The following is a 115,343-nucleotide window of genomic DNA, read 5'->3' as shown; positions in this document are numbered from 1 at the left end:
TTCGTCTTCTCGTGCCGCCGGTTGAGCACCCCGAACTCGGCTTCGTTGGCGGCCTCCCGGCGGAACGCGCGCACCGGCCGGATGCCGTTCATCGTCTCCGCGAACTTCACGATCACCGCGGCGATCGTCGTCGAGCGGACGGCGAAGATCCGGCCCGCCCGGCGCTGGTAGCGGCGGATGAGCAGGTACAGCGGCACGAAGGAGACCACCGCGACCGCGCCCAGGCCGGCGTCCAGCCACAGCAGCATCGCCGAGATGTAGACGAAGGACAGGACGACCGTGACGAGTTCCTGGAGGCCCTCGCTGAGCAGTTCGCGCAGCGACTCGACATCCGTCGTGGAGCGGGAGATCAGCCGGCCCGAGGTGTAGCGCTCGTGGAAGTCGACGCTGAGCGCCTGGGCGTGCCGGAAGATCCGGCCGCGCAGATCGAGCAGCACGTCCTGGTTGACCCGGGCCGAGGCGATGATGAAGGCGTACTGGAGCAGGCCGGAGGCCGCGGAACACAGCAGGTAGGCGACGCCGACGGCGATGAGCGGCCCGTGGTCGTCCTGCCGGAACGCCGGAACGGCGCGGTCGATGGCGTACGCCACCAGCAGCGGACCCGCCTGCACCGCGGCCTGCTGGAGCAGCAGCAGGACGGTGGTCACGGCCACCCGGGCCCTGAGCGGGGCGAGCAGCGAGCGCAGCAGTGTCGCGGTCGCGCCCGGGGGAGTGGGAAGGGTGTCGCGGTCGAAGGGGTCCTGGTACGGCTCGGGTTCGGGGGCCGCCCGGCCCTTCCGCCGCCCGCCGTTCCGTCCCGCGTCCCGCCCGCCGCCAGAGCCGTCGTCGCGGCCCTCGCCCGGTCCGTCGGTCGGGCCCCTGTCCGGTCCCCTGTCCAGTCCGTCGTCCGGTTCCTCGTCGGGTTCCTTGCCCGGCGCGGTGGTCGTGGGCGCCGCTGTCATCGGCCGTCCTCCTCTGCACCCGACATCAGGTGGGCGTATTCGGCATGCGTGCGCAGCAGTTCGTGGTGGGTGCCGACCGCCGTGACCCGGCCGCCGGAGAGCAGGGCCACCCGGTCGGCCAGCAGGACCGTGGACGGGCGGTGGGCCACGATCAGCGCGGTCGTCTCCGCCAGCACCCGGCGCAGGGCGGCCTCGACCGCCGCCTCCGTGTGCACGTCCAGCGCCGACAGCGGGTCGTCGAGCACCAGGAAGCGGGGCCGGCCGACCACCGCGCGGGCCAGCGCGAGCCGCTGCCGCTGCCCGCCGGAGAGGCTGAGGCCCTGCTCGCCGACCTGCGTCGCCGTGCCCTGGGGCAGCGCGTGCGCGAAGTCGGCCTGGGCGACGGCGAGGGCACGGTCCAGCTCCGCCCGGCCCGCGCTCTCCGCGGCGCCCATCAGGACGTTCTCCCCGACGGTGGCCGAGAAGAGGGTGGGTTCCTCGAAGGCGACGGCGACGAGTTCGCGCAGCTCCTCGCGGGGCATCCCGGTGATGTCCCGGCCGTCCAGGGTGATCCGGCCGGACGTCACCTCGTGGAGGCGGGGGACGAGCGCGGTGAGGGTGGTCTTGCCGGTACCGGTGGCGCCGACGAGGGCCATGCTCTCGCCGGGACGGACGTGCAGGTCGATGCCGGCCAGCACGGGCGGCGCGTCCGCGGGAGCGTCGGGATACCGGAACTCGACACGATGGAACCGCAGTCCACCGTCGGCCCCGGCCCCGGTCTCGGCTTGGGCCCCCGCCCCCGCCGCGCGGGAACCCCGGCCGGCCGTCCCGCCGTCACCCTGTCCGGCGGTTTTGCCGTCATCGCGGGCGGCGGTGGCGTCGGCTTCCCGCGCCTCGGCCGATCCGGCACCCCGCGCGGCTGCCGCGTCGGCGGTGGGCACCGCGCCCGCGGCCGTCGCCCGCGCCGGGCCCGTCGTGCGGACGGCCGCGGCGGCCCGTACCCGCGCCGAACTCGGAGCGGGCCCGGTCACGGTCGCCGGAGCGGGTAGGCCCGCCTCGGCCGGTACGGACGTGACGTCCGACTCCGGCGTCGCGTGCATGACCTCGAAGTACCGCTCCGTGGCCGTCCCCGCCTCCTGGCTCATCGCGAGGAGGAAGCCGATGGAGTCGACGGGCCAGCGCAGGGCGAGCGCGGTCGACAGGAACGCGACCAGCGTGCCGGCGGAGAGACGGCCGTCGGCGACCTGGACCGTGCCGAGCACGAGCGCGGCACCGATGGCGAATTCGGGCAGCGTGACGATGACGCCCCAGATGGCGGCGAGCAGCCGGGCCTTGACCAGCTCCGTGCCGCGCAGCGTCCGGGACAGCTCGCGGAACGCGCGCGCCTGGCTGCGATGGCGTCCGAACCCCTTGATGATCCGGATGCCGAGCACGCTCTCCTCGACCACCGTCGTCAGGTCGCCGACCTGGTCCTGCGCCCGCCGCGCCACCTCCGCGTAGCGCCGCTCGAAGAGCCAGCAGACGATCATGACCGGGATGGCCGGGGCGAGCAGCACCAGCCCGAGGGTCCACTCCTGGGCCAGCATGATGGCGATGCCCGCGAGGATCGTCACGCCGTTCACCAGCAGGAACGTCAGCGGGAACGCCAGGAACATGCGGACCAGCATCAGATCGGTGGTCGCCCGGGACAGCAGCTGGCCCGAGGCCCAGCGGTCGTGGAAGGCGACCGGCAGACGTTGCAGATGCCGGTACAGATCGGCCCGCATCGCCGCCTCGACCCCGGCCAGCGGGCGGGCCACCAGCCATCGGCGCAGCCCGAACAGAACGGCCTCGGCGATGCCGAGCAGCAGCAGATACAGCGCCCCGAGCCAGACACCCGCCGGATCGTGCCCGGTGACCGGACCGTCCACCATCCACTTCAGGATCAGCGGGAACACGAGCGCGAGACAGGACGCGACCACCGCGACGAACGCGGCGCAGAACAGCCGGGCCCGCACCGGGCGTACATACGGCCACAGGCGCAGCAGGCTGCGAACGGTCGAACGGTCGGGGTGGCCGAGGGCGGCGGCATCTGGTGTGGACATCACGTGCGAGCCTACGTTTCACCACTGACAGTGCCCACCGAGTTTTTGGGCGCACTTGAATCGTTCGAGGGGCCCGGGACCGGCGCGCGGGCCCCCGCAGGGGCGGGCGTTCGAGGGGTCGTACCGCCGCGTCAACCGATCGGCTGATGCCGGTTCGAGCGCGATGGCCGATGTGCCGGCTCGGGCCCCGCTGCGACTCTCGGACCATGTCAGTCATCGAAGTGAGCGGACTGCGCAAGTCCTACGGCGGCCGGGCCGTCGTCGACGGTGTCTCCTTCACCGTCGAGGAGGGCGAGATCTTCGGGATCCTCGGCCCGAACGGCGCGGGCAAGACCACCACCGTCGAATGCGTCGAGGGGCTGCGGGTCCCCGACGCGGGCCGCGTCCGGGTCGCCGGGCTCGACCCCTTCACCGACCACCAGGCCACCAGCCGCGTCCTCGGCGCCCAGCTCCAGCAGAGCGAACTCCAGGCGAAACTCACCGTGCGCGAGGCGCTGGAGCTGTACGCCGCCTTCTACCCGCACCCGGCCGACTGGCGCCCGCTGGCCGAACGCCTCGGCCTGACCGACCGGCTCGGCACCGGCTTCGGCAAGCTCTCCGGCGGCCAGAGGCAGCGCCTGTTCATCGCGCTCGCGCTCATCGGCGACCCGCGCGTGGTCGTGCTCGACGAGCTGACCACCGGGCTCGACCCGCGGGCCCGCCGCGACACCTGGGAGCTCATCGAGGACATCCGCGCCCAGGGCGTCACCGTCCTCCTGGTCACGCACTTCATGGAGGAGGCGCAGCGGCTGTGCGACCGGATCGCGGTCATCGACCAGGGGCGCGTGGCCGCCCTGGACACCCCGGCCGGTCTGATCCGCCGCTCGACGGGCTCGACCGTCATCAGCTTCACGCCGTCGGCGCCGCTGGACGAGGGTGACCTGGCCGGGCTCCCCGCGCTCGCCTCGGTGCAGCGCAAGGACGGCCGGCTCACGCTGTCCGGCACCGACGAGACCGTCAACGCCGTCATCACCCTGCTCGCCCGGCACCGCGTCACCGCCCACCAACTCCGCGTCACCGACGCCACCTTGGACGACGCGTTCCTGGACCTGACGGAGGTCGCCGTATGAACACCGCAGTCCCGCGCGACAACACCGCAGTCCCGCGCGTCAACACCGCAGTCCTGCGCGCCGAGTTGCGCCTCTTCCGCCGCGAACCGGGCGCCCTCTTCTGGATCCTGCTGTTCCCCACCCTGCTCCTGGTGATCCTGGGCTCCGTCCCGTCCTTCCGCCACCACCACGCCGAGCTGGGCGGCCTGCGCACGATCGACGTGTACGTCCCGATCGCCGTGCTGCTCGGCATGATCGTCGGCGGGCTGCAGTCGATGCCGCAGACCCTCACCGGCTACCGCGAACGCGGCATCCTGCGCCGGATGTCCACCACGCCGGTGCGCCCGTCCGCCCTGCTGTTCGCGCAGATGCTGGTCTACGGCGCGGCGGCCCTGCTCTCCGCCCTGTGCGCCCTCGTCGTCGGCCGCCTCGCCTTCGGCGTGCGACTGCCCGAGCAGCCGTACGGCTATCTCCTCGCCCTGCTCCTGGCGGTCCTGGCCGCACTGTCCCTGGGCGCGGTGGTCTCCGCGCTGTCCCGGACGACGAGGATCGCGGGTGCGATCGGGTCGGTCGTGTTCTTCCCGATGATGTTCTGCGCGGGCGTGTGGATTCCGGTGCAGTCCATGCCGGACACGCTCGCCCGGATCGTCGGTTGCACACCGTTCGGCGCCGCCGCGCAGGCACTGAACCAGGCGGCGGCGGGGAACTGGCCGGGCTGGTCGCACCTGGGGGTACTGGTCGCCTGGACCGTGCTGCTCACGGCGGGCGCCTCCCGCTGGTTCCGCTGGGAATAGGGACTGTCCGGGAGGGCCCGTGCAGACTGGGGACATGACCGCGGCGGACAGACGGATCGAGCGACGCTGGGAGCAGGTGCACGCCTGGGGTCCGTACGGACTGCTCGGTATCAGCGTCGTCCTCGCGGCCGTCAGCACCGGCCAGATGGACGGCCCCGCCGAGTGGGAGCTGGACGCGGGCCTGGTCGCCGCCGCGATCCTGCTCCAGGTGTGGTGGAACGGCACCCGCTCCCGCCGCCCCGCCCGCGGCCGGATCCCGTCCCGGGCCGGGACGGCGTACTACGCCGTCCGCTGGGCGATCGCCTTCACGCTCACCTGGAGCAGCGGCTTCTTCGCGTTCTACGCGGCCACCGGTTACATGGACGCCGACGAGCTGATCCCGGGCATGTGGCGGCGGCTCGGGCTGTTCGCCAGCGCGATCACCGTGGCCGGCGCGCAGAGCGGCGGGATGCCGCCGAGGAGCGTGACCCAGTGGCTCGCGTTCGGCGGGCTCCTGGCCGCCAACTCCGGCCTGCAGACGGTGGTGGCCCACCTCACCGAACAGGAGGAACGGCGCTCCCGCGAACGGGCCGAGACCATCGCGGAACTCGAACGCACCAACGCGGCCCTGCGACGGGCCCTCGACGAGAACGTCGCCCTGCACACCCAACTCGTCGTCCAGGCACGGGAGGCCGGGGTCGCCGACGAGCGCCGCCGGCTGGCCGCCGAGATCCACGACACCATCGCCCAGGGGCTGACCGGCGTCATCGCCCAGCTCCAGGTCGTGGCGAACGCCCCCGACCTGACGGTCGCCCGCACCCACCTCGAACGGGCCTCCGCGCTCGCCCGCCACAGCCTCGGCGAGGCCCGCCGCTCGGTGCACAACCTGGCCCCCGTGGCGCTGGCCGACGACGGTCTGCCCCAGGCGCTGAAGAAGACCGTCGCCGAATGGGGTGAACGCACCGGCACACGCGCCGAGTTCACCGTGACCGGTATCAGCGAGCAGCTCCACGACGAGGTCTCGGCCACCCTCCTGCGCATCGCCCAGGAGGCCCTCTCCAACGCCGCACGGCACGCGGCAGCCGCCCGTGTCGGAGTGACGCTGAGCTTCATGGGCGACGAGGTCACCCTCGACGTGCGCGACGACGGCCGCGGCTTCGACCCGCTCGCCGTGCCCGCCCGCACCGGCACCGGCGGATTCGGTCTCGGCGGTATGCGGGCCCGCGCCGAACGCATCGCCGGCTCCCTCGCCGTGGAGTCCGAGCCGGGCCACGGCACGGCACTCTCGGCTCGCGTACCGTTGGTACGCCATGCCTCATGACACGGACACCCGTATCTCGCTGCTGATCGTCGACGACCATCCCGTCGTACGCGACGGTCTGCGCGGCATGTTCGAGTCCGCGCCCGGTTTCACCGTCGTCGGCGAGGCGGTGAACGGGGTCGAGGCGGTCGAGCGGGCCGTCGCCCTCGACCCGGACGTGATCCTGATGGACCTGCGCATGCCGGGCGGCGGGGGAGTGGACGCCATCGGTGAACTGACCCGCCGACGCGCCCGCGCCAGGGTCCTCGTCCTCACCACCTACGACACCGACTCCGACACCCTGCCCGCGATCGAGGCGGGCGCGACGGGCTATCTGCTGAAGGACGCGCCCCGCGACGAGCTGTTCACCGCCGTGCGCGCCGCCGCCGAGGGCCGCACCGTCCTCTCCCCGGCCGTCGCCTCCCGCCTGGTCAGCGCCGTGCGCGCCCCCGGCAACGAGCCTCTCTCGGCCCGTGAGCGGGAGGTTCTGGCGCTGGTCGCCAAGGGCACCTCGAACCGCGAGATCGCCCGCGAACTGTTCATCAGCGAGGCGACCGTGAAGACCCATCTCACCCACCTGTACGCCAAGCTGGGCGTCAAGGACCGGGCGGCGGCGGTGGCGACGGCGTACCAGCGGGGGATCCTCGGCTGACCGGGCCGCGCCCCGGCCCGTCACGGCCCGCCCTCAGCGGACCTTCAGCAGCAGCACGGACCGCGCCGGCACCATGATCGCCGTGCCCGCCCGGTGCGCGACCCGGGGGGCCTCGGCCTGGTCCTCGCGCGAGGTGTCCACGACCACCTCGTACCGCGCGGCCCAGGGCGGCCCCGGCAGGTCGAAGGCGGCCGGCCGGTCCCCGGCGTGCAGCACGGCGAGGAAGCTGTCGTCGACGACCGGGGTGCCCCGCGCGTCCCGGCCGGGGATGTCCCGGCCGGACAGATACATGCCGAGGGTCGCGGCCGGCGCGTACCAGTCCCGTTCCGTCATCTCGGTGCCCCGCGCCGTGAACCAGGCCAGGTCCCGCAGTCCGTCGACCGAATGGGCCCGCCCGGAGAAGAACGCCCGGCGGCGCAGCACGGGATGCTCGTGGCGGAGCGCGATCAGACGGGACGTCAGCTCGAACAGCGTCCGCCAGCCGGGGTCGTTCAGCTGCGACCAGTCGACCCAGCTGATCTCGTTGTCCTGGCAGTAGGCGTTGTTGTTGCCCCGCTGGGTCCGCCCGAACTCGTCCCCGGCGACCAGCATCGGTACCCCGGTCGACAGCAGCAGTGTCGTCAGCAGATTCCTCAACTGCCGCCGCCGCAGCGCCTGTACGCGCTCGTCGTCGCTCTCGCCCTCCACCCCGCCGTTCCAGGCCCGGTTGTCGTCGGAACCGTCCCGGTTGCTCTCGCCGTTCGCCTCGTTGTGCTTGCGCTCGTAGGACACCAGGTCCCGCAGGGTGAAACCGTCGTGCGCGGTCACGAAGTTGACGGAGGCGTACGGGCGCCGACCGCCCCAGGCGTACAGGTCGCTCGACCCGGACAGCCGGTAGCCCAGGTCCCGTACGTCGGGCAGCGCGCCGCGCCAGAAGTCCCGGACGGCGTTGCGGTAGCGGTCGTTCCACTCCGTCCACAGGGGCGGGAAGGCGCCCACCTGGTAGCCGCCCGAGCCCACGTCCCACGGTTCGGCGATCAGCTTGACCCGGCGCAGCACGGGGTCCTGCGCGATGACGGCGAGGAACGGCGACAGCATGTCGACGTCGTGCATGGACCGGGCCAGGGCGGCCGCCAGGTCGAAGCGGAAGCCGTCGACGCCCATCTCGGTCACCCAGTACCGCAGCGAGTCCGTGATCAGCCGCAGCACCTGCGGCTGCACGACGTGCAGGGTGTTGCCGCACCCCGTGTAGTCCGCGTAGCGGCGCGCGTCCGACTGGAGCCGGTAGTAGCCGCGGTTGTCGATGCCGCGCAGCGACAGCGTCGGGCCGAGTTCGCCCGCCTCCGCGGTGTGGTTGTAGACCACGTCGAGGATGACCTCGATCCCGGCCGCGTGCAGCGCGCGCACCATCCGTTTGAACTCGCCGACCTGCTGGCCGGTCGTGCCGGAGGCGGCGTAGCCCGCGTGCGGGGCGAAGTAGCCGATCGAGTTGTAGCCCCAGTAGTTCTTCATGCCCCGGCGCAGCAGGTGGTCCTCGTGCGCGAACTGGTGCACGGGCAGCAGCTCCACCGCCGTCACCCCGAGGTTCACCAGGTGCTCGATCGCGGCAGGGTGCGCGAGGCCCGCGTACGTGCCGCGCAGGTCCTCGGGGATCCCCGGGTGCAGACGGGTGAATCCGCGCACGTGCAGTTCGTAGATCACCGAGTCGGCCCACGGGGTCTTCGGGCGGTGGTCGTCCGACCAGTCGTCGTCGTCCTGGACGACGACGCCCTTGGGGACGAGGGGCGCCGAGTCGCGGTCGTCGCGCACGGTGTCGGCGACCTGCTGCTGGGGCCAGTCACGGACATGCCCGTACACCTCCGGGGGCAGGCCGAAGTCGCCGTCCACGGCACGGGCGTACGGGTCGAGGAGCAGCTTCGCCGGGTTCCAGCGGGCGCCGGTCCACGGGTCCCAGCGGCCGTGCACCCGGAAGCCGTAGCGGCGGCCTGGGCGCACACCGGGGACGAAACCGTGCCAGATCTCGTGGGTGAGTTCGGTGAGCGGGACGCGTGTCTCGGCGCCCTCCTCGTCGAAGAGGCACAGGTCGACGGCCTCCGCACCGCCCGCCCACAGCGCGAAGTTGGTGCCCGTGGTGCCGTCCGGCCCGACCCGGAAGCGTGCTCCGAGGGGAGTCGGGGCACCCGGCCACACGGAGACGGGGGGCGCCGCGGGGCGCCGCCGCGCGCCGTTCACCGCGGGAGCGGCCGGCTCCACCGCCGGGTCCGCGGCCGCCGGTGCGGCGGCGGACGGCCCCACCGGGTCCGTGGCGGTCTGCGCGGGCAGCCCGCCGCCCGCGGCACGTCCCTCCTGGACCGCCTCCTGCTCGGGTGCGCTCGACACCGGTCAGCCTCCCACGGCTCGTGGAACGGCACGAAAAAGGGTGCGCGGCGTCCCGGCCGCAGCTCCTTGTCGCGTCGTCCTCCCCACTGTTCTGCCCAGAGCGTGGCTCGCACTCACGTTTCCCCGGAGGGGCGGCGTCGTTGGGTCCCTTGTGAAGCACGTACAGACGCGCGCGCGGCGCGCAGGGGCCGCGCTGGCCGCCGTACTGACCTGGGCCGGCCTGCTGGCCGGAGCCTCCGGCTGCTCCTCCGGCGGGATCTCGAAGGGGATCGGGGAGGCGTTCGACAGACCACGGTCGCCCGAGGACGTCATCCACGTCTCCCCCGACGACAACACCAAGGGCGTACGCCCGCAGGAGGCGCTGCTGGTACGGGTGCCCAGCGGGCGCCTGGAGTCCGTGAAGGTCGTCAGGTCCCAGGACGCCGAGGAGTCCCCGGTGCCGGGGCGCATCAGCGACGACGGCCTGTCCTGGAGACCGGACGGGACGCGGCTCGCGCTGGCCGCCAAGTACACCGTCGACGCGGTGGCCCTGGACGGGAGCGGGCACCGCTCGGCACGGCACACCACGTTCACCACGGCCGTCCCCGACGAGCGGTTCATCGGATACGTCACTCCGGAGGACCGGTCCGTCGTCGGCACCGGAATGATCGTCTCCCTCGAGTTCAACCGGGAGATCGTGAACCGGGCCGCCGTCGAGCGCGCCATCCAGGTGCGGGCGCGGCCGGCGGTGGAGATCCGCGCGCACTGGTTCGGCGACGGGCGCGTCGACTTCCGTCCCGAGCGGTACTGGAAACCGGGCACGAAGGTCACCGTGTCGCTGCGGCTGCGCGACGTCGAAGGTGCGCCGGGCGTGTACGGACTCCAGTCCAGGGCCTTCTCGTTCACCGTCGGCCGCAGCCAGACGTCGCTCGTCGACGCCGGCGCGCACACCATGGAGGTGCGCCGCGACGGCGACCTCATCGCCACGGTGCCGATCACGGCGGGGGCGCCGAAGACGACGACGTACAACGGGAAGATGGTCGTCACGGAGATGCTCGAAGTGACCCGGATGAACAGCCGGACCGTCGGTTTCGGCGGCGAGTACAACATCCCCGACGTTCCGCACGCGATGCGCCTGACCGACTCCGGAACCTTCCTGCACGGCAACTACTGGGCACCGGACGCCTTCGGGAACGCCAACGTGAGCCACGGCTGCGTGGGTCTGCGGGACGTGAAGGGCGGCAGCTCGGACACCCCGGCGGGCTGGTTCTTCGACCGCAGCCTCATCGGGGACGTCATCGAGGTCGTCCACAGCAAGGACAAACTGGTCGCCCCCGACAACGGACTCGGCGGCTGGAACATGGGCTGGAAGGAGTGGAAAAGGGGTGGGGCGGTGAAGTAACCCGATATACGGGTATCCGCGCCGCGGGCTCCAGCCGCGCCCCGTACGGCCGAAGTTGGGACTGAACGGTGACCTTCCCGGGGAGCCATCCCTCCAGGTCGTGTGATTAATTAGCGCGATACGCGCGTGGGACGCGCTGGAGTGCGGGCCTGATCAGGCCGTGCGAGGGGAGAAACCATTTTGAACGGGCGACCGATATCGGGGGCGTCGGTTGGCGCGCGGACACGCAAGAGCAACGGAATCCTGGCGCTGCTGCTGGGAGTTCTGCTGCTCGCCGTGACCGCCTGCGGCGGGGGAGGGAGTTCGGACCAGGGGTCCGGCTCCGGCGACGGCAAGGGCAAGAGCTCCAGCGGCACGGCGGACACCAAGGCCTCGCAGGCCGTGGTGACCATCACCCCGAAGGACGGCGCCGCCGACGTGAAGACCAGCGGCGCCCTCAAGGTGACCGCGGCCAAGGGCAAGTTGACCGAGGTCGCCGTCGAGGACACCAAGGGCAACGCTGTCAAGGGCAGCATCACGGACGGGGGCGCCACCTGGACGCCCTCGACCCACCTCTCCGCGGCCACCAAGTACAAGGTCCACGCGGTGGCCAAGGACGCCGGCGGCCGTGAGGCGGCCGAGGAGGCCGCGTTCACCACGCTGACCCCGAAGAACACGTTCGTCGGCATCTACACGCCGGAGGACGGCTCCAAGGTGGGCGTCGGGATGCCCTTCTCGATCCACTTCACCCGCGGCATCACGCACCCCGACGACGTCAAGAAGGCCATCACCTTCAAGACCGAGCCGGCGGTCGACGTCGAGGGCCACTGGTTCGGCAACGACCGTCTCGACTTCCGCCCCGAGCACTACTGGCAGGCCGGTACGAAGGTCACCGTCACGTTCGACCTCGACGGCGTCGAGGGCCGTCCCGGTGTCTACGGCAAGCAGGTCAGGACCGTGAAGTTCACGATCGGCCGCAGCCAGGTCAGCACCGTCGACGCCAAGACCCACAAGATGGTCGTCAAGCGCGACGGCAAGGTCCTCAGGACGCTCCCGATCACCACGGGCAAGTCGGGCTACGAGACCTGGAACGGCCAGATGGTCATCAGCGAGCGCCTCAAGGTGACCCGTATGAACGGCGAGACGGTCGGCTACGGCGGCGAGTACGACATCAAGGACGTGCCGCACGCCCAGCGCCTGACCAACTCGGGAACCTTCATCCACGGCAACTACTGGGGTGGCGGCGCCTTCGGCAACTACAACGCCAGCCACGGCTGCGTCGGTCTGCGCGATGTGCGCGGCGGCTACGACAGCAAGGTGCCGTCGGCCTGGTTCTACGACAACTCGATCATCGGCGACGTGGTGATCGTGAAGCACTCCCACGACAAGACGGTCGCTCCGGACAACGGCCTCAACGGCTGGAACATGTCCTGGTCGGACTGGACCAAGTAACCGCTCCGGACCGGACCGGGCCGTCGCCGCGGACCGGACCGGGCGACCGCTCCTCACCGGGCCGGGTGTGCTGTGACCCAGCACACCCGGCCCGTCGTCGTTAACGGCCACTAACCTGCTTCCATGACTGTGCATCTCGAAGTGGCCGAAGGCGTGGGCACCATCCGCCTGGACCGCCCTCCCATGAACGCCCTGGACGTCGCGACGCAGGACCGCCTCAAGGAACTGGCCGAGGAGGCCACGATCCGGCCGGACGTCCGCGCGGTGGTGCTGTACGGCGGGGAGAAGGTGTTCGCGGCGGGCGCGGACATCAAGGAGATGCAGGCCATGGACCACGCCGCGATGGTCGTACGGTCCCGGGCCCTGCAGGACTCCTTCACCGCCGTCGCCCGCATCCCCAAGCCCGTCGTCGCCGCCGTCACCGGATACGCGCTCGGCGGCGGCTGCGAACTGGCCCTGTGCGCCGATTACCGCATCGCCGGCGACAACGCCAAGCTGGGCCAGCCGGAGATCCTGCTCGGTCTGATCCCCGGTGCCGGCGGCACCCAGCGGCTGTCCCGGCTGATCGGCCCCTCCAAGGCCAAGGACCTCATCTTCACCGGCCGCATGGTCAAGGCCGACGAGGCCCTCGCGCTCGGCCTGGTCGACCGGGTCGTCCCCGCCGCCGAGGTCTACACCGCCGCGCACACCTGGGCCGCCCGGCTCGCGCAGGGTCCGGCCATCGCGCTGCGCGCGGCGAAGGAGTCGGTCGACGCGGGCCTGGAGACGGACATCGAGACCGGACTGACCATCGAGCGCAACTGGTTCGCCGGCCTGTTCGCGACAGAGGACCGCGAGCGGGGCATGCGGAGCTTCGTGGAAGAGGGCCCCGGCAAGGCGAAGTTCCTCTGAACCGTCCGCCGCTCCGGCCCGGGACCCGGCTTCCCGGCGTCCCGGGCCGGCCGGCCGACGGCGGCCGACGCGGCCGATGTCACCCTCGCGATGTCCGCTGGGCCACGTGCGGTTGACGCGATGTCTTACCCGGCGTCCCTCGTTGGGGCGTTTATCCCAGGCTTAAGGCAGCCTTAAGCGCACCTTGTCGCGGGAGGCCGGCGATTGCCCTCGACGGGTCTGTCGTGGCAGGTCGGGCGGGTCCTCGCCATCTCCGAACTGCCTCCGGCATATGCCGATCGGATGGTGTGGAATGTCGCGTTCCGGGGGGCCTATTCCTCCGGAACGGCCACGAAGGGGGCTTCTGGCGGCCATGATGGGGGCATGGCGGGGCTGGAGGGTATCGAACAGCCGCGGCGGCACGGAAGTGCGACCGCGGCGCGCTGGACGCCTGCGGTCGAGGACGAACGGGCGCTCAAGGCACTGGAGTTGTTCGGCAATCCCACCGAGGGAGAGGTGCCGTTGCCGTCCCGCCCGGAGTCCGCGGCCACCGCGCGGCGGCTCACCCAGGTCGTGGTGCTGCGGCACTGGGGCCTGTCCCCGAAGATGACCGAGGACGCGGTCTTACTCGTCTCCGAACTCGTGGGCAACGCCGTACGTCATACCGGCGCCCGCGTTTTCGGACTCCGTATGCGCCGCCGCCGCGGCTGGATCCGTATCGAGGTCCGTGACCCCTCCCGCGGCCTTCCCTGTCTCATGCCGGTCCAGGAAATGGATCTGAGCGGCCGGGGACTCTTCCTCGTCGACAAGCTCTCCGACCGCTGGGGCGTCGACCTGCTGCCCCGCGGCAAGACCACCTGGTTCGAGATGCGCGTCGTCGACCGCTGACCCGATCCGGCCCGTACGTGAAAGCCCCGTACGTGAAAGCCCCGTACGGGAGAGTCCGTCGGTGCGGGCCCCGTACCCGGCACCCCGGTACGCGAAAGCCCCGGCCGTGTGGCAGCCGGGGCCTGCGGGGTGTCGCGGAACGAATTGGGGTGTGAACCGCGCCACCTGCGACAACCGTGGCCCGGGTCAATGGGTGGAGGTCGCATCGCCGACTATCGCAGACCCGGCCGACTGATCCAAAAGCAGGGGATCCCGCTCCGCTTACGGGCCCTCCCGCCCCCGCGCGGCCCCGTGTCCGGGAGCCGCAGAGCGACCCGCACCACCACCCGGCCGGACCAATCGCCGGTTTTCCGGCCGATTCACCCTTAAATGGTCCGGTGACCACGCCCGCCGAAGACCACGCAGCCCCCGCCCCGCCCCGGCGCGCGGCCCTGCTCACTGGACTCGCGCTCACCGCAGGAACCCTCGCCGCCGGAGTGACCGCAGGCTGTTCCACCCCGCGACCCACCCACCCCCGCAACCTCACGACACCTCCGGCCGCGCCCAGCGCACCCCCCGCCACCGCGACCCACGCGGCCCCCGTACTCGCCCCCGCCCCCCGCCGCTACCCCGCCCAGCCCTCCGAAATCACCCACGGTCCCCGCACCCACCCGTCCAAGGTGGCCCTCACCTTCCACGGCCAGGGCGACCCCGCCGTCGCGAACTCGCTTCTCGGCGAGGCCGAGAAGGCCGGCGCCCGGGTCACCGTCCTCGCCGTCGGAACCTGGCTGGACGAGCACCCGGACGTCGCCCGCCGCATCCTCGACGGCGGCCACGACCTCGGCAATCACACCCTTCGCCACCTCGACATCAACGCGATGCCGGCGACGGAGGCCGCCGCGGAGATCCGAGGCTGCGCGGACCGCCTCAAGCGGCTCACCGGCTCGATCGGCACCTGGTTCCGGCCGTCCCGCAGCCCCCGGGCCTCGCCCCTGGTCCAACGTCTCGCCCGCGACGCGGGCTACCCGCACACGCTCTCCTACGAGGTCGACTCCCTCGACTACACCTCGCCGGGAGCCACCGCGGTCACCCGCAAGGTCCTGGCCGAAGTCCGCCCCGGCTCCGTCGTGAGCCTGCACTTCGGATACGCCGACACGGTCGCCGCCCTCCCCGCCCTCCTGCACGAACTCGACCGGCGCGGCCTGCGCGCGGTCACCACCACGGAGCTGCTGAGCTGATGCTGACGCCACCCTCCTCCCCGTGCCGCGTCCTGATCGCCGGCGCCGCCCTCACCACGCTCGTCGCCCTCACGGGATGCAGCGGCCCCTCCCGGTCCCACGCCGACGAACCCCTCGGCACCAAGGCCGCCGCCATCCAGCCCGCCCAGCCGAAGCGGCGGACGGTCCAGGGCCTGCCCGGCATGCCCCCCTTGCTGGACCCCACGGACGTCTACGCCGCCGACCGCCCGAACCGGCTCTCCCCGGTGGTCAAGGACTTCCCGTCCCGCGTCTACGTGCCGAACACCAACTCCAACACGGTCTCGGTCATCGACCCGAAGACGTACAAGGTCATCGAGACGATCCCGGTCGGTGTCCAGCCCCAGCACGTCGTCCCCTCCTGGGACATGAAGACCCTGTGGGTCAACAACGACCGGGGCAACACCCTCACCCCCATCGACCCGAAGACCGGCGAGGCGGGCAAGCCGGTCGACGTGCACGACCCGTACAACCTCTACTTCACGCCCAACGGCAAGTACGCGATCGTCATGGCCTCCCTCGACCGCGAGCTGGTCTTCCGCGACGCGCACACCATGAAGACCGTCAAGACGGAGCCGGTCGGCTGCTACGGCGTCAACCACGCCGACTTCTCCCCGGACGGCCGCTACTTCATCGTGTCCTGCGAGTTCAGCGGCGAGCTCCTGAAGGTCGACACCGAGCGGATGAAGGTGATCGGCCAGGAGAAGCTGCCGTTCCACGGGGCGATGCCGCAGGACGTGAAGATCTCCCCGGACGGCAAGAAGTTCTACATCGCCGACATGATGGCCGACGGCGTGTGGGTACTGGACGGCGACAAGTTCACCGAGCCGACCCTGCTGCACACGGGCAAGGGGGCGCACGGCCTCTACGTCAGCCGGGACTCGCGCGAGATGTACATCTCCAACCGGGGTGAAGGCACCATCTCCATCTTCGACTTCACCCAGAACAAACTCACCAAGAAGTGGCACCTGCCCGACGGCGGCAGCCCCGACATGGGCGGTGTCTCGGCGGACGGCAAGGTCCTGTGGCTCTCCGGCCGCTACAACTCGGAGGTGTACGCCATCGACACCCGCACCGGTGTCCAGCTCGCCCGCATCCACGTCGGCAGCGGTCCGCACGGCCTCGCCGTCTATCCCCAGCCGGGCCGGTACTCGCTCGGCCACACCGGCATCTTCCGCTAGGGCGGCGCCCGTTGACCGGGCACGGCTGACACGCCGTCGTACGGGCGGCGATCCACGGCCCGTCGCCGCAGCACCGTGATCGTGCTGAGCGCGATCACAACTCACCTGCGGTGGCGGGCCGTTGCCGGCGCCCGGTCCCTGGCGGCCGTCGGCGCGACGACCACCGCGCCGGTTGGGTACGGGCCGGTTCGACAGGGCTGGTTCGGTACGGCCGGTTCGGTACGAGCGCCGGTTCAGCGGGCGCTGAGCAGCGCCTCCGCTCCGACGGGACGGTATCCGGCCGCCTGGAACGCCCGCAGACTGCGCGCGTTGCCCGCCGCCACCTGTGCCCAGACCGGCTCTCCGGCGAGGTGCCGCGCCGCCGACGCGAGCGCCCGGCCCAGCCCCCGGTGCCGTACGTCCTCGTCCACCTCGACCGCGGCCTCCAGGCGCCCGCCGACCCCGCGCCCGAGGACGAGCACGCCGCCGTCCGCGGCCCACGCCCGCACGTCGTCGCGCCGCTTACGGGACCCGGCGACCCGGGGGTGACCGAGGCCGTCGACGGCCGTGAGCGCGAGGGGCGCGGGGCCGGGGAGCGGGGTGGCGACGGACAGCAGGTCGATCGTGTCGTTCGACCGCCCCGTCCGCTCCATGAACGCGGCGAGGAACCGGGGGTTCATGGCCGCGGCGAGCGCGTCGCAGTCGAGGGCCCCCAGCGCCGCGCGCACCCAGCCCTCGTCCTCGTCGGTGAAGACGACGGAGTGCGCGGTGAAGGCGAGGACGCCGGCGTCGCGCGGGGAGTGCTGGCGTACGACCGTGGTGGCACCGTCGGGCGGCGGGAGGACTCCACGGGCGGCAGCGTCAAGAATACCGCGCAGAACACTGGGCATGATTGTCCCCCGACGCTTGAGTCTCCACCCACTGGAAGGCCCACACTCGCAGACATGATCGACGACGGCACCGGCCTTTTCACCATCGGCGAACTGACCCGCAGGACCGGTCTGACCGTCCGGACCGTCCGCTACTGGTCGGACGAGGGCGTGCTGCCCCCGGTGGCCCGGTCCGCGGGCGGCTACCGTCTGTACGACGCCGGTTCCGTGGCCCGTCTGGAGCTGATCCGCACCCTGCGCGGACTCGGTGTCGGCCTCGGGGACGTGCGCAGGGTGCTGGCGGGCGAGACGACGGTGGCGGAGGTGGCGGCCGCTCAGGTGGCCGAGCTGGACGCGCAGATCAGATCGCTTCAGGTGACCCGGGCGGTGCTGTCGACCGTGGCGCGACGCGGTTCGACCGCGGAGGAGCTGACGCTGATGAACAGGCTGGCGCGGCCGCCGGCCGCCGAACGCGGGCGCGTCGGGCGACTTCACGGAAGCGGGTTTCCGGGCGAGGACGCGCGAGACGATCGAGCGCGACGCGGCGGTCCGGGGGCCGGACACGCCACTGGGCGCGTTCCCGTGGTTCATGGGCCGGCCGGTGAGGCCGGCGGGCGAGGCGCTGGGGCGGAGGGCCGCCGGCCCCGGGTCGCCGGAGGTGTACGAGGTGTTCGGCGGACTGCCCGGCCACGCCGGCCGGGCCGTGGTCCTCGCGCGCACGAAATCCGCGGCGCATGCCCGGAGGGCCCGCTTCAGGAGGCTGACCGCACTGGTTCGCGGCCTGGGCCCGCTGTCGGCGCACCGCGGCGGGTTCGGCTGGGTGGTCGCCGTACAGCGCGCTCGCGCGGACCGTTAATCTGACCTCCGTACACAAGGCAGTAACGCACGCAGTGATGCACGACGAAGGGGCGGGTCGGTGGCCGACATCGAGGAAGCACGCAAGCAGTTCGAGCGGATCGATACGGACGGTGACGGGTTCATCACCGCGGCCGAGTTCAAGTCCGCTCTCGCCCAGGGCGGCGACTGGAACGTCACCGAGTCGGTGGCGGAGGCCGTCATCGCCAGCCGCGACCTCAACGGCGACAAGGTCCTCTCGTTCGACGAGTTCTGGACCCACCTGAGCAAGTGACGCCCGCCGAAGGGGCGCCCACCGGTCCTCCGGCGGGCGCCCCTTCGGCGTGACGGCACTCGTCGGTCCGGGTGCCACGGGCCCCGCCGTTCTCGGTACCGGTCACCCGGATGCCGTACGTCCCGGAATAGCGCGCGCGCCCCGGGAGTTGGCGATCGCATCAGGAGCGTCAACCCCGGAAGGGTCTGTCTCATGAAGATCGGCATCATCGGCGCGGGCAACATCGGCGGCAACCTCACCCGGCGGCTCACCGCCGTCGGCCACGACGTCTCCGTCGCCAACTCCCGCGGTCCCCAGACACTCGGCGCGCTCGCCGACGAGACCGGGGCGACCCCCGTCACGGTCGAGCAGGCGGCACAGGGCGCCGACGTCGTGATCGTCACGATCCCGCTCAAGGCCGTACCGAACCTGCCGGACGGTGTCCTGGACGGAGCCGCCGAGGACGTCGCCGTCATCGACACCGGCAACTACTACCCCCAGCAGCGCGACGGCCGGATCACCGGAATCGAGGACGACGGCCTCACCGAGAGCCGCTGGACCGCCCGGCAGATCGGCCACCCGGTCATCAAGGCGTTCAACGGCACCTTCGCGCAGGACATCCTGGACCGCGCCCGCCCGGCCGGCGCCCCCGACCGCATGGCCCTCCCGGTGGCCGGAGACGACGCGGCGGCGAAGCGGCGCGTGCGCGACCTGATCGACGAGATCGGCTTCGACACCGTCGACGCCGGCGGCCTGGACGACTCCTGGCGCCAGCAGCCCGGCACCCCCGTCTACGGCCTCCAGGAAGGCGTCGACGCCGTGACGAAGGCACTGGCGGAGGCGTCCCCGGAACGTCCGGCGGACTTCCGCGGGTAACCGGCGCCCGCGACGAACGATCTCTAGACCGCCGGGCTCAGCGCGGTCGCCGGGACCTTCGGAGCGTGCGGGTAGACGGCGGACCGGTGCTGGAAGGAGAGGATCTTCGGGTTCTGCACGACACCGTCGCGGATCTCGACGGCCTTCCTGACCGTGACGTCGGCGTCCCATGCCGTGGGGCCGCTCATGACCTTGCGCAGGTAGGGCAGGAGCGCCTCACTGATCTCCCAGGTGGCGGAGTTCCACAGGTGGGACGGGCTGTGATCCACCGCGTAGTAGTGGCAGCCCGCTCCCACGGTGGGCATGGGATCGCCGAAGGTGGTCGGGCGGGCCCAGGAGAAACCCATGCCCTCGTCGCAGGCGACGTCGACGAAGAAGGTCCCGGGCCGGAACCGGGCGAGTTCCTCGTCGGTGACGAACATGAGCGGCGCGTCGGTGTCCTGCAGGATGCAGTTGACGATGATGTCGAAACCGGCCAGGTACTCCGCCAGCGGCACGGGCCCGGCCGGAGTGGCGGCCTGCAGGCGGGACGGGTCGCCCTCCTGCTCCTCGAAGTGGCCCATCACGACCGAGGGCATCGGAGAGGCCACCGCCGCGGCGGCGCGCTGGGTGAGCACCGTGACGTCGGAAACCCCCATGGCGCCCAGGCCCGTGACCGCTCCGCGCGCCGTGGCGCCGAAGCTGATGACCACCGCGCGCAGGCGGCGCCCGTAGCTGCCGGTCAGCCCGCCGAGCTGCAGGGCGTGCAGCACCGAGCAGTAGCCCGCGAGCTCGTTGTTCTTGTGGAACACGTGGACGCTGAAGGCGCCCGTGGAGGTCCAGTGGTTCATGGCCTCCCAGGCGATCAGCGTCAGCCGCCGGTCGATGCCGATCTGGGTCATCTTCTCGTCCTGCACGCAGTGCGGCCATCCCCACAGCACCTGGCCCTCGCGCAGCTCCGCGATGTCGTCGTGCGTCGGCTTGGGCAGCAGCATGATGTCGCACTCGGCGACGAGTTCCTCGCGGGAGCGCAGGCCGGCCACGAGGGGCCGCAGCGCGTCGTCCGGCACGCCGAACCGCTCGCCGTAGCCCCGTTCGAGGAAGATCCTCTCGCGTACGTCCGGGGCGATCCGGTCGAGGTGGCTGGGGTGCAGCGGCAGGCGGAACTCGTTCTCCTTGCGGGAGGAGGCGAGTACTCCGAGACTCATCAGACTCATGTGGGGCGGCTCATTTCCGGCCGGACGCGATGTGCTCCGGCCTTGCCGTTCCCCGAGGGCGACGCCGCGATGGATGGCGGCGTGCGAGGTGCGCTCGGTAACGCCACCGTACTCCGGTCCCGGCCGCGGACCGCCCGCCGCTCGTTTGAGCCTAGGCGCTGCCGGCCCACGCGCGCAGGGCGGCCTCGCTCTCGAAGTCGGCGACATCCCTGTCCACCGGCTCGGCGGTGTACTGGTGGAAGCGCCACTTCGCCTGGACGCGGGGTTTGCCGGCGGACACGTAGTCGGCGATCCAGAGGCCGTCGCCGGCGTACGAGGTGGTGTCGATGTTCAGCCAGAAGTCGCGGTTGGTGTACAGCACCACGCGGTTGTCCGGGCGGAGTTGCTTCACCCTGCGGATGAAGCGGTCCTTCTCCGCGTTGCTCGCGTGGGTGCCGTCGCCGGTGGTCTCCCAGTCGACGGCGAGCAGGTCGCCCGCCTTCTCGGGGGCCTTGCTCACGAAGTACGCGGCCTGGGCGTTGATGTCGCCGGGCCACAGGAAGTGGTAGAAGCCCACGACGCAGTCGGCGTCGCGGGCGGTCTTCACCTGCGCGGTGAGTTCCGGATTGACGTACGAGTGGCCCTCCGTCGCCTTGACGAAGACGAAGGAGATGCCGGCGGTGCCGTATGCGGACGACTGGTAGGCGCTGACGTCGATGCCTCGCAGCATGGGTGGAGCCTCCGTGCATGGGGGGACGGGCCACGCGGGGCGACGCCCGGGGTCCGTGGGGAACGACTGCCGCTGTCCGTGGGGGACAGTCCGTGAGAACAACTGCCTTTGGAGTTCCCCAACTTCGCCCCTTCCACGCCCGCACGCCCGACCGGCGCCCCCGCATCGGCCCGCACGGGCCGCCGCGGCCCGCCGGGAGTGCGCCGGGCCGCGCCTCCGGGCCGGCCCCGTTCGTGGCCGACGTCCGGGAAAAGGGGGCCGAAGCAAGGTGCGGCACCCCGCTCGCGTGCCCGCTCACGTGCGGATAAAGGCGGAAGTACTAGCCGAGGAACAGAGGGCAGGGACCATCGTCCTATAGCCCGCGCACCCCCTGACCCGTCAAATTAGTGACCACGGCGAGAAAAGGTCAAAGGTCATGACGGGAGTGATCGTGTCCGCGCAGATAGCAATTGATCCCGGCCGCTTCAGCCAGTTCGGTGAAGCCACCGGAAGCACCTTCTGTCTGATCACGAATTCCGAGCTGGTGGACCGGTTCGAAGTCGTCGAAACGGCACCGTATCGGGAGTTCCTCACCATTACGCTGGACGCCGGGGACCGGTTCGAGGAAATCCTCGAAAAGAAGATACCGGAACCCGCGCACGTACTGGTGGTCTCGCCGCACAGGTTCTTCGAATCACCCGACCCCGATCTGGTGGGGCAGCGGAAGATCATGGGTATGGCGTGCAATTCGACGCCCACCGGTCTCGACGAGATCCGGCACTTCCTCGGTGTGATGGAACGGACCTCGGCCGCCGACCAGGCCGCGTTCTGCGACACCTTCTTCGAGCTCGCCGAGGACTCGGACCAGCTCGTGTACGTCGACCCGGTGCACGGCACCCGCGCCACCCTCGACCATCTGCGCGAGGGTCTGGTGTGGAACCAGCAGGCCGGCCCGCTGGACTGGGGCGACCAGCAGATCGTCCCGTCCGGTGAGATCAGCGTGCTGCCGGTCGAGATCAGGGAGTTCGACGAGGCACTGAAGCTGCCGCTGGAGGGTGAGATCACGCTGCGCGGCTACCCGATCCTGCACAACGGCACCCCCTCCTTCTCCCGGACCGACCAGGCCCGCATCCACTCCCAGCTGTGGGCGATGCACGACAACGCGATCAAGGCCACCGTCGAGGACGGCAGGATCACGCGCCTGGAGGCGCTGGACGCCGGAGCGGCGCCGGCCGTGGCGATGCTCGAGCAGATGTTCGCCGTGGACTCCCGCTACCGGATCGTGTGGGAGATCGGCCACGCCCTGAACACCTCGCACGACATCCTGCCCGGGAACCACGCCATGAACGAGGTGTACGGCGGCACGGAAGGCTGCCTGCACTTCGGCCTCGGCCTCACTCCGTACACCCAGTACCACCTGGACATCATTTCGCCCGACACCCGCGTGCTGACCAGTAATGGAGTCGCGGTGATCGGCCACCCGGACCACCCCACCGTGGAGAGGGTCGTGCCCGCCGTATAGCGGACCACGGCCACCCCGGCCGGGGTGAACGCAAGGCAATACACCCAACAGGAGGTGACTCCCCATGAAGAAGATCAAGGTGCAGAAGAACCGCAACTACCTGGGCACGCTCCTGGGCTGAGTACCGACCCGCGGCGGGGCATTCACAATCCCCCGCCGCGGGGTTCCCCTTTTGTCTTTCACCAGGGAGTGCATCCGTGCCACCGCTGGATCTCACGACAAGCGACTTCGATCAGTTTGGCCGGCCGGTCGAGACATTCTGTCTGATCACGAGTGATCAGCACGGCGAGTTCTTCTCCCTGGATTCCGGTGACGGGTATTCCCGCGTGCTCCACCTGACGCTCCCGCCCGGCACGCGCCTGGGTGAGCTGATCGCTCGGAGCGTCCCCCCGGACGCGCACGTGCTGGCGGTCTGCCCCGGGCGGTTCCTCGACTCGCCGACCCCGCAGGAGCTGGGCGGGCGCAAACTGGCCGTGCTGCCTGCCGGGTCCACTCCGTTGACCGACGAGCACGTCCGCTACTTCCTGCGCACCGCCGCCCGCACCGACGTCGCCGAACACGCCCGTGTGGCCGAGGAGTTCTTCGACCTGGTGGGCGACAGCGACCGGCTGACGATCGTCGACGACGCCTCCGGAACCGAGGCCGAGTTCGACCACACCGTCGGCGAGTGCGTCTGGAACATGCAGGCGGGCGTCCTGGAAGAGGGTGACCAGCAGATCTTCCCCTCGGGCAAACTGAGCGTCACCGCCGCCGAGATCACCACCTTCGAACCGAAGGCCCGGCTGCTCGGCCTCAACGGGGACCTGACCCTGCGCGGGTGGCCGATCGTCCACCGCCACCAGGACCCGGCCGACGGCGCGGACCAGCAGCGGCTGTTCGAAGCGCTCTCGCCGCTCGTCTCCAACGCCGTGACGCTGCGCGTCGCCGCCGGAAGCATCGAGGGCGTCACCCCGCAGACGCCGGGGGCGACATCGGCCGCCGTGGAGCTGGAGAAGCTCCTCACCGACGATCCGCGCTACCGCGTCATCTGGGAACTCGGCTTCGGGATCAACACCACCACGGAGATCATCCCGGCTAACTGCGGCCCGAACGAGGTGTACGGCGCCACCAGCGGTGTCGTGAACCTCGGGCTGGGGATCACGCCGGCCACGCGCTTCGCCCTGGCCTTCCTCTGCCCCCGCAGCTCACTGGTGACATCGGACGGAACCGCCGTCCTCGGCGCCCGCAAGGCGGTACGCCGTGGCCGGATGCAGCGCGTCTCCAGCGCGAACTGCGGCTGCCACTGACCCCAAGGGAGGAAACACGGCATGACGATCAACCCCGAACTGCGCAAGAAGGTCGACGCGGTCCTCGACACCTTCATCAAGGACTTCTACGAGACGGTCCCGTACGCCCAGCACCAGAAGAGCGCCTCCGAGCTGAACCTCGACTACTACAAGCGGCACAACATCGAGACGATCCTGCGGCTGCGCCGCAAGCGGACCGTCGACGCGCTGGCCATCAAGTACTTCACCAAGGTGGACCCGGTCCAGGCCAAGGCGTGGGCGCACTACACCGACGACGAGATGCTGCACGACCGGCTGTTCGCCGCCGACCTCGCCAAGGTCGGAGTCACCAAGGACCAGATCTACTCCACGGAGCCGCTGCTCTCCACCAAGCTGCTCACCGGATACCTGCAGTACGGCATGGAGTTCGAGGACAGCCCGATGGCGCTGATCACCAGCGTGTACTTCGTGGAGTACGTCACCACGCGCACCCAGCCCGACTGGCTGGACAACCTGGGTGACGTCCTCGGCGAGGAGAACGTCAAGGGCGCCCGAGCCCACGTCAACACCGACCTCGACGACGACCACGACGACTTCGTGTGGCGCGTGCTGTCCACGCTGGTCAACTCGGAGGCCGACGAACAGAAGATCATCGAGCACCTCAACAACGTCTACTGGCTGTGGAAGCTCTACTTCGTGGAGCTGCACCAGCTCACCGTGCTCGGCAGGAGCGACGGCCAGATTCCGCTGCCCACCGCGGCCGAGGTCTGAGCGGGGCAGCGGTGGCCGACGACGACCGGGCCACGCGGCCCGGCGGGCGGCAGGGGGTCGAGGTACTGACCCTGCCGCCCGGCCGGGAGCTGCCGACCGAGACCGAGAAGTGGATCGTGGACGGTCTGGTCCTCGCCATGCCGGGGCTCCACACACGGCAGCTGTTCACGCTCCGCCGCGAGATGCTGACCGAGGCCGACCACGTCGTCGTCGGGGTGGACCGGGAGCGCGACCGGGTCGTCTCGCTGCTCACCTCCCGGTGGGCGGAGATCCCGTCGGGGCGGCCCTGTCTGCACATCATGATCCAGTTCGTGGGGGACGCGTACCGCAACGGCGCGATCTTCAAGGAGAGCTGGGCGCTGCACTTCGCCCGGCTGCTCGCCGACGGCCGCCCGTTCCCCGAGGTGATCGCGCTCAAGACGTACAACCCCGTGGTGCACTGCGCGATGTCGGCGTTCAGCGGCCATCCGGACATCAGCATGTACCCGGACCTCGCGGGCAAGGACGACAGTCAGGAAGCCCTGGCGGCCGAGGTGGCCGGAGCGCTCGCCCCCCGGGCCGCGTTCGACGCGGCGCGCGGAGTCATCCCGGGCATCGGGCGTCCGCTCGACCTCTACCGGGAGCGTCCGCTGAGCCATGTGCCCGAGGCCAACCGGTACTTCGCCGAGCACACGGAGCCGGGCGACCGGGTGCTGTGCCTGCTGCACGTGCCCACACAGGCGGGGGCGCACGCGATCCTCACGGCCCTGGGGCTGCCGTTGCCCTCGGCGCAGAGCTGAGCCCGCTCGACCGGCCGGGTCCGGCGCCCGTTCGCGGCTCCGGGCCCGTCGCCGTGGCCCCCTCCGGGGGAAGTCCCTGCACTCCAGGCACTCCAGGCACTCCAGGAACGCGAGGCACCATGGCGGACAGCTTTCCCCTCGACTACTCCCGGGCCCGCGCCGCCTTCCTGGCCGCCGCCGAGGAGGCGGGCGCACGTCTGAGGACCTTCCCCCTGCCCGGACACCGCGGGCCCGACGGCGGCGAACTCTGCGTCGACACGGCGTACTTGGGACCGCCCGACCCGGCGAAGCTGCTGGTGACGGTGTCCGGGACGCATGGCATCGAGGGCTTCTGCGGCTCGGCCTGCCAGACCGGCATCCTGCTGCGCGAAGGCGTCGCGAAGGCGGCCGCCGGGCCCACGACGGGTGTGCTGCTCGTCCATTCCCTCAATCCGTACGGCTTCGCCTATCTGCGGCGCGTCAACGAGGACAACATCGACCTCAACCGGAACTTCGTCGACCACGACGCCCCGCCGCACAACGACGCCTACGACGCCGTGCATCCCACGCTGGTGCCGGTGGACGCCGCCGCTTTCGCGCCCGGCGAGCTGGTCGCGAGCCTCACCGCGCTCGGCGACCGGCTCGGCCCGCAGCGCCTCCAGGAGGCCGTGACCCGCGGCCAGTACCGCCACCCCGACGGACTGTTCTACGGCGGACACGCTCCGACCTGGTCCCGGCGGGTGTTCGAGACGGTGGTGGCCGAGCAGATCGCCGGCGCCGGCCACGTCGGCTACATCGACCTGCACACCGGGCTCGGCGAGCGCGGCGTCGGCGAACCCATCTTCCGCGGCGGCCGCGACGCCGACGCCCACCAGCGGGCCCGCCGCTGGTACGGCGACGCGCTCACCGCCTCGGAGCAGGGCACCTCCTCCTCCACGCCGATCGTGGGCAATACGGCGACCGCGGTGGCGGACGGCCTCGGCGCCGGGAGCCGGCTGACCGCGATCACCCTGGAGTTCGGCACCCAGCCGGGGCCCGAGGTGCTGCTCGCGCTGTGCGCCGACACCTGGCTGCACGGGCACCGTCCGCCGGCCGACGCGGTCCGCTCCGACCTCAAGCGGCTGATCCGCGACGCCTTCTGCCCCGCGGAGGACGCCCGTTGGCGCGAGCAGGTCCTCCAGCGGGCGCGTGAGGTCTTCGACCAGGCCCTCGCCGGCCTCGCCGACGCCAAGCCGTGGGAAGCAGGGTGACCCGGCCGGCACCGCGCCGGTAACCGCAGTCGGCGACCACCCCCGGGGTGGTCGCCGACTGCGTGTCGCGTGTTCCGTGCCGGAGAGCCCATCCGCCTCACGGCGGATGCCGGCGGGCGCCGATCAGACCGGGGTCCGGCCCCGGCCCGATCGGCGCCCGGTCTCAGGGGGCCTTCCGGCCGATCGCGAGCACCGCCGTTCTCGGCATCGTGCACGTCCAGGCCGGGGCGCAGGCGTCGTACGCGACGGAGGACGTCTCCAGGGACCCGTCCGCGCGCTCGTCGCGGAAGACCGTCTTGGCCAGCTCCACCGTGTGCCGGGGGGCGTCGGCCGGGTGCCTCCGCTCGATCCCGGTGAGGCCGTACATGTCCAACAGGTAGCGTCCCAGCTCCAGTTCGGCCTCCGGCGCGGTGGCCGCGGTCGCGACATAGGGATCGGCCATCTCGGTCACCTCACCCGACTCGAAGCCCGCCTTCGTCAGGTAGCCCCACAGCTCCTCCCGGGTGAAGTGGTCGAAGTCGTGGCCGGTGCGCGAGTACGGGTCGACCACGTCCCGGAACCAGGTGTCCATCGGGGACCCGACGAGGAAGTCGTGGAGCAGCAGTACTCCGCCGGGCCGCAGCACCCGGTACGCCTCGTGGACGAGTTCGGCGCGGTCCTCGGCGGCGATGTGGTGGGATCCGTAGGCGACGAGGACCGCGTCGACACTGCCGTCCCGCATGAGCAGCCGGTCGGCGCGCTGCACCAGAGCCGGGCAGTCGGCCGCCCAGGCGGCCCGCACCATGTACGGGGACGCGTCGCAGGTCAGCAGGGACAGGCCGGTGAGGTGCCGGGCCTTCGCGACCTTGCGGACCAGACCGTCGCCGCCGAGCACGTCCACGACGACGGCGGGCCGGCGGTCGGCCCGGGCGGGCACCAGGGAGAGCAGGTGCTGGATGCCCTGGGCGCGTGCGGTGAGGTTGCGGGCCTGCGCGCGGATGTAGGAGGCGCCCCTGCCTCCGTCCTCGTCCTCGCCGAAGTCGTCCTTGAGGTCGGTGGCCTGGGCCAGCCGGCGAGCCCAGGCCCGGGCCCGTGCCGGGTCGACGCAGGCGTGCAGGTCGGGTGCCGCCCGGCCCAGACGGTTCAGGTGGTCCGCCATGTCGGCCTCGCCGAACCGTACGTGACGTGCCGTCAGGTCGGTCACGGCCGCTCCTCCGTGGGCTCCAGGAAGAGTGCGAGGGCGAGTGCCATGCGTTCGATCTCCTCGGGGTCCACGCTCTCGTCGGGCGCGTGGATGAGGCACTGGGGCTCCTCGACGCCGATCAGGGCGATCTCGGCGTCCGGGAAGGTCTCCTGGAGCGCGTCGCAGGTGGGAATCGAGCCGCCCTGCCCCGCGGTCGTCAGCTCACGCCCGAACGCCTCCCGCATCGCCTCGGCCAGCGCCGCGTAGGCGGGGCCGTCGGTACGGGCACGGAACGGGCGGCTGGAGGAGATCCGGACGGTCTCCACGTCGACCTGCCAGGGGGCGGTCTCCGTCAGGTGCGCGCTGAGCGCCTGCCAGGCGGCGTCGGGCTCGGTTCCGTAGGGGATGCGCAGATTGAGCTTGGCGGTGACCTCGCCGAGCACGGCGGGGGCCGAACCGACCACCGGCGGGCAGTCGATGCCGACGACGGTCAGGGCGGGCCTGGCCCACAGCATGTCCGCCACGCTGCCGTCGCCCACCAGGCGGACGCCGTCGCGCACCCCGATGTCGTGGCGGTAGCGCTCGGCCGGATACTCCGCGCCCTGCCAACGCCCGTTGTTGTCCAGGCCGTTGACGGTGGTGTTGCCGTCGGCGTCGTGCAGGGTGGCGAGCATCGCGATCAGCGCGTTGAGCGGGTCGGGGGCGGGGCCGCCGAACGAGCCGGAGTGGACAGGACCGGCCAGCGAGCGAACGGTGACGGTGGCGTGCACCACCCCCCGCAGGTCGGTGGTCGCCGTGGGCACGCCCGCCTCGGAGTTGCCCGTGTCGCACACCAGCACCGTGTCGGCGTACAGGAGTTTGGGGTTCTCGCGGATCAGCGCGGAGAGGCCGCCGGTGCTCTGCTCCTCGGCGCCCTCCGAGATGACCTTGATGCCGACACCGAGCCGGGTCAGGTCGCCGAGCGCCCGCAGGGCGGTGAGCTGCATGACGATGTTGCCCTTGCAGTCGGCGGCCCCGCGTCCGTACCAGCGGCCGTCGGCACGCTCGGTGAGGGTCCAGACCGGGGTGGTCCAGGCGGGCTCGTCGAGCGGCGGCTGCACGTCGTAGTGGCTGTAGAGGAGGACGGTGGGGAAGCCGGGGGCGGCCGGCAGATGGCCGAACACGGCCTTGCTGCCGTCCGGCGTGTCCAGCAGGCGCATGTCGGGGATGCCGGCCTCGGTGAAGAGCTGTGCGACCAGTACGGCAGCACGCTCGCACTCTTCCACGGGGTACTGCCGGGGGTCGGCGACGGACCGGTGCGCGACGAGGTCCCGCAGGTCCTCCTGAGCCCGGCCCATCAGTTCGCGCACCCGTGCGCGCAACGCCTTGGGCGGCATGCGGCCTCCTTCTCGGTCGGTGGTTTCGGGTGTTCCGGGTCGTTGCGTATGAGCGCCGGAGGCGCGCGGACCTGGTCCGCGCGGCTGTCAGCCGGACGCTGACGGCGTGTCGGCGGGGGACGGCGTGCCGGCCGGCGCGGGCTCGGGGGTCCGGCGCCGTTCCACCTCGCCGGCGAGCGAGCGGCGCACCACGCGGGTGCCCGCCCCGTACCCGATCCCCACGAGGGCCAGCACCAGCCAGAACAGGGTCAGCGCGCCGTGGCCGGCGGCCAGGTCGAAGCCGCCGCCGACGAAGCCGCCCACCATGCCGCCGACGCCCCAGGCCATGGTGGAGTAGCCCAGATAGAGGCCTGTACGGCCCTCGGTCGCGAGGCCCGCGACGACCGCGTCGACCACGCCGCAGAACAGTGACTCGCCGATCGAGGTGACGATGACGGCGGCGACGATCGGGCTGATCCCGTCCACCGAGCACAGCAGCCAGCCGCCGCCGAGCAGCACCCCGGACGCGATGAACATGTCGAGGCGGCCGATCGTGGAGCGCTTCTCGATCCGCGAGCCGAGCAGCCACACGGTCAGCATCACCACGACGGCGTTGCCCGCGGTGAGCGGGCCGACCAGGTCGGAGGACAGCTTCTGGTGGACGACGGTCAGCGGCAGCGCGACCCGGTACTGGGTGATGAGGAACCAGCCGCCGACCGCGAGCGAGCAGAAGATCATCAGCGGGCGGTCACGCAGCGCCTCGGCCATGGCGGCGGCCTTGATGGGCGCCGCGTTGGTGGCGTGCAGGCCGCGCAGCAGCACGGCGGAGGTCACGGCGAACGCCAGGTGCAGCGCGGCGGCGATCAGGAACCCGGCCTTCATCGCGCCACCGGCCATCAGCGCGGTGCCGATCAGCGGGCCGATCAGGGCGGCCCCGTTGATGGACACGTAGTAGCGGCTGAGGTTGGCCGCGACCCCGCCGGACTTGCTGGAGGCGAGGACACTGCGGGCGCCGTTGTTGTTGAGGGAGCCGCCGATGCCGAGCAGCGCGACGGCCGCGCCCCAGACGACGACGCTGCCGCCCGCCACGGTGAACACGACGTACGCGCCCGCCTCGACGGCGAGACCCAGGGTCAGGATCCGGGCGGCACCGAAGCGGTCGCTGACCCAGCCGGACGGGATGCCGAGCCCGCGCCGGGTGAATTCCATGACGGCGAAGAGCAGACCGGTCTGGAAACTGCTCAGCCCCTCGTCCTTCGTCAGGTGCACCGCGAGGAACGGCACGACCATGAAGAAGCCGATGTTGGTGGTGAAGCGGCCGAGGATGACGACGTACGCAGGACCCCGGCCCGTGACGAAACGGCCGGTCCGCGCCTTCGGGGTCTGCTCCGCGTCCGCTCCGGAGTTCCCGGCGAGGGTCACCCCGTCTCCTTTCTCGGGGGTCACCGTGCCACCTCTGTGTCGGTGTGTATGACGATCCGGGCGGCGGCGGCCTCGGCCGCGTCGGCGGCGGCCTTGGGGTCGGGGCCCGCGGCGACGACATGCCCGGCCCGGTTCCAGGAGTCGCCGAGCGAGGACAACTCGTCCCCCACTCTGGGTAGTTCACCGATACGGATCACACCCTCCATGGCCAGGGCGTCGGGAAGGCCCGTCACCTCGGTGACCCGGCCCGGCCGGGGGGTGAGGTAGCGGATCGAGGCGCCGCCCGCTCGGCCCGCACCGGGCCCCGGCAGTACGCCGTGGGCGAGGGCGAGGACCGATCCCTGGAGCATGTCGATGCCGGTGACGTGGTGGACCAGCTCCCAGATCTGGTCGCCGCCCTGCCGGGCGTTGATCTCGACGACGGTGGCACGCTCGCCGTCCTCGGCGAGCATCACCTCGGTGTGGCAGGGGCCCCAGGCGTAGCCGACGGCGTTCAGGGCGTTCAGCGCCGCGTCGACGATCGTCCGGTACGGGGCGGCCGGCAGGATCGCGGGCAGGTCGTGGCCGGTCTCCACGAAGTGCGGGCCGCCCGAGGTGTGCTTGCGGGTGACCGCGAGGACCTGGTGGCGCCCGGCGGCCGACAGCGACTCGACGCTGAACTCCTGGCCGGTGAGGAACTCCTCGGCCAGCACGGTGGACGCGGACTCGCCCTGCGGCCAGGCGAAACCGGTTCTGGCACCGCTGGTCCAGGCCCACGCCTCGGCCAGCTCCTCTTCCGTACGCGCGAGATGCACGCCCGTTCCGCCGTTGCCGTCGACCGGCTTGAGGATCACGCCGGTCGGGCAGCGGCGGAGCAGCGCGCGGGCCTCGTCCACGGTGGCGCACACCTGGTGGGCGACCGTGCCGAGGCCGTGGTCCCGCAGATGCCCGCGCATGGCGGCCTTGTCCTGGGTCAGGGCGAGCGTGGTGGGCGAGTTGCCGCGCGCGCCCAGTGCCTCGGCCACCACGCTCGCCGGGCGCAGGGAGAGTTCGGTGAGCCCGAGCACCGCGTCCACGGGGCGCCGGGCGTGCACCTCGCGGGCGACGGTGAGCAGCGCGTGCGGGTCGGTGAAGTCGGCGTCGACCACCGCGAGGGCGAGCGACTCCTCCAACGCCCGGTCCCCGCCCGGGCGGTGGACCACGGTGAGGGCGACCGGCAGGCCGACGAACTTGCCGAGGATGTCGTGGCGCGGGCAGATGAGCAGAAGGTGGGGCACACGGGCCCCGTAGTGCCGGCCTTGCATGTCAGGCGGTCCCCCCGGTGCCGGCCGCGTCCTGCGCGGCCGCGTTCCACGCTCGTTCCAGCTCGCGGATGCGGGCCGAGTCCTTCTCGATGGCGTCCCAGTCGTCGGCGCCCTGGATGACCCAGCCCAGGCTGGTGGTCACGTCGTTGGTGAGCGGCATGTCCCGGCCCTCGGGCGGGATCGACATGGAGAACGTGGTGGGCAGGTCGGCGATCGCCTGAAGGATCTCCATGTTCCGCACGGGGCCGGCCTGGTCCGAGCAGAGCCAGAGCGTACGGACCTCTTTGACGAGCTCGAAGGACGGCGCGAACTCCCCGTCGAGGACGTGCCGTACGGTGCGCTCGATCTGGTTGTCGCCGGTGGCGAGGGAACCGGAGATCATCATGCAGCTGCCCGAGTAGCGGGCGGCCAGCTCCACCAGGCGGGGCCCGTCCGCCGTCATGATCGCTTCGGCGTGGGTGGAGCCGTTGCGGATGCCGACGGCGTCGGCGGCGCGCATCACGTAGGGGGCGAGGGCCGCCACGTCGGGGTGGTCGGGGGCCAGGAAGTCGGCGACGTCGTAGATGCCGATGCGGGGGCCCCGGTCGTGCTTGGCGTAGACACAGGTGTCGACCAGACCGTGCCGCCCGTCCACCGAGTACAGGTCGACGATGTATTCGGGCCCCTCCAGGAACTCCTGCACGATGACGGTGTCGTTGCGGAGTTCGAACCCGTTGACCTGGCCGAGGATGTGGGTGAAGTGGCCGAGCCACTCGCCGCCGGCCGGCACGAAGTGCACGTTGTCGGTCCCGGCGCTGTGCGGCGGCTTCAGGATGAGCGGCCGGCCGGTGAGCCCGTTGGCCTCGATCCAGGCGGCGGCCTCGGCGGGGTCGGCGGTCGACAGGGTGAGCGGCCCGGAAACTCCGGCACGCTCCAGGGCGAGTGCCATCTCGCCTTTGTGACGTTGGCACTTGGCGCTGCCGGGTACGTTCTGGAACTGTGGCATGAGACGTTCGACGAGTCGGGCGGCGAATTCCACGCCGCTCTCGTTGCCGGTGACGATGCCCACCGGGTCGTATGATTCGACGAGTTTCACCATGGCCTCGAAGTCGCCGTCGTAATAGTGCACGGCCTCGAAGTCTTCGGGGTACCAGATGTTCTTCTTGACGAATTTCGCCAGAGGCTGTGGGGTGCTCATGACGGTGACCGGCAGCACGTCCCGGGCCCGGAAGGCGCTGGCGAAGCCCCGGTCGTCGCCGTCCCTGATGTGGTAGCCGTCTACGACGATCACGTGCCGCCGCCCAGTGGACTTCATGACTCAACTCTGCTGGCCAAAGCACCCACGGCGACAGTGGCGGAACTGACACGCAACCACGATTTACTGCCAGTCGGCGCTCCGTGGCGGGTGGGACACCGGCCTGCTGCCGGGGCGCGCACCGGGGTGTTGGTCCACTCACTTCCGAAATGCGCCAGTAGTAGTGATTGAGCCGTTTCTGTCATAGGGCAAGGGACCTATGGCGGGACCCAGGACGACTGGCTACTGTGGCCCTCGCCCGGTCGAAAATATGAGTGAAGGCGGCGTCGATTCGCCGAGTCGGCCGAGACGTCTGGGTGCGCGTCGCCGTTCGCCATGGCATTTTCTCGGCCGGATTTCCAAAGTCAAGCCAATGAAGGCGGGGACGGACTGTGGAATCGCTCGGGTGGGGCGGAGAAGTGCCGGAGCATGAACGAATAGTCAGCTGGCAGGCTCCACCGCTGAAATTCGGAGTCGGCGCCACCCGGGAAATCGGCCATGAACTGCGCAGGGCCGGTATCGCGTCGGTGCTGCTGGTGACCGATCCCGTCCTGGCCGGTCTCGGCCTGCCGGCCCGCGTCGCCAAGCAGATCGAGCAGGAGGGGATCTCGGTCACGGTGTTCGACCGGGCCCGGGTGGAACCCACCGACGAGAGCTGCGCCGAGGCGGCCCGTGAACTGGAAGCCCTACAGGTGGACGGTTACGTCGGTCTCGGCGGCGGCAGCTCGATCGACACCGCCAAGATGCTGAACCTGCTGCTCAGTTACCCCGGCCGCCCGGTGCGTGACTACCTGAACGCGCCGATCGGCGCCGGAGCCCCGATTCCCGGCCCGCTCAAGCCCCTGGTGGCGGTGCCCACCACGGCCGGCAGCGGCAGCGAGTGCACCGCCATGGTCGCCCTCGGGGTCACGGGCCTGAACGTGAAGACGGGCATCAGTGACCTGCGGCTGATGCCCTCCCTGGCGCTCGTCGACCCGGCGAACACCCTGACGCTGCCCCCGGCGGTCACCGCCTCCTCGGGGTACGACGTCCTGACGCACGCCTGTGAGTCGTACACGGCCCGCGCCTACGACCGGCGCCCCCCGTACCCCACGCCCGGGGACCGGCCGTTGTACATCGGCGCCAATCCGATCAGCGACGTGTGGGCGCAGCAGGCTCTGGAGCTGGTCGGCCGCTACCTCAGGCGTGCCGTGCTCAACTCCGCCGATCTGGAGGCCCGTACCGGAATGAGCCGGGCGGCGAGCTTCGCGGGGATGGGGTTCGGCAATGCCGGAACCCACATTCCGCACGCCTGCGCCTATCCCATAGCCGGGATGGTGCGTGACTACCGGCCGGACGGGTACGAGGTCGACCACGCGATGGTGCCGCACGGGGCGGCGGTCGTCTCCACCGCGGCGGCGGCCTTCGAGTTCACGTACCCGACGTCCCCCGAACGTCATCTGCGTGCCGCCGAGTTGCTCGGCGCGAATCTCAACGGCGTGACCGAGGCGAACGGTTCGGACGTGCTTCCGGCCACGCTGCTGAGCATCGTGGCGGACACCGGGGGGCCCACCGGGCTGCGGGACTTCGGCTACTCCACGAAGGATCTGCCCGAACTCGTCGAAGGCGCGCTCAAACAGCGGCGGCTGCTGGTCTGCTGCCCGCGTGACGTCGCCTCCCGCGATCTCGGGAGAGTGATCGCCGGTTCGATGACCTCCTGACACCGAAGCAGCGCGCCCCCCACGCCAAGGAGCTGGATGCACCCGTGAGTGATGCGTCAATACCGGAGTACACGGCCGTCATCGCGGGGAAGCAGGTTCCCACGGCGCGGTGGATCGACGTCCTCGATCCCTCGGTCGCCCGCCCCGTCGCCCGTGTCGCCCGCTGTGGCCCGGCCGAGGTCCGGGCGGCCGTGGAGGCGGCCCGCCACACCTACGAGACGGTGTGGCGGTTCGCCACACCGGTGGAGCGCTCCCGTGTCTGCCATCGCGTCGCCGAGGTCCTGCGCGCCCGCCGCGAGGAGCTCGCCGCTCTGGAGACGCTCGACACCGGCAAGCCGATCGGCCAGTCGCTGGTCGACGCCGATGTCGCCGCCCGGTACTTCGACTTCTATGGCAACGCTGTCGAGGCGCTCGGCGGCGAAACGATCCAGCAGCAGCCGGGCCGGCTGGCCTTCACCCTGCGCGAGCCCTATGGCGTGTGCGGGCACATCATTCCCTGGAACTACCCGCTGCAGATCGCGGCCAGAACCCTGGCACCCGCCCTCGCGGCCGGAAACTGCTGTGTCCTCAAGCCGGCCGAGGACGCGCCGTTGACCTCGCTCCGGCTGGCGGACATCGTTGAGGAAGCGGGACTCCCGACGGGGGCCCTGAACATCGTGCCGGGCTACGGAGCGGAAGCGGGCGCCGCACTCGCCGCGCATCCCGACCTGGACCGCCTGGCCTTCACCGGTTCGCGGGAGGTCGGCGAAGCCGTGATGACAGCGGCGGCGCGCACCATCGTGCCGGTCACCCTGGAGCTCGGCGGGAAGTCGCCGCACCTCGTGCTCCCCGACTACGACGCCGCCCGCGCGGTGCCGCAGATCGTGGAGTCGATCACCGAGCACGCGGGGCAGAACTGCTCGGCCGGCAGCCGGCTGCTCGTCCACCGGTCCGTCCACGACGAACTGGTGGACGCGCTCGTCGAACGGTTCCGCGCCCTGACCATCGGGCCGGGGGCGAGCGATCCCGACATGGGACCGCTCATCTCCGCGAAACAGCGCGACAGGGTGCTCGGCTACCTGGCCGAGGGCCGGCGGGACGCCGTGGTCCGCGTGGGCGGCGGAGTCCCCGAAGGGGAGACGTACGGCGAGGGTTTCTATGTGGAGCCCACCATCCTCGATCAGGTCACCCCGGAACACCGGGTGTTCAACGAGGAGATATTCGGTCCTGTCCTGTGCGTATCGGTCTTCGACTCGCTGGAAGAAGCGGTCGGACTCGCGGAACACACCACGTACGGACTGGCGGCCGGAGTGTGGACGTCCGACGTGACCACCGCCCACTGGCTCGCCCAGCGGCTCCGGGTGGGGCAGGTGTTCGTGAACAACTACAGCGCGGCCGGGGGAGTCGAGCTGCCGTTCGGCGGCTACCGGCGCTCGGGAATCGGAGTGGAGAAGGGGCTGGAGGCGCTGCGCGAATACACGCGGTGCAAGACGGTGGCGATCCACGCGGAGCTTCCTTCCTGACCCGTTGCGTCGATTTTCCCGCAAGCCCTCGGCCCTACGGAGAAGTGCGGTTCGGTCAATTCACATCGGTGGAGGGAGTTCATCTGATGTCGCCTGTTGTGCGCGGGTCGGTCGAGGAGCTGAGGGGTCGCCAGTGCTGCGAAGTCTGCGGGGCGCCGACGCAGCCCGTGACGGCCTTGGCCGAAGGCGTCGCCAAGGTGCACAAGGCCTTGGGCGAGGCGCAGGACGCCCTGGAGGCACAGGAGCAGTTGATCGAGGACTTACGGGCCGACGGCCGCAGGACGGCCGTCGCCGACCCGCAGCCCTCCGAGGAGGCGCTCGCGACACGGGAGGCCCTCTCCCTGCTGACCGCCCGTGAACGGCAAATTCTGGTGCTCATCGCCCAGGGGAATTCGAATCGGCGCGTGGCCAAGGCACTTGGCATATCCGAGAAGACGGTGAAGAACCATTTGTCCGCGGTCTTCATGAAGGTCGGTGCGTCCGATCGAACGCAAGCCGTCGTAATGGGCATCCGCAGCGGGATCGTATCCATTGGCGGGCCCGTCAATGGTGTGTCTCCGCCCATGAGCGCGAGTGAGTGAATCACCACCGCTTCAGGGTCCATGCCGTGAGTATGAGGGCTGATTCGGCCATGGGACAGCGGAGGGACTGTCAGAACACCGTGTATTACTGCCACATTGGAACACATGCTGAAGAACGTAGCCGCGGTCCTGCTCGACAACGTCCATCCCTTCGAGCTGGGTGTCGTATGTGAGGTATTCGGGATCGACCGCCGGGAGGAGGGACTGCCCGCGTACGACTTCGCTCTCGTCGCCGCGGAATCCCCGTCGGTCCGGGCGGTGCCGGGGTTCACCATCAGCACGCCCTACGGACTCGACCGGCTGGAGGAGGCCGATCTCATCGCCATCCCGGTGGGGGACGACTTCCACACCCGGGACTTTCCGCCCGCTCTTCTGGAGGCCCTGCGCCAGGCGGTCGCCCGGGGGGCCAGGGTGGTCAGCGTCTGTGTCGGCGCCTTCGTCCTGGGTGCCGCGGGGCTGCTCGACGGACGGCGTTGCACCACCCACTGGCGGTACGCCGACGCACTCGCCGAGCGCTATCCCAAGGCCCAGGTCGAACCGGGCGTGCTCTACGTCGACGAGGACCCGATCCTCACCTCGGCCGGCACCTCCGCGGGGATCGACGCCTGCCTCCACCTGGTGCGCAAGCTCCAGGGCAGCGACGTCGCCAACGCCATCGCCCGGCGCATGGTGGTCCCCCCGCACCGGGAGGGCGGCCAGGCCCAGTACATCGAACGGCCGGTTGCGCAGTACGGGGAGGACGGTGTGCGCGAGGTGCTGACCTGGGCCGAGCGACACCTGGACCAGGAGATCAGCGTCGAGCAGCTGTCGGCGCGGGCCTGCATGTCGCCGCGCACCTTCGCCCGCCGTTTCCGGGCGGAGACGGGGACCACCCCCTACCGGTGGCTGCTGGCCCAGCGGGTGCTCAGTGCCCAGCGGCTGCTGGAGAACACCGACGAGACGATGGAGGCGGTGGCGGCCCGAACGGGATTCGCCAACGCGGCCGCCCTGCGGTACCAGTTCGTGCACTTCCTCAACACCACGCCCAACGCGTACCGGCGTGCCTTCCGCGGCCGGTTACCCGACACGACCACGCACTGAGCCCCCGCGCGGGGCGACAGGAGGACGGGAATGCTGCGCATCGCGGTAGTGGGCGCCACCGGAGCGGTGGGCCGGGAGTGCCTGGCCCTGCTCGACGGCGGGATCGTGCCCGTGGAACAGGTGGTGCCCGTGGGATCGGCGCGCAGCGTCGGCCGGGACCTGGGCACCGAACTGGCGCTGTCCCTCCCCATGGCGGACCTGGTCACCCTGGACGAACTGGACACCCGAGGTCTGGATGTCGCCATTTTCTCCGCGGGCGCGGAGGTGAGCGGCCGGGAGGCGGAGCGGCTGGCCTCGGCCGGGGTACTGGTCGTCGACAACAGTTCCGCCTTCCGGACGCGGCCGGACGTCCCGCTCGTGGTCCCCCAGGTCAACCCCGGCGCCCTCGACGGCCGGCCCGCGTCCAACCTGGTGGCCAACCCCAACTGCTCGACCATCCAGCTCGTGCGCGCCCTGCACCCGGTGCACGAACTCGCGGGCCTGGAGAGCGTCGTGGTGGCGACCTACCAGGCGGCGTCGGGCGGCGGAGTGCGCGGTCTGCGGGAACTGGCGGAGGGCTCGAGGGACATCCTGGACGACCCCCGTGCCGAGGGCGCCCCCGGCGGGCGCTTCGGGCAGCCGCTGTCCTTCAACCTGGTCCCCGAGATAGGGCTGCAGGACGAGACCGGGTTCACGCACGAGGAACGCAAACTCGTCCGCGAACCGCGCAGGATCCTCGGTCTGCCGGACCTGAAGGTGAGCGCCACCGCGGTACGGGTCCCGGTCTTCGACTGCCACTCCGAGGCGGCGCACCTGCGGCTGCGCGAGCCGGTCACGACCGCGTCCGTCGAGGAGGCCCTGGCCGCGACGCCCGGCCTGCGGGTCTACCGACGGCCGCAGAGCCCCTCGTACCCGATGCCCCGTACGGTCTTCGCCCGGCCCGAGGACCGGGCCCTGGTCCACGTCGGCCGCATCCGCGTCGAGCCGGAGGACGACCGGGCGGTGGCGCTCTGGGTGGTCGCCGACAACCTGTGGGTGGGGGCCGCGCTGAACGCGTTGCAGATCGTGGAACTCGCCGCGAAGAACGGGTGGCTGGGATGACGAGCCGTCCCGCGCCGGAGCGCCGTCCGCTGGTGCTGAAGTTCGGCGGCTCCGCCTTCGCCGACCTCGACGGCTACCACCGGGTGGCCCGGTACGCGGTGCGCCGCAGTACCGAGGACGGGCGCCCGCTGGTCGTCGTGGTGAGCGCGATGTCCGGTACGACGGGCAGACTCCAGCAGACCCTGGACGCGCTGGCCGCCGACCCGCCCGCGGACGCCGCCGCGATGCTCCTGACCGCCGGCGAGACGGTGAGCGTCGCCCTGCTCGCGGCCGCGCTCGACGCCGCGGGTGTGCCCGCGTGCCCGCTGTCGGCGGCGGCCACCGGGCTCCTGGCCGAGGGGCCCGGCGACCGGGCGGAACTGGTCTCGGCCGGACCAGAGGCGCTGTCCGAGGCCCTGGCCGACCGCCCGATCGCGGTCGTCCCCGGCGGGCAGGCCGTCGACGCGGCCGGGCGGACCGTCATGCTGGGCCGCAACAGCTCGGATCTCTCGGCGGTGGCGACGGCCGCGACGCTGGGCGCCGAGACGTGCGAGCTCTTCTCCGACGTGCCCGGTGTGTGCACCGCCGACCCCTACCTGGTGCCGGAGGCGCGCACCCTCCCCCGGATCAGCTACGAGGGAGTGCGCCGGATGTCCCGGCACGGCGCCAAGGTCGTCCACGAGGGCGCCGTGGACTGGGCGGAGCGCGCGGGGGTGCGGCTGCTGTGCCGTCCCTTTCCCTGGAGCGAGGGCCCGGACGGCGGGACCGCCGTCGGGACGGGACCGGAGGCGGCCGCGGTCGTCGTCCACAAGGACAGCGACATCTGGTGCTTGCGGTCCGGCCGGGAACGCCGGGCGGTGGGGGGACGGCTGAGGGCCGAGGGTCTGATGGTCACCGAGTTCGACACCGGGAGCGAGGCGTGTCTGGCGGTGCCGGCCGGAGCGCGGGGCGCGGCCCCGCACCTGCGGACCGCCCGCCGCCTCGGCGACCTGTGCCTGGTCACCACGCTGCGGGCGGACGGCCGGGCCGAACACACCCTGGTGCCGCGCTCCGACGCCGCGGCCGAGGCCCGCCGACTCCACGGACTGCTGTACCCCGCCCCCGCGGCCACCCCGGGACCGGCCGTCCCCCCGCCGGCCAAGGCCCGTTCCCCGCACAGCGACGTCCTGGTCGGCACGGGCCCGGCGCCCGCACCCGAGAACAAGCGGCCGGACTGACCGGGGTGGGGCGGGGCGAGGCGGGGCGGGGCCGACCGGGCGACCGGTCAGGCCCTCTTCCTCAGCACTCGATGATGTTGACCGCCAGCCCGCCCCGGGCCGTCTCCTTGTACTTGACGCTCATGTCGGCGCCGGTCTCCTTCATGGTCTTGATGACCTTGTCGAGGGAGACCATGTGGGAGCCGTCGCCGCGCATGGCCATCCGGGCCGCCGTCACGGCCTTCACCGCGGCCATGCCGTTGCGCTCGATGCAGGGGATCTGGACCAGGCCGCCGACCGGGTCGCAGGTCAGGCCGAGGTTGTGCTCCATGCCGATCTCGGCGGCGTTCTCGACCTGTTCGGGGCTGCCGCCGAGCACCTCGGCGAGCGCGCCGGCCGCCATCGAGCAGGCCGAGCCGACCTCGCCCTGGCAGCCGACCTCGGCGCCCGAGATGGAGGCGTTCTCCTTGAAGAGCATGCCGATCGCTCCGGCGGCGAGCAGGAACCGTACGACGCCCTCCTCGTCGGCGCCCGGCACGAAGTTGATGTAGTAGTGCAGCACCGCCGGGATGATGCCCGCCGCGCCGTTGGTGGGGGCGGTGACCACCCGGCCGCCCGCCGCGTTCTCCTCGTTGACCGCCATCGCGTAGAGGGTGATCCACTCCATGGCGTGGGCCAGCGGATCGCCCTCGGCGCGCAGCTGGCGGGCCGAGGGCGCGGCGCGGCGGCGGACCCTGAGGCCGCCCGGCAGGATGCCCTCGCGGGCCATGCCGCGCGAGACGCAGGCCTGCATGACGCGCCAGATGCCGATGAGTCCCTCGCGGATCTCCTCCTCGGTGCGCCAGGCCCGCTCGTTCTCCAGCATCAGGGCGGAGATCGACAGGCCGGTCTCCTTCGTGAGCCGCAGCAGCTCGTCGCCCGTGCGGAACGGGTACTTCAGGATCGTGTCGTCGAGCTTGATGCGGTCCTCGCCGACCGCGTCGTCGTCGACCACGAAGCCGCCGCCCACCGAGTAGTACGTCTTCTCCAGGACGAGCTCGCCCGAGGCGTCGTACGCGAAGATCGTCATGCCGTTCGCGTGGTACGGCAGGGCCTTGCGGCGGTGCAGGACCAGATCGTCGTCGAAGGAGAAGTCGATCTCGTGCTCGCCGAGCAGGTTGATCCGGCCCGAGGACTTGATCTGCTCGACCCGCTCGTCGGCGCCCTCCACGTCCACGGTCCGGGGCGAGGAGCCCTCCAGACCGAGCAGCACCGCCTTGGGGGTGCCGTGGCCGTGGCCGGTCGCGCCCAGGGAGCCGTACAGCTCGGCGCGTATCGCCGTGACGGGGGCGAGCAGCTCTTCGTTGCGCAGCCGCCGGGCGAACATGCGGGCGGCGCGCATCGGGCCCACCGTGTGGGAGCTGGACGGGCCGATGCCGATCGAGAACAGGTCGAAGACCGAGATGGCCACGGGAACTCCTTGGTGGTTTCGCCGGACGCCGTTGTCCGGCGGAGGTGGTGCGGGACCGCATGGAACGGGGCACCGCGCTCTTCCAGTGTGCGCGGTGCCCCGGATGTCCGTACGAAAGGAACCGTACGGGTGAATACAACGTATGACAGAAAGCCTACGGAACTACTTCAGGCCGGGGTACAACGGGTGCTTGTCGGCCAGAGCGGACACGCGGACCTTCAGGTCCTCCGCGTCGTAGGACGGCTTCAGCGCCTCGGCGATGATGTCCGCGACCTCGGTGAAGTCCTCGGCCGTGAAGCCGCGGGTGGCGAGGGCGGGCGTGCCGATGCGCAGGCCCGAGGTGACCATCGGCGGGCGGGGGTCGTTCGGGATGGCGTTGCGGTTGACCGTGATGCCGACCTCGTGGAGGCGGTCCTCGGCCTGCCGGCCGTCCAGCTCGGAGTCGCGCAGGTCGACCAGGACCAGGTGCACGTCCGTGCCCCCGGACAGGACGTCCACGCCGACGGCCTTCACGTCGGCCTGGACCAGACGCTCGGCCAGGATGCGCGCGCCGTCCAGCGTGCGCTGCTGGCGCTCCTTGAAGTCGTCCGAGGCGGCGACCTTGAAGGAGACGGCCTTGGCGGCGATCACATGCTCCAGCGGACCGCCCTGGAAGCCCGGGAAGACCGAGGAGTTCAGCTTCTTCGCGAAGCCCTGCTTCGCCAGGATGATCCCGCCGCGCGGGCCGCCGAGCGTCTTGTGGGTGGTGGAGGTGACCACGTCCGCGAACGGAACCGGGTTCGGGTGCAGACCCGCCGCGACCAGACCGGCGAAGTGCGCCATGTCGACCCACAGAAGGGCCTCGACCTCGTCCGCGATCCGGCGGAACGCGGCGAAGTCCAGCTGCCGCGGGTACGCCGACCAGCCCGCGATGATCACCTTCGGGCGGTGCTCCTTGGCGAGCCGCTCGACCTCGGCCATGTCGACCAGGCCGGCCTCGTCCACGTGGTACGCGACCACGTTGAACTGCTTGCCGGAGAAGTTCAGCCGCATTCCGTGGGTCAGGTGGCCGCCGTGGGCCAGGTCCAGGCCGAGGATGGTGTCGCCGGGCTGGGCCATCGCGAACAGCGCGGCCTGGTTGGCGGAGGCACCCGAGTGGGGCTGCACGTTGGCGTACTCGGCGCCGAAGAGCGCCTTCACCCGGTCGATGGCGATCTGCTCGGCCACGTCGACGTGCTCGCAGCCGCCGTAGTAGCGACGGCCCGGGTAACCCTCGGCGTACTTGTTGGTCAGGACCGAGCCCTGGGCCTCCATGACCGCGACCGGAGCGAAGTTCTCCGAGGCGATCATCTCCAGGGTGGACTGCTGGCGGTGCAGCTCGGCGTCGACGGCGGCCGCGACGTCCGGGTCCAGCTCGTGAAGGGGGGTGTTCAGAAGCGACATGCGGTGACTCCTCAGCCGGCGGTGAAGGCGGTGTACTCGTCGGCGGACATCAGGTCCTCGGGCTCGCCCGCGACGCGCACCTTGAACAGCCAGCCGCCCTCGAAGGGCGCGGAGTTCACGAGCGACGGGTCGTCCACGACGTCCTGGTTGGCCTCGACGACCTCGCCGTCGACGGGGGAGTACAGGTCGCTGACCGACTTGGTCGACTCCAGCTCGCCACAGGACTCGCCCGCGGTCACCGTGTCACCGACCGCCGGGAACTGGGCGTAGACGACATCGCCGAGCGCGTTGGCCGCGTACTCGGTGATGCCGACCGTCGCGACGCCGTCCTCGGCGACGGACAGCCACTCGTGCTCCTTGCTGTAGCGCAGCTTCTGGGGGTTGCTCATGACCTGAATTCTCCTGTACGCGTGGGAGTGCTGATGGAGGGAAGCGTGGGTGACCCGGGCGGATGTGCCCAGGGTCACGTCCGGAGCCCGACGGGATCGCCCGTCAGCGCCGGAGCCCGACGGGGATCCGTGTCATGTCCGGCCCGTGCGGACCGGTGTCACGTCCGGCCCGTGCGGACCAGTGTCACTTCCGGCGCTTGTAGAACGGCAGCGCCACGACCTCGTACGGTTCGTGGCTGCCCCGGATGTCCACACCGACACCGGCGGTGCCCGGCGCGGCGTGCGCGGCGTCGACGTACGCCATGGCGATCGGCTTGCCCAGCGTGGGGGACGGGGCGCCGGAGGTGATCTCGCCGATCACCTGGCCGCCGACGACGACCGAGTACCCGGCGCGCGGCACGCGACGCCCCTCGGCGATCAGGCCGACGAGGACCCGCGGCGGCTCGGAAGCGGCACGCTCGGCGGCTTCGGTCAGCGCCGCGCGCCCCACGAAGTCGCCGTCCTTCTCGAACTTCACGACCCGGCCGAGACCGGCGTCGAAGGGGGTCAGCGAGGTGGTCAGCTCGTGCCCGTACAGCGGCATGCCGGCCTCCAGGCGCAGCGTGTCGCGGCACGACAGACCGCAGGGGACAAGACCGGCGGGGGTGCCCGCGTCGGTCAGCGCCTGCCACACCTTCTCGGCGTCGGCGGGGGCGACGAACAGCTCGAAGCCGTCCTCGCCGGTGTAGCCGGTGCGGGCGATCAGGGCCGGAACGCCGGCCACCGTGCCCGGCAGGCCCGCGTAGTACTTCAGGCCGTCCAGGTCCGCGTCGGTGACCGCCTTGAGGATGCCGGAGGACTCGGGCCCCTGTACGGCGATCAACGCGTACGCGTCACGGTCGTCGCGCACCACGGCGTCGAAACCGGCGGCGCGCCCGGTCAGCGCGTCCAGCACCACCTGGGCGTTGGAGGCGTTCGCGACGACCATGTAGTGAGAGGAACCGGCTTCGTGCTCGGCCAGGCGGTAGACGATCAGGTCGTCCAGGATGCCGCCGTCCTCCTGGCAGATCATGGTGTAGCGGGCGCGGCCCACGCCGACGGTGGCGATGTTGCCGACCAGCGCGTGGTTCAGGAGAGCCGCGGCCTCGGGGCCGGTGACGGTGATCTCGCCCATGTGGGAGAGGTCGAAGAGGCCGGCCTTCGTGCGGACGGCGAGGTGCTCGTCGCGCTCGGAGCCGTAGCGCAGGGGCATGTCCCAGCCTGCGAAGTCGGTCATCGTCGCGCCCAGCGAGCGATGCAGGGCATCGAGCGCGGTGTGACGGGGTGCGGTGCTGCTCATCGGTCTGGCTCCCAAGGCATGACGGCGAGGTCGTTCCTCCCCATCTGTCATCGGAACCTGAGAGGTTCATCAGGACCCCGCGAAACGGTGGTCCTGATTTGCACCTTGGGTGGAGCCACCGGTGAGCGGCCCGCTTTTCAGATGTGCCTCGCCCGCGCGGTAACGGGGCCTGAGAGATTCAAGGGAGGGACTTGCTCCTTCGGCGCCCGGGTACACGTACCCAGGACTCTCCCGCGCGGATTCAAGCGGCCGGTATGCAGTTGGCGGGGCCATCATCGCACGTGCCGTCCGATCCCGGCAGACCGGCATCTGTAACCGGGCTGTGGCAGTCCGCGCATGAAAAGGGGAAGCGCCGGGCATTACCTTCTCTTTACAGTCGACGGGGATGGGACTCCACACCCAAGGGGAGGACGGTCACGGTGAACAGGACCACGGCGTACGCGACGACCTCGGGTCTCGCGCTGCCGGAGCAGCCCGGCGCACCGGCCCGGGAGGCGCGCGGCCCGCTGCCGGCGCCTGTCGTCCGGGACCTCCGCGACCGGGTCGGACACAGCCCGCACGGTCTCCGCTTCGGGGCGCGCGACCTCGTGGTGGTCACCGGACTGCCCGGCAGCGGAAAGTCGACGCTGATGCGGCGGGCCGTGCGGGGCGCGCGCGTCGACTCGCAGGACACCCGCGAGCGCTGGGACGGCCGGATGGCCCGCCTGGTGCCGTACGTCCTCTACCGCCCCCTCGTCCGCCTCGCGCACTACGCCGGCCTGCGCCGCGCGCTGCGGGGCGGCGGCGGACTCGTCGTGCACGACTGCGGTACGCAGGCCTGGGTGCGCCGCTGGCTCGCCCGCGAGGCCCGGCGCCGGGGCGGCGCGCTGCACCTGCTGCTGCTCGACGTCCCGCCGGGCACCGCGCGGGACGGGCAGCGCGAGCGCGGCCGGGGCGTCTCGCGCTACGCCTTCGCCCGCCATCGCGGCGCGGTCGCCCGGCTGCTGCGCTCCGCCGAGAGGGGAGACCTGCCCCCGGGGTGCGGCTCGGCGGTGCTGATCGACCGGGACGCGGCGGACGTCCTGCGCGGGATCGACTTCGGCCACTGACCGGTTGCGGTGGCCCACTAATCTTTCCAGCCGGAACAACGGTTCGAAGCGGGCGGTAGACAGATGGACTTTCCGGCACAGGCGCACCCCCATCCGCACGGCGGCTGGCCCGGCAACGAGCTGGAGGAGGTGTTGTCCTCCTCCCTCAGCATGCCCGCGGGGCCCTCGGCGGCCGCTCGTATCGTCGAGGCGCTCGGCCGCAGCTTCGTATGGGTGCCGCTGCCCAACGGCGGCGGCCCGCAGAGCGGTCCGCTCGATCTGCCCACGATGGACCTCGGGGGCCAGGTGTACGTCCCCGTCTTCAGCTCCGAGGAGCAGTTCCGCCAGGTCACCGGCGGCCACATGTCGTACACGATCGCGCCCGCCGTGGAGTTCGCCCGCGGCCTTCCGCCGCAGGTCGGCATCGCCGTCAACCCGGACGGTGTGGTCGGCGTACCGCTGCCGCCGATGGCCGTCGCCGAGCTGTGCCGGGCCGGGCGGACCCCGCTGGACGGGTCGGCCGGCGGTGGGCGGGTGCGGCTCTTCGAGCCCGACTGGCAGGACGATCCGATGGACTTCCTCGCCGCGGCCTCGGCCGAGTTCGCCGGGACCGGTGTGGTGTTGAGCGCCCGCCGCTGTCTGGCCAGCATCGAGGGCGACGATCCGGTCATGTTCATCGGCGTCGAACTCTCGCTCTGGGAGGGCGAGGCCCGCACCCTGCCCCTGGACGCCCTGGGCCGCGCCCTCGGCCGCGTCCCGATGAACATTCCGGTGAACCTGGTTCTCCTCGACGTGACGCAGGACCCGGTCGGCGACTGGATGCGAGCCCAGGTGCGCCCCTTCTACCAGTACGGTCACTGAACGGCGCCCGCCCCGAGGGCGCCCGGGAAACCGGGCGCCCGGCCCCGCGGGGCCCGCTGCTCCCCGCACGCGGCGGGCCACCGCTCTCGGCTGCTTCCCCCGGCGGAGCGCGAACGCCGCATAAGCTGGTTTCATGGCCTGGTCGAGGTGTTGACGCATGTTCGTAACCGGCGCCTCGGGCGTAAGGGATGAGTTCGTCGTGAATTGTTCGCGAAGGGGCGGTTGAGGGTGAGCGCGTCGGGCACGGCCGCGGCCGGGCAGGTCGAGCACATGCTGCGCCAGGTGACTCCCGGGCGTTACGACGCCTACGAGGCGCTCCTTCGCGCGCTCGCGACCCCGTCGTCCGGCCAGGTGTGGATGCTGCTCTGGCACGGCCAGGCCGGCTCCCCGGACGCCCAGTACGGGAACATGAGGGTGGACGGCTTCGGGTACGCGCCCTGCGTCACCTCGGCCCAGGAACTCTCGGCCAGTGGCTGGAACCGCTCGTACGAAGTCGTGGACGGGCTGGACGTCGCCCGCACCCTGTATCCCGACCAGTTCGGCCTCTGGCTCAATCCGCACGCCCCCGGCGGCGGTCTCGGCATCCCCTGGCTGGATCTGCGCCGGATCGCCACGGGCCTGGAGCGGCAGCCCGCAGGCCCGCTCCGGCTCTCCGAACCCGGCATCGAAATCCCGCAGTTCTACGCCCTGTTGACCCAGAACGCGCATCTGACCCCGGCCGTGCGCTCGCTGCGCCGGGCCTGGGTCCAGCCCGCGCTCGGGGCGCCGTATCTCGCCATCGGCCTTGACGTGTACGACACTTCACCGCCCGCGGTGGACTCGGTGCGGGCGATGATGCAGCAGTCCATCGGCGCGGTCCCGGACGGGCTGCCCGTCTCCACCGTCGCGATGTCGGACGAGTTCGACCCGGTGGCGATGTGGCTGCGCGCGAACGCCCGGCCGTTCTACGACCGAGAGGCGCACGCGGCTCCCGCGCAGGCGCCGATGGCGGGCGGCTACGGCTATCCGCCGGCCCGCGGCGGTTACTGAGGGCGTCCCGAATCCCGGACCTGTCGGATGCCAGTGCGAGTTCGGCTGGCATCATGACCCTGCACACGGCCTTCATATGTCGTGCGTCCCATGCTGCTGACCTGCGGGGAAGCGGACGTTTGTGCCTAATGTCCAATATTGGTGGCATTCAAGACCTAAAGAGCACTTCTGGGGTTCTTTAGTGTCAATTGGCAGTCGTCCGAATCCTGTTACCCACTGTTCGGATAACGGAATCCCTCAACAAGCATCACGGTTGCGCATAGTTTCTCCATGAGGCCTGGCACCCGATCGTGGCGGCACTGAAGACTCCCCCAACAGACACGGGGTCTTCGGTCCTGTGAGCGAGTGCAAGTCGAATCATCAGCCGGGCCATCGGGCCGCACCACCTGCGGTCAACCTCCCGGCGAGCAAGTGAACCAAGCCGCAGACAGCGGCAGGCGTAGGCCGGTCACCACCGGCGAGAGGGGTCGGGTCACTGTGACCGCACCGATCGAGACCACCGCGGCGGCAACGGAAGCGCAGCCGGAGGCTGTGCTTGCCGGAGCCGGCAAGGGGCAGATCGAGGGCCGTTCCCTGGGACAGATCGCCTGGACGCGCTTCAAGCGCGACAAGGTGGCGGTCGCCGGCGGTGTCATCGTCGTACTGCTCATCCTGATGGCGATCCTCGCCCGGCCCATCCAGTCGATGCTGGGCCTGGACCCGAACGCCTTCCACCAGGACCTGATCGACCCCAACACCTCGCTCCCCAAGGGCGGTTCGGGTGGCATGAGCGCGGACCACCCGCTCGGTGTCGACCCGAAGTTCGGGCGCGACATGGCCACCCGTGTCCTGGAGGGCTCCTGGGTGTCGCTGGTCGTCGCCTTCGGGGCCACCATCCTGTCGAACGTGATCGGCGCGATCCTGGGCGTCGTCGCGGGCTTCTACGGCGGGCGGGTCGACTCGATCATCAGCCGCCTGATGGACACCTTCCTCGCCTTCCCCCTCCTGCTCTTCGCGATCGCCATCTCCGCCACCCTGCAGGGCGGTGCGTTCGGCCTCGAAGGGCTCCCGCTCCACCTCAGCGTGCTGATCTTCGTGATCGGCTTCTTCAACTGGCCCTACCTGGGCCGGATCGTCCGAGGCCAGACGCTCGCCCTGCGTGAGCGGGAATTCGTGGACGCCTCCCGGGGCATGGGCGCCAGGGGCCCGTACATCGTCTTCCGGGAGCTGCTGCCCAACCTGGTCGGCCCGATCATCGTCTACTCGACGCTGCTCATCCCGACCAACATCCTCTTCGAGGCGTCCCTCAGCTTCCTCGGGGTCGGTATCCAGCCCCCGCAGGCGTCCTGGGGCGGCATGCTCAGGGAAGCGGTCACCTACTACCAGGTCGACCCGCAGTTCATGATCGTGCCCGGCCTCGCCATCTTCGTGACCGTCCTCGCCTTCAATCTGCTCGGCGACGGTCTCCGCGACGCTCTCGACCCGCGCAGCCGCTGATGCCTGACGGACACCGAGAGATCACCAAGTTTCCGACAATGGAGGGGAACCCGCCCATCATGCGAAGGTCAGCGCTGGCCGCTATAGCGGCCATCGGCTCCGCGAGTCTGCTCGTTGCAGGCTGCAGCAAGGCCGATGACAACAAGAACGACGGCACCGCCAAATCAGCTGGGGCCAACGCAGCCACACAGGGCGTCGTCAACGCCTCCGCGAAGAAGGGGGGCACGGTTACGTACGAGTACTCCGATGTCCCGGACTCCTTCGACCCGGGCAACACGTACTACGCGTACATGTACAACCTCAGCCGGCTGTACGCCCGCCCGCTGATGACGTTCCAGCCCGGCGCCGGTCAGAAGGGCAACACCCTTGTCCCGGACCTCGCGGCCGGCAAGGGCGTCCCGAGCGACGGCGGCAAGACCTGGACGTACAAGCTGCGTACGGGCCTGAAGTACCAGGACGGCACGCCGATCACGTCCAAGGACGTCAAGTACGCGGTCGAGCGCTCCAACTTCGCGCGTGACGTGCTCTCCCTCGGCCCGAACTACTTCCAGCAGTTCCTCGTGGGCGGCGACAAGTACAAGGGTCCCTACAAGGACAAGAGCGGCAAGGGCCTCGACTCGATCGCGACCCCTGACGACACGACGGTCGTCTTCCACCTGAAGACCGCCTTCCAGGAGTTCGACTACCTGGTCGCCTCGCCGCAGACGGCGCCGGTCCCGCAGGCCAAGGACAACGGCGTCGACTACGTCAAGAACATCGTGTCCTCGGGCTCGTACAAGTTCCAGAGCTACTCCGACGGCAAGCAGGCCGTCCTCGTGCGCAACGAGAACTGGGACGCGAAGACGGACCCGCTGCGCAAGCAGTACCCGGACAAGATCGTCGTCAACCTGAAGGTCAACGCCGAGACGATCGACAAGGACGTCCTCGCGGGCGACGCGATCGACCTCGGTGGTGCCGGTGTCCAGGCCGCGACCCAGGCACAGGTGCTCACCGACGCCGCGAAGAAGGCCAACACCGACAACACCTACGGTGGCCGTCTCGTCTACATGGCGATCAACAGCAAGGTGAAGCCGTTCGACAACGTCGCGTGCCGCAAGGCCGTGCAGTTCGCGATCGACAAGGTCTCGGTGCAGACCGCCGAGGGCGGCCCGATCCGTGGCGACATCGCCTCCACGGTTCTCCCGCCGGACATCCCGGGCTACGCCAAGTCGGACGTCTACGCCTCCGCCGGCAACAAGGGTGACGCGGCCAAGGCCAAGGACCAGCTCAAGGCCTGTGGCAAGTCGACCATCAGCACCAACATCACGGCGCGCAGCGACCGCCCGCAGGAGATCGACGCGGCCACCGCGATCATCGCCTCGCTGAAGAAGGCCGGCATCAACGCCACCCTGAAGCAGTACCCGTCGGGCAAGTACTTCACCGACTACGCGGGTGTCCCGAAGTTCACCGAGAAGCAGAACATCGGCCTGATCATGATGCAGTGGGGTGCCGACTGGCCCTCCGGCTACGGCTTCCTGCAGCAGATCCTGAACGGCTCCGCGATCGGCGCGTCGGGTAACACCAACCTGTCGCAGTACGACAACAAGGACGTCAACTCCCTTCTTGAGAAGGCCATCGGTACGCAGGACGACGCCGCGCGCAACGCCCTGTACACCGAGATCGACAAGAAGACCATGGACGACGCCGTCCTCGTGCCGCTGACCTACTTCAAGGTTCTGCTGGCCCGCCCGCAGTACGCGACCAACCTGGTCTCCACGGCGGCCTTCAGCGGTCAGTACGACTACCTCAACATCGGCACCACGAAGAAGTAGCAGCCCCGGAAGGCAGGTGAAGGCATTGGTGCCCGCGGGCTTAGCGGCCCGCGGGCACCAGCGCCGATCCCCGTGATCTCGTACATCCTCCGTCGGACGGCAGCGGCAGTGATCCTGCTCCTGGTCGTCTCCGCGGTCACCTTCGCCATCTTCTTCCTGCTGCCCAGACTGGTCGGCCAGACCGCCGACCAGCTCGCGCAGCAGTACATCGGGAAGAGCCCGACGAAGGCCGACATCCTCGCGGTCAAGCACAACCTCGGTCTGGACCAGCCCGTCTACGTCCAGTACTGGCACTTCATCAAGGGGATCGTCAGCGGCGCGACCTATGACCTGGGTCCCACCACGGCGCACTGCGACGCACCGTGCTTCGGGTACTCCTTCAAGACCCACCAGGCCGTCTGGCCGGAGCTCACCTCCCGCCTTCCGGTGACCCTTTCGCTCGCCGTGGGTGCCGCGGTGCTGTGGCTGGTGTCCGGTGTGGCCGTCGGCGTGATCTCCGCGCTCAAGCCGCGCTCGTTCTTCGACCGCACCTTCATGGGCGTCGCGCTCGCCGGTGTCTCGCTGCCCATGTTCTTCACGGGCAACCTGGCGCTGCTGCTCTTCACCTACAAGTGGCCGATCTTCGGCCGCACTTACGTCCCGTTCACCGAGAATCCCATCCAGTGGGCCAACACCCTCTTCCCCGCCTGGTGTTCTCTCGCGCTCCTGTACTCCGCCATCTACGCGCGGCTCACCCGCTCGGGCATGCTGGAGACGATGAACGAGGACTTCATCCGCACGGCCCGCGCCAAGGGCCTGCGCGAGAGCAAGGTCGTGGTCCGGCACGGACTGCGCGCCGCCCTCACCCCGATCATCACCGTCTTCGGCATGGACCTCGGTCTGCTGCTCGGCGGTGCCGTGATCACCGAGAGCGTGTTCTCTCTGCACGGTATCGGCGCTTACGCGGTGGACGGCATCACCGACAACGACCTGCCGCAGATCCTCGGCGTGACCCTTCTCGCCGCCTTCTTCGTCGTCATCGCAAATCTTCTGGTGGACATGTTGTACGCGGCCGCCGACCCGCGGGTGAGGCTCTCATGACCGAACTTTCCAAGACCGGCGCCGCGGTCGGCGAGCCCGTCTCCTCGCCCTCGAACGCTCCGCGGTCCTTCCTCGAAGTGCGCGACCTCAAGGTGCACTTCCCGACCGACGACGGTCTGGTCAAGTCCGTCGACGGGCTCACCTTCTCGGTGGAGAAGGGCAAGACCCTCTGCATCGTGGGCGAGTCGGGCTCCGGCAAGTCCGTCACCTCGCTGGCGGTCATGGGCCTGCACCGGCTCGGAGCGCGCGGCAAGAACGTCCGGATGTCGGGCGAGATCTGGCTCGACGGCAAGGAACTGGTCGGCGCCCACCCGGACGAGGTGCGCAAGCTCCGCGGCCGTGAGATGGCGATGATCTTCCAGGACCCGCTGTCCGCGATGCACCCGTACTACACGATCGGCAACCAGATCGTGGAGGCGTACCGCACGCACCACAAGGTCGACAAGAAGACCGCCCGCAAGCGGGCGATCGAGATGCTCGACCGCGTCGGCATCCCCGAGCCGGCCAAGCGCGCCGACAGCTACCCGCACGAGTTCTCGGGCGGCATGCGGCAGCGCGCGATGATCGCGATGGCGCTCGTCAACAACCCCGAGCTGCTCATCGCGGACGAGCCGACGACCGCCCTCGACGTCACCGTCCAGGCGCAGATCCTCGACCTCATCCGCGACCTGCAGAAGGAGTTCGGCTCCGCGGTCGTCCTCATCACCCACGACCTGGGTGTGGTGGCCGAGATCGCCGACGAGGTGCTGGTGATGTACGGCGGCCGGTGCGTCGAGCGCGGTTCCGTCGAGCGGGTCTTCGAGCAGCCGCAGCACCCCTACACCTGGGGTCTGCTCGGCTCGATGCCGCGCATCGACCGTGAGACGTCCGACCGGCTCATCCCGGTCAAGGGCCAGCCGCCGAGCCTCATCAACGTCCCCTCGGGCTGCGCCTTCCACCCGCGCTGCCCGTACGCGGACCTGCCCAAGGGCGATGTCACCCGCACCGTGCGTCCCGAACTGCAGCTGGTCGGCACCAGCCACTACACGGCCTGCCACCTCTCGCAGGAGGACCGCACGCGGATCTGGACCGAAGAGATTGCGCCGAAGCTGTGAGTGAGACGAACAAGACGGACGGCGGAGGCGCGGTGATCCCGCAGCAGGCTGCGGCTCCCGAGCACCGCGCGAAGTCCTCGGAGAACCGCGAGGTCCTGCTCCGGGTCCAGGGGCTGCAGAAGCACTTCCCCATCCGGAAGGGCGTTCTCCAGCGTCAGGTCGGCGCGGTCAAGGCGGTCGACGGCATCGACTTCGAGGTCCGCAAGGGCGAGACGCTCGGCGTCGTCGGCGAGTCCGGCTGCGGCAAGTCGACCATGGGCCGGGTCATCACCCGTCTCCAGGACCCGACCGGCGGCAGCATCGAGTTCGAGGGCCAGGACATCACCCGGCTCAGCGCCTCGAAGATGCGTCCGCTGCGCCGCGACATCCAGATGATCTTCCAGGACCCCTACGGGTCGCTGAACCCCCGTCACACCATCGGCTCGATCGTCTCGGCGCCGTTCCGGCTCCAGGGCGTGGAGCCCCAGGGCGGTGTGAAGAAGGAGGTCCAGCGGCTCCTGGAGCTGGTGGGTCTGAGCCCCGAGCACTACAACCGCTACCCGCACGAGTTCTCCGGCGGTCAGCGCCAGCGCATCGGCATCGCCCGCGCGCTCGCCCTGAAGCCGAAGCTGGTCGTGGCGGACGAGCCGGTCTCGGCGCTCGACGTGTCGATCCAGGCGCAGGTCGTGAACCTGATGGACGACCTGCAGTCCGAGCTCGGTCTGACGTACGTGATCATCGCCCACGACCTCTCCGTCGTGCGCCATGTCTCGGACCGCATCGCGGTGATGTACCTCGGCAAGATCGTCGAGCTCGCCGACCGCTCCTCGCTGTACGAGGCGCCGATGCACCCGTACACCAAGGCCCTGATGTCGGCCGTACCGGTGCCGGACCCCAAGCGCCGGGGCACCAAGAGCGAGCGCATCCTGCTCAAGGGTGACGTTCCCTCGCCGATCGCCCCGCCGAGCGGCTGCCGCTTCCACACCCGGTGCTGGAAGGCCACGCAGGTCTGCAAGACGACCGAGCCGCCGCTCATCGAGCTGAAGCCCGGCCAGCAGGTCGCCTGCCACCACCCGGAGAACGCCGCGGACCAGGCGCCGCAGGACGTCGTCCTGCTGTCGGCGGCGCGCGAAGCGGTGGAGCTTGTCTCCGGCGTGGACTCCGCCGAGGTGTCGGGCAAGGCTCCGGCCGAGGTCGCCGCCACCGCCGAGGAGGCCGGCTCCGCGTCGGACTCCGAGGTCGCGGAAGCCGATCGTCAGGAGTCAACCGGCAAGTAGGCCGTGACGACTTGGCAAAGTCATGAACATGCTCGAACGGGAGAGTGCAGAGTCCTGCGTGTCCGTCTGATCAGAAATGATCGGAACACGTACGAAAGGGACGCTGATGGCACTCTCCCGTTCGGCACGTTCAGGGGCTCTCGCGACCGCGATGGCCTCCTTATTCCTCATCGCCGCCTCCTCCGCCCCCACCCCGGGCGCCGACGGCATAGGTGACGCCTACTTCCCCCAACTGGGCAACGGCGGCTTCGACGCCCGCCACTACGCCCTCGACGTGGCGTACAACCCGGACACCGACCGCCTCGACGGCCGTACGACCCTCACCGCCCGCGCCACCCAGAACCTCTCCGCGTTCGACCTGGACCTCCAGAAGCTGGACGTCACGAGGATCGAGGTGAACGGCAGAGCGGCGCACTTCACGCGGGAGGGCGACGAGATCCACATCACCCCGCGCGGCCCGCTGGCCAAGGGCCGGACGTTCACGGTGACCGTGACCTACGGCGGGATCCCCGAGGCCCTCAACGGTCCGATCGTGTTCGGCTCCGACTACGGGTGGATGAAGACCGCCGACGGCGTCTTCGTCGCCTGCGAGCCCAACGCCGCCTCCACCTGGTTCCCCTCCAGCGACCACCCGTCCGACAAGGCGACCTACGACATCCGCATCACGGCGCCCAAGGGCCTGACGGGGGTCTCCAACGGACGCCTGATATCGACCCGCGACAAGGGCGCCGAGACGGTCACCCACTGGCGCGAGAGCCGGCCCATGGCCACCTACCTCGCGACGGCGACCATCGGGAAGTTCGACGTGCGGACCGGGAAGACCCCGGCCGGGACACCGATCTACGTCGCCATCGACCCGGTGCTCGCCAACAGCAACAGCGTCGACGTGTACGCCGTCACCGCGGAGGCGACCGACTACTGGTCGCAGGTCTTCGGCCCGTACCCGTTCGAGGAGACCGGCGCGATCGTCGACGACATGCCCGAGGCGGGCTTCTCGCTGGAGGTGCAGTCGAAGCCCGCGTACTCGGCCGTGCGCTCGGAGACCACGATCGTGCACGAGCTGGCCCACCAGTGGTTCGGCGACTCCGTCTCGGTGGCCCACTGGAAGGACGTCTGGCTGAACGAGGGCTTCGCGACCTACGCCCAGTGGCTGTGGGCCGAGCACAAGGGCATCCGCTCCGCGCACGACTCGTTCGTCGCCGGGTACGGCCAGCGGCCGGCCGACTCCTCCTTCTGGCAGACCGAGGTCGCCGATCCGCAGCGGGACACGATGTTCGCCTCGGCGGTCTACCAGCGGGGCGCCATGACGCTCCAGATGCTGCGCGAGCGCATCGGCGACACCGCCTTCTTCAAGCTGCTGCCCGCGTGGACGAAGCTGCACCGGTACGGCAACGCCAGTACCGCCGACTTCATCGCCCTCGCCGAGCGGATCTCCGGCCGGCAGCTCGACGACCTCTTCCAGACCTGGCTGTTCACCACAGGGAAACCTGCCGTCTGAGCCTTCCTTTGTAAGGTGCACTCCCCGCGACGGGTGAGAATGTGGGGGTGCTTCAGCAAATCTTCAGCCCCTCCGTCCAGCACACGCTCGACCTGATCGGCATTTTCGTCTTCGCGATCTCCGGTGCTCTGCTGGCCGTCCGCAAGAACTTCGACGTCTTCGGTATCGCCGTCCTCGCGGAGATCACCGCGCTGGGCGGAGGGCTGCTGCGTGATGTGATCATCGGTGCGGTACCTCCGGCGGCCTTCACCGACCTGGGGTACTTCACCACACCGCTCGTCGCCGCCCTGCTCGTGTTCTTCCTGCACCCTCAGGTGGAGCGCATCCAGGTCGGCGTGAACGTCTTCGACGCGGCCGGGCTCGGACTGTTCTGTGTCACCGGCACCGTGAAGGCGTACGACTACGGGCTCGGCCTGACGGCCTCCGCCGCCCTCGGCCTCGCGACGGCCGTGGGCGGCGGTGTGCTGCGGGACGTCCTCGCCAACGAGGTCCCCTCCCTGCTGCGCTGGGACCGTGACCTCTACGCGGTCCCGGCGATCGTCGGCGCCACGATGGTGGTGCTCTGCATCCGGTACGACGCGCTCACCCCGTTCACCAGCGGCCTCGCCATCGTCACGGCCTTCGTGCTGCGCCTTTTCGCGATGCGGTTCCACTGGCGAGCTCCGCGCGCGTGGAACCGCCGTTCGACGGTGCGTGAGGAAGGGACGTCCTGACCCGGTCGGCGCCGACCGCGCCGCCGGCGCCCCGGGGGCTGCCCGTGCCACCGGTTCCGGGAGTGCGGCCGGAGCCGGGCGTGCCCGCCGCGCCTCCCGCCCCGGTGTCGAACTGCTCGGTGAGCCAGCGGAACACCTCGGGGAGCTGCGGCCGCCACAGGCCCATGTCGTGGCCGCCCGCGCTGCGCGGCAGCAGCACCACGTCGACGCTCGTCGGCGGCTTCGCGACCGCCTGGATCGCCGCGCCCGCCTGGTAGCCGTCACCGGACTCGCCGGAGAAGTAGAGGGCGACACGGGGGTGGATCCGGTCGGCGCGCAGCAGCAGGTAGGGATTGTTCCGGCGGCGCAGTTCCAGGCTCCGTCCGGCGAGCGAACCGCGTTCGCCCTTGGGGTCGTTGTAGCCGGACATGCTCACCGCGGCGCGGTAGCGGTCGGGGTGGGCGACGGCCAGCTTGGTGGCGCAGTGCGCCCCGGCCGAGTAGCCGGCCGTGGCCCAGCCGTTCGGGGCGGACTCGGCGCGGAAGTTGTCCATGACCATCCTCGGCACGTCGATGCTGAGCCAGCTCTCCGCGTTCACGGTGCCCGGGATGTTCGCGCAGCCGGTGTCCGCGCGGGCCAGCAGGTTGGTGCGCGGCGCGACCAGGATGAACGGGGCGACCCGCCCGTCGAGCATCATCGGCAGCAGTTGCTGGTGCACCCTGAGCGATCCGAACCACGCCTTCGCGGAGCCCGGATAGCCCGGCAGCAGTTCCACGACGGGGAACCTCCGGTGCCGGTAGGCGGGTTTGTCGTACTGCGGCGGCAGCCAGACGTAGACCTCCGCGTTCACCCCCGACACCCGTCCCTTCAGGTCGGTGACGCGCACGCCGCCGGCCTGCCGCATGCGCGGCCCGTCGGCCGGCCGGAAGGTCTGCCGCATCCTGGGCAGGCTCTTCAGCGAGATCCCTCCGGTGCCGTCCACGCCGAGGTCGGCGGCCTGCTGGACATGGTTGCCGGTGCCGAGGAGGTCGGCCCAGTTGTCGTACAGGTTGTTGGCGTTGTTCACGAGGACGAACACCAGGCTGATCGCCGTCCCCTGGGCGAACAGCAGCATCAGGAGCCTGGCCGCGCCGCGCACCGGCGCCGGTCCGGGCATCCGGGACCACAGGGCCAGGGGCAGCAGGAGGGCGACGGCGCACAGCGCGAACGAGGTCAGGAGGAAAGGTGTCCCGGTGAGGCTCATGTCCCTTCAGAGGAGAACGCGGTCCGATTGGTCACGGGTGATTGCGGACACTTGACAAGAAAATGCCGAATCCTCACCTGAATGGTGGGACGGCGTGGGGTTCATACGCCCGAGACAGTGAAAGCTACCGCTTAGTAATTTCCTGTTGTACCGTTCACGTATGCCAGAAGCAGCTTCGGTACAGGCCGTACGGGCCATGATCGGCGACAGTGAGTTCGACCGGGACACCGCCGTCACCCCGCGCGAGGCCGGCGTCTACGACGTCGACCTCTCCGCCGGGTGGACGATCATCAACGCCGTCAACGGCGGCTATCTGCTGGCCGTCCTCGGCCGCGCGCTCGCCGACGCCCTCCCGCACTCCGACCCGTTCACGGTCTCCGCGCACTATCTGACCGCGTCCCAGCCGGGCCCCGCGGTCATCCGCACGGACGTCGTACGCACCGGCCGGACGCTGTCGACCGGACAGGCGTCCCTCTTCCAGTACGACGCCGAGGGCCACGAGACCGAGCGGATCCGCGTGCTCGCCTCGTACGGCGATCTCGACGCGCTGCCCGACGACGTCCGGACGACCGCGCGGCCGCCCGAGATCCCGCCCATGGACCAGTGCTTCGGCCCGCAGGACGCGCCCGCCCCCATCCCCGGCAGCTCGGCGATCACCGACCGGCTGTTCCTCAAGCTCGACCCCGCGACCCTGGGCTGGGCGCTCGGCGCGCCGTCCGGGAAGGGCGAGATGCGGGCGTGGTTCGGGCTCGCCGACGGCCGTGACGCGGACCCGCTCTCGCTGCTCCTCGCGGTGGACGCGCTGCCGCCGACGGCTTTCGAGATCGGCCTGTCCGGCTGGGTGCCGACCGTCGAGCTGACCGTGCACGTACGGTCCCGCCCGGCGCCCGGCCCGCTGCGGGTCTCGATCACCACCCGCAACCTCGCCGGGGGCTTCCTGGAGGAGGACGCGGAGGTCTGGGACAGCGCGGACCGCCTGGTCGCCCAGTCCCGGCAACTCGCCCGCGCCCGACTGCGCTGATCGCCGCAGGCTCCCTGGGCCCGCCCCGGGCGACAGCCCGCGCCCTGTTCCGGACCACGGCGCCACCGGCCGTCTGAGCCGCCCCGGGCGTTCCGGCCTCGGCTGAGCACCCCGGGCGTTCCGGCCTCGGCTGAGCCGCCCCGGGCGTTCCGGCCTCGGCTGAGCCGCCCCGGGCGTTCCCGCCTTGGCTGTGCCGGTCGGCGTTCCCGCCTCGGCTTTGGCGGCCCGCGTTCCGGCCCCTGACCGGGGCTGCCCCCTCGGCGGCGCGCGGGGCCCGTGTCCCCGAGCGCGGTCTCGGGGGCACCCTCCGTCGGTGTCACCGTCCCGTCCCCGGTGACGACGTCTCGGGCCGTCAGGCGGTCACCAGCGGCCGGCGGCCCGTCCAGGCCGCCAGCCGCTCGTAGGCGTCGGCGTCCGCGGGGACCGGCACCACCGGGCCGAAGGGCAGCTCGGGGTCCTCGCGCCCCTCGTCGGGCAGCACGCGCCCGGCGATGGCGAGCGCGAACTCGGCCAGTTCCGGATCGAGTTCGAGCGGCCGGCCGAGCGCCTCGGAGAGGTCCCAGGTGTGCGTGACGGCCTCCATGACGTACCCGGCGAGGGCGACGCGCCCGGGGGCCTCGCCCCAGGGCACCCGCACCAGCGCGTCCAGCCGGGCGTCGTCCGACCATCCCGCGCGGACCTCCGCCCGTACCTCGCCGTACGCGGCGCTCCAGCCGTCGTCCGGCACACCGTCGGCGAACGGCCGCACCGCGAGCCCGTCACCGCCCGCCCCGATCACGGCGATCCGCCGGGTGCCGCCGACCATGTGCGACAGCAGCAGACGTACGTCGAACCCGCCGCACGGTGTGGCACCGTCCAGCTGCTCCGGCCGGACGGCCGCGATCAGCGAGGCGATCTGCCCGGCGGCGCGGGTGTACAGGGGGCGGGGGTCCATGGCGTTCATGACTACCTCTTCCGTGGGTCGGTGTGCCCTCACTGTCACCGCATAACCTGACAGTTTCCGTCAGCATTTGCGGACGGCCCGCGGCGGGCGCGATCCTGGGCGCGTGAAGTCCGACCGCCTGCTCTCGATCCTGCTGCTGCTCCAGACCCGCGGCCGCGTCCCGGCGCGCGAACTCGCCGACCGGCTGGAGGTGTCGGTGCGCACCGTCTACCGGGACATCGAGGCGCTGTCGGCCTCGGGCGTCCCGGTCTACGCCGAACGCGGGCGGCACGGCGGCATCGAACTGCTCGCCGGATTCCGTACGGACGTCACGGGACTGACCGCGGACGAGTCCCGCTCGCTGTTCATCCTGGCCGCGCAGGGAGCGCACGCCGCCCTCGGTCTCGACGCGGCGCTCGGCTCGGCGCTGCGCAAGGTGATGGCCGCGCTGCCCGCACCCTTCCGGCCGGCCGCCGAGGTCACCAGCCGGCGGATCCTGGTCGACGCCACACGCTGGAAGGGCGGGCCCCAACGGGCCGTCGATCTGGACGTGTTGCAGGACGCCGTCTTCACCGACCGCCGGCTGCGGCTGCGCTACCGGCACGGCGGGGACGCCGAACCGCGTACCTACACCGTCGACCCGTACGGGCTCGTCTCCAAGGCCGGTGTCTGGTACCTGGTCGCCGACCGGCGCGGCAGCCCACGGCTGTTCCGCGCCGACCGCGTCCGCGCGGCCACCCTCCTTCCGGACCCGGTGCGGCGCCGTCCGGGCGTCGAACTCGCCGACGCCTGGGAGGTGCTGCGTCGCCAGGTCGAGGAGAGGCCGGGGGGTCTCGATGTCACGGTTCGGGTACGGCGCTCCCGCCTCGACATGTTCGTACGCCTTCACGCCGCCTCCCTCGCCGAACTGCCCGAGGACGACGGCGCCGGCGAGTGGGCGACCGCGCGCCTCACCCTCGGCTCGGTGCGGGAGACCCGCACGCTGCTGGCCTTCGGAGACGCCCTGGAGGTCCTCGCGCCGGCCGAGGCGCGGGCGGAACTGGCCGCGACGGCCGCCGCCATCAGCGCGGTGTACGAAGGGGGTTGAGCCCCGTTGCCGGGGCCGCGCCGCACAGCAAGGCACAGCTGCGGCACAGCGCGGCCCTACGTGGATCTGGTGCTCTGGCTCCCGCTCGTCCGGCTTTCGTCAACCGGCCCACGTGACTTGACTGGGAGTTACCCCATGAACCGTCGTGCACGACTCGTTCCCTTCGTCGCCCTCCTCGCGCTCTCGCCCCTGCTGGCGGCCTGCGGCTCCGGCGACTCGTCGTCCTCGAACAGCAAGACCTCCGGCGGGCAGAACTGCGCGCGCCCCTCCGGGATGCCTGGCGGCGCCTCCGGACGCCCCAGCGGCGCCCCCTCGGGCATGCCCTCGCGGTCCGGCGCACCTTCGGGCATGCCCACCGGGAAGGCCCCCTCCGGCAACCCCTCGGGCATGCCGGGCGGCGCTCCCGGCGGCGGTACGGGCGGCGGCCAGGGCGGCTGTGGAGGCGGCCCCGGCGGCGGGCAGGGTCAGGGGCAGGGCCAGGGGCAGTCGGCCGCCGCTCAGGGCTGACGGACCGGAAGGCCCGCCTTCCCACGGTGTACGACGTACGGCGGTGCCGCGCGCGGGGTGCTGCGCGCGGCTGTCCGCCGGCCTGCCGGGGCCGTCAGCCGAGCCAGTGGTGGCGGCCGATGCTGATCAGCCGCAACTGACGGCTCGCCACCCGGGCCACCCGCTCGCGCTCCGCCTCGGAGCCGTCCAGCGCCTCCAGGAACGCCGAGGCCGCCATCAGCATGTGGTCGACATACAGGCCCGCGAGCATTAGCAGATCGTCGTCGCTCCACCCCGCCGACTCGGGGTGCTCGGCCAGCGCGTCCTTGACCTCCTCGGCGAACCGGGCCAGTTGCTCGCGGATCGCGTCCCGCACCGGCTGGACCCCGCCGTGCCGCTCGCGCGCGATGAAGCGGACGTGCGCCGGGTGCGTACCGACATGGTGGGCGATCAGTTCCACGGCACGGGCGATGCGTTCGTCGGTGTCACCCGCCGCGGACACCGTGTGCTCGATCATCGGGTGCAGGCTGCCGAGCGCCTCCTCGACCAGCGCCACGCCGAGATCCGCCGTCGAGCGGAAGTGCCGGTAGAAGGCGGTCGGGGCGACTCCGACGGCGCGGGTGACCTCGCGCAGCCCCAGGCTGCTCAGGCTCTGGTCCTCAAGAAGCCCCAACGCCGCCTCCAGCAGCGCCTGTCGGGTCTTCTGCTTCTGCGCCTGGCGGATGCCGAGAGTGTGACTCATACCATGCAGTTAACAACTGTTCTCTGGAATTTTAAAGCCGTGGGGCGCGCTAGACTCAAGAGTCAGTGAACAAGTGTTACTACAACCGTTTACTGAGTCGTCAAGTCCCGGAAACATCGGGGCCTCACCGTTGAGGTCCCGGACGGTCCGGGACAGGACTCCGAGACTTCTTCGAGAGGCATCTCATGCTGTTCCTCGTCGCCGCACTCCTGCTGCTCGGCGTCGTCATGGGCTCCGTGGCGCACGCGCCGCTGCCCGTGACCCTCGTCGCCGCGGCCGTCATCGGCGTCTGGCTGGTCGTCTTCGCGCTGCGTGAGCGCGGCGCCCGCCGACGCCACCCCTCCGCCAACTGACCGTTGGTCCCGCACCATTGCCGACCGGCCGTTGGTCCCACACCTGCACCGACTGACCGTTGGGAGCTGACCCGCATCATGGAACTCACCACGCGCACCACCGGCACGAACCGCATCGCCGGTACCACCGCCGCTACCCGTAAGCCCGCCGCTACCGGCAAGCCCGGCGCGACCCCCGCGTCCGGCGCCGATCGCACCGCCGAGGCCGCCCGCACCGCCGGCACGACCGAGGCCGCCCGTGCCCCGCGCCGGACCGCCGTCCAGGACGCGGACGGCATGGCCGTGGCCTCCTTCATCCTCGGCCTCGTCGGGCTCCTGGTGCTGAACGTCTTCCTGGGCCCCATCGCCATCGTCCTCGCCTCCGTCGCCCTCTGGCGCGGCACGGCCCGCCGGGGCCGCGCCTTCCTCGGTCTCGGCCTGGGAATCGCCGACCTGGTCGTCCTGGTCGCCTTCATGCAGTTCGACAACACGGTGTCCTGGAGCTTCTGAGGCGGCCGCGACGGCCGGGGCTCCACCGCGGCCCGCGGCCCGCGGCGGCGCCGGGCGCGCCGCGCGAGAGCCCGGGCGCGATGCCGCTGAGTGCGTCACGTGAGCGCGTCACGACCCCGTGCGTGAGCAGGGGCGGGCAGTCACACCGGTGGGGGCCGAGGCGAGAAGAGAGCGGGCCCGTAGAATCGAGCCCACCATGGCTTACCTCGACCACGCCGCGACCACCCCCATGCTTCCCGAGGCAGTAGAGGCCCTGACCGAGCGTCTGAGCGTCACGGGCAACGCCTCCTCCCTCCACGCCGCCGGCCGCCGTGCCCGCAGGACGGTCGAGGAGGCCCGCGAAACCCTGGCGGACGCCCTCGGCGCCCGCCCCAGCGAGGTGGTCTTCACCTCCGGCGGCACCGAGGCCGACAACCTCGCGGTGAAGGGCCTGTACTGGTCCCGCAGAGACGCCGATCCGGCCCGTACCCGCGTTCTCGCGAGCCCGGTCGAGCACCACGCCGTCCTCGACGCGGTCCACTGGCTCGGCGAGCACGAGGGCGCCACGGTCGAGTACCTGCCCGTCGACGCGTACGGCCGCGTCCACCCCGACGCCCTGCGCGAGGCCATCGTCCGCAACCCCGGCGATGTCGCCCTCGCCACGGTCATGTGGGCCAACAACGAGATCGGCACCGTCATGCCGGTCCGTGAACTGGCGGATGTCGCGGCCGAGTTCGGGATCCCGCTGCACGCCGACGCCGTCCAGGCCTTCGGCCAGATCCCCGTCGACTTCGCCGCCTCGGGCCTCGCCGCGATGACGGTGTCCGGCCACAAGATCGGCGGTCCCTACGGGATCGGCGCGCTGCTTCTCGGTCGCGAGTACACCCCCGTACCCGTGCTGCACGGCGGCGGTCAGGAGCGTCATGTCCGCTCCGGCACGCTCGACGTGCCCGCCGTCGCCTCCTTCGCGGTCGCCGGACGGCTGGCCGCCGAGCGGCGCGAGTGGTTCGCCCGCGAGATCGGCGCCCTGCGCGACGACCTGGCCGGCGCGGTCGTCAAGGCCGTGCCCGACGCGATCCTCGGCGGCGACCCGGCCCCCGGCGGCCGGCTGCCCGCCAACGCGCACTTCACCTTCCCGGGCTGCGAGGGCGACTCACTGCTCCTGCTGCTCGACGCGCAGGGCATCGAGTGCTCCACCGGCTCGGCGTGCACGGCGGGCGTGGCCCAGCCGAGCCATGTCCTCCTCGCCACCGGCACCGACCCGGACCTCGCCCGCGGCACCCTGCGCTTCTCGCTCGGCCACACCTCCACGGAGGCGGACGTCGCGGCGGTGACGCGGGCGATCGGCCCGGCGGTGGAGCGGGCCCGCATGGCCGGCCTCACCTGACACCGCCGCGCCGCCCTCTCGCCGTAGCGGTGGGGGTCCGGCCCTGTCTAGCTCTCCGTCACCATGAGGCCGGCCATCATGCCCTCGTCCTCGTGCTGGAGCAGATGGCAATGGAGCATGTACATATAGCTGTCGTCCGTGAAGTCGGTGAACTTCATCGCGATCTTGATCGTGCCGCCGCCGACCACCTCGAACGTGTCGTACCAGCCCAGCTGGACGCCCGTCGGATCCGCCCCGTTGACGGAGATGAGCTGGAACGGCACATCGTGCAGATGGAACGAGTGTTCGAGCTGCGTGCCGTTCTTGACGGTCCAGACCTCCTCGGCGCCCAGAGTGGTGCTGATCATCGCCATCGAGGACATGCTCGTCCCCGCGGAGCCGTTGATCGTCATCGAGGTGCCGCTCTGGCCGAGCGTGATCGTCCGGGCGGTGAAGCCGGTGGTGTCGTACCGGGTGATCGTGTTGAGGGCCGGCAGGTCCTCCGGGGTGTCCGAGGTGTCCGGGGTGACGGTCAGGAACGCGTAGGTGCCGCTGCCGCCGCGTACCCAGCCCGTCGTCACCACGGCCTCCAGGGTGACCGCGTCGCTGAGCTCCATCACGAACTCGGCGCGCGCGCCCGCCACGAGCCGGATCGACTTCACCTCGGTGGCCTCGGTCAGATACCCCTGGTCGGTGGCTATCTGGGTGAGCGTCCCGCCGTCGCCGCGCTGGACGGTGATGATGTCCGACGGTGAGGCGTTGAGCAGCCGGAAGCGGGTGCGCTTCTTGGTGGCGGTGAAGGCGAGCGTGGTGGCGTCGACGTTCGTGCCGTTGCACAGAAGGGGGAAGCTCAGGCCGTTGGCGAGGTAGCCGGTCAGGTTGTACTTGATCTCTCCGGCGCTGTCTGCGGCCAGACACTGGAGGATGATCGGGATGTCGTCGGTGCCGTAGGTGCTGGGCAGGGCCGCGGACGCGGCGGAGTCGTCCTCGACGATGATCATGCCCGCCAGCCCGTGGGTGGCCTGCTCGGCCGTGGTGCCCAGGGCGTGCGGGTGGTACCAGAGCGTCTTGGCCTCGTCCTTGACCGTGAAGGTGGGGGACCAGGTCTTCCCGGCGGCGAAGGCGTTCTGCGGGCCGCCGTCCATGCTCGGCGGAACGTGCGCGCCGTGGAAGTGGACCGTGGTGTCCTCGGTGAGGCTGTTGGTGATGTCCAGCAGGACGGTGTCGCCGGAGGTCCACTTCATCGTGGGGCCGAGGAACGACTGGTTGTAGCCCGCGGTCGTGCTGGTCACGCCGCTGAGCACCTCGCTGGTGCCCGTCTTCGCCTCCAGGGTGTACGTCGTGGTGCCGCCCGAGGTGGTCCCCTCCAGGAGGTCGGGGATGGTCAGCGTGGTGCCCGCCGCGTGCGCCTTGTTCTGGGTCGCGTTCGTCAGCACGGCGATGGCGGTGCCGCCGGCGGTCGCCGCCGCGAGGCCGGCCCCCGCCATCCGGCCGAGGAACGTGCGGCGGTGCATGCCCTTGGTCCTGGACCGGCCCTTGTCGTTGCCCGCGCCGGAAGCGGGCTGCGTGGAGTGCGTCATGGCCGTGGACTCTCGACCCGAGGGCTGTGCGACGGATGAGGCCGACTTAGGAGTACGCCTTCTGCGCTGTGAAAACCGGTGACTTAAATTCAGGATCAACTCCCCTGAGGGAAGGGGGAGTTGGTGTCTCGCTGGTCAGGGCGGCGGCGCGGGACGCAACGGACACGCGCCTCCCGGACGTGCCTCACAGCATCACGTTTCGGTGCCCTGAGCCCTCGGTGTCGCCGCCTGTGACCCCGCTCCGAATTCGCTCTCCCCCACCTACGCGCCGGTTGTGCGCGCCCGCCGTACGAGCCGTATGTAGCGGTTCCAGTCCCAGTACCGTCCGGGATCCGTGTGGTCCGTGCCCGGGACCTCGGCGTGCCCGATGATGTGCTCGCGGTCCACGGGGATGCCGTACCGCCCGCATATCCCGGCCGTCAGCCGTGCCGAGGCCTCGTACATCGCGTCCGTGAACGACGAGGCGCGATCGACGAAACCCTCGTGCTCGATGCCGACACTGCGTTCGTTGTACGCGCGGTTGCCCGCGTGGAACGCCACGTCCAGCTCGCGGATCATCTGGGTGACATGACCGTCCTGGCGGACGATGTAGTGCGCGGCCGCTCCGTGCCCCGGGTCCTGGAAGGCCCTCACCGCGCTCGCGAAGCCGCCCTGCGTGACATGGACGACCACCCGGTCTATCGGGTAGTCGTCGGGACGGTCGGCCCGCCGCCAGTTCGCCGCCGAGGCAGCCACCCACCGCGCGCCCCGGAAGTCCACCGCCCCCGCGACCCGCGCCTTCTCCACACCCGGCATCCGCCACCACAGGTGCGACAGCTTCTCGCGCGCGATCCCCGCCGCGCTCACGGCGGCCAGCGCGCCGCCGATGAGCAGCACCCGGCGCCCGACCGGCTGGTCCGCGTCCTTGGCTCCCGCCCCGGCACCACGGCTCCGCGGCTTCCCCGGCTTCCCCTTTTTCGCCCCCATGCGATCTTCAACGGATACTCGCGGGCTCCGGTTCCCGCGGCCCCGTACCCTGGAGGGGTTATGACTGACACCTCGCAGCGCCCCCTCCGCGTCCTCGCCGCCATGTCGGGCGGCGTGGACTCCGCCGTAGCCGCCGCCCGTGCCGCCGAGGCCGGGCACGACGTGACGGGCGTACACCTCGCCCTCTCGGCGAACCCGCAATCGTTCCGGACCGGCGCGCGCGGCTGCTGCACCATCGAGGACTCGCGCGACGCCCGCCGGGCCGCCGACGTCATCGGCATCCCCTTCTACGTCTGGGACCTCGCCGAGCGCTTCCGCGAGGACGTGGTCGAGGACTTCATCGCCGAGTACGAGGCCGGCCGCACCCCGAACCCGTGCCTGCGCTGCAACGAGAAGATCAAGTTCGCCGCCCTGCTCGACAAGGCGCTCGCGCTCGGTTTCGACGCGGTCGCCACCGGGCACTACGCGCAGGTGATCGTCCGCGAGGACGGCACGCGCGAGCTGCACCGCGCCTCCGACATGGCCAAGGACCAGTCGTACGTCCTCGGTGTCCTCGACGACCGCCAGCTCGCCCACGCGCTGTTCCCGCTCGGCGACACGGTCACCACGAAGGACGAGATCCGCGCCGAGGCCGAGCGCCGCGGTCTGGCCGTCGCCAAGAAGCCGGACTCGCACGACATCTGCTTCATCGCCGACGGCGACACCCAGGGCTTCCTCGCGGACCGGCTCGGCAAGGCCGAGGGCGACATCGTGGACGAGTCCGGCGCCAGGCTCGGCACCCACGAAGGCGCGTTCGGCTTCACGATCGGTCAGCGCAAGGGGCTGCGCATCGGCACCCCGGCCGCCGACGGCAAGCCGCGCTACGTCCTCGACATCTCGCCGGTGAACAACACGGTGACGGTCGGCCCGGCCGCCTCCCTGGACGTGTCCGCGCTGACCGCCGTCAAGCCCCGCTGGTGCGGCGCGGCCCCGACGGGCCCCGGCACCTACACCGCCCAGCTCCGCGCCCACGGCGGCGAGACCGAGGTGAGCGCCGAACTGGTCGACGGCTCCCTGGAGGTCCGCTTCACCGAGCCCGTCCGCGGCGTGGCACCCGGCCAGGCGATCGTGCTGTACGAGGGCACCCGCGTGGTGGGGTCGGCGACGATCGCGACGACCACGCGCGCGACGGCGGACGTCTAGGACCACCGATCTAGGCGCTCGTCCCGAAGAACTCCGCCAGCACCGGCGCGAGCACCTGCGCATCCACCATGTGGGTCTGCCCCTCCAGCGTGCGGTACGACCCGTTCGGCGCGGCCTCCGCGACGGTCCGCGCCGCCTCGCGCATCCAGGCCGGGCTCGCGTCGCCCGCGATCGACAGCAACGGCAGGGACAGGGCGGCCAGCCGCTCGCGGGGCACCCCGCTGTCGCCCATCGCGGCGTTGTCGTACGCCAGGGTCGGCGCGATGGCCTCCATGCCCGGCCAGGCGTGGGACATGCGCACTCCGGCGATCATCTCCGGCGGTGTGCCGACCAGGGACAGGAACAGTTCGACCGCGTCCCCGCGCCGGTCCTGGCCGAGCAGCTCCGTCAGCCGCTCGGTGTATTCGGCGCGCTGCTTGCCGGCCGCCTCGTCGACGGCGAACGGCGTCTCGTAGACGGCGACTTCGCGCACGGGCAGCCCCCTCGCCGCCGCCTCCAGGGCCAGCGCGCCGCCCGACGAGATGCCGTAGAGCGCCGCGCCGCCCCCGGAGGCGTCGATCAGCGCCGCGATGTCCTCGACCTCCCGGGCCACCGCGAAGGGCGCGGTGTCGCCGCTGTCGCCGCGCCCCCGCCGGTCGTACGTGATGGCACCGAAGCGGTCCGAGAGGGCCTCGGCCAGGGGTGCCAGCGTGGCACCCGTGCACATGGCGCCGCCGACCAGGACGACCGTCGGGCCGTCACCGTGGCGTTCGTAAGCGATGGGGGTCCCGTCGCGCGAGATCGTCTTCTTGTCCATGCTGGTAGAGACTGCCCCGCGACCGGGAACTCATCGCGTCACCACGCCCGCGTGCGCCCGGAACTCAGGACACCTCCGCCTCGTAGAAGCAGAGGTGGTCCTTGATCCCGGAGACATCGGGCTTGGGGTCGGGATAGGCCCATACGAGATCGGCCGCGTCGGGGCGCGACCAGTAGGACGCGGTGCCCTTGAAGGGGCAGTACGTGTGGGTGTCGGAGGGCGTCAGCAGGTCCAGGCGGACGTCCTCGGGCGGGAGGTAGTAGCGCGGCGGACAGCCGGTCTCGCGCAGCACCAGGGGGCGGTCGCTCTCCGCCAGGACCTGGTCGCCGTGCACGACGCGGACGTGCTGTGCGCTCTGTTCGATGGTGATCGTGTGTCCTTCGGCCATACCGGGAAAGCGCTCGCGAGCCCCGAATCGTTCCCGCGTACGGTGAAGGAATGAACATCTGCGTCTTCCTCTCCGCCGCCGACCTCGACGACCGCTACACGCGGCCCGCGCGGGAGTTCGCCGAACTCCTCGGCAAGGGCGGCCACACCCTGGTGTGGGGCGGCTCCGACGTCGGCCTGATGAAGGTGGTCGCCGACGGGGTGCAGCAGGCCGGCGGGCGGCTGGTGGGCGTCTCCGTGGACTTCCTGGCCGCCAAGGCCCGCGCGGGCGCCGACGAGATGGTCATCGCCCGTGATCTGGCCGAGCGCAAGGCACTGCTCCTTGCGAAGGCCGACGCGGTGGTCGTCATGGTCGGCGGCACGGGGACCCTCGACGAGGCGACCGAGATCCTGGAGCTGAAGAAGCACGGGAAGACCGCGAAGCCGGTGGTCGTGCTCAACACGGCCGGCTTCTACGACGGCCTCAAGGAGCAGTTCCGCCGGATGGATACCGAGGGCTTCCTGCCGCGCCCGCTCACCGACCTGGTGTTCTTCGCCGAGGAGCCGGTGGGGGCGCTGGCCTACCTGGAGGAGAGTTCCGGCACCCTGTGAGGCGTCGGCGCCCGTCGAGCGCCGGCGTCCGGTGACGTGTCGGCACCTGGTCCGAGGCCGGTCCCCGGTGATGCGAGCATGGCGTCCATGGCTACACATGTGATCACCGGGGCCGGTTCCGGCATCGGCGCGGCCGTCGCCCGCCGTCTTCACGCGCGCGGGGACGAACTCGTGCTCCACGCGCGCGACGCCGGCCGCGCGAAGGAACTGGCCGCCGCGTTCCCCGGCGCGAAGACCCTGGTCGGCGATCTGGCGGACCCCGACAAGCTGTCCTGGGCGTTCTCGCATCAGACCCTCCCCGGCAACGTCGACTCCCTGCTGCACATCGCGGGCGTGGTCGACCTCGGTCCGGTCGGCGAACTCACCCCCAAGTCCTGGCGCCATCAGCTCAACGTCAACCTGATCGCCCCCGCCGAGCTGACCCGCCACTTCCTGCCCCAGCTCCGCCTCGCCCAGGGGCACGTGATCTTCGTGAACTCCGGCGCCGGACTGAACGCCCACGCCGACTGGTCCGCCTACGCCGCCTCCAAGCACGGACTGAAGGCCCTCGCCGACTCCCTGCGCCACGAGGAGCACGCGGCCGGGGTCCGGGTGACCTCCGTCTACCCCGGCCGTACCGCGAGCCCCATGCAGGCCAAGGTGCATCAGCAGGAGGGCAAGGAGTACGACGCGGCGAAGTGGATCGACCCCGAGTCGGTGGCGACGACGATCCTGATGGCGCTCGACCTGCCCCGGGACGCCGAGGTCAACGACCTGACGGTACGGCCGGGCGGCTGAACTCCCGCTGGGATTACGTACGCTTCCGGGGTGAGCGAAAACAGCGAGTTCAGGTTCGGTCCCGCCACCGGGGTCGGGTCCATGCCGGGCGGTGACGCGCGGGAGGCCGCGAAGACCGTCATCGGTTCCCTCGACGACTTCCCGTTCCTCGCCGAACTGCCCGCACGGGGGCCCGGGGCGGACATGATCGGCCGGACCGCCGGGATGCTCGTCGAGCTGTACGCGCGCGTGGAGCCCAGCGGCTGGCGGTTCGGGGACCGGCCGGGCCGGGACACCAAGCGGGCCAGGTCCTGGCTGGGGGAGGACCTCGACGCGCTGGAGGAGTTCACCCAGGGATACGAGGGCCCGCTGAAGGTGCAGGCCGTCGGTCCCTGGACCCTGGCCGCCGCGCTGGAACTGAGGAACGGCGAGTCCGCCCTCTCCGACCCGGGCGCCTGCCGCGACCTCGCGGGATCGCTCGCCGAGGGACTGCGCGTCCACCTCGAAGAGGTACGGCGGCGGATCCCCGGAGCCCAGATCGTTCTCCAGCTCGACGAGCCCTCCCTCGTCGCCGTGCTCCGCGGCCAGGTGCCGACCGCCAGCGGTTACCGCACCAACCGCGCCGTGGACCGCCAGGTCGCCGAGGCCACGCTCCGGGACGTCGTCGGCGTGAACGGGGGCGGTCCCGTCGTGGTCCACTCCTGCGCGCCCGACGTCCCCTTCGCCCTGTTGCGCCGGGCGGGCGTTTCGGCGATCTCGTTCGACTTCTCGCTCCTCACCGAGCGTGACGACGACGCGATCGGGGAAGCGGTCGAAGGCGGTACCCGGCTCTTCGCCGGTGTCATCCCCGGCGCGGACGTCCCGTTGTCGGACCCTGCCGGTAGCGTCATGGGTGTCAGGACGCTGTGGCGCAGGCTGGGACTGCGGCCGGGTCTTCTCGCGGAGGCGGTCACGCTCACTCCGTCGTGCGGACTCGCGGGGGCCTCCCCCGACTTCGCGCGCAAGGCGCTGGCCCACTGCGTCCGGGCGGCGAGATCCCTCGCGGACAACCCAGAGTAACGGGAGGACACAACGGTGGCCGGCGAAAAGCACGCAGAGCCCACATCGGTACCCGCCGAGGCACGGGAGAAGCACGCGCGGCTCGCCGAGCAGATCGAGGAGCACCGCTTCCGGTACTACGTGAAGGACGCCCCCGTCGTCAGCGACGCGGAGTTCGACACGCTTCTGCGCTCCCTGGAGGCGCTGGAGGAGGAGTACCCCGAGCTGCGGACGCCGGACTCGCCGACCCAGAAGGTCGCGGGGGCGTACGCCACCGAGTTCACCTCGGTCCAGCACCGCCAGCGCATGCTGTCGCTCGACAACGCGTTCTCCGACCTGGAGCTGGCCGCCTGGGCCGAGCGCGTCGCCAAGGACGTGGGCGCCTCCGAACACCACTTCCTGTGCGAGCTGAAGGTCGACGGCCTCGCCGTCAACCTCACGTACGAACACGGCCGCCTCACGCGCGCGGCGACCCGCGGCGACGGCCGTACGGGCGAGGACATCACGCCCAACGTCCGTACGATCACGGAGATCCCGGACCGTCTGACCGGCGACCACGTCCCGGACCTCGTGGAGATCCGCGGCGAGGTCTACTTCCCGATGGAGAAGTTCGAGGAGCTCAACGCCCGGCTGGTGGAGGCGGGCGACAAGCCCTTCGCCAACCCGCGCAACGCGGCGGCCGGTTCGCTGCGCCAGAAGGACCCGCGCGTCACCGCGTCCCGGCCGCTGCACATGGTCGTCCACGGCATCGGCGCCCTGGAGGGCTTCGAGGGCCTCGGCCGGCTCTCCGAGGCCTACGGCCTGCTGCACACCTGGGGACTGCCGACCACGCGGTACGCCAAGGTGGTCGAAGACCTCGACGGCGTACGGGAGTTCATCGCGTACTACGGCGAGAACCGCCACTCCGTGGAGCACGAGATCGACGGAGTGGTCGTCAAGCTCGACGAGATCCCCCTCCAGGGCCGGCTCGGCTCCACCGCGCGCGCACCGCGCTGGGCGATCGCCTGGAAGTACGCGCCCGAGGAGGTCAACACCAAGCTCGTCAACATCCGTGTCGGCGTGGGCCGTACGGGCCGCGTCACGCCGTACGCCCAGGTCGAGCCGGTCACGGTCGCGGGCTCCGAGGTCGAGTTCGCCACCCTGCACAACCAGGACGTGGTGAAGGCCAAGGGGGTCCTCATCGGGGACACGGTGGTGCTGCGCAAGGCCGGTGACGTCATCCCGGAGATCCTCGGCCCGGTCGCCGACCTGCGCGACGGCAGCGAGCGGGAGTTCGTGATGCCGGCCGAGTGCCCCGAGTGCGGCACGGCACTGCGGCCCATGAAGGAGGCCGACGTCGACCTGCGCTGCCCGAACGCGCGGGGCTGTCCTGCCCAGTTGCGTGAGCGGCTGTTCTACCTCGCGGGCCGCAAGGCGCTGGACATCGAGCACTTCGGGTACGTCTCAGCGGCGGCCCTCACCAAACCGCTGGAGCCGTCCGAGCCGCCGCTGAAGGACGAGAGCGACCTCTTCGACCTCACCATCGAGCGGCTGCTGCCCATCAAGGCGTACGTCCTCGACCAGGACAGCGGTCTGCCCAAGCGCGACCCGAAGACCGGCGAGGAGAAGATCGCCACGGTCTTCGCCAACCAGCAGGGCGAGCCCAAGAAGAACGCGCTTGCCATGCTGGAGAACATCGCGGCAGCCAAGGACCGCCCGCTCGCGCGCGTCCTCACCGGCCTGTCGATCCGTCACGTCGGGCCGGTCGCGGCCGAGGCGTTGGCCCGGGAGTTCCGCTCCGTGGACCGGATCGAGGAGGCGACCGAGGAGGAGCTCGCCACCACCGAGGGCGTCGGGTCGATCATCGCCGCCTCGCTCAAGGAGTGGTTCGCCGAGGACTGGCACCGCGAGATCATCCGCAAGTGGAAGGCCGCCGGCGTCCGGATGGAGGACGAGGGCGCGGGGGAGGACGAAGGACCCCGCCCGCTCGAAGGGCTCACCGTCGTGGTCACGGGCACGCTCGAACACCACACGCGGGACGGGGCGAAGGAGGAACTCCAGAGCCGTGGAGCAAAAGTGACCGGTTCTGTTTCGAAGAAGACATCCTTTGTTGTGGTGGGCGACAATCCTGGCTCGAAGTACGACAAGGCGATGCAGTTGAAGGTTCCGGTCCTGAACGAGGAGGGCTTCGCCGTCCTGCTCGGACAAGGACCGGACGCGGCGGCGGAAGCCGCGCTTCCGATCGAGGAATAGCGGTTGAAGAGCACCCGTTCGGCGCATATCAGTTGCATACGGGTGGCTGGGTCGCATTCGGGCAACCGTCGACGACCGCTGCCCGTGGAAGCCTTCTGCGGCCTACTGTTGAGGTGTGCGCCTCCCGTGCCCGGCCGCGGTTGGCGCATCCCCTGCTCCGCACGAGCCAGGGGAAGGGTTTTCCGACGCGGCACCGCTGGCAGTCGTCGCCGGCGACGGACCGCGTGGCGTGGGCACCGCCGGCAGTGAGAGGGACGGGAATGGAACCGACCGAGAGCGCCGCTCCCGACTCACGGCTGCGCCTGCGCCGGATGACCGGCGCGTGGCTGGCAGGCCTGCGGACGGGACGGTCTTCGGAGCGCCCCGCCCCGACCGGGCTGGGCGCCGCACCGCTCGCCCCTCCCCTCGTCCCCGGCGTCGGCCGTCTCACCGCCGAGCGCGGCACCGGCCTCCCCGGTCACGATCCCGAACGCCGTACGTCCTGGCCCGCGCTGCCGTCGGCGGTCGTGGCCACCGCCGCGTTCGTCCTGGGCGCGGGCTTCTACCGGGCGTTCACCGGTCACCACGCGCTCTTCCCGTGCGGCGCCGTCGGCTGGTCGCTGGCCTTGCTGACCGGCATCATCGTCGGCCACCTGGTCGCCCTCGGCCGTGCCCGCTGGTGGGGCGGCACCGGCTCCGGCGCGGCGCTCACCCTCGCGGTCCTGCTGCTGTACGGCTGGGTCCCCGCCGGCATGGTCAGCCTGACCGTCGTCGTCCTGGTCGGCACGGCCCGCCGCAACCGCTGGCGTCAAGGAGTCCTGCACGGCGCGGTCGACATCCTCGGCATCGGCGCCGGGGCCCTGGTCCTCGCGTCGTTCGGGCGGTTCCCGAGCGTCGAGACGGCCTGGGACCCCGGGACCTGGACGTTCTACGCCGCCCCCCAGGTGGTGCTGGTCGCCGGCGCCTACCTCGCCGTCACCCGCGCCCTGCTCTGGTACCTGAACACGCCACGTGTCGGCGGCCTGCCCACCGTCGCCCGTACGGCGCTGGTCAGACAGGGACTCGTCGCCGTGGCGCTGCTCGGCATCGCCCCGCTGATCTGCGTCGTCGCGACGGCCCAGCCGATGCTGCTGCCACTGTTCTCGATCCCGCTGATCGCCCTCGACTCCACCCTCTGGATAGCCCGCGCCCGCGCCGAGGAACAACTGCGCGACCCGCTCACCGGGCTGCCCAACCGTCAGTGGCTGCTGGAGCGCACCTGGACGGCGCTGGACGACGCCGAGCGCATCGGCGCCCGCTCCGCCCTGATGCTGATCGACCTGGACCGCTTCCGTTCGGTGAACGACACACTCGGGCACCTCGCCGGCGACCGGCTGCTCCTCCAGATAGCCGACAGGCTGCGGCTCGCACTGCCGCGCGGGGCGGAGGCCGCGCGGCTCGGCGGTGACGAGTTCGCCGTCTTACTGCCGGTCGCGGACTCCACCACGTCGGCCACGCGGGTCGCCCGCGGTCTGGTCGCCGCCCTCGGCTCGCCGCTCGACCTCGACGGACTCACCCTCGTCCTGGAGGCCAGCGCCGGGCTCGCCGTCTTCCCCGACCACGCGCTCGACGCGGAGGGGCTGCTGCGCCGGGCGGACATCGCGATGTACCAGGCGAAGCGGGACCGCACGGGCGTGGAGGTGTACGAGTCCAAGCGGGACTCCAACACCCCCGACCGGCTGGGCCTGCTGGGCGACCTGCGCCGCGCCCTGGACACCGGTGACGTCGAACTGCACTACCAGCCCAAGGTCCGTTTCGACGGACAGGTGGCCGGACTGGAGGCGCTGGTCCGCTGGGTGCATCCCGAGCGCGGAAAGGTACCGCCGGACGAGTTCATCGCCATCGCGGAGTCGTCCGGGCTGATGCCCCACCTCACCGAGTACGTCCTGGAGACGGCCCTCGGACAGGTCGCGCGCTGGCGGGCCCAGGGCCTGTACGTGCCGGTCGCGGTGAACGTGTCGCCGCGCGACGTCCACACACCGGGGTTCGCCGGAGCCGTCGCCGCGCGTCTCGCCCGGCACGGAGTTCCCGCGGGAGCGCTCCAACTGGAGATAACGGAGCATGTGCTCCTGGAGGATCCGCAGCGTGCCGCCGACACCCTGGCGGCTCTCACCGGGCACGGCGTGAAGATGTCGCTGGACGACTTCGGCACCGGTTACTCCTCCCTGGTCCATCTGCGCCGGCTCCCGGTCAGCGAGTTGAAGATCGACCGTTCGTTCGTCGCACGGCTCGCCGTGGACACCGAGGACGCGGAGATCGTGCGCTGCACCGTCGACCTCGCGCATTCGCTGGGTCTCCTCGTCGTGGCGGAGGGCGTCGAGGACGACGAGACGTGGGAGCGGCTGCGGGACCTCGGCTGCGACGCCGTCCAGGGGTGGCTGGTCGCCGCGGCGATGCCTCCGGAGGAGGCCACGGCGTGGCTGCTGGCCCGCGGTTCCCGCGGCTGGCAGCGGCCGCGAGCCGCGCTTCCGGCCGCCGAGTAGGCCTCGACGGTTGCTCCAGTGGCGCCGCGTCGTCGGCTCCGGCCGGACCGCCACACCGGGCCTCCGGCCGGAAGCCTCCCGTACCGGCCTGCGGCCGGATGTCTCCCACCCACGCACCACCCGTGACGGTTTTCCGACAGGCTCGGCCCCCTCGTGGTGCCTTCCCGCCGTAGGCGTCACGCGGTTGGGAGGGGTATGGCCGCGGATACTCCCCCCGGCGCGGCGGACGCCGACGGCCGGAAGCCCCGGGGGAGAGTTCACCCGTCCAGAGACAGCCACGGGTGGTGCGTGGGTGGGAGACGACCGGCCGGAGGCCGGGGAGCCGGTCGGCGCCGACGGTGGGACGGTCGAACGGGAGGGCTCGGGTTGTCGGGGGACGGTGAACGGGTGGTGCGGGGGTGGGAGACGACCGGCCGGAGGCCGGGCCGCGGGCGTGCCGCGGCAAACCCGGGCGCGGGCATCGGCCCGAGCCCCATAGGATTGGGCCAAACCACACTCACTCACCCCCAGAGGATCGCTGCATGCCTGGCATCACGCGCGAGGAGGTCGCCCACCTCGCACGGCTGGCGCGTCTGGAGCTGAAGGGCGAAGAGCTCGACCACTTCGCAGGCCAGCTCGACGACATCATCGGCGCGGTCGCCCGCGTCAGCGAGGTCGCCGACCAAGACGTACCGCCGACCTCTCATCCGCTGCCGCTGACGAACGTCATGCGCGCGGACGAGGTCCGTCCGTCGCTCACCCCCGAGCAGGCGCTCTCCGGCGCCCCGGCCCAGGAGCAGCGGCGTTTCAAGGTGCCGCAGATCCTGGGGGAGGACTAATCACCATGACGGACACCAACGTCAACATCATCAAGCTCACCGCGGCCGAGATCGCCGGGAGGATCGCGGCGGGCGAACTGACCGCCGTCGAGGTCACCGAGGCCCACCTCGCCCGGATCGAGGCCGTCGACGAGAAGGTGCACGCCTTCCTGCACGTCGACCGCGAGGGCGCCCTCGCCCAGGCGCGTGCCGTGGACGCCAAGCGCGCGGCCGGCGAGAAGCTCGGCCCGCTCGCCGGTGTGCCGCTCGCTCTGAAGGACATCTTCACCACCGAGGGCATCCCGACCACGGTCGGCTCGAAGATCCTCGAAGGCTGGATCCCGCCGTACGACGCGACCCTCACCAAGCGGCTGAAGGCCGCCGACGTCGTCATCCTCGGCAAGACCAACATGGACGAGTTCGCCATGGGGTCCTCCACCGAGAACAGCGCGTACGGTCCGACCGGCAACCCCTGGGACCTCACCCGGATCCCCGGCGGCTCCGGCGGCGGCTCCTCCGCGGCCCTCGCCTCCTACCAGGCGCCCCTCGCGATCGGCACCGACACGGGCGGTTCCATCCGCCAGCCGGCCGCCGTCACCGGCACGGTGGGCGTCAAGCCGACGTACGGCGCGGTCTCCCGCTACGGCATGGTGGCGTTCTCCAGCTCCCTCGACCAGGGCGGCCCCTGCGCCCGTACGGTCCTCGACGCGGCCCTCCTGCACGAGGTCATCGCCGGGCACGACCCGCTCGACTCGACCTCCATCGACGCCCCGGTCCCCCCGGTCGTCGAGGCCGCCCGTAACGGCAGCGTGACCGGCATGCGCGTCGGTGTCGTCAAGCAGTTCCGCGGCGAGGGCTACCAGGCCGGTGTCGTGCAGCGCTTCGACGAGGCCGTCGCGATGCTCAAGGAGCTCGGTGCCGAGATCGTCGAGCTGGACTGCCCGTCCTTCGACCTGGCGCTCTCCGCGTACTACCTGATCGCCCCGTCCGAGTGTTCGAGCAACCTCGCCCGCTTCGACGGCCTGCGCTACGGCCTCCGTACGGGCGACGACGGTACGCACTCCGCCGAGGAGGTCACCGCCCTCACCCGTGAGGCCGGCTTCGGCCCCGAGGTCAAGCGCCGCATCATGCTCGGCACGTACGCGCTCAGCTCCGGCTACTACGACGCGTACTACGGCAGCGCCCAGAAGGTCCGTACGCTCATCACCCGCGACTTCGAGAAGGCGTTCGAGCAGGTCGACGTGATCGTCTCCCCGACCACGCCCACCACCGCCTTCCCGATCGGCGAGCGCGCCGACGACCCGATGGCGATGTACCTCGCGGACCTGTGCACCATCCCGACCAACCTGGCCGGCAACTCCGCCATGTCGCTGCCCTGCGGTCTCGCGCCGGAGGACAACCTCCCGGTCGGTCTGCAGATCATCGCCCCGGCGCTGAAGGACGACCGACTTTACAAGGTCGGCGCCGCCGTCGAGGCCGCCTTCGTGGAAAAGTGGGGGCACCCGCTGCTTGAGGAGGCTCCGTCGCTGTGAGCAAGGCAATGTCCAAGGCCAAGGGTTTCAAGAAGTCCAAGTCCGGCACGTATCTGTCCATCGCCGGCACGGCGTTCGGTGCCTTCGGTGTCGCGAAGCAGGTCAAGAAGGCCCGCAACGAACACGACACGCTGCGCCTCATCGACGCGGCCGTGTCCGCCGCCGCCATCGTCACAGGCCTCGCCATCCTCTACCGGGAGCTCAAGCGCCTGGGCGACGACGACGTCCTGCTGGGCTGAGAGGGAAGTTTTCACCGTGACCACCACGACCGACCTGGTGTCGTACGAGGACGCACTCGCTGCGTACGACCCCGTCATGGGCCTCGAAGTCCATGTCGAACTCGGCACCAAGACGAAGATGTTCTGCGGCTGTTCGACCGAGCTGGGCGCCGAGCCCAACTCGCAGACCTGCCCGACCTGCCTCGGCATGCCCGGCGCCCTCCCGGTCGTCAACGCGACCGGTGTCGAGTCCGCCATCAAGATCGGCCTCGCGCTGCACTGCGAGATCGCCGAGTGGTGCCGCTTCGCCCGGAAGAACTACTTCTATCCGGACATGCCGAAGAACTTCCAGACCTCCCAGTACGACGAGCCGATCGCCTTCAACGGCTATCTGGACGTCCAGCTGGAGGACGGCGAGGTCTTCCGCGTGCAGATCGAGCGCGCCCACATGGAGGAGGACACCGGCAAGTCGCTGCACGTCGGCGGCGCCACCGGCCGTATCCACGGCGCCTCGCACTCGCTGCTCGACTACAACCGCGCGGGCATCCCCCTCATCGAGATCGTCACCAAGCCGATCGAGGGCGCGGGCGAGCGGGCCCCCGAGGTCGCCAAGGCGTACGTCGCCGAGCTGCGCGAGCTCATCAAGGCGCTCGGTGTCTCCGAGGCCCGTATGGAGCAGGGCCAGATGCGCTGCGACGTGAACCTGTCGCTGCGCCCGCACGGCCGGGAGAAGTTCGGCACGCGCTCCGAGACGAAGAACGTCAACTCCCTGCGTTCCGTCGAGCGTGCCGCCCGCTTCGAGATCCAGCGCCACGCCGCGGTGCTGAACTCCGGCGGCACGATCATCCAGGAGACCCGCCACTTCCACGAGGACACCGGGTCCACGACCTCGGGCCGCGTGAAGGAGGAGGCGGAGGACTACCGGTACTTCCCGGAGCCCGACCTCGTCCCCGTCGCCCCGTCCCGTGACTGGGTCGAGGAGCTGCGCGGCGGACTGCCCGAGCAGCCGCTGGCCCGCCGCAACCGGCTGCGCGAGGAGTGGGGCGTCAACGCCCACGACATGCAGTCGATGCTCAACGCCGGTGCCATCGACTCGATCGTCGCGACGATCGAGGCCGGTGCCGACTCCGCCTCCGCCCGCAAGTGGTGGATGGGCGAGCTGGCGCGCAGCGCCAACGAGTCGGGCAAGGCCCTGGAGGACCTGCCGATCACCCCGGCGCAGGTCGCCCGGGTGGCCGAACTGGTCACCTCCGGCGATCTGAACGACAAGCTCGCCCGTCAGGTCATCGAAGGCGTCCTCGCCGGCGAGGGCACCCCGGACGAGGTCGTCGACAAGCGCGGCCTGAAGGTCGTCTCGGACGAGGGCGCGCTGACCGCCGCCGTCGACGAGGCCATCGCCGGGAACCCGGGCATCGCCGACAAGATCCGCGGCGGCAAGGTCCAGGCCGTCGGCGCGCTCGTCGGCGCGGTCATGAAGGCCACCCGCGGGCAGGCCGACGCGGCGCGCGTCAAGGAGCTCATCCTGGAGAAGCTGGGCGTCAGCGAAGGCTGAGATCCGGGTTTTCCCACATCCCAGGGGGTGCGTCGCTGCCGACGCACCCCCTGGGGTCTGTGTCGGCGTGCTCAGGTCAACGCGCTACGCTCCCGCGCCATGAGTGGAAGCACCGACTCCGAGACGTACGACCGCACAGCGCACGACCGCGAGACGCGTGACAGCGGGGTCCAGGCCCCAGAGACGCAGGCCCCGCAGGCCAAGGCCCCGCAGGCCAAGGTCCCGCAGGCCCAGGTCCAGCAGGTTCAGGACCAGGAGGAGCGGGACCGCGAGACGCCCGACCGCGAAGACCAGGAGCGCGAGACGCCCGACGGCGGGGATCGGGACCACCCGGAGGATCCGGACCGCGAGGATCACGGCCTGAAGGATCCGGACGGCGAGGGCCATGGCGACGAGGACCGGGACGACGAGGTGCGTCGGGCCCGTTGGACCGCGGTCGGGACGGGTGCCCTGCTGACCGTCGCCGGGCTCGCCGCGTCGGCGATGCGCTCCACCACCTCCACGACCGCCCTCATACCCCTCTCCTATGCCTCGGGGGCCGTCCTGTGTGCCGGCGCGTCGGCACTGGGGGCCAGGGGCCGCACCCGGCGGGCGCTGTGGCTGATGATCGTCGGTGTGATGGTCATGGCCGTGGGTGACCAGCTCGACTGAGCGATGACGGACGGGGCGACAGAGCCGGCAGGACTGTCCTGTGACATGAGTCGCAGTCCTGTGAGTAAGCCCACGAATGCGACAAAGAATCATTTCCGGCTGTAAGAGTGATGGCGCATTAGTCATGCGTTCTTTGCGGGCAGTTCCCGGTAAAGATCCACAAATACCCCCATGGGAGCTCGTTCGTGGCAGCCCTCGCACGTTGGTGTGTCCAGCATCGCCTCGTCGCCGTTCTGCTCTGGCTTCTGGCCTTCGGCGGTGTGACCGCCGCCGCTGCCGTGACGGGTTCCGCGTACTCGAACGACTACGAGGTCCCCGGCACCGAATCGGGCCACGCGACGCAGCTCCTGAACAGCGGCTTCCCCGGCCTCGGCGGCGACAGCGACACCGTCGTCTGGCACACCGGCTCGGGCACCGTGCGCTCCACCGGCGTGGAACAGTCGATGACCCGCGCCCTGGACAAGATCGAGAAGCTCCCCGGAGTGGCCTCCGTCGACAGCCCGTACGCGCACCAGGGATCCGGACGGAGCAACTCCGACAGCCGGATCAGCCCGGACGGCCGGACGGCGTACGCGACCGTCACCTTCGCCGACCCGGCCGAGAAGCTCGACAAGGGCGAGGTCCAGGCCGTCGTCGGCGCCGCGAAGGCCGCCGAGACCAAGGGGCTCGACGTCGAGCTGGGCGGCACCGCCATCGCCCTCACCAAACCGTCCGGCGGGCACCTCGCCGAGATCGTCGGCGTGGCCGTCGCCGCCGTGGTCCTCTTCCTCGCCTTCGGCTCGCTCGCCGCCTCCATGCTCCCCATCGCCACCGCCCTGGTCGGCGTGGGCACGGCGTACTTCGGCATCGTGCTCCTCGGACACGCCATGACCGTCGCCGACTTCGCCCCCATGCTCGGCATGCTGGTGGGCCTCGGCGTCGGTATCGACTACGCGCTGTTCATCGTGACCAGACACCGGCGCGGCCTCAAACGCGGACTGCCGGTGGCCGAGGCGGCGCAGAACGCCGTCGCCACCACCGGACGCGCGGTCGTCTTCGCCGGCGCCACCGTCTGCATCGCGCTGCTCGGCATGCTCATCCTGAGGCTCAGCTTCCTCAACGGCGTCGCGATCGCCGCCTCCCTGACCGTCGTCCTCACCGTCGCGGCCTCCGTGACCCTGCTGCCCGCGCTGCTCTCCCTCATCGGCCCGCGCGCGCTCAGCCGCCGTGAGCGACGGCGACTGGAGGAGCACGGGCCCGAGCCGGAAATGGCCACCGGGTTCGCCGCCCGCTGGTCGGCCTTCGTGGAGCGCCACCCCAAGCTGCTCGGTGCCGTGGCCGTCGTCGTGATGGCCCTGCTCGCCCTCCCCACGTTCTCCCTCCACCTGGGCACCTCCGACCAGGGCAACGACCCGCGGACGACGACCACCCGGCAGGCGTACGACCTCATCGGGCACGGCTTCGGCCCCGGTGTGAACGGGCCCCTGACCCTCGTCACCAAGGTCGGCGGCGCCGAGGACAGGCTCGCCCTGGACAACCTGGACGCCACGCTGCGAGCCACCCAGGGTGTCGCCTCGGCGACCCCGGTGACGTACGACAGCGCCGGTGACACCGCCTTCCTCACCGTCGTCCCGACCTCCGCGCCGCAGTCCCAGAAGACCAGCGACCTCGTCGACCGGCTGCGCACCGACGTCCTGCCGCGCGCCGAGTCCGGCACCGCCCTCGATGTGCAGGTCGGCGGTGTGACGGCCAGCTACGACGACTTCGCGGACGTCATCGTCGGCAAGCTCCCGCTCTTCGTCGGCGTCGTGATCAGCCTCGGCTGTGTCCTGCTCCTGCTCGCGTTCCGTTCGATCGGCATTCCCCTCAAGGCCGCGGTGATGAACATCGCCGCCGTCGCCGCCGCCTTCGGAGTCGTCGTCACGATCTTCCAGTGGGGCTGGGGGAGCGAACTGCTCGGCCTCGGCGCCGCCGGTCCCATCGAGCCGTTCCTGCCCGTGATCATGGTGTCGGTGCTCTTCGGGCTCTCCATGGACTACCAGGTCTTCCTGGTCAGCCGGATGTACGAGGAGTGGCTGGAGACCGGTGACAACCGGCGCGCCGTCCGGGTCGGCCTCGCCGAGACCAGCCGGGTGATCAACTCCGCCGCGGTCATCATGATCTCGGTCTTCCTCGCCTTCGTGCTCAGCGGCGACCGCGTCATCGCGATGTTCGGCATCGCCCTCGCCGCCGCCGTCGCCCTGGACGCCTTCATCCTGCGCACGCTCCTCGTCCCCGCCCTCATGCACCTGCTCGGCGACGCCAACTGGTGGCTGCCCCGCTGGCTCGACGGGCGGCTGCCGCGGATCAGCATCGAGCCGCCCGAGTGCCGTGCCGCGCATGAGAGGCTGGCCGAGGCCACGGACGCCGAGGCGGCGGACGTACTGGGCCGCGCGGTGGCGGACGCCGAGGCGACGGACGCACTGACGAAGGAGCGGTCGCGGGATGTACGCGATATCCCTGGGTGACGACGGAGCGGAACTGCGGCCCCTGGAGCCGTGGCACGCCGAGGAGTTCCTCGAGCACCTGGACCGGGGACGCGAGTTCATCGGGCGGTTCATCCCCTTCGGGTCCCAGTCCACGGACGTGCCGTCCGCGCGGGCGGAGCTCCAGAGGTACGCCGACAAGCGCGCCGCCGGTACCGGTTCCCTGCACGGCCTGTGGCTGGAGGGGAAGCTCGTGGGCGGGGTCCTCTTCCTGAACTTCGACGCGGAACAGGGCAACTGCGAGGTCGGCTGCTGGCTGGAACCCGCCGCCTCCGGGCGCGGTCTGGTCACCCGGGCGATGCGGATCCTCGTCGACTGGGCGGTCGAGGAGCGCGGCATCCACCGTGTGGAGTGGGTCGCCGCGGCGGGCAACGATCCGAGCCTGAACGTGGCCCGGCGGCTCGGCATGAGCCGGGACGGCGTGCTCCGGGAGAAGCGCCCCCATCGCGGGGTCCGGCACGACCTCGAGGTGTGGTCCGTGCTCGCGCCCGAATGGCGTGCCGCACGCGCGGACGCCGCTCACCGAGACCGTTAAGGAACTTCTCATACAGCGTCCGTACGGTGCGCTTCATGGGAACCAAGACAGTTGACGAGGCCGGGGCCGAGACCGGCACCGAGGCGAAGCGCGACGAGCAGACGGTGGACGTCACCAAGACGGACCAGACCGAGGTGGCCGAGGTGGCCGAGGCCAACGGGACCGAGGCCGAGGCCGAGGAGCAGGACGAGGCCGACGAGACGGACGAGGACCTCGTGGTCGGTGACGACTCCGCCGACGCGGGACAGGACGCCGGTGTCGGCCAGGGTGCCGCCGCCGTGGTGTCCGCCGGACTCGGCGTGGTCTCGCTGACCGGCAGCTGGGTCGCGACCGTGGCCGCCGCCCGCGAGACCCTGATCGGCCAGCTCGGGACCTCGTCGACCGCGAGCGTCGCCACGCAGGTCAAGGAGGTCTACGGCGATGCCTGGGCGACCACCGCGCTGATCGGCGGCCTCTTCGCGCTGGCCGCCCTGATCGTCGGCGTCGTCGTGCTGGTCAGGCCCGCGTTCGGCGCCCCCGGCAAGCCGCAGGCCGCCTGGATCAAGTCCGTCGCCTGGGCGGGCGTCTCGCTCGGCGTCGTCGGACTGGTGCTCGCGGTCGCCAAGTACTCCGACATCCTCCTCGGACTGCCCTCCACCAGCTGAGTCCCGACAACTCTGAGGGGCCTTAGGGCCGGCGCGGGAAACCGGCCGCCGCCCTAAGGCCCTTCGCGTTCCCAAGATGCGGAACTCTCCCGATGTGGCGGACCCCCCTGGGAGACGAAGGTTGAGGCATCGCTGACAAGCGAGGCCGAAACCGACTCTTCACCAGGGGTACGAGATGTTCGAGTACGAGCTCCAGCAGATCCGGTCCGCGGAACTGATCCGCAGGGCCCAGACCTACCGGCTCGCCAAGGAGGCCGTGAGCGGCCGCCGGGCCGCCCGCCGCGCGGCCGCCCACCGGCCCGCACAGGGCGACACGGAGGAGCGCTCCCATAGTGACCGTCCCCGCCGGCACCGGTTCGTCCGCACGGTATGAGCGCCGGGGCGCCCGCGGACAGACCCGGGGCACCCGGCCGTCCACAGGGTGTGCGGGAAGGCGGCCGCCCGGCGGCCCGCCGTCCACCGCCGGGGGACGGCCGGCCGCCGGGCGGGGCGCTGCTCGCCGTCCCGATAACCGCTGCCGTCCTGTCGGACCCCTGTGCCATGCTCGGGCCCGTGGAGACCAGGTCCGTCAGCCCGGTGTTCGTCGGACGCGCCGACGAACTGGGGGTGTTGAACGACGCGCTCGCCCGCGCCGCCGCGGGCGAGCCGCAGGCGTTGCTGCTCGGCGGCGAGGCCGGCGTCGGCAAGACCCGTTTCCTGGAGGAGTTCGCCACCATCGCCGCCTGCGAGGGTGCCGTGGTCGCCTGCGGCGGCTGCGTCGAGATCGGCGCCGACGGCCTCCCGTTCGCACCGTTCTCCACCGCCCTGCGCGCCCTGCGCCGCACCCTGCCCGACGAGCTCGCCGCAGCGGCCGCCGGACAGGAGGAGGAACTCGCCCGCCTGCTCCCCGAACTCGCGCAGACGACCAGGGGACGGCAGTACGAGGAGGACGGCATGGCCCGCCTCTTCGAGCTCACCGCCCGGCTCCTGGAGCGGGTCGCCGCGGACCGCACGGTCGTCGTCGTCCTCGAAGACCTGCACTGGGCCGACGCCTCCACCCGCCATCTGCTCGCCTACCTCTTCCGCACGCTGCGCAGCGGCCGCCTCGTCGTGATCGCCACCTACCGCGCCGACGACATCCACCGCCGCCACCCGCTGCGCCCCCTGCTCGCCGAGCTCGACCGCCTCCGCACGGTCCGCCGCGTCGAGCTGGCCCGCTTCAGCCGGGCCGAGGTCGGCCGCCAGATCGCCGGAATCCTCGCCCGGGAACCCGACACCGCCCAGGCCGACGAGATCTTCGCCCGCTCCGACGGCAACGCGTTCTTCGTCGAGGAACTCGCCGTCGCCGCCAACGAGGGCTGTCGTACGGGGCTCACGGACACCCTGCGCGACCTGCTCCTCGTCCGCGTCGAAGGACTGCCGGAGAGCGCCCAGCGGGTCGCCCGGATCGTCGCCGAGGGCGGCAGCACCGTCGAGTACCCGCTGCTCGCCGCCGTGGCACAGCTCGCCGAGGACGACCTCATCGAGGCCCTGCGCGCCGGTGTCGGCGCCAACATCCTGATCGCGGCGCCGGGCGGCGAGGGCTACCGCTTCCGCCACTCGCTGGTCCGCGAGGCCGTCAGCGACGACCTGCTGCCCGGCGAGCGTTCCCGTTTCAACCGCCGCTACGCCGAGGCCCTGGAGGCCGACCCGGCACTCGTACCGGCCGATGAGCGCGTCACCCGCCTGGCCAGCTACTGGTACCACGCCCACGACGCCGCCAAGGCCCTGCCCGCCGTCCTCGACGCCTCGGTCGAAGCCCGCCGCCGGCACGCCCACGCCGAGCAACTGCGGCTCCTGGAGCGGGCGATGGAGCTGTGGGAGGCGGTCCCCGACGCCGTACGGGCCGAACTGCGCCCCATCGACTACGTGGAGGCCTATCCGCGCCCGCTGCCCGAAGGGCGTGGGGGGACCCCCGGCGGCTGCGACTCCGCGACCACACCCCTGCGCTACCTCGACCTGATGGCCGAGGCCGCCGTCGCCGGACGGCTGTGCGGGGAGCGGGAGCGCGCCCTGAAGACGACCAAGAGGGCGCTGCGCCTCCTGGAGGACGAGGGCGACCCGCTGCGCGCCGCGTGGTTCTGGATCCAGCGCTCCCGGCTCGTCCAGGCACAGGTCCGCGGCGACGGCTGGAAGGAACTCGCCACCGCCCAGGACCTGGTGCGCGGCCTCCCGCCCTCCGAGGTGCACGCCGAGGTCCTGTCCATGGTCGCCGCCTGGTGCATGGTCCACCAGCCGGGCCACGGCGCCCTCTCCGCGGCCGAACGCGCCGTGGAGTACGCGCACATGGTGGGTGCCCAGGACACGGAGCTGAACGCCCGGCTCACCCTCGGCGGCCTGATGGTCGACGCGGGGCAGGTCGAGGCCGGACTCGCGGAGATGTACCGCGTCAGGGAGCGGGCGAACCGGCAGGGCGCCGCCTACGTCGTGGGCCGGCTGCACATCAACCTGCCCTCCCACCTGGAATCGGTCGGCCGCTCCCGCGAGGCCGTCGCGATCCTGGGCGAGGGCATCGAGCTCGCCTGCGGGAACGGCCTGTTGGACACCCAGGCCTGGGTCTGGGGCAACCTCTCCGAATCCCTGTACGCGCTCGGCCGCTGGGACGAGGCCGCCGAAGCCGCGCGCAACGCCCTGGCCATCGGACTCGGCGGCAAGGCCTCCGGCGTGGGCGCGTCCCGCCTCGCGCCCGTCGCCCTGGCCCGCGGTGACCTCATCGAGGCGGGACGTCAACTGGCCGCCGCTCGCGGCCACTTCGGCACCTACGACCCGATGCCCCAGCACTCCCTGCCGCTGCTGTGCACCAGCATCGGCATCGCCGCAGGCGAGGGCCGCTTCCTCGACGCCCGCGTCACCCTGGAGCAGGCCCTGGACGCGGGCTTCCCGCCCGGCACCCAGCGCTACGCCTGGCCGCTGCTGCTGGCCGCCATCGGCGCGGAGGCCGACGCCCGCGGTCTGCCCGTCGCCGAACCCGGCCGCGCCCCGACCCTGGAACGCATCCGCACGGCCGCGAGAACCCTGGCCACCGGAGCGCCCGTCTGGCTCGCCCACGCCGAATGGGTCCGCGCCGAACTCCAGCGGGCCGACGGCGTGAGCACCCCGGACCAGTGGTCCGGGGTGGTCGAGGCCCTCGAACCCCTGGAGCGCCCCTACGACCTCGCCCGCGTCCGCCTCCGCCTCGCCGAGGCCCTGCTCACCGGGGCGGACGACGACGAGCGCGCCCGGGCCACGGAACTCCTCAGGCTGGCCCGTGCCGCCGCCGACCACCTCGGCGCCCGCCCGCTCGCCGACGCCGTCGCCCTGCTCGCCCAGCGCGCCCGCCTCACCCTGGAGCACGCCCCCGAACGGTCCCGGACCGCTCCCGCCGACCCCGCGGCCGCACTCGGCCTCACCAGCCGCGAGTGCGACGTCCTGCGCCTTGTCGCCGTCGGTCGCAGCAACCGCCAGATCGCCGAGGAACTCTTCATCTCCCCGAAGACGGCCAGCGTCCACGTCTCGAACATTCTGGCCAAGCTGGACGTCTCGGGACGGGGAGAGGCCGCGGCACTGGCCCACAGGCTGCGGCTGTTCCCGCCGGAGACCCCGGCCGCCCGAGCGGTGGGCTGAGGACTACGAGTCCACGCGGGCCCGGCCCCGTAGCCCTCCCTTCCCGGCCTACCTCACCCGCAGCTCCAGGATCCGGTCGTCGCCCTTCACGGGGGTGCCGCGGCCGTCGGTCTCGCTCGTGGTCAGCCAGAGTCTGTCGCCGCCCGCGGAGACCACCGTGCGGAGGCGGCCGTACGTGCCCTTCAGGAAGGCCTCGGGTGCCGCGGACGCCTTGGTGCCGTTCAACGGGATGCGCCACAGGCGCTGGCCCTTCAGAGCCGCCATCCATATGGACCCCCCGGCGTAGGCGATCCCGCTCGGGGAGGCCTCGTCGGTGTGCCACTGGACGACCGGGTTCTGGTACTCGCTGTTGTCGCCGATGCCTTCGACCACCGGCCAGCCGTCGTTGTCGCCCGGCTTGATCTGGTTCAGCTCGTCCCAGGTGTCCTGGCCGAACTCCGAGGCCCACAGCCGCTGTTTGTCGTCCCAGGCGAGGCCCTGCACATTGCGGTGCCCGTACGAGTACACGACCGAGTCGGGGAACGGATTGCCCGGCGCGGGCTCGCCCTCCGGCGTCATGCGCAGGATCTTCCCGCCGAGCGACTTCTTGTCCTGGGCCAGGCCCCGGTCACCGGTCTCGCCCGTGCCCGCGTACAGCATCCTGTCCGGACCGAACGCGATCCGGCCGCCGTTGTGGATCACGCCCTTGGGGATGCCCTTGAAGATCGTGTCCGGTGCGCCCAGCTGCTCGTCGGACGGCTTCTTCTCGTCGTACAGCATGCGCACGATGCGGTTGTCCGAGGCCGTGGTCAGGTAGGCGTAGATCATGTGGTCGGAGGCGTAGTCGGGGGAGAGCGCGATCCCCAGGAGGCCGCCCTCGCCGGCCGGGGCCACTCCGGGCACCTCGCCCAGCAGTGTCTTCTTGCCGGTCTTCTCGTCGATCCGGGTGATCGTCCCCTTGTCCCGCGAGGACACCAGCAGACCGCCCCCGGGCAGTGGCGCGAGGCCCCAGGGAGTGTCGAGATCCTCGGTGACGGTGCGCAGGACCTTCACCGAGCCCTTCGCGGGCGGTGTCTCCTCGGGGGTGGCGCTCCGTGCGGACGACGACGTCGGCGCCGTACTCCCGATGCCCGGAAGCGTGCTCGGACCGGCCGGGCCCCCTCCGCCGCCGGAGGAACAGCCGGCCGTCACCAGAAGCGCGGTCGTGGCCAACACGACTGTCACTGCTCGAACTTGCACCATCAGGGTCCCTTCGACGCGGCGGTCCTCCTGTTCATACACCGCTCGCGTTCCACGGGTTCCCGATCACGGACGGGCAATCCGCCCGGGGATACGGAAGCGCCGCTCAGTCCCAGGATCCCAGCGCCCCCGGCAGCCCCGCCACCTCGGCGAGATCCTCCGCCGTCAGCCGCAGCCCGGCCGCCCCCGCGTTCTCGGTGACCCAGCGCTCCCGCTTGGCCCCAGGCACCGGGACCACCTGCGGCCCCTGCGCCAGGACCCACGCCAGCGCCACCTGGGCGGGCGTGACGGGAGGGCCGCCGCCCCCGTGCCGTCGCGCGACGCGCCTCAGGCCGACGACGACGGGCTGGTTCGCGGCCATCATCTCCGCGGTGAAGCGGGGATGGCGGGCCCGCAGGTCGTCCGGCTCGAAGCCCTCGCCGGGCGTCAGCGTGCCGGTCAGGAAGCCGTTGCCGAGCGGCATCGCGGCGAGGAACCCGACCCCGCGCGCCGCACACCACGGCAGCAGCGCGTCCAGCGCCTCCGTCGACCACACCGACAGCTCGGCCTGCACGGCACTCACCGGGAAGACCTGCTGCACCCGCTCCAGCTGCCGGATCGTTCCGTCGTGCAGCCGCGCCCCCGCCCGGCGGGCGGACCTGGCACCCACCGCGCACAGCCCGAGCGAGCGCACCTTTCCGGCCGAGACGAGCTCGGCCATCGCGCCCCAGGTCTCCTCGACCGGCACTTCCGGGTCCGCGCGGTGCAGCTGATAGAGATCGATCACGTCCGTCTGGAGCCGGCGCAGCGACGCGTCGCACGCCCGCTTCACGTAGCCGGGGCGGCCGTTGGCCACGAGGTGCTGATCGCCCACCAGCAGACCGACCTTGGTCGACACGAAGGCCTCGGAGCGCCGCTCCCTGAGCACCCGCCCGACGAGCAGTTCATTGGTGAAGGGGCCGTACATGTCGGCCGTGTCGAGCAGCGTCGAACCCCGGTCGAGCGCCGCGTTCACCGCGCGCAGTGACTCCTCGCCGCGCTGTCGCGACCCGGTGTAGGCCCAGCTCATCGGCATGCATCCGAGCCCTACCGCCCCCACGTCGAGCGCCGCGGCCCCGATCGTTCTGCGCTCCACCTGGCCGTGATCCTCCCTCAATTGGCCCCCCAACCTAACCTCTTCGCGCATGGGCGCCTGGCATAACCTCCTGACCATGACTTCCGATGTCTGGCTTCCCTTTCGCGCCGACGAGATCGACGGACTCCCCGAGGGCCCCGACTACCGCTTCTGGGACGGCGGCCAGGAGTTTCCCGCGGATCCGGCCGACTGCGCGTTCTACGTCGTGCCCTACATGAAGCCGCCCGCCGTCTCGCGGCGGCCGATGTCCGAAATGACGTCGGTCCGGGTCGTGCAGACACTCTCCGCCGGAGTCGACCACGTCCTGCCGAACCTCAAGTCCCTTCCTCCCGGCGTGGTGTTGTGCAACGCCCGCGGGGTGCACGAGGCGAGCACGGCGGAGCTCACCCTCACCCTGATCCTCGCCTCGCTGCGCGGCATCCCCGACTTCGTGCGGGGCCAGGACAAACAGGAGTGGCGCTCGGGCTTCCGTCCCTCGCTGGCCGACAAGTCCGTCCTCATCGTGGGGTACGGGTCGATCGGTGCCGCCATCGAGGACAGGCTCACGCCGTTCGAGCTCGCGCGGGTCGCGCGCGTCGCACGCTCCGCCCGTGCCACGGCGCGCGGTCCCGTGCGCCCCCTCGCCGAACTGCCCTCCCTGCTCCCCGAATTCGACATCGTCGTGCTGTCCACGCCCCTCACGGACGCCACCCGCGGCCTGGTGAACGCCGACTTCCTGTCCCGGATGAAGGACGGCGCGCTCCTGGTGAACATGGCCCGCGGCCCCGTCGTCGACACCTCGGCGCTGGTCACCGAGCTGGAGAGCGGGCGCATCACCGCGGCCCTCGACGTCACCGAACCCGAACCGCTGCCGCCGGGGCACCCGTTGTGGCATGCGCCCGGCGTTCTCATCAGCCCCCATGTCGGCGGCCCCACCTCGGCGTTCTGGCCGCGCGCCAAGCGGCTGCTGGCGGATCAGCTGACCCGCTTCGTGAACCGGGAGCCGCTGCGCAACGTGGTCCTTACGACCGGTACCTGAGCAACTCCCCGTTCGCTCGCCGTCCGCTTCGGGCACCCTCCGCAGTTCCCCGAACGCGGGCAGTGCCGGCATAGTCCCTGGTCGTTACGGAGCGTAGAGGAACTATGTCCCTGAGTGACGAGACTGGTGTATCGTCCCGACAGGGGCGGCGCCGCGCACCGTTCGGCGCCGGGGACGGACATGAGACTGCGAGGGGGGCGACGGGCGATGCACGGCCTATGGACCAACGATCCGACGCGGCGGGGCCGCCGCCGACGACCCTGGCGCGCGGCCACGCACAGCCGCGGTCACGGCGGCCATCACCACCGCAGGCACGGAGGCCGCCGGAGGCATGCGCACCCGGCGCACCGGGGCCAGGTGGACCCCGGGGCACGGACCGGGTGGGCCCGGTGAGCTCCCCAGGAGCGCTGCTGACCCGTCGGACGGTCTTCGACGGCGGGACGGGCCTGTTCTCGCAACTCGTGCTGGCCCTGGTGTGCGCGGGATACGCCGTCGGTTCCGCGCTCGGCTGGGGCTCCACGAGTCTCGCGCTGGTCATGGGCGACTTCGGGCTGAGCGTCGCGGCGGGCACCGCGGCGGTCTCCTGCTTCCTCTACGCCCGCAGCCGCCGCAGCCGCTTTCGACCCGCGTGGCTGCTGTTCGCGCTCTCCTCGGCGATGGCCTCGCTCGGGAACCTGGTCTGGGGGTGGTACGAGGTCGTCCTCGACCGCCCCGTTCCCACCCCGAGCTACGCCGATCTCTTCTTCCTCTGCTTCGCGCCGCCCGCCATCGTCGGACTGCTGGTGCTCGCCAAGCGTCCCGTCACCAAGGCGGGCTGGGTGTGCCTCGCGCTGGACGCCTGGCTGATCGGCGGATCACTGCTCACCCTGTCCTGGAGTCTGGCGCTCGCGCAGGCCGCGAAGTTCGACGGGCCGAGCGTCGCGCACACCGCGCTGTCGCTCGCCTACCCGCTGCTGGACATCGCGCTGGTCAGCATGGTTCTCGCGCTGCACTTCAGGCGCTCGTCGGTGAACAGGTCGGCGGTGAACACGGCGATCGGCGCGCTCGCGCTGACCGTGATGTGCGACGCCCTGTTCACCTCGCCCCTCCTGCACAACAGCTACCACTCGGGCCAGCTCCTCGACGCGGGCTGGTTCGCCGGTTCACTGCTCCTCGCGTACGCCCCCTGGGTCGTCACCCGGCACGGGAACGACGCCGACGAGCACGACACCGACGAGCACGGACCGGGCCGGCGCGGTCCGACCGACCGGCGCGGCCCGGACGAACGGGGCTCCGAGGACCACGCGCGCGTGGTGCACGAGCGCATCCCGGGACAGCGCAGGGAAGGCCAGCACGGGCCCCCGGGAAGCCACGCTCCGAGCGGATCCCAGGGGACCCGCCCGCCGTACGGATCACCGACGGCCTCGCAGGAGGGCCCCGGGTCCCGCGAACACCGGGGGCGGCACGGGGAGCCGGACCATCCGTACGAGCGGCAGCAGGGCGGACCCGCGCACCCGAACCCCGAGGGCCCGGGACAGGGCCGCTACCCGGCGACGCGTCCGATCACCGGATCGCTGGCCGCGCTGACGCCCTATCTGGCCGCCGCCGTCTGCACGCTGGGGATCCTCTACAACATCCTGAACGGACGCAGTGTGGACCGCGTGGTGCTCGTCACCGCCGGCCTCGTCGTGCTCGCGCTCGTGGTGCGCCAGGGCATCATGCTGCTCGACAACATCACTCTCACCCAGGAGCTGGCCCAGAAGGAGAACCACTTCCGCTCCCTGGTGCAGGGCTCCAGCGACGTCATCATGATCGCCGCACCGAACGGCATCCTGAGATACGTCAGCCCGGCCGCCGCCGGTGTCTACGGCCGCGACGCCGAGGAACTCGTCGGCTCCGAGCTCGCCTCCCTCATCCACCCCGAGGACCTCGGCTGCGTGGTCCACGAAGTGCGGCGCTTCCTCGCGGCCAGCCATGCCGAGGAGCCCACCACCCGTATCGAGTGCCGGTTCCGGTCCGGCGACGGCGGCTGGCTCAACGTGGAGTCCACCGTCAACCGGCACCACGGCGGCCTCATCTTCAACAGCCGTGACGTGACCGAACGCGTGCGGCTCCAGGCGCAGTTGCAGCACAACGCCGAGCACGACCCGCTCACCGACCTGCCCAACCGCGCGCTGTTCACCCGGCGCGTCCAGCAGGCCCTGTCCGGGCGCCGGTCCTCCGACCGGGGCACCGCCGTCCTCTTCATCGACCTCGACGGCTTCAAGGCCGTCAACGACACGATCGGACACCAGGCCGGCGACGAGCTGCTCGTCCAGGCCGCCCGCAGACTCCAGGACTCCGTCCGGCACGGCGACACCGCCGCGCGGCTGGGCGGAGACGAGTTCGCGGCCCTCATCGTCGGTGACGGAGGCCGCGACCGCACCGCCCGTGAGCAGCAGATACTGGAGCTCGCCGACCGTCTGCGGATCAGGCTCTCCCAGCCCTACCGTATCGACGGCAACGATGTCCGGGTCGCCGCGTCCATCGGCGTCGGCTTCGCCGAACCCGGCCTGGGCGCCGGGGAGCTGCTGCGCAACGCCGACCTCGCGATGTACCGCGCGAAGGCGGCCGGAAAGGGCCGCGTCGAGCTGTACGCGCCCCAGATGCAGCAGGACGTGGTCCGCAAGGCGGAGCTGGCGACCCGGCTGCGCTCCGCACTCCAGGACGGCGAGTTCGCCCTGCTGCACCAGCCCGTGGTGTCGCTGGAGAACGGCCGGATCGCGTCGGTCACCGCACAGGCGCGCTGGCGTTCCTCCCAAGGGGTGCTTTTCACGCCCGCCGAGTTCCTGCGGGTCGCCGAGGACAGCGAAAGGACCGCCGAACTCGGCCGCTGGATGCTCGACGAGGCCGTCGAGCAGGCCGCCGAGCGCACCGCCGCGGGCGTCGCGGTGCCGGTCGCGGTCCGGATGACCGCCAAGCGCCTGCTGGACCGCTCGATGCCGCTGGGGTCCGTGGAGTCCCTGCTCACCCGGCACGGGCTCGCCTCGGGCGGACTGATCGTCGAGCTGTCCGACACCGATCCCCGGGTCCCCCTGGACGAGCTGGAGCGCCGGCTGAACGCGCTCAGGCGTCTTGGCGTGCGGATCGCCCTGGACGGCTTCGGCAGCGGCTACGCGGCGATCACGGCGCTGAGGCGGCTCCCCGTCGACGTACTGCGACTCGACAGGAGTCTGGTCGAGGGAGTCGTCGAGTCCGCCCGGCTGCACAAGATCACCAGTGGGCTGCTGCGGATCGCCACCGATCTGGGGCTCCAGTCCGTGGCCGACGGGGTGGATCTTCCGGAACAGGTCGTCGCCCTGCGCGCGATGGGCTGCACCCATGGACAGGGCATGGCGTTCTCCGGTCCGCTGGACGAGTACCGGCTGCGCAGAGCGCTCTCCTCCGGCCACTATCCGGTGCCCAACGGACCGGCCGAGCCGGTGTTCGCGGGCGGCGGCGCCGGGGTGTATACGAGTGGAGTGCCCGTTGTTCTGGGGGGTGGAACGGCCCTCCGCTCACATAATGAGACTCCCGTCCCACCCACTTGACAGTCGGTGCGTGCCGGGGGGAGGGTCAATGCCATGCGCACCCGAATTCTCGTACTTGGAAAGCGCGTCGGCTGAAGCTAGGTGATCACCGGAAAGGTCCGGGACACCCAGCGACCGCACCCGGCGCGCTCCCCTCGCTTGCCTCACGGCACGAGGGGTTTTTTGTTGCACAGGCATCAGTCGTACACCGCACAAAAGACGCAAAAACCCTCAGCATCGAGAAGAGAATGCCGATGACCGAGCAGGCCACCGGGGCCCACCATCCGCAGCCGCGGCCCCGTTCCGGAGGACACCAGTCCGCCCCCGAGCACGTCACGGGTGCGCAGTCCCTCATCCGCTCGCTCGAGGAGGTCGGGGCCGAGACCGTATTCGGCATCCCCGGCGGTGCGATCCTCCCGGCCTACGACCCGCTGATGGACTCCCGCCGGGTGCGGCACGTGCTCGTGCGCCATGAGCAGGGCGCGGGCCACGCGGCCACCGGATACGCGCAGGCCACCGGCAAGGTCGGCGTCTGCATGGCGACCAGCGGCCCCGGCGCGACCAACCTGGTCACGCCGATCGCCGACGCGCACATGGACTCGGTGCCGCTCGTGGCGATCACCGGGCAGGTCGCGTCCAAGGCGATCGGCACGGACGCCTTCCAGGAGGCGGACATCGTCGGCATCACCATGCCGGTCACCAAGCACAACTTCCTGGTCACCAAGGCCGAGGACATCCCGCGGACGATCGCGGAGGCCTTCCACATCGCCTCCACCGGCCGGCCGGGACCGGTCCTCGTCGACATCGCCAAGGACGCCCTCCAGGCGCGCACCACCTTCCAGTGGCCGCCCGCCATGGACCTCCCCGGCTACCGCCCGGTGACCAAGCCGCACGCCAAGCAGATCCGCGAGGCCGCCAAGCTGCTCATCCAGGCCAAGCGGCCCGTGCTGTACGTCGGCGGCGGCGTCCTCAAGGCGAACGCCACCGCCGAGCTGAAGGTCCTCGCGGAACTCACCGGAGCGCCCGTCACCACCACCCTGATGGCGCTCGGCGCATTCCCCGACAGCCACCCGCTGCACGTGGGAATGCCGGGCATGCACGGTTCGGTCACCGCCGTCACCGCGCTGCAGAAGGCCGACCTGATCGTCGCCCTCGGAGCCCGCTTCGACGACCGCGTCACCGGCAAGCTGGACAGCTTCGCCCCCTTCGCCAAGATCGTCCACGCCGACATCGACCCGGCGGAGATCGGCAAGAACCGCGCCGCCGACGTGCCGATCGTCGGAGACGCCCGCGAGGTCATCGCCGACCTGGTCCAGGCGGTGCAGAAGGAGCACAGCGAGGGCACCACCGGCGACTACACCGCCTGGTGGAAGGATCTCAACCGCTGGCGCGAGACCTACCCGCTCGGCTACGAGCAGCCCGACAACGGCTCACTGTCGCCGCAGCAGGTCATCGAGCGCATCGGACAGCTCGCCCCGGAGGGCACGATCTTCGCGGCGGGCGTCGGCCAGCACCAGATGTGGGCCGCGCACTACATCCAGTACGAGCAGCCCTCGACCTGGCTGAACTCCGGCGGCGCCGGAACGATGGGCTACGCGGTCCCGGCCGCGATGGGTGCCAAGGCGGGCCGGCCGGACCGCACGGTCTGGGCGGTCGACGGCGACGGCTGCTTCCAGATGACCAATCAGGAACTCACCACCTGCTCCCTGAACAACATCCCGATCAAGGTCGCCATCATCAACAACGGCGCCCTCGGGATGGTCCGCCAGTGGCAGACCCTCTTCTACAACCAGCGCTACTCCAACACCGTGCTGCACAGCGGTCCGGACGCGGACGGCAAGCAGCCGAGCGCCGGCACCCGCGTCCCCGACTTCGTCAAGCTGTCGGAGGCGATGGGCTGCCACGCCATCCGCTGCGAGTCCCCGGACGACCTCGACAAGGTGATCGAGGAGGCGAACTCGATCAACGACCGGCCGGTCGTGGTCGACTTCATCGTCCACGAGGACGCGATGGTGTGGCCGATGGTCGCCGCCGGCACCTCCAACGACGAGGTCATGTTCGCCCGGGACGTCCGCCCCGACTTCGGCGACAACGAAGACGACTGAGAGAGAGCCGAGTCAGACCCATGAGCAAGCACACCCTCTCCGTCCTCGTCGAGAACAAGCCCGGTGTCCTCGCCCGGATCACCGCCCTGTTCTCCCGGCGCGGCTTCAACATCGACTCGCTCGCGGTCGGTGTCACCGAGCACCCCGAGATCTCCCGCATCACCATCGTGGTGAACGTGATCGAGGCACTTCCGCTCGAACAGGTCACCAAGCAGCTCAACAAGCTCGTCAACGTCCTGAAGATCGTGGAGCTGGAGCCCGGTTCCGCCGTTCAGCGGGAACTCGTTCTGGTGAAGGTGCGCGCCGACAACGAGACGCGCTCCCAGATCGTCGAGATCGTGTCGCTGTTCCGTGCCAAGACCGTCGACGTCTCCCCGGAGGCCGTCACCATCGAGGCCACGGGCGGCGCCGACAAGCTGGAGGCCATGCTCAAGATGCTGGAGCCGTACGGCATCAAGGAGCTGGTCCAGTCCGGCACGATCGCGATCGGACGCGGGGCGCGTTCGATCACCGACCGGTCGCTGCGCGCACTGGACCGGTCGGCCTAAGTCAGGAAAACGCCGGTGCACGGGCGGGCCGCACACCCGGTCCGCCCGTATACCGAGACCAGAGAACTTCACTTCCCCCGCCCGCCGTACGGTGGGACGCAACACCGGAAATACCGGAAAACAAGGAGAACCCCAGTGGCCGAGCTGTTCTACGACGACGACGCCGACCTGTCCATCATCCAGGGCCGCAAGGTCGCGGTCATCGGCTACGGCAGCCAGGGCCACGCCCACGCGCTGTCGCTGCGCGACTCGGGTGTCGACGTCCGCGTCGGTCTGCACGAGGGCTCCAAGTCCAAGGCGAAGGCCGAGGAGCAGGGCCTGCGCGTGGTGACGCCGTCGGAGGCCGCGGCCGAGGCCGACGTCATCATGATCCTGGTGCCGGACCCGATCCAGGCCCAGGTCTACGAGGAGTCCATCAAGGACAACCTCGACGACGGCGACGCGCTGTTCTTCGGCCACGGCCTGAACATCCGCTTCGACTTCATCAAGCCCCCGGCCGGCATCGACGTCTGCATGGTCGCCCCCAAGGGCCCGGGTCACCTCGTCCGCCGCCAGTACGAGGAGGGCCGCGGCGTTCCCTGTATCGCGGCCGTCGAGCAGGACGCGACCGGCAACGCCTTCGCGCTCACCCTCTCGTACGCCAAGGCCATCGGCGGCACCCGCGCCGGCGTCATCAAGACGACCTTCACCGAGGAGACCGAGACCGACCTGTTCGGTGAGCAGGCCGTCCTCTGCGGTGGCACCGCCGCGCTGGTGAAGGCCGGTTTCGAGACGCTGACCGAGGCCGGCTACCAGCCGGAGATCGCGTACTTCGAGTGCCTGCACGAGCTGAAGCTCATCGTCGACCTCATGTACGAGGGCGGCCTGGAGAAGATGCGCTGGTCGGTCTCCGAGACCGCCGAGTGGGGCGACTACATCACCGGCCCGCGCATCATCACGGACGCCACCAAGGCCGAGATGAAGCAGATCCTCGCCGAGATCCAGGACGGCACCTTCGCCCGTAACTGGATGGACGAGTACCACTCGGGCCTGAAGAAGTACAACGAGTACAAGACCCAGGACGAGAACCACCTCCTGGAGACCACCGGCAAGGAGCTGCGCAAGCTCATGTCGTGGGTCAACGACGACGAGGCGTAAGCCTCGCGACGGGGGCCGGGGCGGCATGCTCCGGCCCCTTCGTCGAACCCCGGGTAACACCCGTCGACACGGTGTTGGACATCCCGTCCAGCCACGGACGGGTGATCCTTCCGGGGAGGCGCAGGACGACGTGTTCGGCGCCACTACACTGCTGCACATCACCAACGCGTCAGGCCCACAGCGTCGTGCGTCTTCCACGCGGCTCAAGCGACCCCGTCCAGAAGTACAGGCACACCCCGGGGCCGCTACAACCCTCCACCGCCTGCGGCCGTCGGGACGGCCGTCCGCATGGGACTTGTGAGGACTCACGTGAGCTCGAAACCTGTCGTACTCATCGCTGAAGAGCTGTCGCCCGCGACCGTAGACGCACTGGGCCCGGACTTCGAGATCCGGCATGTGAACGGCGCGGACCGCGCCGAGCTGCTGCCGGCCATCGCCGACGTCGACGCCATCCTGATCCGCTCGGCCACCAAGGTCGACGCGGAGGCCGTCGCCGCCGCCAAGAAGCTGAAGGTCGTCGCACGAGCCGGCGTCGGTCTGGACAACGTCGACGTCTCCGCCGCCACCAAGGCCGGCGTGATGGTCGTCAACGCCCCCACCTCGAACATCGTGACCGCGGCCGAGCTGGCCTGCGGCCTCCTCCTCGCCACCGCGCGCCACATCCCGCAGGCCAACACGGCCCTGAAGAACGGCGAGTGGAAGCGCAGCAAGTACACCGGTGTCGAACTCGCCGAGAAGACCCTCGGTGTCGTCGGCCTCGGCCGTATCGGCGCGCTCGTCGCGCAGCGCATGTCCGCGTTCGGCATGAAGGTCGTCGCCTACGACCCCTACATCCAGCCCGCGCGGGCCGCGCAGATGGGCGTGAAGATCCTCACCCTCGACGAGCTGCTCGAGGTCTCGGACTTCATCACCGTGCACCTGCCCAAGACCCCCGAGACCCTCGGTCTCATCGGTGACGAGGCGCTGCACAAGGTCAAGCCGACGGTGCGCATCGTCAACGCCGCGCGCGGCGGGATCGTCGACGAGGAGGCGCTGTACTCGGCGCTCAAGGAGGGCCGCGTCGCCGGCGCCGGCCTCGACGTGTACGCGAAGGAGCCCTGCACGGACTCCCCGCTGTTCGAGCTCGACGAGGTCGTCTGCACCCCGCACCTCGGCGCCTCCACGGACGAGGCCCAGGAGAAGGCCGGTATCTCCGTCGCCCGCTCGGTGCGCCTCGCCCTCGCCGGTGAACTCGTCCCGGACGCGGTCAACGTCCAGGGCGGCGTCATCGCCGAGGACGTCAAGCCCGGTCTGCCGCTCGCCGAGAAGCTCGGCCGCATCTTCACCGCCCTCGCGGGCGAGGTCGCGGTCCGCCTCGACGTCGAGGTGTACGGCGAGATCACCCAGCACGACGTCAAGGTGCTCGAACTCTCCGCGCTCAAGGGCGTGTTCGAGGACGTCGTCGACGAGACCGTGTCGTACGTCAACGCCCCGCTGTTCGCGCAGGAGCGCGGCGTCGAGGTCCGGCTGACCACGAGCTCGGAGTCCCCCGACCACCGCAACGTCGTCACCGTGCGCGGCACGCTCAGCGACGGCCAGGAGGTCGCGGTCTCCGGCACGCTGGCCGGCCCGAAGCACCTCCAGAAGATCGTCGCCGTCGGCGAGTACGACGTGGACCTCGCGCTCGCCGACCACATGGTCGTGCTGAGCTACGAGGACCGTCCCGGTGTCGTCGGCACCGTCGGCCGCATCCTCGGCGAGTCCGGCATCAACATCGCCGGCATGCAGGTCGCCCGCGCGGCCGTCGGTGGCGAGGCCCTCGCGGTCCTCACCGTCGACGACACGGTGCCGCAGAGCGTCCTCACCGAGCTCTCCGAGGAGATCGGCGCGACGTCGGCGCGGTCGGTCAACCTCGTCTGAGGTCCGTTCGCGACGCTTCCGTCACCTGAGCACAGGGCCGGGACACCCGAGGGTGTCCCGGCCCTCGCGCGTCCTGCTGCGGGGCCTTCATACGGACGGTGTCGTCTCCGGCTCGATCAGGCCCTCGCGGTAGGCGATGGCCACGGCCTCGGTGCGGCTCGCGGCGCCCAGCTTGGCGAGGATGTTCGAGACATGGACGCTCGCCGTCTTGCCGCTGATGAACAGCTCCTCGCCGATCTGGCGGTTGGTGCGCCCCCGGCCGAGCAGCTGCAGCACATCGCCCTCCCTGGCGGTCAGCGCGGCGATCCGCTCCGCGGCTGCCGGGGACTCGGCGAGGCCGCCCCGCCGGACGAGCGCGTCCAGGGCCTCGCTCAGCGGCGCCGCGCCGAGACGCAGGGCGGTGTCATGGGCCGCGCGGGCCTGTTCGGCGGCCTCCTCGCGGCGGCCGGCCGCGAGGAGCGCTTCCGCGAGCCGCCGTCTGCTCCGGGCCAGCTCGTACGGATCGCCGTAGCCGAACGCCGTCACGGCCCGCTCCCAGGCCGCCACGTCCGGACCGGTGCGGGCGCGCAGCCACTCCGCCTCGGCCCGGGCGAGCCAGGCCAGGCCCTCGGGCCCCTGCTCGGCGCCCTTTCCGCCCGGGGCCGCCGCGCTCCTGGCCAGCTCCACCAGCTCGGTCGCGGTGTCCGCCCAGCGGTCGCCGCCCGCCGGGCCGCCGGACCGGCGTGACTCCTCGGCCGCGTCCGCGACCGCCGACAGCGCGAGCGCGGCGAGCCGCACCACGACGGGAGGCAGGTCGGCGCCGGAGACGTCCGTGAGGGCCTTCGCCGCGGTGCGCAGCCGCCGCACGGACTCCTCGGCGTCGCCGCGCCGCGCGGCCGCGTCGGTCAGTACGATGCTCGCGACGAGCGTCGCCATCCAGTCGAACGGCCGGTCGAGCAGCACGCGGGCCCCGCTGACGGCCGCCTCGTGCTCGCCGCGGGCGAGGGCGACGTACAGGGCGGGACCCGTCGCGAACCCGCCCGCCACCGGCAGCAGTTCGGCGTCCTCGGCGGCCGCTCGCACGCACTCGTCCCAGCGGCCCAGGGTGTAGAGCACCAGGGACTGGAGGTAACGCAGCTCCAGCGCGTACGGCGAGGAGAGGAGACCGGCGCGGCGGGCGCGGTCCACGCCGTCGCCGAGCCAGGTCAGGCACTCGTCCAGGTCGCCGGATTCGTAGGCCCCGATGGCGAGGTTGAACAGCGCCCGCATCTCCACCGGGAAGTTCCCGGCGCCGTGGGCCAGTTCACGGGCGTGACGCAGCCGTTCGCGGCCCTTCGGGGTGCGCCGGTTGTCCGCTTCCATGCCGACCAGGGAGATCGTCAAGTCGGCCTGGGCGTCGGCCAGTCGGAGCCGCTCGGCGGTGGCCAGCGCCTGCCGGGCGACCCGCTCGGCATCCTGGTCGCGCCCCACATAGCGGGCGGCCATGACATGGGTCGCCGCCGCCCACACCCAGGTGTACGAGGGCGGCTCGGCGGGGATCATCGCGAGCGCCTCGCTGCTGTACGTGAACGCGTCCTTCAGGCTGTCGATCCGCATCAGGTTGCCCGCGAGGGTGTACCGCACCCGGGCCGCGAGTTCGGAGTCGGCGTCCGAACCGGCCCGGGCGAGCGCGTCGCGGGTGAGATGGACCGCGCGATGGGTCTCACCGGCGCGGGCGGCGGCCGCCGAGGCGCGCAGGGTGAGGGCGACCGTGCCGCCGCCCTCGGGCCGGGCGGCGGCGTCCACCGCGGGCCACAGTTCGAGCGCGGCCTCCAGCTGGCGCAGTTCCTCGGCGGGCGCGCCGACGCGCTGGGCGTGGTCGGCGGCTTCGAGGGAGGCGGTGAGCGCGTCGGCCAGGTCGTGGCTCTCGCGCGAGTGATGGGCGCGCTCCGCCGCGTTCCGCGCCGAACGGGCGGGCCCCGCCAGGAGTCCGGCGAACCGCCTGTGCAGTCGCACCCGTTCGCCGGGCAGCAGGTCCGCGTACACGGCCTCGCGGGTGAGCGCGTGCCGGAACGAGTACGTCGCGTCGTCCCCGGGCACCAGGAGCTGGTGGCCGACGGCCTCGCGCAGTGCCGACTCCAGCTCGTCCTCCGGCAGTTGTACGGCGGCACGCAGCAGGTCGTGCTCGACGCGGCGTCCCGCGACGGCGGCTGTGCGCAACACCTGCTGGGCGGTGTCGGAGAGTTGCTCGATGCGGATGAGGAGGACGTCGGCCAGTCCGCTGGGCATGGCGGAGGAGGCGGGGTCCTCGTCACCGGGCAGCGCGGCGAGCAACTCCTCGGCGTAGAAGGCGTTTCCCTCGGCGCGCTCGACGATGCGGCGGACCGTGGTGTCGGAGACCGGGCCGGTGCGCTGCGCGCGCACGAGCCGGGCCACGTCCGCGTCGGCCATCGGCCGCAGCTCCAGCCGGTCGACGGCGGGCAGCCGGATCAGCTCGGCGAGCAGCGGGCGCAGCGGGTGGCGGCGGTGCAGGTCGTCCGCGCGGTACGAGGCGAACACCGCGAGGCGGCGGGCGGGGCCGCCGGGCGCGGGCCGCTGGAGCACGCCCCGGCTGAGCAGGAAGCGGAGCAGGTCGCGGGAGGACTGGTCCGCCCAGTGGAGGTCTTCGAGGATCAGCAGGAGCGGGGCGATGTCGGCCAGGTCGGCGAGCAGGCCGGCGATGCCTTCGAAGAGCTGGAGCCGGCCGCCGGGGTCCGGTGCGGTGCCGGTCCCCGAACCGGAGCCGGTCAGCCGGTCCACCGCCGGGTGGGCCGCGAGGGCCGGGGCGAAGCGGTCGTCGGCCGCCGCCGCGCCGAGGATCTCGGTGAACGGGAGATACGGCAGGCCCACGTCACCGAGGTCCACGCAGTGACCGGTCAGGACCGTCGTCCCGGCGGCGGCCGCGTGCGCCGCGGCCTCCGTGAGCGTGCGGGTCTTGCCGACGCCGGCGTCCCCGGCCACCAGGACCGCGCGCGGGTCACCGCCCCTGGCGCGCTCCAGCACGCCGGTGAGCCGGGCGAGTTCGTCCCCCCGGCCGATGAACGGCGCCCCGAATGTCTGTGCCACAAACCCATCCTGGCACGCCCCACCGACAACTCCCCGGCACCGGGCCTCCCGGGGGTTCCGCTCCGCTCCGGGCCCGTTCCCGGCCCGGAGCCGGTCACCGGGCAGGTCCGGGAGCCGCGGCGGCCCCACGCGCGCGGGGATGCCGGGCGGGGGCGCCGGGCGAGCGCGTTCGGGCAGCGCAGGTCGACGTCGGCCTCCTTCATGGGCCGCAGCGCCGTGCCGGGATCCCTCCGAGCCCATGCCGGTGCCGGGCGGGCCGGAGTGGTCCGGCCCGCCCGGCGGACGGGAGTTCAGGTCGTCGCGCTCCCGGAGGGCGGGTGTCAGGCGGGTGTCAGGCCGTTGTCCTGCTCGGACGGCGCTGCCTCAAGGGGCCGGTCGGCCGTGGCCCCAAGGGCTCCGTCGGCCTCGCGCACCGACACCTTGCGCAGGGTCGCCGTGGCGAGGGCCGCGGCGCCCAGCAGCAGGATCGTGCCCGCGACGGCCGCGGCCCGCATGCCGTCGGTGAACGCGTCCCGTGCGGCGGTGGCCAACGCCTGGCCGGTGTCGCCCGGGAGCTGCCCGGCCACGGCCAGCGCGCCGCCCAGCGTCTCGTGGGCCGCGGCCGGGGCGCCGGCCGGGACGCCGTGGCGGTAGACCGCCGTGCCGATGGAGCCGAGGACGGCCATGCCGAGGGCGCCGCCGAACTCCGCCCCGGTCTCCAGCAGGGAGGAGGCCGAGCCCGCGTTGCCGACGGGGGCGGTGCCGAGGGCCAGGTCCATCATCTGCGACATCACGATGACCATTCCTGACGCGAGGACACCCGCGCCGGCCAGGACGAGCCAGAGGGAGCCGGTGCCGGCGAAGGCCAGCAGGCCGTAGCCGCAGGCGGCGATGACGAAGCCGCCGGAGACGACATGGGCGCGGTGGACGCCCTTCCGCACGAGTTGCGCGGAGACCGGCGCGGCCACACCGACCAGGACCGTGGGGAGCAGGGCCCACAGGGCGGCCTCCATGGAGCTCTTGCCGAGCACCGACTGGAGGTACTGGGTGGTGAAGTACGCGGAGCCCAGCATGCCGAAGGAGGCGATCAGGTTGAGCGCGACGGCGGGGGCGAAGCCGCGGCCGCGGAACAGGGCGGGAGAGACCAGCGGGGACTTCGCGGTGCGCTGACGGTGGACGAACAGGGCGGCGAAGACCAGGCCGACGAGGACCGAGGCGACGTACTGGGTCTTCCAGCCCTCGGAGGGGATCTCCTTGACGCCGTAGATCACCGGCAGTACGGCGGCCATCGACAGCGGCACGCTGAGCAGGTCGAAGCGGCCGGGCTCCGGGTTCCTGGACTCGGGCAGCAGGAACGGGCCGAGGACCAGCAGCAGTGCCATCGCGGGCAGGTTGACCAGGAAGACCGAGCCCCACCAGAAGTACGTGACGAGGACACCGCTCATCACCGAACCGAGGGCGATGCCGCCGGTCATGACGCCGGACCACAGGCCGATCGCCTTCGCGCGCTGCCCGGGGTCCGTGAACATCGTGCGGATGATCGCCATCGTCGACGGCATCAGGGTCGCGCCGCCCAGGCCGAGGACCGCGCGGGCCGCGATCAGCGTCTCGGCGCTGTTCGCGTAGGCGGCCAGCACCGAGGCGGTACCGAACGCGGCGGCGCCGAACAGGAGCAGTCTGCGGCGCCCGATGCGGTCGCCGAGCGAGCCCATCGTCATCAGCAGGCCGGCGAGCACGAACGCGTAGATGTCGAAGATCCACAGCTGCTGGGTGCCGCTCGGCTCCAGGTCGGCGCTGATCGAGGGGATCGCGAAGTAGAGGACCGACACGTCCATCGAGACCAGGAGCAGCGGAAGCATCAGGACGCCGAGGGCGGTCCATTCGCGGCGGCCGGCCAGGGCGCCGGAGGCGGTGGTCGTGCTCGTCGGGTTCGTCATGACGGGGACTGTACGTACGTCTTAAACACTTGTCTAGTACGTTCGTATAGGACGAGCGTCCTATACGACAGTCTTTGACGTCCGTATGGGACGGTTGTCTGAATCGCGGTAGGCTGGCCGGCATGGGACACCGTGAGGATCTGCTCGAAGGCGCCAAGCGCTGCCTGCTGGAGAAGGGCTTCGCGCGCACCACGGCGCGCGACATCGTCAAGGAATCGGGGACGAATCTCGCGTCGATCGGCTACCACTACGGGTCGAAGGACGCGCTCCTCGCGCAGGCGTACATCTCGCTGGTGGAAGCGATGCCCTTCGAGGGGGACGGGGGAGCCGGGATCGAAGGCGCGCCCGGCTCGCTGGAACGGTTCCGGGAGGTGTGGTCGAACATCGCCGAGACCATGCGGGAGCCCGGCTCGCTCTGGCGGCTCAGCATGGAGGTCATGACCATCGAGCTGCCCGAGGTGCGCGACCATCTGGCCCGCGCCCAGCTGGAGGGCGGGCGGGGCCTGGTCGCGCTCCTCATGGGCGTGCCGGAGGAGGAGGTGTCCGACGAGACCGCGGACACGCTGGGCCGCTTCTACATGACCCTGATGTCGGGCCTCATCGCGCAGTGGACCTTCGACCCGAAGACCGCCCCCGACGGGGACGTACTGACGGAGGGCCTGCGGCAGATCATCGAGGCCGCCACCAGGACCTGACGCGCCCGCCGTCCCTCGGGGGCGGCGGTCGTCACAGCCGCGCCCCCTTCAGCGCCATGTGCAGCAGCAGCCGGTCCTCGCCGTCGTCCAGGTCGAGGCCGGTGAGCTGTTCCACGCGGGACAGGCGGTAGTAGAGCGTCTGGCGGTGGATGCCCAACTCGGCCGCCGTGCGACCGGCCTGGCCCGCCCGGTCGAGGAAAACCTCGGCGGTACGGGCGAGTTCACGGTGTGCGGGGGCCAACAGGGCCCGTACGACGGGGTCGTGGGCCGCGTCCCGGGGGAGCGCGGTGAGGAGCCGGAAGGGTCCGATGGCCCCCCACTCGGCGACCGGGCCGAGCCGGGGCTCCGCCAGCACGGCCCGCGCGGCGGCCGCCGCCTCGTGCCAGGCGGCCCCCAGTTCGCCGAGCCCCACCCGTGCCCCGGCGATCCCGGCAGCCGCCGTCCCGGCGGGGGAGGCGGCCGCCGGTGTTCCGTCGGTGGACGATCCCGGACGCCCGGAGCCGGTGGACCCGCCCTCGCGGCGTCCGCCGTCCGCCTCCCGTACGAACCGGGTGGCCGCGGTGAGTGCCGGGGTCAGGACCTCCGGCGAACGCAGCCGTACCAGCAGGGCCAGGCTCTGGCCGGTGGTGCCCCACGGGATGGTGCACAGCGCGGTCGCCCCCGGCACCGTACGGGCGGACGGGGCGTCGTCCGGGTCGGCGGAGGGCCACGGCGCCACGCACACCACGGTGTGCAGGCCGTCGCCGCGCGGGCCGAGCGCCGTGCGCAGCTCGGCCACCGCCATGTCGCGCTGCCAGCCGCGCTCGGCGGTCAGGACGGCACGCAGCTCGCGGGTGAGATCCGCGCCGGCCTGGGCCTCGTCCGCGAGCAGCGCGCCGATGCGGGAGGCCACCTCCATCGCGCCGGTCAGCTGGGCGTCCGTGAGGCCCGGGTCGTCGTCGAGCAGCCAGACATAGCCGAGGACGATGCCCCGGTGGCGGACCGGGAGGCAGATCCGACCCCGGTTGACCCCGGCCTCCGGGGTCGGCGGGATACGGACGGGTCCGGTCGCGCGGGTGATGCCGAAGCCCTCGAACCAGGTGCGGACCGCCGTGGTGGACCGGCGGGTGAGGATCGAGCGGGTGCGCACGGGGTCGAGGGCGGAGGGATCGAGATCGCCCTCGCTGTCGTACGCCCCGAAGGCGATCAGCTCGAAATCGCGGTTCTCCAGCGTCGCGGGGACGCCGAGGAGCGCCGAGATCTCGTCGACCAGCTCTTGGTAGTCGCCTCTGTATTCACCGCCCACCCGGGCATTCTCGCGCATTTCCGAGAGCCCTTCATACAAATGTCTGAGATCCGGGGCAGGGATGCGTGACAGCTGTCGATGGCCCAGGATCGGAGAGATCCCTAGGTTTCACGGTGGTTCTCCGTGCCGCACCCGAGTCGTCGGGATCGGCCTCCTGCTGACTTCGTTGTGGAGGTGCCCCGTGCTGGGTCCCGTGATTCTCGCCGCCTCGCGCAGCGACAAGATGCGCCGTCTGATCTCGGCCGCCCCGGTGACCAAGCCGGTCGTCGACCGCTTCATCCCCGGTGAGACCGTCGACCAGGTCGTCCCGATCATCAAGGACCTCACGGGCAAGGGCCTGGAAGTCACGATGGACGTCGTCGGCGAGGACATCACGACCCCCGAGCAGTCGTACGCCGCCCGTGACGCGTACCTGGAGCTGATCGAGCGGCTGAAGCGGCTGGACCTCGGCACCAAGGCCGAGATGTCGGTCAAGCTGTCGATGTTCGGACAGGCGCTGGAGGGCGGTCACGAGCTGGCCCTCGCCAACGTCCGCCCGGTCGTCGAGGCCGCCGCCGCCATCGGCACCACCGTCACGCTGGACGCCGAGGACCACACCACCCTCGACTCGATGTTCGCCATCCACGAGGAGCTGCGGAAGGACTTCCCGCAGACCGGCTGTGTCATCCAGGCCTACCTGTTCCGCACCGAGGCCGACGCCCGCCGCCTCGCCGAGAGCGGCAGCCGCGTCCGTCTGGTGAAGGGCGCCTACAAGGAGCCCGCCGAGGTCGCGTACCAGCAGAAGGCCGAGACCGACAAGGCGTACGTCCGCATCCTGAAGATCCTGATGGAGGGCGAGGGGTACCCGATGATCGGGTCCCACGACCCGCGGCTCATCTCGATCGCCCAGGAGCTCGCTCGCACGGCCGGGCGCAAACTGGACGAGTACGAGTTCCAGATGCTCTACGGCATCCGCAGCGACGAGCACGTGCGGCTCGCCGCCGAGGGCCACCGCATGCGCGTCTACACCGCGTACGGCACCGACTGGTACGGCTACTTCATGCGCCGCCTCGCCGAGAAGCCGGCCAACCTCGTGTTCTTCCTGCGAAGCATGATCACACGTGGCTGATTCCACTTGGCTGTGCCGCGGCTTCGGCCGGGGGTCCGGGGGGCGTCCCCCGGGCAGGCACAGCGCTCGTTCCATCCTCACCAAGGGCTGAGACCGAACACCCGCTCGACTCAAGGAGTTACGGAAAAAATGGACGCTGTGACCCAGGTCCCCACCCCCGTCAACGAGCCGGTGCACGGCTACGCCCCCGGCTCGCCCGAGCGCGTCCGCCTGGAGGCCAAGCTCAAGGAGCTGGCCGAGAACCCGATCGACCTGCCGATGACCATCGGCGGCGAGCGGCGCATGGGCGGCGGCGACCGGTTCGACGTCGTGCAGCCGCACAACCACAAGGCGCGCATCGGCACCTACGCCAACGCCACGCAAGCGGACGCCCAGGACGCCGTCGACGCGGCCCTCGCCGCCGCTCCGGCCTGGCGCGCGATGGCCTTCGACGACCGCGCCGCGATCATCCTGCGCGCCGCCGAGCTGCTGGCCGGCCCCTGGCGCGAGACGCTGGCCGCCTCCACCATGCTCGGCCAGTCGAAGACCGCCCAGCAGGCCGAGATCGACACCCCCTGCGAGCTCGTCGACTTCTGGCGCTTCAACGTCCACTACGCCCGCCAGATCCTCGCCGAGCAGCCGCCGGCGAACTCCCCGGGCGTGTGGAACCGCATGGACCACCGTCCGCTGGAGGGCTTCGTCTACGCGATCACGCCCTTCAACTTCACGGCCATCGCCGGCAACCTGCCCACCGCTCCGGCGCTCATGGGCAACGTCGTCGTGTGGAAGCCGTCCCCGACGCAGACCCACGCCGCCGTGCTGCTGATGCGGCTCCTGGAGGAGGCGGGCCTGCCCAAGGGCGTCATCAACCTCGTCACCGGCGACGGCATCGAGGTCTCCAAGGTCGCCCTGGAGCACCGGGACCTCGCCGGCATCCACTTCACCGGCTCGACCAAGACCTTCCAGTACCTGTGGAAGACGGTCGGCAACAACATCGAGAAGTACCGCTCCTACCCGCGTCTGGTCGGCGAGACCGGCGGCAAGGACTTCGTGGTTGCCCACCCGTCGGCGGACCGCGCGATCCTCAAGACCGCCCTGACCCGCGGTTCCTTCGAGTACCAGGGCCAGAAGTGCTCGGCGAGCTCCCGCGCCTACGTCCCGGCCTCCATCTGGAACTCCGGTTTCAAGGAGGAGTTCGCGGCCGAGGTCGACCACCTGACCATGGGTGACGTCACCGACCTGTCGAACTTCATGGGCGCGGTCATCGACGAGCGGTCCTTCGCCAAGAACAAGGCGGCCATCGACCGCGCGAAGGCCGACCCGACCTGCACGATCGTCGCGGGCGGCTCGTACGACGACTCCGTCGGCTACTTCGTGCGCCCGACCGTCGTCGAGTGCTCGGACCCGGAGAACGAGGTCTTCACGACCGAGTACTTCGGTCCCTTCCTCGCCGTGCACGTCTACGAGGACGACAAGTACGACGAGATGCTGACCCAGATGGAGTCGGCGTCCGACTACGCGCTCACCGGGGCTGTCATCTCCGGCGACCGCGCGGCGGCCGCGTACACGATGGAGAAGCTCCGCTACGCGGCGGGCAACTTCTACATCAACGACAAGTCGACCGGCGCCGTCGTCGGCCAGCAGCCCTTCGGCGGCGGCCGTGCCTCCGGCACCAACGACAAGGCCGGCGCCCCGCAGAACCTGATGCGCTGGACGCTGACCCGCGCCATCAAGGAGACGCTGGTTCCGCCGACCGACTACGGCTACCCGCACATGGGCTGACAGCCCTCACCGACTCCGCCCCCGCCCACGGTCTCCCCCGTCCGTGGACGGGGGCGGTTCCATGTCCGCACGGTGCCCTGTCCTCACCGCGCGCCCTCGCCTCATACGTGCCGGCCGAGGAAGTCCCGGATCAGCGCGGCCGCCTGGTCCGCGTGCGTCTCCAGGGCGAAGTGTCCCGTGGGGAGCAGATGGATCTCCGCGTCGGGGAGGTCGCGGCGGAAGGCGAGGGCGCCCTCCGGGACGAAGATCTCGTCGTGGCCGCCCCAGACCGCCAGGAGCGGGACCTGGCTGGTGCGGAAGTACTCCTGGAACGCCGGGTAGAGCGCGAAGTTGGAGCCGTAGTCGGAGATCAGGTCGAGCTGGATCTCGGGCTGGCCTGGGCGGGCCATCAGGGCCGTGTCGTGCTCGTAGGCGTCGGGGCTGACCAGCGTCGGGTCCGGGACGCCGGTCAGGTACTGCCACCGGATGCCGTCCGGAGCGCTGATCGCCCGGACCGGCGCCTCCGTCCCGGGCGTGCGCTCCGCGATCAGCGCCAGCACCGGCGCCCAGGCCTCGGCGCCCAGCCCCTCCTCGTACGCGTTGCCGTTCTGCGTGATGATCGCGGTCACCCGCTCGGGGTGCGCGAGCGCCAGGCGCAGACCGATCGGGGCGCCGTAGTCCTGGATGTAGAGCGCGTACTCCTTGAGGCCGAGCCGCTCGGTGAACTCCTCGGTGATCTCGGCCAGCCGGTCGAAGGAGTACGGGAAGTCGGTGGCGGCCGGGGCGTCCGAGCGGCCGAAGCCGAGGTGGTCGGGGGCGACCAGGTGGAAGCGGTCGGCGAGCAGCGGCAGCAGGTCCCGGAACATGTGCGAACTGGTCGGGAAGCCGTGCAGGAGGAGCAGGACGGGCGCGTCCGCGGGGCCGGCCTCGCGGTAGGCGATCCGGTGGCCGCGCACGGTGGTGGTGCGGTGGTGGACCGGGTGGCTGCGGTGTACCGGATGACTGCTCATGATCGGATCCCCTAACCCCTGAAAACCTCTTTGGTGGTGAGATCAGTTCACCACGAGGTTCAATAACCGGTCAAGCGGCCTTGAGCAGTTAGATATCTGTGCGGGGTGGGCGTCGCCTTCCGGTTCGGTCACGTGAGGGGGATGGGATTCCTGCCCCCCCCGTGTGAATACTTGCCGGATGGCCACCCGACTGCGGACCGCCCACACGGCGGACCTCGCCCCCGCCGAACTCCGCGCCGCCCGCGCCCTGTTGGAGGACGCCTTCGACGGGGACTTCAGGGACGAGGACTGGGATCACGGACTCGGCGGCCTGCATGTCCTGGTCCGCGACGACCGGGGCCTCGCGGCGCACGGCTCGGTGATCCAGCGGCGCGTCCTGCACCGCGGCCGCTCGCTGCGGGTCGGATACGTGGAGGCGGTCGGCGTGCGCGAGGACGTGCGCCGTACGGGGCTCGGCGGGCGGGTGATGGCCGAACTGGAACGGATCGTCGAGGGTGCCTACGGGCTCGGCGCGCTCTCCGCGAGCGAGGACGGGGCCGCCCTGTACGCGGCCCGGGGCTGGCAGCTCTGGCCGGGCCATGTCTGCGTGCTCGCTCCGGACGGAGCCGTCCGCCTTCCCGGCGAGGAGGGCGCCACCTTCGTCCGCCCCGGCGCGGCCCTGGGTCCGCTCGACCCGGCGTACGCGCTGGTCTTCGACTGGCGGGACGGCGACGTGCTCTGACCGGGCCCGGCGTCGGCCGCGCAACGGTCAGCCGGTCGCGGACCCCGCGTCCGAGGCGGGGTCGATCCCGCCGGTCGCCACGCGGGCGAGCGCCTTCCGGAGCCACCGGTGCGCCGGATCGGCGTCCAGCCGTACGTGCCACGCCTGCGCCGATACCACCTCCGGCAGGTCCAGCGGAATCTCCAGGACCACGAGTGGCATCACCTGGGACGCCTCGGTGGCGACCTCCGAGGGGACCAGGGCCAGCGCGTCGGTGCGCAGAGCGAAGAAACAGGCTGCCCCATAGGTGGGAGCGGTGGCCAGGACATCGCGTTCCAGGCCGAGTTCGGCCAGGCGTTCGTCCACCACGCTGTGCGTGCGGCCGCGCCGGGTGACCGTGATGTGGGGCAGCGCGGCGAAGCGGGTGGCGGTCAACGGGCCCCGCGCGAACGGGGCGTCGGCGCGCGCGACGGCCACGTACCGGTGAACGCGCAGGACGGCGCTGCGCACGTCGTGCGGCAGCGGCTCCGGCAACTCGCCCACGTCCAGGTCGACATGGGTGCGCAGGTCCGCCGGGTCCTCATCGCCCTCGGGCAACAGTCGCAGTCGTACGCCGGGCGCTTCCCGGGCCGCCAGCTCCAACAGCGGGGCACCCAGGGACATCGCGACCCCGTCGTTCGTGCGGACCCTGAACTCCCTTTGCAGAGTCCTGAGTTCGAGATCGCGAGGCGGGCGCAGAGCGTCCACCGCGACCGCCAGTGCCGCCTGTACCCCGCTCTGCATCTCCTGCGCGCGGGGCGTGAGGGCCAGGCCCCGGCCCGACGGAACGAGGAGCGGATCGCCGACGACCCGGCGCAGCCGGCCCAGGGTGCGGCTCATCGCCGAGGGGGACACGCTCAGTTCGGCCGCCGCGCCCGCGACGCTGCCCGCGCGCAGGAGGGCGTCGAGGGCGGGGAGCAGGTTCATGTCCGGGAGGGGGGCCGCCTTGTCCGGCGCGGGGGGCGCGGGTCGCGAATACTGCATGGGACGCAATGCTACGTGAAGCAATCGGACCTTGTGTGCAGTAGTGATCCGCCCCGAACCTGGACCCATGATGGATTCGCGTCAGCGCGGCACCGCGCTCCTGGTCGCCGGCTGCTTCTTCATGGAGATGCTGGACGGCACGATCGTGTCGACAGCCGCTCCGCAGATAGCCGCAGACCTGCACACCACACCTGCCTCGGTCGGCCTGATCATCACGGCCTATCTCGTCACCCTCGCCGTCCTCGTCCCGCTCTCCGGATGGCTCACCGCCCGCTTCGGCCCGCGTCGCGTCCTCCTCGCCGCGATCACCGTGTTCACCCTCGCCTCACTGGCCTGTGCCCTCGCGCCCGGCCTCGGCGTCCTTGTCGTGACCCGGGTTCTCCAGGGCGCGGGCGGCGCGATGATGGTGCCGGTCGGCCGGCTCGTCGTGGTCACCGGGGTCGCCAAGCGGGACCTTCCGCGCGCGGTCGCCTACATCGTGTGGCCGGGTCTCGCCGCCCCGGTCGTCGCGCCGCTGCTCGGCGGCGTGATCACCACGTACGCCTCCTGGCACTGGATCTTCCTCCTGAACGTGCCGCTCGGGGTGCTCGCCCTGCTCGTCGCCCGTCGGCTCATCACGCCGGGCGCGCCGGGTGGGGCTCCGCCGCTCGACGTGCCCGGCATGCTGCTCACCTGTGTCGGTCTCGCCGCCCTGACCTGGACCGCGCATCTGGTCTCCGGGGGCCGCGGTGGCTCGGCGCAGACGGTCGTGACCGGTGCCGTCGCGGTCGTGGCCCTGGCGGCGGCCGTACGCCGTCTGCTGCGCGCCCCGTATCCGCTGGTCAACCTGCGCACCCTGGACGTCCCGTCCTTCCGGGCCGCGGCGCTCGACGGCTCCCTCTGCATGGCGGTCGTCTCCGCCCTCCCCTTCCTGCTGCCCCTGCTGTTCCAGGAGGTCTTCGGGTGGAGTGCCGTGAAATCGGGCGCCGTGGTGCTGTTCGTCTTCGTGGGCAACATCGGCATCAAGCCGGCGACGACGTATCTGATCAACCGGTTCGGATTCCGGCCGCTGCTGGTCGTCTCCACCCTGGGGCTCGCGGTCACCACCGCGGGCTGCGCGCTGTTCACGGCGACGACGCCGGTCGCGGTGATCGGGATCGTCGTGGCCGTCGGCGGTGTCGCCCGTTCGGTCGGACTCAGCGGCTACGCGACGATCGCGTTCAGCGAGACGCGTGAGGAACGGCTGCGCGACGCGAACGCCCTCTTCGCGACCTCGCACCAGTTGGCCGCGGGGCTCGGGATCGCGATCGCCACGGTCGCGCTGCGCGGGGGCGCGGCACTGACGGACGGAGTGCGCTCGGCGTACGCCGTCGCATTCGTTGTGCTGGGCGCGCTGTGCCTGCTGCCGACGGTGGGAGCCCTGCGACTGCACCCCGCGGCGGGTGACGCCGTGCGGACCGTTGTCCCAGGTCGGGGTGGTGTGACGCGATCCGCCGTCTCAGATAGTAGGAAGTCCGAGTAATTGTGGAGACAGATGCCCGGTCCTCGCCTAGCTTTGTAGGAGCCGAACGTCTCGCTCGACCAAGCGAATGGCGGTCGTGAGCCGGAGCCCCTGGCAGGCAACCCCTGCGGCACCGCTCCCCGCCCCTTCCGGCGTCTCGTAAATCCCTCACCGCACTTCCGGCCGCCCGCGTGGGTCCCGCCGGAGGCAAGGAGTCGATTCATCATGGCCGAGACGACCGTCCGCCGAGTCCGTCACCTCTCTCGCACGAGCAGCGAGTCCGACCGCAAGAACGCCGCCGCCGCGCTCCAGCGCGCCCTCGACCGCAGGGACAACGGCGGAGCGACGGGCCACTGAGACCCGCCGCCCTCTCGACCGGGAGCCGCGCCCGCGGGGGTGGGGGGGGGGGGGGGGGGGGGGGGGGGGGGGGGGGGGGGGGGGGGGGGGGGGGGGGGGGGGGGGGGGGGGGGGGGGGGGGGGGGGGGGG

96 protein-coding genes, 1 pseudogene and 2 riboswitches (1 of these 99 running past the window's edge) are annotated in these 115,343 nt (G+C 71.2%); of the genes and pseudogenes, 68 read left to right on the top strand and 29 right to left on the bottom strand.

What is annotated here, in order from left to right:
• Window positions 1-941, bottom strand: the beginning of a protein-coding gene (locus ACZ6KY_RS28190) for an ABC transporter ATP-binding protein (protein WP_469313070.1). Its footprint begins 1,048 nt before the window's first position; 941 of the gene's 1,989 nt are visible here — the first part of the coding sequence; its start codon is at window positions 939-941; its stop codon lies off the left edge, out of view.
• Window positions 938-3,004 carry an ABC transporter ATP-binding protein gene (locus ACZ6KY_RS28185; protein ID WP_469313069.1) on the bottom strand — a complete coding sequence of 689 codons (2,067 nt, stop codon included), beginning with the start codon at window positions 3,002-3,004 and terminating at the stop codon, window positions 938-940. The genes ACZ6KY_RS28190 and ACZ6KY_RS28185 overlap by 4 nt, the downstream gene beginning before the upstream one ends.
• Window positions 3,005-3,210: 206 nt before the next feature.
• Between ACZ6KY_RS28185 and ACZ6KY_RS28180 the strand changes: the two genes are divergently transcribed.
• The 4 genes from ACZ6KY_RS28180 to ACZ6KY_RS28165 are packed head-to-tail and all read left to right on the top strand — an operon-like array spanning window position 3,211 to window position 6,817.
• Window positions 3,211-4,113, top strand: a complete 903-nt coding sequence (locus ACZ6KY_RS28180; RefSeq protein WP_469313068.1) for an ABC transporter ATP-binding protein — start codon at window positions 3,211-3,213, stop codon at window positions 4,111-4,113.
• Window positions 4,110-4,886 (top strand): ABC transporter permease, encoded by a 777-nt coding sequence (locus tag ACZ6KY_RS28175; RefSeq protein ID WP_469313067.1) that lies wholly within the window; start codon window positions 4,110-4,112, stop codon window positions 4,884-4,886. Before ACZ6KY_RS28180 ends, ACZ6KY_RS28175 begins: the two co-directional genes overlap by 4 nt.
• A 34-nt stretch (window positions 4,887-4,920) precedes the next feature.
• Complete coding sequence (locus ACZ6KY_RS28170; RefSeq protein WP_469313066.1) at window positions 4,921-6,186, top strand: sensor histidine kinase; 1,266 nt, start codon at window positions 4,921-4,923, stop codon at window positions 6,184-6,186.
• Window positions 6,176-6,817, top strand: coding sequence for a response regulator (locus ACZ6KY_RS28165; protein ID WP_469313065.1), 642 nt, complete (start codon window positions 6,176-6,178; stop codon window positions 6,815-6,817). The genes ACZ6KY_RS28170 and ACZ6KY_RS28165 overlap by 11 nt, the downstream gene beginning before the upstream one ends.
• A 33-nt stretch (window positions 6,818-6,850) precedes the next feature.
• Here the strand turns inward: ACZ6KY_RS28165 and glgX are convergent, their stop codons facing one another.
• The gene (gene glgX / locus ACZ6KY_RS28160; RefSeq protein WP_469313064.1) at window positions 6,851-9,175 is read right to left on the bottom strand and encodes a glycogen debranching protein GlgX; all 2,325 of its coding nucleotides are present in this window, start codon (window positions 9,173-9,175) and stop codon (window positions 6,851-6,853) included.
• A 151-nt stretch (window positions 9,176-9,326) separates the two neighbouring features.
• Between glgX and ACZ6KY_RS28155 the strand changes: the two genes are divergently transcribed.
• The 6 genes from ACZ6KY_RS28155 (at window position 9,327) to ACZ6KY_RS28130 (ending at window position 16,161) form a co-directional block, all read left to right on the top strand.
• Complete coding sequence (locus tag ACZ6KY_RS28155) at window positions 9,327-10,556, top strand: L,D-transpeptidase (protein WP_469313063.1); 1,230 nt, start codon at window positions 9,327-9,329, stop codon at window positions 10,554-10,556.
• A gap of 180 nt (window positions 10,557-10,736) precedes the next feature.
• The gene (locus tag ACZ6KY_RS28150) at window positions 10,737-11,987 is read left to right on the top strand and encodes a L,D-transpeptidase (RefSeq protein ID WP_469313062.1); all 1,251 of its coding nucleotides are present in this window, start codon (window positions 10,737-10,739) and stop codon (window positions 11,985-11,987) included.
• A gap of 123 nt (window positions 11,988-12,110) precedes the next feature.
• Window positions 12,111-12,878 carry an enoyl-CoA hydratase/isomerase family protein gene (locus tag ACZ6KY_RS28145; RefSeq protein WP_469313061.1) on the top strand — a complete coding sequence of 256 codons (768 nt, stop codon included), beginning with the start codon at window positions 12,111-12,113 and terminating at the stop codon, window positions 12,876-12,878.
• Between the two features lie 363 nt (window positions 12,879-13,241).
• The gene (locus tag ACZ6KY_RS28140; RefSeq protein ID WP_355852407.1) at window positions 13,242-13,745 is read left to right on the top strand and encodes an ATP-binding protein; all 504 of its coding nucleotides are present in this window, start codon (window positions 13,242-13,244) and stop codon (window positions 13,743-13,745) included.
• A 377-nt stretch (window positions 13,746-14,122) separates the two neighbouring features.
• Window positions 14,123-14,962, top strand: a complete 840-nt coding sequence (locus ACZ6KY_RS28135; protein WP_469313060.1) for a polysaccharide deacetylase family protein — start codon at window positions 14,123-14,125, stop codon at window positions 14,960-14,962.
• Window positions 14,962-16,161 (top strand): YncE family protein, encoded by a 1,200-nt coding sequence (locus ACZ6KY_RS28130; RefSeq protein WP_469313059.1) that lies wholly within the window; start codon window positions 14,962-14,964, stop codon window positions 16,159-16,161. Before ACZ6KY_RS28135 ends, ACZ6KY_RS28130 begins: the two co-directional genes overlap by 1 nt.
• Window positions 16,162-16,394: 233 nt before the next feature.
• On the opposite strand, the gene ACZ6KY_RS28125 is transcribed toward ACZ6KY_RS28130, so the two are convergent.
• A complete protein-coding gene (locus ACZ6KY_RS28125; protein WP_469313058.1) occupies window positions 16,395-17,030 on the bottom strand; it encodes a GNAT family N-acetyltransferase in 636 nt (211 codons plus the stop codon).
• Between the two features lie 54 nt (window positions 17,031-17,084).
• On the opposite strand from ACZ6KY_RS28125, the pseudogene ACZ6KY_RS28120 reads away from it, so the two are divergent.
• The 3 genes and pseudogenes from ACZ6KY_RS28120 (at window position 17,085) to ACZ6KY_RS28110 (ending at window position 18,993) form a co-directional block, all read left to right on the top strand.
• A pseudogene (locus ACZ6KY_RS28120) lies at window positions 17,085-17,865 on the top strand (MerR family transcriptional regulator).
• Between the two features lie 60 nt (window positions 17,866-17,925).
• Window positions 17,926-18,138: an EF-hand domain-containing protein gene (locus tag ACZ6KY_RS28115; RefSeq protein ID WP_469313057.1), complete on the top strand. Its 213-nt coding sequence runs from the start codon at window positions 17,926-17,928 to the stop codon at window positions 18,136-18,138.
• 192 nt (window positions 18,139-18,330) lie between these two features.
• Window positions 18,331-18,993 (top strand): NADPH-dependent F420 reductase, encoded by a 663-nt coding sequence (locus tag ACZ6KY_RS28110; RefSeq protein ID WP_469313056.1) that lies wholly within the window; start codon window positions 18,331-18,333, stop codon window positions 18,991-18,993.
• A gap of 23 nt (window positions 18,994-19,016) precedes the next feature.
• Here ACZ6KY_RS28110 and ACZ6KY_RS28105 read toward each other — a convergent pair whose 3' ends face one another.
• Both ACZ6KY_RS28105 and ACZ6KY_RS28100 read right to left on the bottom strand, forming a co-directional pair.
• The gene (locus tag ACZ6KY_RS28105) at window positions 19,017-20,189 is read right to left on the bottom strand and encodes a N(5)-(carboxyethyl)ornithine synthase (protein WP_469313055.1); all 1,173 of its coding nucleotides are present in this window, start codon (window positions 20,187-20,189) and stop codon (window positions 19,017-19,019) included.
• Window positions 20,190-20,340: 151 nt separating this feature from the next.
• The gene (locus ACZ6KY_RS28100) at window positions 20,341-20,898 is read right to left on the bottom strand and encodes a glycoside hydrolase family 25 protein (protein WP_469313054.1); all 558 of its coding nucleotides are present in this window, start codon (window positions 20,896-20,898) and stop codon (window positions 20,341-20,343) included.
• Between the two features lie 415 nt (window positions 20,899-21,313).
• Between ACZ6KY_RS28100 and ACZ6KY_RS28095 the strand changes: the two genes are divergently transcribed.
• The 5 genes from ACZ6KY_RS28095 to ACZ6KY_RS28075 all read left to right on the top strand — a co-directional run bounded on the left by ACZ6KY_RS28095 (window position 21,314) and on the right by ACZ6KY_RS28075 (window position 26,443).
• Window positions 21,314-22,399, top strand: a complete 1,086-nt coding sequence (locus ACZ6KY_RS28095; protein WP_469313053.1) for a hypothetical protein — start codon at window positions 21,314-21,316, stop codon at window positions 22,397-22,399.
• 326 nt (window positions 22,400-22,725) lie between these two features.
• Window positions 22,726-23,685 carry a hypothetical protein gene (locus ACZ6KY_RS28090; protein WP_469313052.1) on the top strand — a complete coding sequence of 320 codons (960 nt, stop codon included), beginning with the start codon at window positions 22,726-22,728 and terminating at the stop codon, window positions 23,683-23,685.
• A 21-nt stretch (window positions 23,686-23,706) separates the two neighbouring features.
• Window positions 23,707-24,435: a hypothetical protein gene (locus ACZ6KY_RS28085; RefSeq protein ID WP_469313051.1), complete on the top strand. Its 729-nt coding sequence runs from the start codon at window positions 23,707-23,709 to the stop codon at window positions 24,433-24,435.
• Between the two features lie 11 nt (window positions 24,436-24,446).
• Entirely contained in the window at window positions 24,447-25,214 is a 768-nt protein-coding gene (locus tag ACZ6KY_RS28080) for a hypothetical protein (protein ID WP_469313050.1), read from the top strand.
• Window positions 25,215-25,333: 119 nt separating this feature from the next.
• Window positions 25,334-26,443, top strand: a complete 1,110-nt coding sequence (locus ACZ6KY_RS28075; protein ID WP_469313049.1) for a M14 family metallopeptidase — start codon at window positions 25,334-25,336, stop codon at window positions 26,441-26,443.
• Between the two features lie 163 nt (window positions 26,444-26,606).
• Here the strand turns inward: ACZ6KY_RS28075 and ACZ6KY_RS28070 are convergent, their stop codons facing one another.
• From ACZ6KY_RS28070 to ACZ6KY_RS28050, 5 genes are all read right to left on the bottom strand, one after another.
• On the bottom strand, window positions 26,607-27,626 hold the full coding sequence (locus ACZ6KY_RS28070) for a class I SAM-dependent methyltransferase (protein WP_469313048.1): 1,020 nt from the start codon (window positions 27,624-27,626) through the stop codon (window positions 26,607-26,609).
• Window positions 27,623-28,981, bottom strand: coding sequence for a M20/M25/M40 family metallo-hydrolase (locus tag ACZ6KY_RS28065; RefSeq protein ID WP_469313047.1), 1,359 nt, complete (start codon window positions 28,979-28,981; stop codon window positions 27,623-27,625). Before ACZ6KY_RS28065 ends, ACZ6KY_RS28070 begins: the two co-directional genes overlap by 4 nt.
• Before the next feature lie 87 nt (window positions 28,982-29,068).
• Entirely contained in the window at window positions 29,069-30,406 is a 1,338-nt protein-coding gene (locus tag ACZ6KY_RS28060) for an MFS transporter (RefSeq protein WP_469313046.1), read from the bottom strand.
• Complete coding sequence (locus ACZ6KY_RS28055; protein ID WP_469313045.1) at window positions 30,403-31,638, bottom strand: ATP-grasp domain-containing protein; 1,236 nt, start codon at window positions 31,636-31,638, stop codon at window positions 30,403-30,405. The genes ACZ6KY_RS28060 and ACZ6KY_RS28055 overlap by 4 nt, the downstream gene beginning before the upstream one ends.
• Window positions 31,639-31,666: 28 nt before the next feature.
• Entirely contained in the window at window positions 31,667-32,959 is a 1,293-nt protein-coding gene (locus tag ACZ6KY_RS28050; RefSeq protein ID WP_469313044.1) for an ATP-grasp domain-containing protein, read from the bottom strand.
• A 398-nt stretch (window positions 32,960-33,357) separates the two neighbouring features.
• Here ACZ6KY_RS28050 and ACZ6KY_RS28045 point away from each other — a divergent pair, with 398 nt between their 5' ends.
• The 6 genes from ACZ6KY_RS28045 to ACZ6KY_RS28020 all read left to right on the top strand — a co-directional run bounded on the left by ACZ6KY_RS28045 (window position 33,358) and on the right by ACZ6KY_RS28020 (window position 40,077).
• Entirely contained in the window at window positions 33,358-34,638 is a 1,281-nt protein-coding gene (locus ACZ6KY_RS28045; RefSeq protein ID WP_469313043.1) for a hydroxyacid-oxoacid transhydrogenase, read from the top strand.
• A gap of 44 nt (window positions 34,639-34,682) precedes the next feature.
• The gene (locus tag ACZ6KY_RS28040) at window positions 34,683-36,140 is read left to right on the top strand and encodes an aldehyde dehydrogenase family protein (protein WP_469313042.1); all 1,458 of its coding nucleotides are present in this window, start codon (window positions 34,683-34,685) and stop codon (window positions 36,138-36,140) included.
• A gap of 86 nt (window positions 36,141-36,226) precedes the next feature.
• Window positions 36,227-36,721 (top strand): response regulator transcription factor, encoded by a 495-nt coding sequence (locus tag ACZ6KY_RS28035; protein ID WP_469313041.1) that lies wholly within the window; start codon window positions 36,227-36,229, stop codon window positions 36,719-36,721.
• A gap of 105 nt (window positions 36,722-36,826) precedes the next feature.
• Window positions 36,827-37,801, top strand: a complete 975-nt coding sequence (locus ACZ6KY_RS28030) for a GlxA family transcriptional regulator (protein WP_467760797.1) — start codon at window positions 36,827-36,829, stop codon at window positions 37,799-37,801.
• Between the two features lie 30 nt (window positions 37,802-37,831).
• A complete protein-coding gene (locus ACZ6KY_RS28025; protein ID WP_469313040.1) occupies window positions 37,832-38,881 on the top strand; it encodes an aspartate-semialdehyde dehydrogenase in 1,050 nt (349 codons plus the stop codon).
• Window positions 38,878-40,077, top strand: a complete 1,200-nt coding sequence (locus ACZ6KY_RS28020) for an amino acid kinase family protein (RefSeq protein ID WP_469313039.1) — start codon at window positions 38,878-38,880, stop codon at window positions 40,075-40,077. The genes ACZ6KY_RS28025 and ACZ6KY_RS28020 overlap by 4 nt, the downstream gene beginning before the upstream one ends.
• A 61-nt stretch (window positions 40,078-40,138) precedes the next feature.
• On the opposite strand, the gene ACZ6KY_RS28015 is transcribed toward ACZ6KY_RS28020, so the two are convergent.
• The 4 genes from ACZ6KY_RS28015 to gcvT form a co-directional block, all read right to left on the bottom strand.
• Entirely contained in the window at window positions 40,139-41,506 is a 1,368-nt protein-coding gene (locus ACZ6KY_RS28015; protein ID WP_469313038.1) for an L-serine ammonia-lyase, read from the bottom strand.
• Window positions 41,507-41,668: 162 nt separating this feature from the next.
• On the bottom strand, window positions 41,669-42,928 hold the full coding sequence (gene glyA / locus ACZ6KY_RS28010; protein ID WP_469313037.1) for a serine hydroxymethyltransferase: 1,260 nt from the start codon (window positions 42,926-42,928) through the stop codon (window positions 41,669-41,671).
• Between the two features lie 11 nt (window positions 42,929-42,939).
• Window positions 42,940-43,317, bottom strand: a complete 378-nt coding sequence (gene gcvH / locus ACZ6KY_RS28005) for a glycine cleavage system protein GcvH (protein WP_469313036.1) — start codon at window positions 43,315-43,317, stop codon at window positions 42,940-42,942.
• 184 nt (window positions 43,318-43,501) lie between these two features.
• Window positions 43,502-44,635, bottom strand: coding sequence for a glycine cleavage system aminomethyltransferase GcvT (gene gcvT / locus ACZ6KY_RS28000; protein WP_469313035.1), 1,134 nt, complete (start codon window positions 44,633-44,635; stop codon window positions 43,502-43,504).
• A 34-nt stretch (window positions 44,636-44,669) separates the two neighbouring features.
• Window positions 44,670-44,782: riboswitch (glycine riboswitch) on the bottom strand.
• Window positions 44,783-44,879, bottom strand: a riboswitch (glycine riboswitch).
• Window positions 44,880-45,054: 175 nt separating this feature from the next.
• Here gcvT and ACZ6KY_RS27995 point away from each other — a divergent pair.
• From ACZ6KY_RS27995 to ACZ6KY_RS27950, 10 genes are all read left to right on the top strand, one after another.
• Window positions 45,055-45,723, top strand: coding sequence for an AAA family ATPase (locus ACZ6KY_RS27995; RefSeq protein ID WP_469313034.1), 669 nt, complete (start codon window positions 45,055-45,057; stop codon window positions 45,721-45,723).
• A gap of 63 nt (window positions 45,724-45,786) precedes the next feature.
• Window positions 45,787-46,563: an enhanced serine sensitivity protein SseB gene (locus tag ACZ6KY_RS27990; protein WP_469313033.1), complete on the top strand. Its 777-nt coding sequence runs from the start codon at window positions 45,787-45,789 to the stop codon at window positions 46,561-46,563.
• 228 nt (window positions 46,564-46,791) lie between these two features.
• Entirely contained in the window at window positions 46,792-47,592 is an 801-nt protein-coding gene (locus ACZ6KY_RS27985) for an enhanced serine sensitivity protein SseB C-terminal domain-containing protein (protein ID WP_469313032.1), read from the top strand.
• Between the two features lie 477 nt (window positions 47,593-48,069).
• Window positions 48,070-49,068, top strand: a complete 999-nt coding sequence (locus tag ACZ6KY_RS27980) for an ABC transporter permease (protein ID WP_469313031.1) — start codon at window positions 48,070-48,072, stop codon at window positions 49,066-49,068.
• A 59-nt stretch (window positions 49,069-49,127) separates the two neighbouring features.
• Complete coding sequence (locus tag ACZ6KY_RS27975) at window positions 49,128-50,879, top strand: ABC transporter substrate-binding protein (protein ID WP_469313030.1); 1,752 nt, start codon at window positions 49,128-49,130, stop codon at window positions 50,877-50,879.
• 72 nt (window positions 50,880-50,951) lie between these two features.
• Window positions 50,952-51,959 (top strand): ABC transporter permease, encoded by a 1,008-nt coding sequence (locus ACZ6KY_RS27970; protein ID WP_469313029.1) that lies wholly within the window; start codon window positions 50,952-50,954, stop codon window positions 51,957-51,959.
• Complete coding sequence (locus ACZ6KY_RS27965) at window positions 51,956-53,053, top strand: ABC transporter ATP-binding protein (protein WP_469313028.1); 1,098 nt, start codon at window positions 51,956-51,958, stop codon at window positions 53,051-53,053. The genes ACZ6KY_RS27970 and ACZ6KY_RS27965 overlap by 4 nt, the downstream gene beginning before the upstream one ends.
• Window positions 53,050-54,309, top strand: a complete 1,260-nt coding sequence (locus ACZ6KY_RS27960) for an ABC transporter ATP-binding protein (RefSeq protein ID WP_469313027.1) — start codon at window positions 53,050-53,052, stop codon at window positions 54,307-54,309. The genes ACZ6KY_RS27965 and ACZ6KY_RS27960 overlap by 4 nt, the downstream gene beginning before the upstream one ends.
• 106 nt (window positions 54,310-54,415) lie before the next feature.
• The gene (locus ACZ6KY_RS27955) at window positions 54,416-55,807 is read left to right on the top strand and encodes a M1 family metallopeptidase (protein WP_469313026.1); all 1,392 of its coding nucleotides are present in this window, start codon (window positions 54,416-54,418) and stop codon (window positions 55,805-55,807) included.
• A 47-nt stretch (window positions 55,808-55,854) separates the two neighbouring features.
• The gene (locus ACZ6KY_RS27950; protein ID WP_469313025.1) at window positions 55,855-56,520 is read left to right on the top strand and encodes a trimeric intracellular cation channel family protein; all 666 of its coding nucleotides are present in this window, start codon (window positions 55,855-55,857) and stop codon (window positions 56,518-56,520) included.
• Here the strand turns inward: ACZ6KY_RS27950 and ACZ6KY_RS27945 are convergent.
• Window positions 56,420-57,742, bottom strand: a complete 1,323-nt coding sequence (locus tag ACZ6KY_RS27945; RefSeq protein WP_469313024.1) for an alpha/beta hydrolase — start codon at window positions 57,740-57,742, stop codon at window positions 56,420-56,422. The two genes, ACZ6KY_RS27950 and ACZ6KY_RS27945, sit on opposite strands and share 101 nt — an antisense overlap.
• A gap of 160 nt (window positions 57,743-57,902) precedes the next feature.
• Between ACZ6KY_RS27945 and ACZ6KY_RS27940 the strand changes: the two genes are divergently transcribed.
• Window positions 57,903-58,763 (top strand): thioesterase family protein, encoded by an 861-nt coding sequence (locus ACZ6KY_RS27940; RefSeq protein WP_469313023.1) that lies wholly within the window; start codon window positions 57,903-57,905, stop codon window positions 58,761-58,763.
• Window positions 58,764-59,115: 352 nt separating this feature from the next.
• On the opposite strand, the gene ACZ6KY_RS27935 is transcribed toward ACZ6KY_RS27940, so the two are convergent.
• Complete coding sequence (locus ACZ6KY_RS27935) at window positions 59,116-59,706, bottom strand: TIGR03086 family metal-binding protein (protein ID WP_469313022.1); 591 nt, start codon at window positions 59,704-59,706, stop codon at window positions 59,116-59,118.
• 103 nt (window positions 59,707-59,809) lie between these two features.
• On the opposite strand from ACZ6KY_RS27935, the gene ACZ6KY_RS27930 reads away from it, so the two are divergent.
• Together ACZ6KY_RS27930 and ACZ6KY_RS27925 are read left to right on the top strand one after the other, a co-directional pair.
• Complete coding sequence (locus ACZ6KY_RS27930; RefSeq protein WP_469313021.1) at window positions 59,810-60,772, top strand: helix-turn-helix transcriptional regulator; 963 nt, start codon at window positions 59,810-59,812, stop codon at window positions 60,770-60,772.
• 135 nt (window positions 60,773-60,907) lie between these two features.
• Complete coding sequence (locus ACZ6KY_RS27925) at window positions 60,908-61,279, top strand: hypothetical protein (protein ID WP_469313020.1); 372 nt, start codon at window positions 60,908-60,910, stop codon at window positions 61,277-61,279.
• 94 nt (window positions 61,280-61,373) lie between these two features.
• On the opposite strand, the gene ACZ6KY_RS27920 is transcribed toward ACZ6KY_RS27925, so the two are convergent.
• Window positions 61,374-62,000 (bottom strand): TetR family transcriptional regulator, encoded by a 627-nt coding sequence (locus ACZ6KY_RS27920; protein ID WP_469313019.1) that lies wholly within the window; start codon window positions 61,998-62,000, stop codon window positions 61,374-61,376.
• 185 nt (window positions 62,001-62,185) lie between these two features.
• Between ACZ6KY_RS27920 and ACZ6KY_RS27915 the strand changes: the two genes are divergently transcribed.
• The 3 genes from ACZ6KY_RS27915 (at window position 62,186) to ACZ6KY_RS27905 (ending at window position 64,208) form a co-directional block, all read left to right on the top strand.
• The gene (locus ACZ6KY_RS27915) at window positions 62,186-62,353 is read left to right on the top strand and encodes a hypothetical protein (RefSeq protein WP_469313018.1); all 168 of its coding nucleotides are present in this window, start codon (window positions 62,186-62,188) and stop codon (window positions 62,351-62,353) included.
• 276 nt (window positions 62,354-62,629) lie between these two features.
• Window positions 62,630-62,842 (top strand): DUF4190 domain-containing protein, encoded by a 213-nt coding sequence (locus tag ACZ6KY_RS27910; RefSeq protein WP_469313082.1) that lies wholly within the window; start codon window positions 62,630-62,632, stop codon window positions 62,840-62,842.
• A 196-nt stretch (window positions 62,843-63,038) separates the two neighbouring features.
• A complete protein-coding gene (locus tag ACZ6KY_RS27905; RefSeq protein ID WP_469313017.1) occupies window positions 63,039-64,208 on the top strand; it encodes a cysteine desulfurase family protein in 1,170 nt (389 codons plus the stop codon).
• Window positions 64,209-64,255: 47 nt separating this feature from the next.
• Here the strand turns inward: ACZ6KY_RS27905 and ACZ6KY_RS27900 are convergent, their stop codons facing one another.
• Both ACZ6KY_RS27900 and ACZ6KY_RS27895 read right to left on the bottom strand, forming a co-directional pair.
• Window positions 64,256-65,767, bottom strand: a complete 1,512-nt coding sequence (locus tag ACZ6KY_RS27900; protein WP_469313016.1) for a multicopper oxidase family protein — start codon at window positions 65,765-65,767, stop codon at window positions 64,256-64,258.
• A gap of 261 nt (window positions 65,768-66,028) precedes the next feature.
• Window positions 66,029-66,733 carry an N-acetylmuramoyl-L-alanine amidase gene (locus tag ACZ6KY_RS27895; protein WP_469313015.1) on the bottom strand — a complete coding sequence of 235 codons (705 nt, stop codon included), beginning with the start codon at window positions 66,731-66,733 and terminating at the stop codon, window positions 66,029-66,031.
• Between the two features lie 60 nt (window positions 66,734-66,793).
• On the opposite strand from ACZ6KY_RS27895, the gene mnmA reads away from it, so the two are divergent.
• Window positions 66,794-67,915: a tRNA 2-thiouridine(34) synthase MnmA gene (gene mnmA / locus ACZ6KY_RS27890; protein ID WP_469313014.1), complete on the top strand. Its 1,122-nt coding sequence runs from the start codon at window positions 66,794-66,796 to the stop codon at window positions 67,913-67,915.
• Between the two features lie 10 nt (window positions 67,916-67,925).
• On the opposite strand, the gene ACZ6KY_RS27885 is transcribed toward mnmA, so the two are convergent.
• Window positions 67,926-68,711, bottom strand: a complete 786-nt coding sequence (locus ACZ6KY_RS27885; protein WP_469313013.1) for an alpha/beta fold hydrolase — start codon at window positions 68,709-68,711, stop codon at window positions 67,926-67,928.
• A gap of 64 nt (window positions 68,712-68,775) precedes the next feature.
• The gene (locus ACZ6KY_RS27880) at window positions 68,776-69,099 is read right to left on the bottom strand and encodes a DUF427 domain-containing protein (RefSeq protein ID WP_469313012.1); all 324 of its coding nucleotides are present in this window, start codon (window positions 69,097-69,099) and stop codon (window positions 68,776-68,778) included.
• A gap of 50 nt (window positions 69,100-69,149) precedes the next feature.
• Between ACZ6KY_RS27880 and ACZ6KY_RS27875 the strand changes: the two genes are divergently transcribed.
• The 15 genes from ACZ6KY_RS27875 to ACZ6KY_RS27805 all read left to right on the top strand — a co-directional run bounded on the left by ACZ6KY_RS27875 (window position 69,150) and on the right by ACZ6KY_RS27805 (window position 88,270).
• A complete protein-coding gene (locus tag ACZ6KY_RS27875; protein ID WP_469313011.1) occupies window positions 69,150-69,689 on the top strand; it encodes an LOG family protein in 540 nt (179 codons plus the stop codon).
• A gap of 78 nt (window positions 69,690-69,767) precedes the next feature.
• On the top strand, window positions 69,768-70,466 hold the full coding sequence (locus tag ACZ6KY_RS27870) for an SDR family oxidoreductase (protein ID WP_469313010.1): 699 nt from the start codon (window positions 69,768-69,770) through the stop codon (window positions 70,464-70,466).
• A 30-nt stretch (window positions 70,467-70,496) separates the two neighbouring features.
• Window positions 70,497-71,504 (top strand): methionine synthase, encoded by a 1,008-nt coding sequence (locus tag ACZ6KY_RS27865; protein ID WP_469313009.1) that lies wholly within the window; start codon window positions 70,497-70,499, stop codon window positions 71,502-71,504.
• Between the two features lie 15 nt (window positions 71,505-71,519).
• Complete coding sequence (ligA, locus tag ACZ6KY_RS27860; protein WP_469313008.1) at window positions 71,520-73,715, top strand: NAD-dependent DNA ligase LigA; 2,196 nt, start codon at window positions 71,520-71,522, stop codon at window positions 73,713-73,715.
• A gap of 260 nt (window positions 73,716-73,975) precedes the next feature.
• Complete coding sequence (locus ACZ6KY_RS27855) at window positions 73,976-76,216, top strand: putative bifunctional diguanylate cyclase/phosphodiesterase (RefSeq protein ID WP_469313007.1); 2,241 nt, start codon at window positions 73,976-73,978, stop codon at window positions 76,214-76,216.
• 521 nt (window positions 76,217-76,737) lie between these two features.
• Complete coding sequence (gatC, locus tag ACZ6KY_RS27850) at window positions 76,738-77,034, top strand: Asp-tRNA(Asn)/Glu-tRNA(Gln) amidotransferase subunit GatC (protein WP_190154674.1); 297 nt, start codon at window positions 76,738-76,740, stop codon at window positions 77,032-77,034.
• Between the two features lie 5 nt (window positions 77,035-77,039).
• The gene (gene gatA, locus ACZ6KY_RS27845) at window positions 77,040-78,545 is read left to right on the top strand and encodes an Asp-tRNA(Asn)/Glu-tRNA(Gln) amidotransferase subunit GatA (protein WP_469313006.1); all 1,506 of its coding nucleotides are present in this window, start codon (window positions 77,040-77,042) and stop codon (window positions 78,543-78,545) included.
• An 8-nt stretch (window positions 78,546-78,553) separates the two neighbouring features.
• Window positions 78,554-78,784 (top strand): hypothetical protein, encoded by a 231-nt coding sequence (locus ACZ6KY_RS27840; RefSeq protein WP_401337522.1) that lies wholly within the window; start codon window positions 78,554-78,556, stop codon window positions 78,782-78,784.
• Between the two features lie 16 nt (window positions 78,785-78,800).
• Window positions 78,801-80,315: an Asp-tRNA(Asn)/Glu-tRNA(Gln) amidotransferase subunit GatB gene (gatB, locus tag ACZ6KY_RS27835; protein WP_469313005.1), complete on the top strand. Its 1,515-nt coding sequence runs from the start codon at window positions 78,801-78,803 to the stop codon at window positions 80,313-80,315.
• Between the two features lie 99 nt (window positions 80,316-80,414).
• Window positions 80,415-80,966 (top strand): hypothetical protein, encoded by a 552-nt coding sequence (locus ACZ6KY_RS27830; RefSeq protein WP_469313004.1) that lies wholly within the window; start codon window positions 80,415-80,417, stop codon window positions 80,964-80,966.
• Window positions 80,967-81,151: 185 nt separating this feature from the next.
• The gene (locus tag ACZ6KY_RS27825) at window positions 81,152-83,452 is read left to right on the top strand and encodes an MMPL family transporter (RefSeq protein WP_469313003.1); all 2,301 of its coding nucleotides are present in this window, start codon (window positions 81,152-81,154) and stop codon (window positions 83,450-83,452) included.
• Window positions 83,430-84,005, top strand: coding sequence for a GNAT family N-acetyltransferase (locus ACZ6KY_RS27820; RefSeq protein WP_469313002.1), 576 nt, complete (start codon window positions 83,430-83,432; stop codon window positions 84,003-84,005). The genes ACZ6KY_RS27825 and ACZ6KY_RS27820 overlap by 23 nt, the downstream gene beginning before the upstream one ends.
• Window positions 84,006-84,040: 35 nt before the next feature.
• Window positions 84,041-84,649, top strand: a complete 609-nt coding sequence (locus tag ACZ6KY_RS27815; RefSeq protein ID WP_469313001.1) for a hypothetical protein — start codon at window positions 84,041-84,043, stop codon at window positions 84,647-84,649.
• 175 nt (window positions 84,650-84,824) lie between these two features.
• A complete protein-coding gene (locus tag ACZ6KY_RS27810; protein WP_469313000.1) occupies window positions 84,825-85,022 on the top strand; it encodes a hypothetical protein in 198 nt (65 codons plus the stop codon).
• A 167-nt stretch (window positions 85,023-85,189) separates the two neighbouring features.
• The gene (locus tag ACZ6KY_RS27805) at window positions 85,190-88,270 is read left to right on the top strand and encodes a helix-turn-helix transcriptional regulator (RefSeq protein WP_469312999.1); all 3,081 of its coding nucleotides are present in this window, start codon (window positions 85,190-85,192) and stop codon (window positions 88,268-88,270) included.
• A gap of 48 nt (window positions 88,271-88,318) precedes the next feature.
• Here ACZ6KY_RS27805 and ACZ6KY_RS27800 read toward each other — a convergent pair whose 3' ends face one another.
• Both ACZ6KY_RS27800 and ACZ6KY_RS27795 read right to left on the bottom strand, forming a co-directional pair.
• Window positions 88,319-89,494 (bottom strand): PQQ-dependent sugar dehydrogenase, encoded by a 1,176-nt coding sequence (locus ACZ6KY_RS27800; RefSeq protein ID WP_469313081.1) that lies wholly within the window; start codon window positions 89,492-89,494, stop codon window positions 88,319-88,321.
• A 100-nt stretch (window positions 89,495-89,594) separates the two neighbouring features.
• On the bottom strand, window positions 89,595-90,602 hold the full coding sequence (locus ACZ6KY_RS27795; RefSeq protein ID WP_469312998.1) for an aldo/keto reductase: 1,008 nt from the start codon (window positions 90,600-90,602) through the stop codon (window positions 89,595-89,597).
• Between the two features lie 76 nt (window positions 90,603-90,678).
• Here ACZ6KY_RS27795 and ACZ6KY_RS27790 point away from each other — a divergent pair, with 76 nt between their 5' ends.
• From ACZ6KY_RS27790 to serA, 6 genes are all read left to right on the top strand, one after another.
• Window positions 90,679-91,620, top strand: coding sequence for a 2-hydroxyacid dehydrogenase (locus ACZ6KY_RS27790; RefSeq protein WP_469312997.1), 942 nt, complete (start codon window positions 90,679-90,681; stop codon window positions 91,618-91,620).
• Window positions 91,621-91,838: 218 nt separating this feature from the next.
• Complete coding sequence (locus ACZ6KY_RS27785) at window positions 91,839-95,168, top strand: EAL domain-containing protein (RefSeq protein WP_469312996.1); 3,330 nt, start codon at window positions 91,839-91,841, stop codon at window positions 95,166-95,168.
• Window positions 95,169-95,395: 227 nt separating this feature from the next.
• Window positions 95,396-97,252: an acetolactate synthase large subunit gene (locus ACZ6KY_RS27780; protein WP_469312995.1), complete on the top strand. Its 1,857-nt coding sequence runs from the start codon at window positions 95,396-95,398 to the stop codon at window positions 97,250-97,252.
• A 20-nt stretch (window positions 97,253-97,272) separates the two neighbouring features.
• Entirely contained in the window at window positions 97,273-97,800 is a 528-nt protein-coding gene (ilvN, locus tag ACZ6KY_RS27775) for an acetolactate synthase small subunit (protein WP_469312994.1), read from the top strand.
• A gap of 135 nt (window positions 97,801-97,935) precedes the next feature.
• On the top strand, window positions 97,936-98,937 hold the full coding sequence (gene ilvC, locus ACZ6KY_RS27770; protein WP_469312993.1) for a ketol-acid reductoisomerase: 1,002 nt from the start codon (window positions 97,936-97,938) through the stop codon (window positions 98,935-98,937).
• Window positions 98,938-99,246: 309 nt separating this feature from the next.
• Window positions 99,247-100,836, top strand: coding sequence for a phosphoglycerate dehydrogenase (serA, locus tag ACZ6KY_RS27765; RefSeq protein ID WP_469312992.1), 1,590 nt, complete (start codon window positions 99,247-99,249; stop codon window positions 100,834-100,836).
• 87 nt (window positions 100,837-100,923) lie between these two features.
• On the opposite strand, the gene ACZ6KY_RS27760 is transcribed toward serA, so the two are convergent.
• Both ACZ6KY_RS27760 and ACZ6KY_RS27755 read right to left on the bottom strand, forming a co-directional pair.
• Window positions 100,924-103,899: a helix-turn-helix transcriptional regulator gene (locus ACZ6KY_RS27760; RefSeq protein WP_469312991.1), complete on the bottom strand. Its 2,976-nt coding sequence runs from the start codon at window positions 103,897-103,899 to the stop codon at window positions 100,924-100,926.
• Window positions 103,900-104,219: 320 nt separating this feature from the next.
• Entirely contained in the window at window positions 104,220-105,815 is a 1,596-nt protein-coding gene (locus tag ACZ6KY_RS27755; RefSeq protein WP_469312990.1) for an MFS transporter, read from the bottom strand.
• A 122-nt stretch (window positions 105,816-105,937) separates the two neighbouring features.
• Here ACZ6KY_RS27755 and ACZ6KY_RS27750 point away from each other — a divergent pair, with 122 nt between their 5' ends.
• Window positions 105,938-106,510: a TetR/AcrR family transcriptional regulator gene (locus ACZ6KY_RS27750; RefSeq protein ID WP_469312989.1), complete on the top strand. Its 573-nt coding sequence runs from the start codon at window positions 105,938-105,940 to the stop codon at window positions 106,508-106,510.
• 31 nt (window positions 106,511-106,541) lie between these two features.
• Here ACZ6KY_RS27750 and ACZ6KY_RS27745 read toward each other — a convergent pair whose 3' ends face one another.
• Complete coding sequence (locus tag ACZ6KY_RS27745; RefSeq protein WP_469312988.1) at window positions 106,542-107,813, bottom strand: PucR family transcriptional regulator; 1,272 nt, start codon at window positions 107,811-107,813, stop codon at window positions 106,542-106,544.
• Window positions 107,814-107,976: 163 nt separating this feature from the next.
• Between ACZ6KY_RS27745 and ACZ6KY_RS27740 the strand changes: the two genes are divergently transcribed.
• Complete coding sequence (locus ACZ6KY_RS27740) at window positions 107,977-108,903, top strand: proline dehydrogenase family protein (protein WP_469312987.1); 927 nt, start codon at window positions 107,977-107,979, stop codon at window positions 108,901-108,903.
• Between the two features lie 129 nt (window positions 108,904-109,032).
• The gene (gene pruA / locus ACZ6KY_RS27735; protein WP_469312986.1) at window positions 109,033-110,664 is read left to right on the top strand and encodes an L-glutamate gamma-semialdehyde dehydrogenase; all 1,632 of its coding nucleotides are present in this window, start codon (window positions 109,033-109,035) and stop codon (window positions 110,662-110,664) included.
• Between the two features lie 101 nt (window positions 110,665-110,765).
• On the opposite strand, the gene ACZ6KY_RS27730 is transcribed toward pruA, so the two are convergent.
• Window positions 110,766-111,653 carry an alpha/beta fold hydrolase gene (locus ACZ6KY_RS27730; protein ID WP_469312985.1) on the bottom strand — a complete coding sequence of 296 codons (888 nt, stop codon included), beginning with the start codon at window positions 111,651-111,653 and terminating at the stop codon, window positions 110,766-110,768.
• A gap of 178 nt (window positions 111,654-111,831) precedes the next feature.
• On the opposite strand from ACZ6KY_RS27730, the gene ACZ6KY_RS27725 reads away from it, so the two are divergent.
• Entirely contained in the window at window positions 111,832-112,374 is a 543-nt protein-coding gene (locus ACZ6KY_RS27725; protein ID WP_469312984.1) for a GNAT family N-acetyltransferase, read from the top strand.
• A 27-nt stretch (window positions 112,375-112,401) separates the two neighbouring features.
• Here the strand turns inward: ACZ6KY_RS27725 and ACZ6KY_RS27720 are convergent, their stop codons facing one another.
• Complete coding sequence (locus ACZ6KY_RS27720) at window positions 112,402-113,376, bottom strand: LysR family transcriptional regulator (protein WP_469312983.1); 975 nt, start codon at window positions 113,374-113,376, stop codon at window positions 112,402-112,404.
• 67 nt (window positions 113,377-113,443) lie between these two features.
• Between ACZ6KY_RS27720 and ACZ6KY_RS27715 the strand changes: the two genes are divergently transcribed.
• Both ACZ6KY_RS27715 and ACZ6KY_RS27710 read left to right on the top strand, forming a co-directional pair.
• A complete protein-coding gene (locus ACZ6KY_RS27715; RefSeq protein ID WP_469312982.1) occupies window positions 113,444-114,877 on the top strand; it encodes an MFS transporter in 1,434 nt (477 codons plus the stop codon).
• A gap of 204 nt (window positions 114,878-115,081) precedes the next feature.
• A complete protein-coding gene (locus tag ACZ6KY_RS27710) occupies window positions 115,082-115,213 on the top strand; it encodes a hypothetical protein (protein ID WP_103550476.1) in 132 nt (43 codons plus the stop codon).
• Window positions 115,214-115,343: the final 130 nt, after the last annotated feature.

Source organism: Streptomyces sp. NPDC042002 (genome assembly GCF_055588305.1).
Note: the sequence above shows the minus strand (reverse complement) of the source record. Positions and strands in the feature narration are given on the sequence as shown.

Bases quoted from the DNA above. Each gene is read 5' to 3' on its own strand.
- pruA (WP_469312986.1), top strand. From the start codon at position 109,033: ATGGACGCTGTGACCCAGGTCCCCACCCCCGTCAACGAGCCGGTGCAC.
- ACZ6KY_RS27920 (WP_469313019.1), bottom strand. From the start codon at position 62,000: ATGAGTCACACTCTCGGCATCCGCCAGGCGCAGAAGCAGAAGACCCGA.
- ACZ6KY_RS28100 (WP_469313054.1), bottom strand. From the start codon at position 20,898: ATGCTGCGAGGCATCGACGTCAGCGCCTACCAGTCGTCCGCATACGGC.
- ilvN (WP_469312994.1), top strand. From the start codon at position 97,273: ATGAGCAAGCACACCCTCTCCGTCCTCGTCGAGAACAAGCCCGGTGTC.
- ACZ6KY_RS27840 (WP_401337522.1), top strand. From the start codon at position 78,554: ATGTCCAAGGCCAAGGGTTTCAAGAAGTCCAAGTCCGGCACGTATCTG.
- ACZ6KY_RS27895 (WP_469313015.1), bottom strand. From the start codon at position 66,733: ATGGGGGCGAAAAAGGGGAAGCCGGGGAAGCCGCGGAGCCGTGGTGCC.
- ACZ6KY_RS28020 (WP_469313039.1), top strand. From the start codon at position 38,878: ATGACGAGCCGTCCCGCGCCGGAGCGCCGTCCGCTGGTGCTGAAGTTC.
- ACZ6KY_RS27745 (WP_469312988.1), bottom strand. From the start codon at position 107,813: ATGCGCGAGAATGCCCGGGTGGGCGGTGAATACAGAGGCGACTACCAA.
- gcvT (WP_469313035.1), bottom strand. From the start codon at position 44,635: ATGAGCAGCACCGCACCCCGTCACACCGCGCTCGATGCCCTGCATCGC.
- ACZ6KY_RS27880 (WP_469313012.1), bottom strand. From the start codon at position 69,099: ATGGCCGAAGGACACACGATCACCATCGAACAGAGCGCACAGCACGTC.
- ACZ6KY_RS27965 (WP_469313028.1), top strand. From the start codon at position 51,956: ATGACCGAACTTTCCAAGACCGGCGCCGCGGTCGGCGAGCCCGTCTCC.
- gcvH (WP_469313036.1), bottom strand. From the start codon at position 43,317: ATGAGCAACCCCCAGAAGCTGCGCTACAGCAAGGAGCACGAGTGGCTG.
- ACZ6KY_RS28185 (WP_469313069.1), bottom strand. From the start codon at position 3,004: ATGTCCACACCAGATGCCGCCGCCCTCGGCCACCCCGACCGTTCGACC.
- ACZ6KY_RS27870 (WP_469313010.1), top strand. From the start codon at position 69,768: ATGGCGTCCATGGCTACACATGTGATCACCGGGGCCGGTTCCGGCATC.
- ACZ6KY_RS27720 (WP_469312983.1), bottom strand. From the start codon at position 113,376: ATGCAGTATTCGCGACCCGCGCCCCCCGCGCCGGACAAGGCGGCCCCC.
- ACZ6KY_RS28125 (WP_469313058.1), bottom strand. From the start codon at position 17,030: ATGCCCAGTGTTCTGCGCGGTATTCTTGACGCTGCCGCCCGTGGAGTC.
- ACZ6KY_RS28165 (WP_469313065.1), top strand. From the start codon at position 6,176: ATGCCTCATGACACGGACACCCGTATCTCGCTGCTGATCGTCGACGAC.
- ACZ6KY_RS27945 (WP_469313024.1), bottom strand. From the start codon at position 57,742: ATGAGCCTCACCGGGACACCTTTCCTCCTGACCTCGTTCGCGCTGTGC.
- ACZ6KY_RS27730 (WP_469312985.1), bottom strand. From the start codon at position 111,653: ATGAGCAGTCATCCGGTACACCGCAGCCACCCGGTCCACCACCGCACC.
- ACZ6KY_RS27940 (WP_469313023.1), top strand. From the start codon at position 57,903: ATGCCAGAAGCAGCTTCGGTACAGGCCGTACGGGCCATGATCGGCGAC.
- ACZ6KY_RS27885 (WP_469313013.1), bottom strand. From the start codon at position 68,711: ATGGACAAGAAGACGATCTCGCGCGACGGGACCCCCATCGCTTACGAA.
- ACZ6KY_RS28105 (WP_469313055.1), bottom strand. From the start codon at position 20,189: ATGAGTCTGATGAGTCTCGGAGTACTCGCCTCCTCCCGCAAGGAGAAC.
- glyA (WP_469313037.1), bottom strand. From the start codon at position 42,928: ATGTCGCTTCTGAACACCCCCCTTCACGAGCTGGACCCGGACGTCGCG.
- ACZ6KY_RS28130 (WP_469313059.1), top strand. From the start codon at position 14,962: ATGCTGACGCCACCCTCCTCCCCGTGCCGCGTCCTGATCGCCGGCGCC.
- ACZ6KY_RS28085 (WP_469313051.1), top strand. From the start codon at position 23,707: ATGACGATCAACCCCGAACTGCGCAAGAAGGTCGACGCGGTCCTCGAC.
- ACZ6KY_RS27815 (WP_469313001.1), top strand. From the start codon at position 84,041: ATGGGAACCAAGACAGTTGACGAGGCCGGGGCCGAGACCGGCACCGAG.
- ACZ6KY_RS28030 (WP_467760797.1), top strand. From the start codon at position 36,827: ATGCTGAAGAACGTAGCCGCGGTCCTGCTCGACAACGTCCATCCCTTC.
- ACZ6KY_RS28025 (WP_469313040.1), top strand. From the start codon at position 37,832: ATGCTGCGCATCGCGGTAGTGGGCGCCACCGGAGCGGTGGGCCGGGAG.
- ACZ6KY_RS28075 (WP_469313049.1), top strand. From the start codon at position 25,334: ATGGCGGACAGCTTTCCCCTCGACTACTCCCGGGCCCGCGCCGCCTTC.
- ACZ6KY_RS27780 (WP_469312995.1), top strand. From the start codon at position 95,396: ATGCCGATGACCGAGCAGGCCACCGGGGCCCACCATCCGCAGCCGCGG.
- ACZ6KY_RS27830 (WP_469313004.1), top strand. From the start codon at position 80,415: ATGAGTGGAAGCACCGACTCCGAGACGTACGACCGCACAGCGCACGAC.
- ACZ6KY_RS27710 (WP_103550476.1), top strand. From the start codon at position 115,082: ATGGCCGAGACGACCGTCCGCCGAGTCCGTCACCTCTCTCGCACGAGC.
- ACZ6KY_RS28065 (WP_469313047.1), bottom strand. From the start codon at position 28,981: ATGCCGCCCAAGGCGTTGCGCGCACGGGTGCGCGAACTGATGGGCCGG.
- ACZ6KY_RS28170 (WP_469313066.1), top strand. From the start codon at position 4,921: ATGACCGCGGCGGACAGACGGATCGAGCGACGCTGGGAGCAGGTGCAC.
- ACZ6KY_RS27755 (WP_469312990.1), bottom strand. From the start codon at position 105,815: ATGACGAACCCGACGAGCACGACCACCGCCTCCGGCGCCCTGGCCGGC.
- ACZ6KY_RS28035 (WP_469313041.1), top strand. From the start codon at position 36,227: ATGTCGCCTGTTGTGCGCGGGTCGGTCGAGGAGCTGAGGGGTCGCCAG.
- ACZ6KY_RS28140 (WP_355852407.1), top strand. From the start codon at position 13,242: ATGGCGGGGCTGGAGGGTATCGAACAGCCGCGGCGGCACGGAAGTGCG.
- ACZ6KY_RS28095 (WP_469313053.1), top strand. From the start codon at position 21,314: ATGACGGGAGTGATCGTGTCCGCGCAGATAGCAATTGATCCCGGCCGC.
- ACZ6KY_RS27905 (WP_469313017.1), top strand. From the start codon at position 63,039: ATGGCTTACCTCGACCACGCCGCGACCACCCCCATGCTTCCCGAGGCA.
- ACZ6KY_RS28110 (WP_469313056.1), top strand. From the start codon at position 18,331: ATGAAGATCGGCATCATCGGCGCGGGCAACATCGGCGGCAACCTCACC.
- ACZ6KY_RS27955 (WP_469313026.1), top strand. From the start codon at position 54,416: ATGGCACTCTCCCGTTCGGCACGTTCAGGGGCTCTCGCGACCGCGATG.
- ACZ6KY_RS27935 (WP_469313022.1), bottom strand. From the start codon at position 59,706: ATGAACGCCATGGACCCCCGCCCCCTGTACACCCGCGCCGCCGGGCAG.
- ACZ6KY_RS28180 (WP_469313068.1), top strand. From the start codon at position 3,211: ATGTCAGTCATCGAAGTGAGCGGACTGCGCAAGTCCTACGGCGGCCGG.
- ACZ6KY_RS27925 (WP_469313020.1), top strand. From the start codon at position 60,908: ATGAACCGTCGTGCACGACTCGTTCCCTTCGTCGCCCTCCTCGCGCTC.
- ACZ6KY_RS27915 (WP_469313018.1), top strand. From the start codon at position 62,186: ATGCTGTTCCTCGTCGCCGCACTCCTGCTGCTCGGCGTCGTCATGGGC.
- gatA (WP_469313006.1), top strand. From the start codon at position 77,040: ATGACGGACACCAACGTCAACATCATCAAGCTCACCGCGGCCGAGATC.
- ACZ6KY_RS27785 (WP_469312996.1), top strand. From the start codon at position 91,839: ATGGACCAACGATCCGACGCGGCGGGGCCGCCGCCGACGACCCTGGCG.
- ACZ6KY_RS27875 (WP_469313011.1), top strand. From the start codon at position 69,150: ATGAACATCTGCGTCTTCCTCTCCGCCGCCGACCTCGACGACCGCTAC.
- ACZ6KY_RS27715 (WP_469312982.1), top strand. From the start codon at position 113,444: ATGATGGATTCGCGTCAGCGCGGCACCGCGCTCCTGGTCGCCGGCTGC.
- ACZ6KY_RS27805 (WP_469312999.1), top strand. From the start codon at position 85,190: ATGCTCGGGCCCGTGGAGACCAGGTCCGTCAGCCCGGTGTTCGTCGGA.
- ACZ6KY_RS28145 (WP_469313061.1), top strand. From the start codon at position 12,111: ATGACTGTGCATCTCGAAGTGGCCGAAGGCGTGGGCACCATCCGCCTG.
- ACZ6KY_RS27820 (WP_469313002.1), top strand. From the start codon at position 83,430: ATGTACGCGATATCCCTGGGTGACGACGGAGCGGAACTGCGGCCCCTG.
- ACZ6KY_RS27900 (WP_469313016.1), bottom strand. From the start codon at position 65,767: ATGACGCACTCCACGCAGCCCGCTTCCGGCGCGGGCAACGACAAGGGC.
- ACZ6KY_RS28050 (WP_469313044.1), bottom strand. From the start codon at position 32,959: ATGAAGTCCACTGGGCGGCGGCACGTGATCGTCGTAGACGGCTACCAC.
- ACZ6KY_RS27855 (WP_469313007.1), top strand. From the start codon at position 73,976: ATGGAACCGACCGAGAGCGCCGCTCCCGACTCACGGCTGCGCCTGCGC.
- mnmA (WP_469313014.1), top strand. From the start codon at position 66,794: ATGACTGACACCTCGCAGCGCCCCCTCCGCGTCCTCGCCGCCATGTCG.
- ACZ6KY_RS27910 (WP_469313082.1), top strand. From the start codon at position 62,630: ATGGCCGTGGCCTCCTTCATCCTCGGCCTCGTCGGGCTCCTGGTGCTG.
- gatC (WP_190154674.1), top strand. From the start codon at position 76,738: ATGCCTGGCATCACGCGCGAGGAGGTCGCCCACCTCGCACGGCTGGCG.
- ACZ6KY_RS27975 (WP_469313030.1), top strand. From the start codon at position 49,128: ATGCGAAGGTCAGCGCTGGCCGCTATAGCGGCCATCGGCTCCGCGAGT.
- ACZ6KY_RS27810 (WP_469313000.1), top strand. From the start codon at position 84,825: ATGTTCGAGTACGAGCTCCAGCAGATCCGGTCCGCGGAACTGATCCGC.
- ACZ6KY_RS27790 (WP_469312997.1), top strand. From the start codon at position 90,679: ATGACTTCCGATGTCTGGCTTCCCTTTCGCGCCGACGAGATCGACGGA.
- ACZ6KY_RS27990 (WP_469313033.1), top strand. From the start codon at position 45,787: ATGGACTTTCCGGCACAGGCGCACCCCCATCCGCACGGCGGCTGGCCC.
- ACZ6KY_RS27750 (WP_469312989.1), top strand. From the start codon at position 105,938: ATGGGACACCGTGAGGATCTGCTCGAAGGCGCCAAGCGCTGCCTGCTG.
- ACZ6KY_RS28175 (WP_469313067.1), top strand. From the start codon at position 4,110: ATGAACACCGCAGTCCCGCGCGACAACACCGCAGTCCCGCGCGTCAAC.
- ACZ6KY_RS27725 (WP_469312984.1), top strand. From the start codon at position 111,832: ATGGCCACCCGACTGCGGACCGCCCACACGGCGGACCTCGCCCCCGCC.